Origin of the sequence: Rhizobium fabae (assembly GCF_003985135.1) — a bacterium.
Classification (GTDB): domain Bacteria; phylum Pseudomonadota; class Alphaproteobacteria; order Rhizobiales; family Rhizobiaceae; genus Rhizobium; species Rhizobium pisi.
Genome location: NZ_ML133661.1, coordinates 57,672 through 147,928 on the forward strand (window position 1 = coordinate 57,672; position 90,257 = coordinate 147,928).

Genomic DNA, 90,257 nt, shown 5'->3' on the forward strand with positions numbered 1-90,257 from the left:
TGATCCTGCTGCGTAAACAGGGCATCGGCATCCTCCGTCGCATGTCGAGCGAAGGCCGAAATGGTGTGATGCCGGGCCGCGAGCTGCTGCAGCCTGCAATGAACGTCATCGCCTCGCTGCTCCTGATCATTCCCGGCTTCCTCTCCGATCTCATCGCGATCCTCATCCTCATTCCGCCGGTGCGCGATTTCGTCTGGCGGGCGATCGCCAAGCGCTTCGTCGTCAACGCCAAGGGCGGCTTTTCTCCCGGCCCGCAAAACGACTTCCGCGACCGAAAGCCGAATTCGAAGGTGGTCGATCTCGACGAGGAGGACTATCATAGGGACCCGAAGCCCAACTCGCCCTGGTCCGGCAAACATCTCGGCGATTAAGGCGCCACGGCCGTTTGATCGCGGCCAGCGCCCAGGGTTGTAAGCCCTTCCCTGAAATGTTAGATGGCGGCACCATTCCCATGCCCCTCGAGGAAAAGCCAATGGCAGACGATAACAACAACGGTGCGACCAGCCCCACTCTTTCGATCCTTGCGCAATATACCAAGGACCTCTCCTTCGAAAATCCGGGCGCGCCGCGTTCGCTGCAGGCTCGCGACAAGGCGCCGACGATCAACATCAATGTGAACGTCAACGCCAACCCGCTTTCCGATACGGATTTCGACGTCGTGCTGTCGCTGAATGCCGAAGCCAAGGACGGCGACAAGACGGTCTTCCACACCGAGCTCGTCTATGGCGGTGTCTTCCGCGTTGCCGGTTTCCCGCAGGAACACATGCTGCCGGTTCTCTTCATCGAGTGCCCGCGCATGCTCTTCCCCTTCGCCCGTCAGATTATCGCCGACGTTACCCGCAACGGCGGTTTCCCGCCGCTGATGATCGACCCGATCGACTTCACGCAGATGTTCGCTCAGCGCGTCGCCGAAGAACAGGCCCGCGCCAAGGTTCAGGCCGTTCCGAACTGATCGAAGCTTTTCGGTTTGAAATGCTGATGCCCGGGCAAGTCCCGGGCATTTTCAATTGAGGCTGTCGTATTTCGCCCAGATGCCTTTTTCGCCGAGCTTGGCGACGAGCGCCTGATGCGCCTCGGCCTCGACTTCGCTGAAGCGCGGGGCGAGCGGGCGGGGTCGCTGAAGCACTGCGGCAATCACCCCTGCCTCTTCCGACATTTCACCGCGACCGGTCTGCCCGGATTGAGTAGACATGCCAAGGCCAAGGGCTGCCTGTCTGCCGCCGATCATCTCGATATAGACTTCGGCCAGCAGTTCGGAGTCGAGCAGCGCGCCGTGTTTGGTACGATGCGAATTGTCGATGCCATAACGCCGGCAGAGCGCGTCGAGCGAATTCGGCCCCATCGGATGTTTGCGCCGCGCCATCGACAGGGTATCGAGCACCCGTTCCGGCAAGATCGGCGGCAAACCGATCCGGGCGAATTCGGCGTTGATGAAGCCCATATCGAAGGTGGCGTTGTGGGCAATCCACTTCGCGTCGCCGAAGAAAGCGAGGATCTCTTCGGCCACCTCCGCGAACGGCTTCTTGTCCTTCAGGAATTCATCGGTGATGCCGTGCACGGCGAGCGCATCCGGATGAACCTTCTGATCTCCTGGATTGATGAAGATGTGGATCGTGTTGCCTGTCGGGAAATGATTGAAAAGCTCGATGCCGCCGATTTCGATGATACGGTCGGCGCGGTTGTCGAGGCCGGTGGTTTCCGTATCGAAGATGATCTCACGCATTCCGGAAATCTCCCTTGGCAATCCGCAATTTCAGATCGGCGACGATCTCAAGCACCCGTGCTCTCGTCTCCGCAATGCTGTGGCTGGTGTCGATCAGATAATCGGCGCGACGCCGTTTTTCCGCATCCGGCGTCTGGCGAGAAAGAATCATGTCGAATTTTTCCTCCGTCATGTCTTCGCGCGCAAGCACCCTCTGGCGCTGAATCTGTGGATCGGTGCTGACGACGACGATAACATCCACTCTTTCCCAGGCGCCTGTTTCAAAGAGTAAGGGAATATCGAGCAAGACCATCTGGGCGCCGGCGGCGCGCTGCCGAGCCAAAAATTCCTCTTCGCGTTTGCGAACCAGCGGATGGACGATCGCTTCCAGGCGTTTGAAACCTTCGGGATCAAGGGCGAGCTGGCGGCCGAGCTCATGCCGGTCCACTGCTCCATCCTTCATCGTGCCGGGGAAGGCGGCATCCACCAATGGGGCTGCCTCGCCGGCATAGAGGTCGTGGACCACCGCATCAGAGTCGTTCAACGGGATTCCGGCGTCGGCGAAGAGCTTTCCCGCCGTTGATTTTCCCATTCCGATGGAGCCGGTAAGGCCGATCCTCAACATCTCAATGTGCTTCCATATCCGCGACGATGAGCGCGCGCAGTGCCGCATCGACGACCGGATGCTTTCCGAACCATTTCTCAAAGCCGGGCACGGCCTGATGCAGCAGCATGCCGAGACCATCGACGATAGAAAATCCCTGCTCTTCCGCCTGCGTCAGGATCGGCGTCTTCAACGGGATATAGACGATATCGGTGACCACAGCATCGGCCGCAAGGGTCGTGAAATCGAGTTGCGGCGCCACCTCGCCGTCCATGCCGAGAGAGGTGGTGTTGATGAAGAGGCCGGCGCCGTTCATCACTTCGCCAAGCGCACCGACCGGGTGGGCGCGAACTCTGGGTCCGAAGCGATCGGCCAGTTCGCGCGCGCGTTCGACGGTACGGTTGACGACATGAATCTCCTTGAAACCACGATCGCGAACCGCCTGGATGATCGCCCGGCTGGCGCCGCCGGCGCCGAAGACGACCGCGGTATCATGTCGATCCCACCCGGGGTGGCGCTCATCGAGGTTGGCGGTGAAACCACGGCCGTCGGTATTGGTTGCGTGAAGGACACCGTCTTCCAGCCAAAGCGTGTTCGAAGCGCCGAGCTCATGCGACAGCTGATCCGGTCTATCGGCAAGCCGGAACGCCATTTCCTTGTGAGGGATGGTGACATTGCCTCCGACAAAACCGGAACGGCCCTCCTTGAGCGAGGCGATGAAATCCGCAAAAGCATCCGGCGCAACCTCATGCGCGCGGTAGCTGCCCGGCAGACCGAGCGTCTTCAGCCAGTAGCCATGGATCAGGGGCGAGCGCGAATGCTTGACGGGAAAGCCGGTGACAAACGCCTTCGGCCCAAATGTTTCACGTGAATCATCCATCGATCGCTCCGAATTCCCGCAGTTTTTTCAGAAGCGGCAGCATCGGCAGGCCGAGAATGGTGAAATAGTCACCTTCGATTTTCTCGAACAGCTGGATGCCCTCCCCTTCCAATTGATAGGCACCGACGCTGGAAAGCGTCCGCTCGCCGACCCGCGCCAGATGCCTGGCGATGAAATCCGAGCTCAATGGCCGCATCGTCAATTCCGCATGTGCCAGATGCTCCCACACGACCACGCCATCGCGGACGATCGCAACGGCGCTGTTCAATCGGTGGGTTACTCCGGACAGGGTTTTAAGGTGATTAGCGGCATCGACCATGTCCCTCGGCTTGTGGAAGACGTGCTCGCCGAGCGACATTGTCTGATCCGAACCAATGACGAGACTGCCGGGAAAACGGCTGCTGACGTCTTCCGCCTTGGCCTTGGCCAGAACCAGGGCGACCGCACCGGCTCCCGCGCCTGATTTTTCCAACGGGGCTTCCACTGCCCTTTCATCTATCTTTGCGGCATGCGCTTCGAAAGATAGCCCGGCATTTTCCATCAGCATCCGCCGAAAGGGACTCGACGATGCAAGAATGAGTTTCGCTGTCATGGGTTCCTCGACGTGCCGACTTCCGTCAGCGCTTAGCGCAGCTTCGGGCGCAGGGCAACGATTGCCGCGGCGGTTTCCTCGATCGAGCGACGGGTGACGTCGATCAGCGGCCAGCTGTGGCGGGCGCAAAGCGAACGGGCATATTTCAATTCCTCGGAGATCGCGGCGCGATCGGTATAATGTTCGCGGTCAAAGCCCTGCGTTGTCCCGAGTATACGGTTTTCCCGCACCTGGGAAATGCGGTCGGTCGTGGCGATGAGGCAGACGATCAGCGGCTTCGTTGCAGCAAACAGGCTCTCCGGCAAGGGTACGCCATAGACGATCGGAATGTTCGCCGTCTTGATGCCACGGTTGGCAAGATAGATGCTGGTTGGCGTTTTCGAGGTGCGGCTGATCCCGATGATAACAACATCGGCGTCATTATAATCATCCGGCATCTGGCCGTCATCGTGATCCATGGTGAAATTCAGCGCTTCGATGCGCGCGAAGTAGCCGGCGTTCATCACATGCTGGGCGCCGACGCGTCGGCGGGACGGAGCGCCGAGATAGATCTGAAACGCGTTCATGACAGGTTCCAGCACATTGACCGAGGCAACGCCCATTTCAGCGCAGCGCTCATCGATGAGGCTCGCAAGCTCGCGGTCGACGATCGTATAGAGCACGATGCCAGGTGCGTCATCGATCGCCTGTAAAACCGGCAGCAGCTGCTTTCGATTGCGGATCAGGGGATAGACGTGTTCGATCGGCTGAGCGGATCTGAACTGGGCCGATGCGGCGCGGCCGGCGGAGATGAGAGTCTCTCCCGTTGAGTCAGAAATCAGATGCAGATGAAAGAAGTTCGTTCTGTTCTCCACGCTATTTTCCGCTGCCTGTTGAAAAGACTGGATGAAAGGGAGCTAAGGCACCGAGGCGGTCTCCGGCAGGGGAAAACATGCCGCCTTATCCACATTTCGAATTTTGCAGATCGGTTTCATCGGACCCTGTGGATGATGGGGAACAGTTCGATCTCTTTAGAGCAGGTCCACAGCTTATCCACAAGCAGGAAGAAAATCACCTGCCCGGAAGGGACTGGAATCATTTTCGGATTCGAATTCTCCCCAAACTTTGCGGGCAATCGGCGAATTCGCTCGCGGAACTTTGCCGGCGCGCGACAAATAGCATCGGCGGTGGATGGATTTTAATCCTTGATAGACACCGACTCTAAGAAATAGAAACCTTTTAAAATATCTTTGATTTTTTATAGGGAAGAAGCGCTTGAGCGAGACGCGCCGAAAGATCATGAGGGTTCTCGATGGCGAAAGCCTCTCCCCTCCTCCTCTCTGGCTGATGAGACAGGCAGGACGCTATCTCCCGGAATACAGAGAGACGCGGGCAAAGGCAGGGAGTTTTCTCGATCTCTGCTACACACCGGATTATGCCGTCGAAGTGACATTGCAGCCGATCCGCCGCTATGGCTTCGATGCGGCGATCCTGTTTTCCGATATTCTCGTCATTCCCGATGCGATGAAGCGGAATGTCCGCTTCACCGAAGGCCATGGCCCTGAAATGGATCCGATCGATGAAACCGGTATAGGAAGATTGGATGGAGAAGGGATCGTTGACTACCTCCAGCCCGTTCTGGAAACGGTGCGACGGCTGCGTGACGCACTGCCCGACGAGACGACGCTGCTCGGCTTCTGTGGCGCGCCCTGGACGGTTGCGACCTATATGATCGCCGGTCACGGCACCCCGGATCAGGCTCCCGCCCGCCTCTTCGCCTACAAGCATCCCCGAGCCTTCGAACATCTGCTGATGCTGTTGGCGGACGTGTCGGCCGATTATCTCGTCGCCCAGATCGATGCCGGAGCCGACGCCGTGCAGATCTTCGATTCGTGGGCCGGCGTTCTCGGCGAAAAAGAGTTCGAGGCATTCGCGATCAGGCCGGTTGCACGGATGATTGCTTCGATCAAGTCGCGACGGCCGCATGCCCGTATCATCGCTTTCGCCAAGGGCGCAGGCTACCAGCTGAAAACCTATCGGCAAAAGACTGGCGCCGATGCGATCGGTCTCGATTGGTCGGTGCCTTTGGCTTTTGCCGCCGAGCTTCAGAAGGATGGGCCGGTTCAGGGCAACCTCGATCCGATGCGCGTCGTTGCCGGCGGCCGGGCGCTGGATGAGGGTATCGACGATATTCTCCAGCATCTCGGCAATGGACCGCTTATTTTCAATCTCGGTCATGGCATCACGCCGCAGGCCGACCCCGAACATGTGCGCGTGCTCGTCGATCGCGTCCGAGGCCTGATGTGACGATGGAAAAGCAGACAGACCGGAAACCCGGCACTTATGCCCGGCGGCGCGCTCATTTTGCGCTGGCCTTCTTCGCGCTGATCGCGGTCGGACTTTTCGCCTGGAATCCTGATAATCTCTATCTCTGGATCAAGGCGCTCCACATCATTGCGGTTATCTCCTGGATGGCCGGATTGTTCTATATGCCGCGGCTCTTCATCTACCACACCGATGCCGCGCCGGGGTCGGTGCAATCTGAAACCTTCAAGGTGATGGAGCGCCGGCTGCTTCGGATTATCATGACGCCAGCGATGATGCTGACCTGGATTTTCGGTCTCTATCTCGCCTGGTCGGTCTACGGATTCCACGGCGGATGGCTGCATGCGAAGATGGGCCTCGTCGTGCTGCTGACCGGTATTCATGTGTTTTTTAGCCGCGCGGTCAGGGCGTTCGAGCGAGATGAAAATCGCCGCTCCGCCCGCTATTGGCGGTTCATGAACGAGGCCCCGACTGTGCTGATGATCCTGATCGTGATCCTCGTCGTGGTGAAGCCGTTCTGAGGGTAAATCGCCCTCAGGTTAAATTTGCTTCATTTTAAGCAGCCCCCTTGCGGCAATGATTGCGACTCGCTATTTTCCGCGCATCTCATCTTCGTGGCATGTGTGTAGAGTTCAGTCGTCTGCGAGCCCCTTTCGCAGTACCGAAAACGACCCAACATCGCCTTTCCCCTTCGAAATTGAAAAGAGTATTGGTCACTTCATGGCTGAAATGAAGCTTCAGGAACTTAAGAGCAAATCCCCGACGGATCTTCTGGCTTTCGCCGAGTCGCTCGAGGTCGAGAATGCAAGCACGATGCGCAAGCAGGAGCTGATGTTTGCGATCCTCAAGATGCTCGCCAGCCAGGATGTCGAAATCATCGGCGAAGGCGTCGTCGAAGTGCTGCAGGACGGGTTCGGTTTCCTGCGTTCGGCCAATGCGAACTACCTGCCGGGTCCTGACGATATCTATATCTCCCCGTCGCAGATCCGCCGTTTCTCGCTCAAGACAGGTGATACGGTCGAGGGCCCCATCCGCGGGCCGAAGGAAGGCGAGCGCTATTTCGCGCTGCTCAAGGTCAACACCATCAATTTCGACGATCCGGAAAAGATCCGTCACAAGGTTCATTTCGACAATCTGACGCCGCTCTATCCGAACGAGCGCTTCAAGATGGAACTCGATATTCCGACCTCCAAGGATCTGTCACCGCGCGTGATCGATCTCGTGGCGCCGCTCGGCAAGGGCCAGCGCGGATTGATCGTCGCGCCACCGCGCACGGGTAAGACTGTTCTCCTGCAGAACATCGCGCATTCGATCACGGCGAACCATCCGGAATGCTACCTCATCGTTCTCCTGATCGATGAGCGTCCTGAGGAAGTGACCGATATGCAGCGCTCTGTCCGCGGCGAGGTTATCTCCTCGACGTTCGACGAGCCGGCCGTGCGTCACGTTCAGGTGGCCGAAATGGTCATCGAAAAGGCAAAGCGCTTGGTCGAGCATGGGCGCGACGTCGTCATCCTGCTCGATTCGATCACGCGCCTCGGCCGCGCCTACAACACGGTCGTTCCCTCCTCCGGCAAGGTTCTGACGGGCGGCGTCGACGCCAATGCGCTGCAGCGCCCGAAGCGCTTCTTCGGCGCTGCGCGCAATATCGAGGAAGGTGGCTCACTGACGATTATCGCCACCGCGCTGATCGATACCGGCAGCCGCATGGACGAAGTCATCTTCGAAGAGTTCAAGGGCACCGGCAACTCGGAAATCGTCCTCGACCGCAAGGTTGCCGACAAGCGCATCTTCCCGGCGATGGATATTCTCAAGTCCGGCACGCGCAAGGAAGACCTTCTCGTTCCACGCCAGGATCTGCAGAAGATCTTCGTGCTCCGCCGTATCCTCGCGCCGATGGGCACGACCGATGCGATCGAATTCCTTATCGACAAGCTCAAGCAGACGAAGAACAATTCCGACTTCTTCGACTCGATGAACACCTAATCCGTAGCCGGATTCATCTTTTAAAGGCTGGTGGCATCGTCGTGATGCCGCCAGCTTTTCTATTTAAGAGAGATCGATTCGGACTCGAACCAGTAAACCAGACGGCATCGCCATGGAGAATGACACCATATACGCCCTTTCGAGCGGCGCGCCGCCTTCGGGTGTTTCGGTCGTTCGCATCAGCGGACCATCGACCAGAGACGTGCTGGTGCGCCTCATCGGGTCTGTTCCCATCGATCGAACCGCTGCCTACCGAACGATTCGGACTCGTAACAACCAACCGATAGACAGCGGTTTGGTGCTGTTCTTTCCCGCGCCCAACTCGTTTACCGGTGAGGACGTTGCCGAGCTGCAGATTCATGGCAGCAAAGCCGTGCTGGCGGCGCTGTTTCACGCGCTCGGCGATATTGAGGGTGTTCGGATGGCCGTCGAGGGCGAATTCTCCCGGCGGGCCTTCGAAAACGGCAAGCTTGACATCGTTGAGGTTGAAGGATTGGCCGATCTCATCGGCGCCGAAACGGAAATGCAACGGCGCCTCGCCGTTGAACATAGTGCCGGCGGGCTCTCAGCTATTTACGATTCGTGGGCGGAACGATTGACCCGCGCGCGGGCTCTTGTCGAAGCGGAACTTGATTTTCCCGATGAAGACGATGTTCCAGGTTCGGTGTCGGATATGGTCTGGACCGATATGGAGAAACTTCGCCACGATATCGAGCAGCACCTGCAGGCCGCTTCGGCGGGCGAGATTATCAGGGACGGTTTCAAGGTCGTTATCGCCGGCGCCCCGAATGCCGGCAAATCAAGCTTGCTCAACGCCCTGGCGCGTCGCGACGTGGCGATCGTCACCGATATCGCCGGAACGACACGCGACGTCCTGCAGGCGGATCTCGACATAGACGGGTATCTGATCAAGCTCTATGATACCGCAGGCCTTCGCGAGGCGGAGGACAGGGTGGAGATGGAAGGCGTGCGGCGCGCACGGATCGCGCTTCGCGATGCCGATCTTGTTCTGCTGCTGGTCGACATGACGAATCCCGTGATACCCGACGACTTGGAGCGGAGTTCTCCCCATGTTACTGTCGGTACCAAGAGGGATCTCGTCGATGCCGCGTCGGATTACTATGATCTGCAGATTTCGACCGCGACAGGTGATGGTTTGCCGGAATTGCGGGAGCTGATTGGAAGCGTCGTCGCCGAGCGTTTTGGCGGCTTGTCCATGGCGATCCCCAGCCGGCAACGACATAAGGATTCGCTGACGAAATGTTTGGCGGCACTGGACACGGCAATTTCGCAAACAGATGTGAACCTCGAGCTGCGGACCGAGCAGCTTCGAATTGCTGCCGACTATTTGGGTAGGATTACAGGAAGAGTGGATGTCGAACAGCTGCTTGGTGTGATCTTCTCGGAGTTTTGTATCGGCAAATGATTCACGTGAAACCTTTCGGGCCAGGCGTCTCTCAGGTTTCACGTGAAACGCCTGCTGGAATTGGAGCTTTGGAATGACCGATAAAGTCTATGATGTGATCGTGATCGGCGGCGGCCATGCGGGGTCGGAGGCTGCAAGCGCCGCCGCGCGCCTGGGCGCAAAGACTGCGCTCGTGACGCATAGACGCGATACGATCGGTGTCATGTCATGCAATCCTGCCATTGGTGGTCTCGGCAAGGGGCATCTTGTTCGAGAGATTGACGCCATGGACGGTCTGATGGGCCGTATTGCCGATGTCGCCGGAATTCAGTTCAGGATGCTGAACAAGAAGAAGGGCGCAGCCGTCCGGGGGCCGCGGACACAGGCTGACCGAAAGCTCTATCGCCTGGCGATGCTGGCGGCGATCGAGGCAACACCCGGCCTGGATATCGTCGAAGGTGATGCGTTTGATCTGGATGTTGTCGAGGGCCGCGTGGCTGGGGTGATCATGAAGGATGGTCGCACCTTCAAGACGCCGGCTGTGGTTTTGACGACGGGAACTTTTCTTCGCGGTCTCATTCACATCGGTTCGAACAAGACCCCCGCCGGACGCGTCGGTGAAGCACCGTCGATCGGACTGTCCGCAACACTGGCGCGGCTGGGATTGCGGCTGGGACGTTTGAAGACTGGAACACCTGTCCGGCTGGATGGAAAGACGATCGATTGGCAATCGGTGGGCAGACAGGGCGCTGACGAGGAGCTCGTACCCTTCTCATTCATGACCGACGAGATTACCACGCCGCAAATCGAATGTGGTGTGACCCGCACGACCGAAGCGACGCATCGTATCATTGTCGATAACATCATGCGTTCGGCGATGTATTCGGGACAGATCGAAGGCGTCGGACCAAGATATTGCCCCTCGATCGAGGACAAGCTGGTTAAGTTCGGAGAGCGGGACGGACACCAGGTCTTCCTCGAGCCTGAAGGCCTGGACGACGATACCGTCTATCCGAACGGAATTTCGACCTCTCTGCCGGTGGAGGTTCAGGCCGATTTCATCAAGACCATTCCTGGCCTGGAGACGGCCAGAATATTGCAGCCGGGTTACGCCATCGAGTATGATCATGTCGATCCGAGAGAGCTGACGCCGTCGCTGGAGGTCAAGCGGTTGAAGGGGCTGTTTCTGGCCGGCCAGATCAACGGCACCACCGGTTACGAAGAGGCAGCGGCCCAAGGCCTGGCCGCGGGGTTGAATGCTGCATTGCAAAGCAGTGATTCGGATCCGTTCCATTTTAGCCGGACGAACTCCTATATCGGGGTGATGATCGACGACCTGACATCGCGCGGCGTTACGGAACCGTACCGAATGTTTACATCGAGGGCGGAATACAGACTGACGCTGCGGGCAGACAATGCCGACATGCGATTGACGCCGCTGGCGATGCAGCTTGGCTGTGTCAGCGGCGAGCGCACACGGCGATTCACATCCCATCAGGCAGAAATTGAGGCTGGCCGGGCGCTGTTGACATCACTGGCGGTGACGCCGAACGAGGCACGACGTGCGGGTTTGAATATCAATCTGGATGGGCAGCGCCGTACGGCCTATGATCTGTTGTCCTATCCGAACTATAATTTTGTCGAACTTCAACGCGTTTGGCCTGAGACGCTCGGGGCGATCGCGCCGAAGGTCGCAGAGGCATTGGAGATTGAAGCAGGTTATTCGGTTTATCTGGATAGGCAGGCTACGGCGATCGCTGATCAGCAACGTGACGAGCAGCGGCAGATCCCGTCGGATTTCAACTACATCGTTCTCTCCGGCCTTTCCAACGAGCTCAAGGCGAAGCTTGATGCAGCTCGACCTTTTAACATCGCCCAGGCAGCCGTTGTCGAGGGGATGACACCGGCGGCAATTGCGCTGCTGCTTGTGCACCTGCGTCGGCTGAATTCATCCGAGCGGCATAGCGCCTAATACAAGATCTGAGAGTCCCTCATAATGGAATTAAACGGTTTACGTGTTTCACGTGAAACACAGGAGCGGCTTAGCCACTTCGCGGTGCTCTTTCAGAAGTGGGCCAAAACCATCAATCTGGTGGCTCCATCAACACTCGATGATTTATGGCGCCGGCACATCGCTGACAGCAGCCAGATCTTCCAGATCCATCCTGAGCCGGTTACCTGGGTCGATCTGGGAAGTGGCGGCGGTTTCCCCGGCGTCATTACGGCGATTTTCTTGGCCGAACTGCAGAACGGATGGGTGCATCTGGTCGAAAGCAACCACAAGAAGGCGGCCTTCCTTCGAACGGCGCTGCGCGAGACGGATGCGCGTGGGAGTGTGCATGCCATTCGAATCGAGGAGGCGCATGCGGAAATCGGCGAATGCCGAGCGATCTCCGCGAGAGCCCTAGCTGATCTTGACGGGCTCATCGGGTATTCGGCGCCTTGGATGGTTGGGAATGAAAATTGTCGCGGCCTTTTCCATAAAGGCCGGGATTACCTGAGGGAAATCGACAAAGCACGTGGTCGGTGGGAATTCGATCTGCTAGAACATAAGAGCGCCGTCGAGCAGGAATCTGTTATTTTGGAAATATCAAATCTCCGGCGCTTGGTTTAACAGATCGGATATTGCGGCAATGGCTGGCGAACGACATCGGATTATCACCATCGCAAATCAGAAGGGTGGTGTTGGTAAAACGACCACCGCAATCAACCTGGCAACGGCACTTGCCGCTATTGGAGAGCGGGTCTTGATCATAGATCTCGATCCGCAAGGCAATGCCAGCACCGGCCTCGGTATCGACCGTCGCAATCGCAAACTCTCCTCCTACGACCTGATGGTTGGTGATCGCGGCATCAGCGAGGTAACGCTCGAAACTGCGGTGCCCAACCTCTTCATCGTTCCGTCGACGATGGATCTGCTGGGCATCGAGATGGAGATCGCGCAGCAGAGCGATCGCGTTTTCAAATTGCGGAAGGCGCTGTCGACGCCGGAAGCGATGGCGTTTTCCTATATCCTTTTGGACTGCCCGCCCTCATTCAATCTGCTGACGATGAATGCCATGGCGGCCGCCCACTCCGTGCTGGTGCCGCTGCAATGTGAATTCTTTGCCCTGGAAGGGTTGAGCCAGTTGCTCGAGACTGTCAGCCAGGTTCGCCGAACAGTCAATCCACGGCTGGATATTCAGGGCATCGTTTTGACGATGTTCGATGCGCGCAACAATCTTGCTCAGCAGGTGGTCAATGATGTGCGCACGCATCTTGGGGAAAAGGTTTACCACACGTTAATTCCGCGCAATGTCCGGGTTTCGGAGGCGCCGTCCTATGGCAAGCCTGCCATTCTCTATGATCTGAAATGCGCGGGCAGCCAGGCCTATCTTCAGCTGGCTTCCGAGGTTATCCAGCGGGAACGCCAGAGACTGGCTGCCTGATATCATTGCATGAGATGTAGGGTTTAGGTCATGAATGACGATGTATCGAAAAGACGCTTGGGCCGCGGTCTTGCGGCGCTGATTGGCGAAATGGATCAACCGGTCCCGGTAGAGGCCGAGCGGACTATCAGCGCCGACAGAATGATTCCGATCGAGTTCGTCAGCCGTAACCCTCGCAATCCTCGTCGTTTTTTCGATGACGCAGAGCTGCATGATCTCGCCAGTTCCATTCGCCAGCACGGTATCGTCCAGCCGATCGTGGTGCGGACAATGTCGCGGGATCAGTATGAAATCATTGCCGGCGAGCGGCGCTGGCGTGCGGCCCAGCTTGCTGGGCTGATCGAGATCCCGGTCATTATCCGTGATGTCGATGACAAGACGGCGCTCGAAATCGCCATTGTCGAAAACGTCCAGCGAGCGGACCTCAACGCTCTCGAAGAAGCTTTGGGGTATGAGCAGCTGATCGCGGAGTATGGCTATACCCAGAACGACCTCGGTGAAATCATCGGCAAAAGCCGTAGCCATGTCGCCAACTCATTGCGTCTGCTGAAACTGCCCGATCCGGTTCGCGATCTGCTCGCGGCCGGAAGTCTGTCGGCTGGACATGCCCGCGCGCTCGTTTCGACCTCTGATCCGGCGAGCCTTGCCCGCACGATCGTTGCGAAGGGCATGTCGGTGCGCGACGCGGAAAAGCTTGCCCAAAACAATATCAAGGCGCAATCGGAGCCGCAGCATCCGGCCGCGCGACGCGATCAGAAGGATTCCGATACGCTGGCTTTGGAGCGCACACTGTCCGATGCGCTCGGTCTTGAGGTTGCGATCAACCACAAGGCAGGCGGCGGCCAGATCAAAATTTCCTACAAGTCCCTGGAGCAGCTCGAAGAGATCTGCCGTTTGCTTGAAAGACGGTAATCAGGCCGATTTGCGAGCGGATTGAAGGGTGGTGGAAAGAAGCGTTTGCATCGCAACGCTGTCTTCCAGCACCTGGCGCCGTCGGCTTTGCAGAATTGCGGCCTGCAAACGATTGGATTCACGCGCGATGCTTTCCGCGGTCCACTGGCGCAGGGCCTGTTCGATGATTGGTTTTCGGCGGAAATGCAGATGCCGGCCCATTGTCTGCATGACTTGCGGCGCCTGCAGGCGTTTTTCTTCCATCTCGGCGCGCATCGTATCCAAGAGCTGGAACTGCTTCAGGCATGCCTGCAGCACGAGAAAGATGGCAGTCTTTGAGCTACTGATCTTCTGCATGGCGTGCAGAAAAGCATTCAGATCACCACTCAAAATCGCATCGACGGCATCATCGACAGAGATCGCGCTGGCATCGCCAATTATTTCGGTAACGTGATGTTCTTCGATCGTGTCCAAGCCGCGACAATAAAGCGCAAGCTTGCGTACTTCGTTTCGGGAGGCGATGCGATCGCCGCCGATCAACGCGACGAGCGCCTGGCGCGCGGCGGGCGTAATGCGCTTTTCCGCGCCGAGTTCGGCGTCGATCAAGCCATTCAGGGCGCGGCTGTCATCGGCATAAGAGGGGATCGTCATGACAGAGCGCGCCGCTTCCGCGGTCTTGCGAAGCAGAGAACCCTTCTTGAGATCGCCCGCTTCCACGATCAGATAGGCGGCTTCGAGCGGCTTTTCGGCCAGCAGCGCCAGCGAATCGACAAGATATTTCTCGTTGGCGGCGCCGCGGATCCAGATTAGCTTTTCGCCACCGAACAGACCGATTGACTGGGCTTCGTCGACCAGCCGTCCGGGATCCTTCTGCAGATCGCCGACATCGAGTTTCGTCAGCGAGAAGGGATCATCCAGGGCAACACCGGTCTTGCCGGCAAGCAATCCCGCACGTTCGGATACGAGGCCGCGATCCGGGCCGTAAATGACATAGATCCGATAGTTCCGCGCCGATTTCTGCAGAAAGTTTTCGAATTCGTGGGACTTTATCTCTGCCACATCCCGCCCTCAGCGGCTGAGGGCAGCGGCGATATCGGCCCCTACGAATTCCGCCGCCTGATCCGCGGCGCGGTTTTCGGCATCGCGGATCGCCCTTTGCTTGGCGAATTCCTGTTCGGAGAAATCCACCAGGGCTGTCGCCTGGCGGCTGCCGGCTTTGATGATGTGGCTGTCGGCCACGGCGCGCAGCGTGTAAATGACATTGACCGTCACGCGGCCGGCTTTCGACGTATCGCCCGATTTTGCCAGCAGCGTATCGGCCACAGCCGACGCGGCGCGTATCTCGACCTGATATTGCGGGTTTACCGCTTCGCCGGCACCGCGCGACGCAAGGAAGATCAGCCGGTTGCGAACCTGCTGCTCAACCCGGCTGGTCGCTTCGGAAAAGCCGACAGAGGAAAGCTTCTCAACGACGCCGGAGCTTTCGGAGTAAAGCGGCCGAACCTGGCAGGCAGAGAGAAAAGCCGCGGAGGCAAGGATCATGGCGATGCCGGCATTGCGAGCCAGCTTGCAAGCGATATCAGACGACAATGTTCACAATCCTTTGGGGAACCACGATGATCTTCTTCGGTGCCTGCCCGTTCAGCGCGTTCTTCACCGCCTCCAGATCCAGCACGGCGTCGGTGACGGCATTCTGATCTGCGTCGCGAGAAATTGTCAATTCAGCGCGCTTCTTGCCATTGATCTGCACCGGCAGGACGACGTCGTTTTCCATCACGAGCGTCTCGTCGTAGCGCGGCCAGCTTGTACGGGCAAGCAGCCCGTCATTGCCGAGCACTGACCAGCATTCTTCGGCAAGATGCGGGGTCATCGGCGCGACGAGCTGGATGAGGATTTCCGCAGCCTCTCGCACCGCTGCGCGATAGGTGGCATCACCCTCGCCGGCTGCGACCTTCGTCAGCGGCGCGGCCAGTGCGTTGACCAGTTCATAGATCCGGGCAACGGCTTTGTTGAACCAGAGCTTGTCGTAGTCGTTCTGGACAGCCTTCAGGGTCTTGTGCGCGACCTGCGAGATCGCGAGCGCTTCCCCGTCACCCGCAGGCGCCGGCGCCACGGCGGACAAGGCTTCCGCCGCTTCCGAAATCAGACGCCACAGGCGCTGGGTGAAACGATGTGCGCCTTCGACGCCTGCCTCGGACCAGATGACGTCGCGCTCCGGCGGGGAGTCGGACAGAACGAAGAAGCGGGCGGTATCGGCGCCGTAGGAGGCAATGATATCGTCGGGATCAACGACGTTCTTCTTCGATTTCGACATCTTCTCGATCGAGCCGATGGCGACTTCTTCGCTCGTCGTCAGCAGATAGGCGCGGCGTTTGCCGTCAAGTTCCTCGATGCGGATGTCGGCGGGTGCGACCCATTCGCGGCCGGCGCCGGCCCCGCGGCTATAGGTTTCGTGCACCACCATGCCTTGCGTGAAGAGACCCTTGAAAGGCTCGCTGGCAGCGACATGGCCGGTCTCGCGCATGGCGCGGGTGAAGAAGCGGGAATAGAGCAGATGCAGGATCGCATGCTCGATACCGCCGATATACTGGTCGACTGGCAGCCAACGGTTAGCCGCCTCAGGATCTGTCGGATTTCCTTCCCAGGGCGCGGTAAAGCGAGTGAAATACCAGCTCGAATCGACGAAAGTGTCCATCGTGTCCGTCTCGCGGCGTGCATCCCTAGCGCAGTTCGGGCAGGAGACGTGACGCCAGGTCGGATGACGGTCGAGCGGATTGCCCGGCTGGTCGAAGGTCACGTCCTCCGGCAGCTTCACCGGCAGATCCTTCTTCGGCACCGGCACGACGCCGCAAGCATCGCAGTGAATGACCGGGATCGGGCAGCCCCAATAGCGCTGGCGCGAAATACCCCAGTCGCGCAGGCGGAAATTGACTTTCCGTTCGCCCTGCGGCGCGTTGCCGAGCGAAGCGGCGGACAGCCGATCGGCAACGATATTGAAGGCTTCCTCCGTCGTCTTGCCATCGAGGAAGCGCGAATTGATCATCACGCCTTCGCCGTCGTAGGCGGTATCGCCGACGGCAAAGCTTGCGGCATCACCATCCGCCGGCATGATGACCGGCACGACCGGCAGGCCGTATTTCCGTGCAAAATCAAGGTCACGCTGGTCGCCGGAGGGGCAGCCGAAGATCGCGCCCGTGCCATAGTCCATCAGGACGAAATTGGCGATGTAGACGGGCAGCTCCCAGGAGGGGTCGAGCGGATGCCTGACGCGGATGCCGGTATCCAGGCCCTTCTTCTCAGCGGTCTCGAGCGCGGCGAGCGAGGTGCCGGCGCGGCGGCACTCCTCGCAGAAGGCTTCGATATCAGGGTTCTTCGCGGCGGCATCCTTTGCCAGCGGATGATCGGCAGCAATCGCCAGGAAGGAGGCGCCGAACAGCGTGTCCGGCCGGGTCGTATAGACCGTGACTTCGGTCTCGCCGGCGGGTGCCGTTTCCGGCACGATCTCCCAACGGATCGTCAGGCCTTCCGACCGGCCGATCCAGTTCTTCTGCATCAGGCGCACTTTTTCCGGCCACTGGTCGAGCGTATCCAGCGCGTCCAGCAGGTCTTGGCTGAAATCGGTGATCTTGAAGAACCATTGCGTCAGTTCGCGCTGTTCGACCAGCGCACCGGAGCGCCAGCCGCGGCCGTCGATCACCTGTTCATTGGCAAGCACGGTGTTATCGACAGGATCCCAGTTCACCTTCGACTGCTTGCGATAGACCAACCCCTTTTCCAGGAAATCCAGGAAGAGATGCTGCTGGTGCTGGTAATATTCGACGTCGCAGGTGGCGAACTCGCGGCTCCAGTCCAGCGAAAGCCCCATGGCCTTCAGCTGCGCCTTCATCGAGCCGATGTTCTGGTAGGTCCAGGAAGCGGGATGCACGCCGCGCTCCATGGCGGCGTTTTCCGCCGGCATGCCGAAAGCGTCCCAGCCCATCGGATGCAGCACGTTGTAGCCGCGAGCGCGCTTGTAGCGGGCGACGACATCACCCATGGCGTAGTTGCGGACGTGGCCCATGTGAATACGCCCCGACGGATAGGGGAACATTTCGAGGACGTAGTATTTTTCGCGCGGATCGGCGTTGTCGGTCTCGAAGACCTTGTCTTCGTTCCATTTCTGCTGCCAACGGGGCTCGGCATCGCGCGGATTATAACGTTCGGTGGCCATGGTATTCGTATTTCCGGAAAATCAGGGGAGTTGGCCGAGACCTTCACCATGAAACCACCGTAGCGTCAAGTTTTGCAGGCGCCGCAGGCGTTCGATCTGCATGCCGGCCAGGCGATTTCGTGGAAGGCAGGTCTTGGCAAGCACAGAATGGCTGGTTAGTTCATTGCCAATCTTTTCATGCTGGTATGTCGAGGCGGAACGATGGAACTTCAAGAGCGCTTGAACGAGGTACGGTCGCGGATTGCGGCAGGCGAACGCGAGGCGGGCCGTCCGGCAGGTTCCGTTGATCTCGTCGCGGTGTCGAAGACGTTCGAGGCGGATGCGATCCGTCCGGCCATCGAGGCCGGGCAGCGCGTCTTCGGCGAAAACAGGGTGCAGGAAAGCCAAGGCAAATGGCCGGAGCTGAAGGCCGAGCAGCCGGATATCGAGCTACACCTGATCGGACCGCTGCAATCGAACAAGGCGGCGGATGCGGTTGCGCTTTTCGATGTGATCGAGACGGTGGACCGGGAAAAGATCGCCCGCGCGCTTGCCGAGGAGATGAAGCGGCAGGGCAAAACGCCGCGGCTTTATGTCCAGGTCAATACCGGGCTCGAACCGCAGAAGGCAGGCATTGCTCCGGAGGAAGTGCCGGCCTTCGTTACCCGTTGCCGCGATGAACTCGGCCTTTCCATCGACGGGCTGATGTGCATTCCGCCGGCCGAGGAAAATCCCGGGCCGCATTTCGCCCTGCTGGGAAAGCTCGCCCGCAAATGCGGCGTCGAAAAGCTTTCCATGGGCATGTCGGGCGATTACGAGACGGCGATCGCCTTCGGCGCCACCAGCGTGCGTGTCGGATCGGCGATTTTCGGCGCGCGCTGATACCCTGCTTTGGTCGGGCTTCCCGTCCTCCTCCTCCCGCTCTAAGCCTCAACATGTCGTTGCCCCAAAACCGCTGCACACTTTTGGGCGACATGCACTAGATTGATATCGAGGTTTGCGTTGTCCTGGGGAGGAGCAGATGCAGAACGGTTATCATCAGGCCTATGCGGCCTGGAAACGCGATCCTGAAGCCTTCTGGCGCGAAGCCGCCACCGGCATCGACTGGTTCAAGCCGTCGGAGCGGGTATTTTCGCCCGATGATGGCGTCTATGGCCGCTGGTTCGCAGGGGCCGAGACCAATACCTGCCATAATTGCCTGGACCGGCATGTGACGTCAGGGCGGGGCAACGAGACGGCGATCATCTTCGACAGTGCCATGACTGGTGAGAAGCGCCGTTACACGTACGCCGAAGTGCTCGGTGAAGTGAAGGCCATTGCCGCGGCACTGATCGAGCTCGGCATCGCCACCGGCGACCGCGTGATCCTCTATATGCCGATGGTGCCGCAGGCGGTGTTTTCCATGCTCGCCTGCGCCCGTATCGGCGCGGTTCATTCCGTTGTTTTCGGCGGCTTTGCCGCCAGCGAGCTTGCAGCGCGCATCGACGACAGCCAGGCGAAGCTGGTAATTACGGCGAGCTGCGGGCTCGAGCCCGGGCGCATCGTCGCCTACAAGCCGCTGGTCGACCAGGCAATCGAGGTCGCGCGGGCGAAACCGAAACACTGTCTGGTGCTGCAGCGACCGGAGCTTGGGGCCGATCTCGTCGCCGGCCGCGATCAGGATTTCGAGGCGGCAGTGGCGCGCCATCGCGGCGCCGAAATCGCCTGTGTTTCCGTGAAGGCGACCGATCCCCTCTACATCCTCTATACCTCCGGTACGACAGGCCAGCCGAAGGGCGTCGTGCGCGACAATGGCGGCCATATGGTCGCGCTCAACTGGTCGATGCGGAATATCTACGGCTTGGAGCCGGGCGAGGTCTTCTGGACGGCTTCGGATATCGGCTGGGTCGTTGGGCATTCCTACATCGTCTATGCCCCACTGATTGCAGGCGTGACCACGCTGCTCTTCGAGGGCAAACCTGTGGGCACCCCGGATGCAGGCACGTTCTGGCGGGTCGTTTCGGAATATCACGTGCGCGTGCTCTTCACTGCGCCGACCGCCTTCCGTGCGATCCGGCGGGAGGACGGTGACGGCGAATTGATACGCCAATATCCGATGCCGGATTTCCGCGCACTGTTTCTCGCTGGTGAAAGGGCGGATCCGGAGACGCTGAAATGGGCGGAGCGCATGCTCGGCATACCTGTCATCGATCACTGGTGGCAGACGGAGACTGGCTGGCCGATCGCCGCAAATCCGCTCGGACTCGGCGCCCTTCCGGTCAGGCACGGTTCGCCGGCGCTGCCGATGCCCGGTTACGAGATTGCGGTGCTCGACGATGCCGGCCATCCGATCGAGGCGGGAACGCTCGGCAATATCGTCGTGAAACTACCGCTGCCGCCCGGCTGCCTGCCGACCCTCTGGAAGGCGGACGACCGTTTCCGGTCGGCCTATCTCGACGAGTTTCCCGGTTACTACAAGACGGCCGATGCCGGCTATGTCGACGAGGACGGCTACCTTTTCATCATGTCGCGCACCGACGACATCATCAATTGCGCCGGTCATCGGCTTTCCACGGGAGCGATGGAAGAGGTCTGCGCGCGCCATCCCGATGTCGCAGAATGCGCGGTCATCGGCGTGAATGATCCGCTGAAGGGGCAAGCGCCCTGCGGCTTCCTGGTGCTGAAACGACATGTTTCCCGTGAAACGGCGGCGATCGAATCAGAGGTCGTGGCGATGATTCGCGAATCGATCGGGCCTGTCGCCGCCTTCAAAACGGCCATCACCGTTAACCGATTGCCGAAAACGCGTTCCGGTAAAATCCTGCGCGGTACGATGCAGAAAATTGCCGACGGCATACCCTGGAAAATGCCTGCAACCATTGACGATCCGGCGATTCTCGAGGAGATCGCCGAGGCGCTGCGCAGGCGTGGTTTCGGCTCCCTGCCGATGTGAAATTAAGCTTTCGATAAGCCTAATTGAGAAATTGTTAACTATGTTGCGCAAGGATTCGTTAACGGCGGCAGCTTGCATAGCAGGCTTTGCATGACGCGGTCACCGTTACCGGCTTAGTCCGGAATGCCCCTTTTTCAGATTGTGGAACGGATCATGACAAGCATCCTCACGAACAACGCTGCCATGGCAGCGCTGCAGACTTTGCGCGGTGTAAACGATAGCCTCAAGGACACCCAGGGTCGCGTTTCCTCCGGTTACCGTGTCGAAAAAGCAGCCGACAATGCCGCCTACTGGTCGATTGCAACGACCATGCGCTCCGACAACAAGGCGCTTTCGGCGGTCTCAGATGCCCTCGGCCTCGGCGCGGCCAAGGTCGATACCGCCTATTCGGCCATGAGCAGCGCGATCGATGTCGTCAGCGAAATCAAGGCAAAGATCGTCGCCGCCACGGAAAAGGGCGTCGACAAGACGAAGATCCAGCAGGAAGTCAGCCAGTTACAGCAGCAGCTGCTCAGCATTGCTCAATCGGCTTCCTTCTCCGGCGAAAACTGGGTCGCTGGTGCCTCCGGCACCAAGAGCGTCGTCTCGTCCTTCGTGCGCGACGGCAGCAATGCCGTGTCGGTCAAGATGACCGATTACGTGCTGGATTCAGGAACGCTTGGAAACGTGCTCTTCGGCATGACGTCCACCGGCGCGATCGAGACCACGAGCGGTATCATCGGTACGGCCTTCAACGGAACCTATGGCGGCGTCGCTATTGTCATGCCGTCGATCTATGCTCTCGACATCAGCACTTTCACCCAAGGTCAGCTCGATGGAGCCTTGACCGGCGTCGAGCTGGTTTTCGGTGCCATGACTGCGGCCGGTTCGGCTCTCGGTTCGATCTCGACCCGCATCCAGCTGCAGGAAACCTTCGTCAGCGGCCTTCACGATTCGATCGATTCAGGCGTCGGTCGCCTGGTCGATGCCGATATGGAAGAGGAATCGAGCAAGCTTTCAGCGCTGCAGACACAGCAGCAGCTCGCCATCCAGTCGCTCTCGATCGCCAACAGTTCCGCACAGAACATCCTCACCCTGTTCCGTAGCTGACGCGAGCAGGCAACCCCAACAAAAAACCCCGCCGGTTCGGCGGGGTTTTGATGAGACAGCTGATAAATCTCAGATCTCAGTACTGATCGTCTTCTTCTTCGTCCTTCGGGGCCGAGCGAAGCGAGCTCAGCTTGCGGAAGACGGCGTCGGCGTCGATTTCCTTTTCTTTTTCCTCTTCGCGCTCGTAGCTCGGGGTCAGGCGTTCGGTCTCCTGCGCCGATTGCAGCGTCGCGCCGAGCTCGGCAGCGGTCGGCAGCGGACGACCCTTAGCAGCCTTTTCCACTTCCATATCGAGATCGATCTGGCTGCAGAGGCCGAGCGTGACCGGATCCATCGGCGCCAGGTTGGCGGAATTCCAATGGGTGCGCTCGCGGATCTGCTCGATCGTCGATTTCGTCGTGCCGACGAGGCGGGAAATCTGCGCGTCCTTCAGTTCCGGATGGTTGCGGACGAGCCAGAGAATGGCGTTCGGGCGGTCCTGGCGCTTGGAAACCGGCGTATAACGCGGGCCGCGGCGCTTGGATTCCGGCACGCGCACCTTCGGCTCGGAAAGCTTCAGCTTGTGGTTCGGGTTGGCTTCAGCGCGGGCAATCTCGTCGCGCGAGAGCTGTCCTGTCGAGATCGGGTCGAGGCCCTTAATGCCCTGCGCCGCTTCACCGTCTGCGATCGCCTTGACTTCGAGCGGATGCAGTTTGCAGAACTGCGCAATCTGATCGAAAGACAGTGCCGTGTTGTCGACGAGCCAGATGGCGGTCGCCTTCGGCATGAGCAGTGTTTGAGCCATGGATATAGTCCTTCTATCGTCCGCGCCGGTCGCGGTCCGTGGATTGTCACCACAATGTCCGGGAAATATGCCGCTATATAACCGTACTGTCGCAGAATTGCAATTCTTCCGAAATCAAATGACCTTCGTCTAATTGCCGTGACGATGCGACCTGCTATGAATTGCCCTGATTTGAATTCGGGCCTCATAGATCGCTTGGCCCGTCGCGTGTCCCATGAGGAGGAGTTCCATGTCGGAGAAGATTTATCCGGTGCAGAAGCCGGTGAAGGCGCGTGCCCTGATCGATAAGGAGAAGTACCTGAAATGGTACGAGGAAAGCGTCGAGAACCCGGACAAGTTCTGGGGCAAGCACGGCAAGCGGATCGACTGGTTCAAGCCCTATACCAAAGTCAAGAATACGTCCTTTACCGGCAAGGTCTCGATCAAGTGGTTCGAGGACGGCCAGACGAACGTCTCCTATAATTGCATCGACCGCCATCTGAAAACCAATGGCGACCAAGTGGCGATCATCTGGGAAGGCGACAACCCTTATGTCGACAAGAAGATCACCTACAACGAGCTCTACGAGCATGTCTGCCGGATGGCGAACGTCCTGAAGAAGCACGGCGTCAAGAAGGGCGATCGCGTTACCATCTACATGCCGATGATCCCGGAAGCGGCCTATGCGATGCTCGCCTGCGCCCGCATCGGCGCGGTGCATTCGGTCGTCTTCGGCGGCTTCTCGCCCGAGGCGCTGGCGGGGCGCATCGTCGACTGCGAATCCACTTTCGTCATCACCTGCGATGAAGGGGTGCGCGGCGGCAAGCCGGTGCCGTTGAAGGACAATACCGATACTGCAATTCATATTGCGGCACGGCAGCATGTGATCGTGGACAAGGTTCTGGTCGTGCGCCGCACCGGCGGCAAGACCGGCTGGGCGCCCGGCCGCGATCTCTGGCATCATCAGGAGGTCGCCAGCGTGAAGGCGGAATGCCCGCCGGTGAAGATGAAGGCGGAAGATCCGCTGTTCATTCTCTATACATCAGGCTCGACCGGCAAGCCGAAGGGCGTGCTGCACACGACGGGCGGTTACCTCGTCTACGCCTCGATGACGCATGAATATGTCTTCGACTACCATCATGGCGACGTCTACTGGTGCACGGCCGATGTCGGCTGGGTCACCGGCCACTCCTATATCGTCTATGGGCCGCTTGCGAATTGCGCAACGACGCTGATGTTCGAGGGCGTGCCGAATTTCCCGGATCAGGGCCGGTTCTGGGAAGTCATCGACAAGCACAATGTCAACATCTTCTATACGGCGCCGACGGCGATCCGCTCGCTGATGGGCGCCGGCGACGAATTCGTCACGCGGTCTTCGCGGTCTTCGCTGCGTCTGCTCGGCACGGTCGGCGAGCCGATCAATCCGGAGGCGTGGGAGTGGTATTACAATGTCGTTGGCGACAAGCGCTGCCCCGTCATCGATACCTGGTGGCAGACGGAAACCGGCGGTCACATGATCACGCCGCTGCCGGGTGCTACCGATCTGAAGCCGGGCTCGGCGACGACGCCGTTCTTCGGGGTCAAGCCGCAACTTGTCGACAATGAGGGCAAGGTGCTCGAAGGCCCTGCCGACGGCAATCTCTGCATCACGGACAGCTGGCCGGGGCAGATGCGCACGGTCTACGGCGATCACGAGCGCTTCATCCAGACCTATTTCTCCACCTACAAAGGGAAATATTTCACCGGCGACGGCTGCCGGCGCGATGCGGACGGCTATTACTGGATCACCGGCCGCGTCGACGACGTGCTCAACGTCTCGGGCCACCGGCTCGGCACGGCGGAAGTGGAGTCCGCGCTCGTCTCGCACAGCCTCGTTTCGGAAGCCGCAGTCGTTGGCTATCCGCATCCGATCAAGGGCCAGGGCATCTATTGCTACGTGACGCTGATGGCCGGCCACGACGGCTCCGACACACTGCGTCAGGACCTCGTGAAACATGTCCGCGCCGAAATCGGCCCGATCGCCGCGCCCGACAAGATCCAGTTCGCGCCCGGCCTGCCGAAGACCCGCTCCGGCAAGATCATGCGCCGCATCCTGCGTAAGATCGCCGAGGACGATTTCGGCGCGCTTGGCGATACGTCGACGCTTGCCGATCCGGCCGTGGTCGACGATCTGATCGCCAACCGGCAGAACAAGGCGACCGCCTGACGGATCGAGCCGCTCCTCTCCAGGGCGGCTCATTTCTCTCCCACGTATAGGATGGGGACGCTTGCGTCGGCCTTCGTTGTTAATCTTGACTTAGAAATCGATCGCCCGGCCATTGATTTCGTAATCGCCGAAGCGTGCGGGCTCGGCTCCGCCGCGACCGCCGATCTCCGGGGCCAGCTCCATGGGCTTCTGGTTTCTTCGCCGCTCTTCGGCTTCGGCAAGGGCACGTTTGGCAGCCGGGGACAGCATCTTGCGCGGTGGCTCCGATCCCTCGGCTGCCGGGATTTCGCTGTTGTCGTTGTCGGCTTCCTGCATTGGTTTCTCCTGCCGGAAAACATTGAAAATGGCCGGTGAATAACCAAATCATAATGCGCCGGCGCTGCGATTAAAAGCTTGCGACGCCGAAATCGGAGATGGAGATCCGCAATGAACCTCGTTCGCACTGCCATGTTGCTTGCCTTCATGACGGCGCTTTTCATGTTTGTCGGCTTCCTGATCGGCGGCCGGGCCGGCATGATGATTGCATTCCTCATTGCAGCCGGCATGAATTTCTTCTCCTACTGGAACTCCGATCGCATGGTGCTTTCGGCCTATCGCGCGCAGGAGGTCGATGAGCGCAACGCGCCGGAATTTTTCCGCATCGTGCGCGATCTCGCCCGCAATGCCGGCCTGCCGATGCCGAAGATCTATCTCTACGACAGCCCGCAGCCGAATGCTTTTGCCACCGGCCGCAACCCCGAAAACGCGGCCGTCGCCGCGTCGACAGGTCTGCTCAGGGCATTGTCTCCCGAGGAAGTCGCCGGCGTGATGGCGCATGAGCTTGCCCACATCCAGAACCGCGACACGCTGACCATGACGATCACGGCAACGCTTGCCGGTGCCATCTCGATGCTCGGCAACTTCGCCTTCTTCTTCGGCGGCAACCGCGAGAACAACAACAATCCGCTCGGCTTCGTCGGCGTCCTCGTGGCGATGATCGTGGCACCGCTCGCCGCCATGCTGGTTCAGATGGCGATCAGCCGCACGCGCGAATATTCGGCCGACCGCCGCGGCGCCGAGATCTGCGGCAATCCTCTCTGGCTCGCTTCGGCGCTCGGCAAGATCGCCCGTGGCGCGTCCCATGTGCCGAACGAGGATGCAGAGCGCAATCCGGCGACGGCGCATATGTTCATCATCAATCCGCTTTCCGGCGAGCGCATGGACAATCTGTTTTCCACGCATCCAAACACGGAAAACCGCATCGCCGCGCTGCAGGAGATGGCGCAGGGCGGCATGAATGTCTCGACGGGACCGGTCCGTGCTGCTAATCCCTCGCGCAAATCGCGCTCTGTTCCGAATACGGGTCGCGGTGGTTCGCAACCGCCAAAAGGTCCGTGGTCTTGAATTCAGACGGCACGAAAAAGCCATTCCGCAAGCAGAAAACCCCCGCTCCCCGATCGGCGCCCGATAAGCCCGGCCTGCAGGCGCGGGCCGCGGCGGCGAAAATCCTCGCTGCCGTCGTCGACCGCAAGCTGCCGCTGGACGGCGCTCTCGATCATGAACACGGCAATCCTGCCTACAAAGCGCTTGGCGAAGGCGATCGGGCGCTTGTCCGCGCCATCCTGAACACGACGCTGCGCCATCTGCCGCGCATCGACGCGGCAATCGCCTCGCTGCTCGATTCGCCGCTGCCGGAGGGCGCGCGGGCGCTGCAACATGTTCTCGCGATCGGCGCCGCGCAGATCCTTTATCTCGACGTGCCCGATCATTCGGCCGTCGATCTTGCCGTCGAGCAGGCCAATCAGGATCCGCGCAATCGCCGTTTTGCCAAGCTGGTCAATGCCATCCTCCGCCGTCTCGGCCGCGAGAAGGATAAGGTGCTGGAAGAGATCGGCGGGGTTGCGCCGATGCCGGCCTGGTTCATCGCAAGGCTGGAAAAGGCCTATGGTCGGGAGACGGCGCTGGCAATTTCGGAATCTCAGCTCGAACCGGCCGCGATCGACCTGACCGTCAAATCCGATCCCGAAGGCTGGGCGAAACGGCTGAACGGCGTAGCCCTGCCTACGGGCGGCGTGCGGCTCGCCGCCTTCGACGGCGGCATTCCCTCACTCGAAGGCTTCGACGAGGGAGCGTGGTGGGTGCAGGACGCTGCGGCCAGCATTCCGGCAAAGCTTTTCGGTGATCTCTCCGGCAAACGTGCCGCCGATCTCTGCGCCGCGCCTGGCGGCAAGACGGCGCAGCTGGTCCTTGCCGGCGCCGCGGTGACCGCGCTTGATCAATCGGAAAGCCGGCTGAAGCGGTTGCGGTCGAATCTCGACCGGCTCGGCCTCGAGGCGGAGACGATCGCGGCGGACCTGACGAAATTCGAGCCGGCGGAGCGCTTCGATGCGATCCTGCTCGATGCCCCCTGCTCTTCCACCGGCACCACACGACGCCATCCGGACGTGCTTTGGACCAAAGGACCCGAGGATATCGCCAGGCTGGCGGCGCTGCAGGAACGGTTGCTGCGTCATGCGCTGACATTGCTGAAGCCGGGCGGCACGCTGGTTTTCTCCAATTGTTCGCTCGATCCCGCCGAAGGCGAAGAGGTCGTCGCCCGTGTTCTCTCCGATACGCATGGGGTCGAGCGCCTTCCGATCTCTGCAGGAGATTGGCCAGGCCTTGAAGCGGCGATCACGCCGCTTGGCGAATTCCGCACGCTTCCGACCATGCTGAAGATGCACAACGGCATCGCCTCCGGTCTCGATGGCTTTTATGCAGCGGTGCTGCGGCGGACAGTTTAACGGCAGGTCAGAGCGCGTCGCGGCGAACCTGCACCAGCAGGTCGCTTCCAATTCTCATGTCGGTAAGCGGCCTCTCAAAATCCCTGCAGAATTTGGGATGACACAGTTTAATTTGCGTATATTCGAACGTTGTCACGAATTAATTCATTGTGGGCGATGAAATCGGCCGCTTTTCACCTATTCTTAACCACGAGGGTCAATAGACAATAGAATATGCAGTCCGGTCGGCGTTTTGCGAGCATGTATGTTCGGGAGGCTTGGCGGCGCGCCTTGCGCCGCGTCGCGTTGCTGCGCCTGAAGCTCTTCCGTCATTCGACCAAGGCACCGGAGCGCCTGATTGTCGCGCCGACCGATCTTCGCAGCATCGATCCGCATGTGGCAGACGAGATCCTCAACGGACGTTTTCTGTTGGCCGGGCGGATGCTCGAAACCAACGGGAAATCGCCTTTCACCTTCACCCTGCCCTCTCGCCCGTTCGCGACCCGCCTTCATAGTTTCGGCTGGTTGCGGCACATGCGGGCGAACAAGACGGAGCGCAGCTCGGCCGCCGCCCGGGCGATCGTCGACAGCTGGCTTTCCATCCACGCCGGCCGCATGGAGGGGATTGCCTGGGAAATCGATGTGACGGCCCAGCGCGTCATCGCCTGGCTGTCGCATTCGCCTGTCGTGCTGCAGAACGCCGATCGCGGATTTTATCGCCGCTTCATGAAATCGCTGGCGTTCCAGGTCCGGTTCCTGCATCGCATGGCGCCGTTCACCCTCGGCGGCCTGGAACTGTTTCGGCTGCGCATCGCGCTCGCCATGGCTTCCGTTGCCATGCCGACCCGCGCATCCACGCTCAAACGGGCGGCCCAAGCGCTTGACCGCGAATTCGATAGCCAGATTCTCCCGGACGGCGGGCATATCTCGCGCAATCCGCGCGTCGGCCTGGAATTGCTGCTCGATCTGCTGCCGCTGAGGCAGACCTATGTCAATCTCGGCCATGACCTGCCGCAGAAGCTGATCTCCGGCATCGATCGCATGTATCCGGCGTTACGGTTCTTTCGCCACCAGGACGGGGATCTGGCGCTCTTCAACGGGGCGACTTCCACGCTCGCAAACGAGCTGATGTCCGTGCTGCGATATGACGAGACCGCCGGCCAGCCGTTCAAGGCTCTGCCGCAATCGCGCTATCAGCGGCTTGCCGGGGGAAAGACGGTGATCATTGCCGATACCGGAACGCCGCCTTCGGGAGGCGCGCGGCGCACTGCGCATGCCGGCAGCCTCTCTTTCGAGATGTCGTCCGGCCGCCATCGCTTCATCGTCAATTCGGGCTCGCCGAAATTTGCCGGGTATCGTTATGTCCAGATGGCGCGCACCACGGCGGCGCATTCGACCGTCATTCTCAACGACACCTCATCCACCCGTTTTTCGCCCTCGCCCTTCCTCGGTCACGCGGTCACCGAGCCGGTCAAGACTGTCACCGTCGAGCGTGCCGAAACCGAGGACGGACGTGACGGCATCAAGCTCAGCCATGACGGATATCTCAGGGTGTTCGGGGTGCTGCATGAACGCGAGCTGACCCTCAATGCGGCAGGCTCGATCGTGACGGGCCGTGATCGGCTCGTCGTCCGGGAAGGATATGAAAGTGACGAGCCCCTGAAGGCTGTCGCCCGTTTTCATATCCATCCCTCGATCGCCCTGCATCAGAGTGACGGGGAATCGGTGATGCTGACGGCGCCGGACGGTGAAAGCTGGTTGTTTTCCGCGCCCGGCAATGAAGTGCTGATTACCGAGGACATCTTCTTTGCCGACAGCTCCGGCATTTGCGGTTCGGACCAGATCGAGATCGACTTCGATCTCGCGGAGAAGACGGAAATCCGTTGGTTCCTGTCCCGCAGGGGCTAGATACGGATGATTTTAGGTCGGCCGGCCACAATCTGAATCCACATTTTAAATCAATGAAATGGAGTATAATGACGCCCGAAAGCCACGCACGGTTTTCGGCATCGTCCCTTCACACCTGTTTGCGCGGCGGCAAAGCTGTGCTAACGCGGCGCCAGCATGCGGACGTCCTTTTGCGGATGTCTCCCGAAGCCCGAACGGAGAAGGTTTCATGGCCGTCATTTCCAAGAAGATCCCCGCCCCCGACAAGGTCGAAATCAAGACCGCGCTCCTCTCCGTCTTCGACAAGACCGGAATTGTCGAGCTCGCCCGCACATTGTCCGCAAGAGGCGTGCGGCTGCTGTCGACCGGCGGCACCTACAAGGCGATCGCGGCTGCCGGCCTTGCCGTCACCGATGTCTCTGAGATCACCGGCTTTCCCGAAATCATGGACGGGCGCGTCAAGACGCTGCATCCGACCGTGCATGGCGGTCTTCTGGCGATTCGCGACGATGGCGAGCACCAGGAGGCGATGAAGAAGCATGGCATCGAGGCGATCGACCTCGCCGTCATCAACCTTTATCCTTTCGAAGAAGTGCGCGCGGCCGGCGGCGATTATCCGACGACCGTCGAGAATATCGACATCGGCGGCCCGGCAATGATCCGCGCGTCGGCCAAGAATCATGCCTATGTGACGATCCTGACTGATCCGGCTGACTATGCCGAGTTCCTGGAGCAGCTTTCTGCGGATGCCGGCAAGACCGTCTATACCTTCCGCCAGCGTATGGCCGCCAAGGCCTATGCCCGCACCGCTGCCTATGACGCTGTGATTTCCAACTGGTTTGCCGAGGCGCTGTCGATCGACACGCCGCGCCATCGCGTCATCGGCGGCGTGCTGAAGGAAGAGATGCGCTACGGTGAAAACCCGCACCAGAAGGCGGCCTTCTACCTGACCGGCGAGAAGCGGCCGGGCGTTTCGACGGCCGCCCTTCTCCAGGGCAAGCAGCTCTCCTACAACAATATCAACGATACCGACGCTGCTTATGAGCTCGTCGCCGAGTTCCTGCCGGAGAAGGCTCCGGCCTGCGCCATCATCAAGCATGCCAACCCCTGCGGTGTCGCTACCGGATCGAGCCTGGTCGAAGCCTATCGGCGGGCCCTCGCCTGCGATTCCGTTTCGGCCTTCGGGGGCATCATCGCGCTGAACCGGACGCTCGATGCCGAAACGGCCGAGGAGATCGTCAAGCTCTTCACCGAGGTGATCATCGCACCTGATGTGACCGAGGAGGCAAAGGCAATCGTCGCCCGCAAGCCGAACCTGCGGCTGCTGTCTGCTGGCGGCCTGCCGGATCCGCGCATCGCAGGTTTGACAGCCAAGACCGTTTCCGGCGGCCTGCTTGTGCAGAGCCGTGACAACGGCATGGTCGAGGATCTGGAGCTCAAGGTCGTCACCAAGCGCGCGCCGACGGCGCAGGAGCTTGATGACATGAAGTTTGCCTTCAAGGTCGGCAAGCATGTGAAATCGAATGCCGTGGTCTATGCCAAGGACGGCCAGACCGCCGGCATCGGCGCCGGTCAGATGAGCCGGGTCGATTCCGCCCGCATCGCGGCTCTGAAGGCTGAAGAGGCCGCCAAGGCGCTCGGCCTTATGGTCCCAATGACGCGTGGTTCGGCGGTTGCCTCCGAAGCCTTTCTGCCTTTTGCCGACGGTCTTCTGTCGATGATTGCAGCAGGAGCCACGGCGGTCATCCAGCCGGGCGGCTCGATGCGCGACCAGGAGGTCATCGATGCCGCCAACGAACATGGGGTGGCGATGGTCTTCACCGGCATGCGCCATTTCCGGCACTGATCGGGCGCAGGCCACCCGCGTTATCCGGCCCGGGCAGGGCTTATCCCTATGCCCGATCGGCTGGATAGGGCGTGCGGATCAGGAGCACCAGTCCGCTGGCGAGGAACAGGATCAGCGTTGCCATTCCGAGGCGCGGCGATCCGCTCATATAGGTCACCAGCGAGAAGAACAGCGTCGCCATGAAACTCGTGGCGCGCCCAGAAAGCGCGTAGATGCCGAAATAGCGGCCGGCTTCCTCCACGCTGACGCTGCGGGCAAGATAGGAGCGCGACGACGCCTGCACCGGCCCGAAGGCGAGCCCGATCAGCAGGCCGTAAAGAATATAGGCCTTCTCCGCCGCGGTGCCGAATAAGCCGCCGGAATCCGCCGTCGGCAGCGGCATCAGGCCGAAGAGCGTGTAACCCGGTCCTGTCGAAATGATGCCGACGGTAGCGAGAAGCAGCATGGTCAGGCTGATGACGACGGTCGCCTTCGATCCGACACCCTTGTCGATGCGGCCGGCGACCAGGCAGCCGAGGATTGCGACGACGTTCAGGATGATGCCGTAAATGCCGATCTCGATCGTCGCCCAGCCAAACATGCCGGCGGCGAAAACGCCGCCAAGGATCAGCAGGCCGTTGACGCCGTCCTGGTAGATCATGCGGGCGATGAGGAATTTCAGGATGCTGCGGCGCTCCTTGAGTTCATCGAGCGTGTTTCTGAGTTCCCGCAGGCCGGAGCGGACGGCGGTTCCGAAAGGAAGGCCTCTGCCGACATCCGGCGTGAAGAAGAACATCGGCAGGATGAAGATCAGATACCAGACGGCCGAGATCGGCCCGGTGATGCGCGCATCCTCGCCCGCCTGCGGATCGAGGCCGAAAAGCGGATCGAGGCCGAGGATGGTCTTGCCGGTCTCGGGGCTTGCTGCCAAAAGCGTCACGACTGATATGAGTACGATCATGCCGCCGAGATAACCGAGCCCCCAGGCCGTGTTGGAGAGCTTGCCGATCTCTTCCTTGGGGACAAGGCGCGGCATCATCGAATCGTTGAAGACGATCGAAAACTCCGCCGAGATCGAGGCGAGGATCATGAAGATCGCGGGATAGAGAACCGGCGAGCCGGGCGCTGCGAACCACAGGCAGAAAAGGCTCGCGATCTTGATGATGGCGAAGAAACCGATCCAGGGCTTGCGGGAGCCGGACTGGTCGGCGATCGAGCCGAGAACGGGCGAGAGCAGGGCGATGATCACCGAGGAGATCGTCGCCATGTTGCTCCACGTCGTCTGGGCGGAAACCGGGTCGGCGGTCAGGCGCGAGACGAAATAAGGCCCGAAGATGAAGGTGGTGACCACAGTGAAAAAGGGCTGGGCCGCCCAGTCGAAGAACATCCACCCCCAGATGCCCTTCTCCGTGGCCTTTGGCGGCTGCGTTCCTGTCCAGTCAATGCGATTCAACATCCGCTCCTTTTTCGCGGACTGTCTCACCTCACCCGGTCGCGCGCAAGATCGGTCAGAATGCCTGCGGCAACGGTAATGCGCGCAAGATTGGGATCGCCGCCGTCGCTGAGGCTCGAAAGCTCCTCGAGGATGCGGTTGATGCGGATGCGATCCTGGGCATGCCAGGCCTGTACGGGCAGCTTCTCCTTGCCATGGTCGGACAGGGCCGAGATGACGATATCGCGTCTGGCGCTGGCGATCTGGTCGATGCTGCGGGCAAGCGCCAGGTTCTCGTAATGGTCGGAGGTGAGGATCCGTCCGCCTGCCGCCAGCAGCCTGCCGATGCGGAAGGTCTGCGACACCGCGAAATAGTTTTCGGCGGCGCGCACCAGGGGCTCGCCGGTGCGCTCGGCGATCTGCATGATCTCCGGCACCAGGGCGAAGCTCGGCAGGCTGGCGATCTCGGCAGCGAGCTTTTCGGGCACCCCCGCCTGGCTGTATTCCGCCTGGCGGGCAGCGGCATCGGCCGCCGCCTGCTCGGCAAAGGCAGGCTTCAGCTTCTTCAGAGCTGCCTGCAGCCGGCTAATCACCTCAGCCATATCGGCCTTGGTCATGCCGGTCTTCAGCAGCAGGCGCGTCAGTACGATAAAGCTGTGGCTGATCTCCTCGTAGATGCGGTTCTGCATCTCGCCGGAAACCTTGCCGTCGAGGGCGTCCGTTTCGGCCCAGAGCCGGGTCAGGTCGAAACCGTCGCGGGCGACGATCGCCGCGCGCACGACTTCCGGCGCCGAAGCCGCCGTTGCGTCCATCATGGCGACGGTGAAGCTCGGCCCGCCACGGTTGATCGCCTCGTTGGCGAGAACGGTTGCGACGATTTCGCGCTTCAGGCGGTGGCCGGCGATATCGCCGGCGTTCGACTTCTGCATCTTCACGGGGAAATAATTCGAAAGCGTCGTGGTGAAATAGGGATCGTCAGGCAGATCGCTTGCGGCCAGCGCATCGAAGAGCACGATCTTGGCATAGGACACCAGCACGCCGATTTCCGGCCGGGTCAGCGGCTTGCCGGCGGCATAGCGCTCGGCGAGCGTCGCGTCGTCCGGCAGCGTTTCGACCTTGCGGTTCAGCTGTTTGGCGCCTTCGAGAACGGTCATGAAGCGCGCAAGCTCCAGGCCGTTTGCTGTGCCTTTGCGCGCTGTCAGCGAGATGGCCAGCGACTGCAGGTAATTGTTGCGCAGCACGAGGATCGCCACTTCGTCGGTCATCGACGAAAGAAGCTGGTCGCGTTTTGCCCGCGTCAGGCGCCCGTCATGCATGGCGGCCGCCAGCGCGATCTTGATGTTGACCTCGACGTCCGAAGTGTTGACGCCGGCCGAGTTGTCGATGGCGTCGGAATTGCAGCGTCCGCCGTTGAGACCATAGGCGATGCGGCCCTTCTGGGTGACGCCGAGGTTTGCACCCTCGCCGATCACCTTGGCGCCGACCTCCGTCGCGGTAATGCGGATCGGGTCGTTGGCGCGGTCGCCGACTTCGGCGTCGGTTTCGGAGGGAGCCTTCACATAGGTGCCGATGCCGCCGAACCAAAGCAGGTCGACCGGGCTCTTCAGGATCGCCGTTATGATCTCGAAGGGTGTGGCGACTGATTTGTCGATGCCGATCGCGGCAACCGCTTCCGGCGTCAGCGTGACCGATTTCGCCGAGCGGGAAATGATCATCGCGCCTTTTGAAAGCACGCTCTTGTCAAAATCCTGCCAGCTCGAGCGAGGCAGGTTAAAGAGGCGCTGCCGTTCGGCAAGCGTCTTTTCCATATCAGGATCGGGATCGATGATGATGTCGCGGTGATCGAAGGCGGCAATGAGGCGGATCTTGGGAGAGAGCAGCATGCCGTTGCCGAAGACGTCGCCCGACATGTCGCCGACGCCGGCGACGGTGAAGGGTGTCGTCTGGATGTCGATGTCCATTTCGCGGAAATGGCGTTTCACCGTTTCCCAAGCGCCGCGGGCGGTGATGCCCATCTTCTTGTGGTCGTAACCGGCCGAGCCGCCGGAGGCAAAGGCGTCGTCCAGCCAGAAGCCGGCCTCCTGCGCCAGGGCGTTGGCGGTGTCGGAGAAGGTTGCCGTGCCCTTGTCGGCGGCAACGACAAAATAGGGGTCGTCGCCGTCGAGCCTGACCGTATCCTTCGGCGGCACGATACCGGCGCCGGATATGTTGTCGGTGATCGAAAGTAGGGTGCGGATATAAGTCTTGTAGGCTTCGCGGCCGGCATTGAAGATCTCGTCACGGCTGCCACCGACGGGAAGCTTCTTCGGGTAGAAGCCGCCCTTGGCACCGACCGGCACGATAACGGCATTCTTCACCTGCTGGGCCTTAACGAGGCCGAGCACCTCCGTGCGGTAATCTTCGGCCCGATCAGACCAGCGCAGGCCGCCGCGCGCCACCTTGCCGAAGCGCAGATGCACGCCTTCGACTTCGACGCCATAGACGAACATTTCGCGGAAGGGTTTCGGCTCCGGCAGTCCGTCGACCAGGTTCGGATCGAGCTTGAAGGCAAGCATCGGCTTCGGCGAACCGTCGGCGTTCTTCTGGAAATAATTGGTGCGCAGCGTCGCATCGACTACATTGACGTAGCGGCGCAGGATACGGTCGTCGTCGAGGCTCGGGACGTCGGCGAGCGCGGCTTCGATCGTCTGGTGCAGCTCGGAAAGCTTCTTCAAGCGGACCTTTTCCGAAAGCCTGGTGTCGAGCGTGTCATGGAAGAGACGGAATATGGCGGCGGCGATCGCAGGATATTTGTCGAGCGTCGTTGCGATATAATCCTGCGAATAGGCAATGCCGGCCTGGCGGAGATAACGCGCATAGGCGCGCAGCACGTTGGCTTCACGCGCCGAAAGCCCGGCCGACAGGATCAGCCGGTTGAAGCTGTCATTATCGATCGTACCGGCAAAGGCGGCGACGAAAGCTTCCTCAAGGGCGGCGCCGTAACGCTGCAGGTCGATTTCGCCGCCGTTGCGGGCCTCGAGTTCCATATCGTGCAGCACGACGAATTTAGTTTCTCCATCGGCCACCGGCACTCCGATGTCGAAGGTGCGTTCGCTGACGACGTTGAAACCGAGGTTTTCCAGAAGCGGCACGCGGCGCGATAGCGCCAGCTGGCCGCCGGCGTGGAAGATCTTCAGCGACAGGGTTCGGCCCTGCTCTTCCTCGCGATGATAGAACTGGATGCGAAGCGGCTCGTCGGCCGCGCAAGCGCCGATATCGGCGAGGTCGGCCACGGTCTCTTCCGGCGTGAAGGAATCCTGAAAGGCTTGATCGACCGATAGTTTCGGCGCCTTGGGTCCGGCCAGCGCCTCGAAACGATCGTCCCAACGTGCGGTGATTTCCCGGATCGTCTGCTCCAGCTTCGCCTGCGGAATGCGCGGCGTCTTGCCGCCGGAGCGGCCGATGATGAAATGCACGCGCGCCACGCCGCCTTCCGGGAAAGCCGGGTAATAGGCGGAGACACGGCCGTCATAGACGGTCTTCAGATAGGTGCCGATCCGCTCGCGCACGATCGAGTCATACTCCTCGCGCGGCACGTAGACGATCACCGAGACAAAGCGGTCGAAATGGTCGATGCGCGGCAGGGCGCGCACGCGTGGCCGGTCGGCCAGATCGTTGATCTGTTCGGCAAAGCTCGCAAGCAAGGTCGTGTCGATCTGAAAGAGATCGTCGCGCGGATAGGATTCCAGCGTGTTGTCGAGCATGCGACCGGAATGGCTCATCGGGTCGAAGCCGAAATGCTCCTTCACCTTCTCGATCTTGGAACGCAGCAGCGGGATCTCGGAGGCGAGCGACGTATAGGCCGTCGAGGTGAAAAGACCGACGATACGCAGCTCGCCGGTGACGTTGCCGTCGGCATCGAAGCGCTTGACGCCGACATAATCCATATAGGCGCGGCGATGGACGATCGATTTCACGTTCGCCTTGGTGACGATGAGGAAGTCCGGGCCGTCGAGGAAGGCGAGAATCTCGGGCGTCGTCGTCACGGCGTCCTTGCCGGTGCGCAGCACGAGGACGTCGGGGTTGGAGAGGATACCGAGGCCAGCGCCCTTGTCACGCTCGACCTTGGCGTCGGCGCCCTTGCCGGAATAGACATATTCGCGCATGCCGAGGAAGGTGAAATTCTCATCGCGCAGCCAGCTCAGGAAGGCGATCGCCTCGGCGTGTTCGGCCTTCCTGCGGCCGGCGCCATTGGCCGCAAGCTCGGCGATCACGCCATCGAGTTTGGCAAGCATCGGCTTCCAGTCGGAGACCGACAGGCGGACCTGTTCGAGCACGGTCTGTACGCGTTTGATGAGATCGGCGGCCTGGCTGGAATTGAGCGGCGCGATATGAAGCTGGATATGGCTGACGCGCGCGGCCGGATCGCTCGGATGATCGGCGGAATAAAGCGCGGGTGCCTTGCTCTTTTCGATTACCAGGATGGGATGCACGGCCATGAACAGGTCGCGGTAGGTGCTCGTCACCTCACCCATGACCGATTCATAGAGGAAAGGCATGTTTCTGTCGGTGACCGAAAGCACCGAGACGGCGGTGCCGTCAGGCGTGACATCGGCAATGGTGTCGATGCTGACGCGCGGCGCCTTGCCGTTCCAGGCGGCGAGTTCCTTGGCCGAATGCACGGCGGTGAGCGCCAGCATCTCAGGCGTATAGAGTTCGAGATCGTCATTGCTGGCCCGACCGAAGAGAATTTCCGGATCGAGATGGGCCTCGCTTGTCGCCTTGGCGATCTTACGCGCGCTCTCGATCTGCTTTTCTCGTTTCGGATTGTTTCTGGCAGCCATGAATCGCCTCCCGCGATGATCTGATTTTCTGCAAGCTATCAGAAGATTCCTCGAAAAAATCTCTAAAATAGAGGCTTGCAGGATCGTTTTGATACTTTTTGACGTTGAAAATGAGAAATTTTTGAAGATTTTCCGCTTTTATGGCCAAAACGAATGGAAGGTCCTCTTCCGGCATTTCGTTTCGCCACACATTTCCATGCTCGCGTGAAGAATGGTTGACAGCGTGGCGTCAAAAAGATCATCAAACGCCATCATCATTCGGACCTTGATATCATGTCGGAAAATGCAGCGGGCGCAGTCCTCGTCATCTCAAGCCATGTGGTGCGCGGCTCGGTCGGAAACCGGGCGGCCGTCTTTGCGCTGGAGACGCTCGGTCATCCGGTCTGGGCGCTCCCGACCGTCGTGCTGCCCTGGCATCCCGGCCATGGCCGCTCGACGCGGCTGACCTTTGCGGAATCCGATTTCGACGCGGCGATCGACGATCTGATCCGCGCGCCGTGGATCGGCGAAGTCAAGGCGGTGCTGTCCGGCTATTTCGGCAATGCCGCCCAGGCGCGCTCCGTCGCCCGGCTGATCGGTGCGCTCAGACAAGACAATCCTGAATTGCTTTATGTCTGCGATCCGGTCATGGGCGATCTCGGCGGCCTCTACGTGCCGCAAACGACCGCCGAGGCCATTCGCGACCATCTCATCCCACTCGCCTCGCTCGCGACGCCGAACCGCTACGAGCTCGCCTGGCTTTCGGGTGCGGCGCTCGAAGACAACAGCGCGATCATGGAGGCGGCGCTGGCGCTCGGGCCATCGCGCATGCTCGTTACTTCGGCCGTGCCGATGATGGCGGGTGGTACCGGCAATCTTTATCTTTCAGGCCGTCACGCGCTTCTCGCCGAGCACCGCGTCGTCGAAAACCCGCCGAACGGTCTTGGCGACCTGCTCGCCGCCGTCTTCCTGTCGCGCCTGCTGTCCGGTCTCGAGGACGAAAAGGCGCTGCAGCTTGCCACCGCCAGCGTCTTCGAGGTGCTTGCGCGCGCCGTCAAACGCGGCAGCAATGAGTTGATGTTGGCAAGCGATGCTTCCAGTCTCTCGACGCCAATGGCCATGGTGCAGATGCGCCGGCTTGTGCACCCGGCGCAGCGACGGAAAAAATGACGCATTTGCCGATGCATGCATTTTGCAGTGCAACAGTTGATCTTGTCGTTCGTGCGCGCTAATCCAGAAGCATGCAGCGTTTTCCAACACCTCTTCTGGACGGCTATCGCAACTTTATGCACGGGCGTTATGCCGACGCCCGCGACAGGTATCGGCAGCTTGCCGAAAACGGTCAGAGTCCCCACACGCTGGTTATTGCCTGCTCGGACTCGCGTGCAGCACCGGAGCTGATCTTCGATGCCGGCCCGGGTGAGCTCTTCGTCATCCGCAACGTCGCCAACATGGTGCCGCCTTACGAGCCGGACGGTCATTTCCATTCGACGTCGGCGGCGCTCGAATTTGCGGTGCAGGCGCTCAAGGTCTCCGATATCGTCGTGATGGGCCATGGTCGCTGCGGCGGCATTCGCGCAGCGCTCGACCCGAATGCCGAGCCGCTGTCGCCCGGCGATTTCATCGGCCGCTGGATGTCGCTGGTCAAACCTGCCGCCGAGCAGATCCAGAGCAACGACGTGATGACGGCCGCCGAACGGCAGACTGCGCTGGAGCGTGTCTCCATCCGCAATTCGATCAATAATCTCAGAACCTTCCCTGACATCAAGGCGCTCGAGGAAGCGGGAAAAATGCATCTTCACGGCGCCTGGTTCGACATCTCGACCGGTGAACTCTGGGTCATGGATGCCGAGACGCGCGACTTCATTCGTCCCGAAATCTAGGGACGCGCCGCTTTATCACTTTTTTAAGAATTGTTGATAAGCTCGTCGTCAATTGGTTGCGCACGACCGACGTTTTTGCTCACCGTGGCGATTGGCGATGAAGTTCGAAACCATCAAAAGGGTCATCCTGGCGGCTATCATGCTGCCCTTCGTCTTCATGATTATTGAAGGCATCGTCGTTATACGATCCTCGGTCAAGCAATACAGGGATCTCGAGAAGGACCGGCAGTTTGCCGATGTGCTCGCCCGTGGCGGGTCCATCGCCGCCACGGAGATCCTGAGCGAAATCGGCGCTACCCGCCGCTACCTCGCCCATCCCAGCGACCGGACTGCCATCGACATGCAGAGAAGCCGAGTGACGCTCGATGACGAGCGCCGGGCTTTCTATGCCAGCCTACCCTCGCGAGATACGCTCGACGCGGGGCTGGCCGACGAACTGGCGACTCTCAGCCTTGCCTACAGCCGCATCGTCGCCACACGCAGCGCCGTCGACCAGGGTCGCTATGCCCACAGCGATCCCGGTTCCATTTACTGGTTCGCGGCTCTCAAACAACTGGCTATCGTCGATGCGCTTTCACCTTTGATCAGCGATCCGGTGCTGCTGGACAAATCCAACCAGCTGATGGGCATCCTGCTGACCTATTACGGCGAAAGGCTGATCACCATTGTCGGCACCCGTTACCTCGACCAGGGCCTTTCCGCCAGGTTTCCGGTGGAGCTGTTCGTGCAGGGCAAGGTCATGATCGGCGAGGGCATGGAGCATATGGTTTTCCATTCCTCCGCGCCGACTGCGCGTGACATCGTCGCCTATCTCGCTCACGCCAGCCAGGTGAAGGCGAATGCGATCACCGATTCCATCCTTGCCGGATCACGGCCGACACACGCCGTGCGCGACATCTGGGCGGCCGCGCAGAACGAACGGATGGCCTTTCTGCAGCAGAAGATCGTCGAGGCGGCGAGAGACATTCACGAGACCGGTGAAAGCCTTTCGACGCGCTCGCATATTCACCTGACGCTGATTCTTTCGCTGTGCGCCGGTCTGCTCATTCTCGCCACGTTGGTGACGTTGCTGGCGGCAAGGGGCCTGCGCCTGATCGACCGGCTGACGCGGGATCGCGAGATGCTGGTGGGCGAGTTGCGTAATGCCGCCCAAACCGACCTTCTGACCGGCCTTTACAACAGGCGTGGCTTCGAGGTCGCCGCATCGGCGCTTCTCACGCAGGCCGAGCACGGGTCACGCTGGATCTCCGTCGTGCTCTTCGACCTCGATCATTTCAAGAAGATCAACGATATCAACGGCCATGATGCCGGCGACGCCGTGCTGCGGCATGTCGCAAGCGTCGCACGCGAGAATTTCCGGTCCTTCGATCTGCTGGTGCGCCATGGCGGCGAGGAGTTCCTGGCGCTTCTGCCGGATTCGACGCCTGACGACGCCGCTACCGTTGCAGAGTGCGTGCGGCTGGCGATCGAAGCGGCGGAAATCCCTTTGCCGGGCGGCGATCTTATCAAGGTCACGGCGAGCTTCGGATGCGCCGGCCGGGCAAACGAAGCCTTCAACCGGAACTTCGAGGACCTGGTCAAGCGCGCCGACCTGGCGCTTTATGCCGCCAAGGCCTCCGGCCGCAATTGCGTCGTCTCGGGACCGACCGTGCCCGTGATGACGCAGGAGGATCGACGCAAGACGGCATCGGGCGGCGGTTTCGATTCCCGCATATAAAAAACGCCGCATATCGCAGCGGCGTTTCCGGATATCCTTATCGATGATGGCTTATCTGCCGTCGATTTGCTGGCCGATATAGGCAATCGCCTGCTGATAGACGCTTGCGGCGTTCCAGCCCTGGATAGCGACGAAATTCGGTTCTCCCGGCTGATAGCCGGCGCCGGGGCGCCATCCATGCCCCTTGAGGAAATTCGCGGTCGACGCGAGCGCATCGGCGCGGGAACCGACCATATCGACACGGCCATCGCCATCGCCGTCGGCGCCGAAGCGTACGACATTGCGCGGCAGGAATTGCGTCTGACCGATTTCGCCATGGGCAGCGCCCCTGGCCTGCGGGCTCAGATAACCCTCAGAGACGAGCTGGAGTGCGGCATAGAGCTGGTCGGTGAAATAATCCGAACGACGGCAGTCATAGGCAAGGGTGGAAACAGCCGACATCGTGTGCTGGTTGCCCATGTAGCTGCCGAAACCGGTTTCCATGCCCCAGATCGCGATCAGCGGGCCGGCCGGAACGCCGAAACGGCGCTCGATCGAGGCAAAGAGCGCCTGGTTGGCGGCTTTCATCGAACGGCCGCGGGAAATGACGGCGGCACCGCCGCGCTTCTGCATGAACGCGTCGAAGGACAGCTTGAAGCTTTTCTGGCCGCGGTCGGCGGCGATCGTCGGCTTGTTGTAGCTGACATTGGCGAAGGCGCGGCTCAAGACCGATTGGCTGACGCCATTGGCCGCTGCGGTCTGCTTGAAATCGGCAACCCAGGCCTCGAAGCCGGCGCTGGTATTGCCGCATTGCGCGCCCTGCGCGAACGCCGGTACCGCATGGAGGACGCCCATCGCCGCGGCGGCCGCCAGAAACAACTTTGTCATGCGCATCGAGAAACCCCGCTTCCGATCTGCTAAAGCGCGTCGCCTCGCATGGGAATGTACGACGCGCCTCAAGTCTTCGTTTCATACTGCCTTCACCCATGCACGGGTTAGGCGGCATGCATTGCTTGACGCCGGGCAAGAATGCCAGCCGAAGGCGATTTTGTCACGATCACCTTTCAGCAGATGCTTATAGACGGGCGCATCCTCAACTCGGCAAAAAGCCCTGCCATCATCAGCAGGGCTTTAGCATGTTATGGTTTACAAATGGTATCAGGCCGCCTGCTTGCGCGGCTTGATGAGGCCGCGATTGACGAGCAGCTCGGCGATCTGGATGGCGTTCAGCGCCGCGCCCTTGCGCAGGTTGTCGGAGACCACCCACATGTTGAGGCCGTTTTCGACCGTCGCATCCTCACGGATGCGCGAGATGTAGGTCGCGTCCTCACCAGCGGATTCATATGGCGTGATGTAGCCGCCGTTCTCGCGCTTGTCGATGACGAGGCAGCCGGGCGCATCGCGCAGGATGTCGCGGGCCTGATCGGCGGTGATCTCGTTTTCGAATTCGATGTTGACCGATTCCGAATGGCCGATGAAGACAGGCACACGCACGGCCGTGCAGGTCACCTTGATCTTCGGGTCGAGCATCTTCTTCGTCTCGGCCAGCACCTTCCACTCTTCCTTGGTGTAGCCGTCCTCCATGAAAGAATCGATATGGGGGATGACGTTGAAGGCGATACGCTTGGTGAACTTCTTGTTCTCGATCGGATCGGCGACGAAGACGGCGCGCGTCTGGTTGAAGAGCTCATCCATGCCATCCTTGCCGGCGCCGGAGACCGACTGGTAGGTCGATACGACGACGCGCTTGATCTTGGCGAAGTCGTGCAGCGGCTTCAGCGCCACCACCAGCTGGGCGGTCGAGCAATTCGGGTTGGCGATGATGTTGCGCTTGGTGAATTGCGTGATGGCGTCGGGGTTCACTTCCGGCACGATCAGCGGCACGTCAGCGTCGTAGCGCCAGGCCGACGAATTGTCGATGACGACGCAGCCCTGCTGGCCGATCTTCGGCGAGAACTTCTTGGAAACCTCGCCGCCGGCCGACATCAGGCAGATATCGGTGTCGGAGAAATCGTAATTCTCCAGATTGGAGACCTTCAGCGTCCGGTCACCATAGGAAACCTCGGTTCCCTGCGAACGCGCGGAGGCAAGCGCCACGACCTCATCGGCGGGGAAGCCTCGTTCGGAGAGGATGTTGAGCATCTCCCGGCCGACATTTCCGGTGGCTCCCGCAACTGCTACTTTGAAACCCATTTCTCAAGCTCTCTTTCTCTTCTCTCCTCTTGTCCGGTGAGGGGAAAGGCGCGACGGATCGCGTCTTCCTGTCCCCAGCCGAGCCGGGGAGAGAGCGGCAGGCCAGAGACGTCAGACGGTTTTCGTCGTCGTTTTGGCCTTGGTTTTGGAAGAAACCGGAACGGCAATATCCACCCCGGCAACCTGTGCCCGGTCATTGCATTCGGCAATGGCGTGTTCGTCGCGAACCATGGATATTCCTTTTCCGCTGTTGCTCTTAGAAGGTTTTCCACAGGAGTCAAGGTTTTTGCGCGCCTGGCCTCAGGTCGGCACGGCGGCCGCGACCCTGCGACCTTTTGTCATGCCGTTGTCATCCCCGGCAGGTATCCCGGCCCGGTTGACAATTGTCTGCAACGAAAACGGGGGTTTTCCATGCGTACGCTTCTCGCCGCCTTTGCGGCCACCACCATCCTCGCGGGCGCCGCCCAGGCGACGACAGTGTATCCGCTTGATCGCGCGACGATTCTCGTCGGTTCGCCGTTCGATTTCAAGGTCGAGCTCAACAAGCAGGTCAAGCCTGAAGACGTGAAGATCACGGTCAACGGCCAGGACTACAAGACCGTTCTCGGGGGCGAGGCGCAGTTCGTCGAGCTGGAAAAGGGCAAGGAAGACAAGGCTCTCGGCTCCGCTCTGCTGCTGCGCGGTCTGAAGATTTCCGCGCCCGGCGCCTATAAGGTCGAGGTCGCCGCCGGCGACGAAACGAAGTCAGTCACCTGGAACGTTTACGAGACCGCCGGCCAGCCGAAGGCCAAGAACATCATTTTCCTGCTCGGCGACGGGCTTTCTGTTGCGCATCGCACCGCCGCCCGCATCATGTCCAAGGGCATGACCGAGGGCAAGGCGAACGGCCGCCTGAACATGGACGACCTCGACCGCATGGCCTTTATCGGCACGTCGTCGACGAACGCGGTTTCCACGGACTCGGCCAACACCATGTCGGCTTACATGACGGGTCATAAGACCGCCGTCAACGCGCTCGGCGTCTACGCGGACCGCACGCCGGCCTCGCTTGACGACCCGCGTGTCGAAACCTTCGCGGAAGCCCTTCGCCGCACGACCAAGAAGTCCATCGGCATCGTCGCGACGGCTGAAGTCGAGGACGCCACGCCGGCTGCAGTCGTTTCCCACACCCGCAACCGCAGCGACAAGGCCGATGTCGTCGGTATGCTGCTCGACGTCAAGCCGGAAGTTCTCCTTGGCGGCGGCTCGGCCTATTTCCTCGGCAAGGAAGTCGCCGGTTCAAAGCGCAAGGACAATCAGGATTACATCAAGCTGTTCCAGGAAGCCGGCTACAAGCTTGCGACCGACAAGAACGAGCTTGCAGCCAATGCATCGGCTGACGGCAATCTCCTCGGTCTCTTCCACACCGGCAACATGGACGTCACCCTTGATCGCGAGTTCCTGAAGAAGGGCACCGTCGACAAGTTCCCGAACCAGCCGGGCCTCGTCGAGATGACCAAGGTTGCGCTCGACCGTCTCTCCAAGAATCCCGACGGTTTCTTCCTGATGGTCGAAGGTTCCTCGATCGACAAGATGTCCCATCCGCTCGATTGGGATCGCGCCGTCTTCGAAACCATCGAATTCGACCAGGCGATCGGCGCGGCCCGCGAATTCCAGAAGGCCCATCCCGATACGCTGATCGTCGTCACCGGCGACCACACGCACGGCGTATCCATCATCGGCACCGTCGATGACGAAAAGCCCGGCACGGAGATGCGCGAAAAGGTCGGGACCTACGCCGAAGCCGGCTTCCCGAACTACAAGGATGAAAACGGCGACGGTTATCCCGACAAGGTCGACGTCAGCCGCCGCCTGTTCCTCAGCGCCAACAACGGCCCTGACCACTACGAGACCTTCCGTCCGAAGCTCGACGGCCCGTTCGTTCCGGCTGTCCAGAATGAAAAGAAGGAATATGTCGCCAACGAACAGTACAAGGATGTTCCCGGCGCGGTCTTGGTTCAGGGCAATCTTCCGAAGACCAGCGAAAGCGGCGTCCATGCGGTCGACGACGTCGTCCTACAGTCGGCTGGCCCGGGTTCGGAAGAATTCCATGGCTACATGGAACAGAGCGACGTCTATCGTGTACTCGCCGATACCTTTGCCCTCGGCTCCAAGCAGACGAACTGATCCTAAGTTGATTTGACGAGGCTGCTTGCCGGCCTTGTCTCTTTCATCGATCATGGTCCCGGCCGCTGCGCGGCCGGGCTTCGGTTTTTTGGAGGTCGCCATGGACATATTCTCTTCGCTGCATCTCAGCCGTCGCCGGCTGATCGGCGCGGCCGTCGCGCTTCCCTTCACCACTTCTCTTGCTCGTGCCGCCGATCCCTCGCTGAGCTTCGGCGAGCTCTACGGCAAGTTCGGCGTGCTCGGCCTCGAATTCTCCGACAAGGTGAAGCGCCTTGCCGGCCAGGAAATCAGCATGAAGGGCTTCATGGCGCCGCCGCTGAAGGCCGAGGCGCAGTTCTTCGTGCTCACCGAAGTGCCGATGTCGCTCTGCCCGTTCTGTTCCTCGGATGCGGACTGGCCGGATAATATCGTCGTCGTCTACCTCGGGGAGAAGCAGACCTTCGTGCAGCCGCGCCAGACGATCGAAGTGCGCGGCACACTGGAATATGGCTCCTGGACGGATCCGGAAACCGGCTTCGTCAGCCTGCTTCGCATCCGCCAAGCCGAATATTCCTCCGTCTGAACCGATATGCTCGCTCTCGATATCGAAAATCTTGCCGTCACCTTCCCAGGCCTGTCCTCGCCGGCGCTGGCGATCGGCCGCCTGTCGATCGATGCCGGCAGCAGGGTCGCCATCACCGGGGCGTCCGGCTCCGGCAAGAGCACCTTCGTCAATATCGTCACCGGGCTGGAGCGGACACGGCAGGGCCGCATCCGCTGGAATGGCGAGGATATTGCGGGGTTTGCCGAGAGCCGGCGCGACCGGTTCCGTGCTGCCAATATCGGCCTCGTTATGCAGGAGTTCCATCTCTTCCCCGGCCTGTCAGCGCTGGAAAACGTGCTTCTGCCCGCCCGTCTCGCCGGCGCTGCGACGGCCGATCTCATCGAGCGGGCGCATGGGCTCTTGAGCACGGTCGGCCTTTCCCGTTCCGGTCAGAAGATCGAAACCATGTCGCGCGGCGAGATGCAGCGCGTAGCGATTGCCCGCGCGCTGCTGCGCAAGCCCGGCGTCATCATTGCCGATGAACCGACGGCCAGCCTCGATGCCGAAAGCGGCGAGGCAGTCGGCGATCTCATCCTCGATCTTGCCATTGCCGAAGGCAGCACGCTGATCGTCGTTTCGCACGATCAGCGCCTCGCCAGCCGCCTCGACCGGCGCATCACCTTCGGTGGCGGCCGGATCAGCGAGGATTCCGCCACGACGGCCGGGGAGGTCGCATGATCCGCTTCATCCTCACCGATCTTCGCCGCCTCTGGGCGGGCTCGCTTGTTGTCGTGCTGCTGGTGGCGCTTGCAACCGCGCTCGGCGTTTCCGTCGTGCTGCAGGAGCGGGCGCTTCGCCTCGGCAGCGCGCGCGCCGCCGACAAGTTCGATCTCGTCATCGGCGCGGGCGGCAGTGAGACGCAACTTGTGCTCTCCTCCGTCTTCCTGCAGCCCTCGCCCTTGCCGCTGATGCCGGGTGAGGTTCTGGCGAGGCTTGCCGGGGATCCCCGCGTCGACTGGGCAGCCCCGATCGGCTTCGGCGATTCCTTCTCCGGCTATCCGATCGTCGGCACGACTGCGACGCTGGCCGATAAGCTGTCCGGCGGCTTTGCCGAGGGCAAGGTTTTCGCGCGCGAGGGAGAGGCTGTGATCGGTTCCGCCGTCAGGCTTTCGCTCGGCGGCGAGATCAAGCCGATGCACGGTTCGGCGGAAGATGGGGGCGAGACCCATACCGGGCTCGTCTATCATATCGCCGGCCGCCTGCGGCCGACCGGTACCGCCTGGGACCGGGCCATTCTCGTTCCGATCCAGGCCGTCTGGCATATTCATGGCCTGGGAGCGGAAGGCGCAGAGGAGGCCGAGCACGATCATGAGCAGGCCGGCGCCGAACACGATGCGCATGAACATCACGGCGAAATCGACCCGGATGCCGCGCTCGACGAGACCTGGAGCGCGGATGCTCCCGGCCTTCCCGCCATTCTCGTCAAGCCGAAGACGATCGCCGACGCCTACAAATTGCGGCAGGACTATCGCAGTGGCGATACCGTCGCTGTCTTTCCCGGCGAAGTTCTGACCAATCTCTACGCCACGCTCGGCGACGCCAAGCAGATTCTCGTCGCGGTCGCTTCCGGCGCGCAGGCTCTCGTTGCAGCCTCGCTGGTTCTGGTCACAGTCATCCATATCGGCCAGCGCCGCCGCCAGATCGGCGCGCTGAGGGCCTTCGGCGCCCCACGCGGTGCGATCTTCGGCATCGTCTGGCTGGAATTCTTCACGCTGGTGGCAATCGGAGTCGGGCTCGGATTCGCGCTTGGGTTTGCCGTAACCCTGACCTTGTCAGGCATGTTCTCGCAAACGAGCGGTATCGCCATGCCGGTGGGCTTCGCCCGCGAAGATGCCGGTCTTGCCGGGGTGCTGCTTGCCTTTGCCGCGATTCTCGCCGCATTGCCGGCGGTGCTCGCCTATCGGCAATCGCCGGCGCAGGCGCTGAGGGCGTAGCAGACCCGCCGTTGCAAACCGGCAAAGCCGTTTCGGCGGCGAAGAGCGCGACGTGGCGAAAGCGGGCCGTTCTTATACTAAAGTCATAATCCCAAAGCATCTCTCTTTGCGGCCTGTCTTTTCTGGCACACTCTCGTCAGGCGTGTTGCGGCCGGGGATATGCTTTGAGGAGAGCAGGTCGCGCGCGTTGCTCATCACTCTGTGGAGGACAGACAATGGCAAATGTCGCAAGCATCGACGGCGCGAAGGCCGGTCCGATGACCGGCGAGGAGAAGAAGGTCATCTTCGCATCTTCGCTCGGCACCGTTTTCGAATGGTACGATTTCTATCTTTACGGTTCGCTCGCCACCTATATCGGCGCGACCTACTTCACCCAATATCCCGAGGCAACGCGCAACATCTTCACGCTGCTCGCCTTTGCCGCAGGCTTCCTGGTGCGTCCCTTCGGCGCGCTGGTGTTCGGTCGTCTCGGCGATCTCGTCGGCCGTAAATATACCTTCCTGGTGACGATCCTGATCATGGGTCTGTCGACCTTCCTCGTCGGCATCCTGCCAGGCGCGGCCACCATCGGTATCGCAGCACCGATCATCCTGATTGGGCTTCGCCTGCTCCAGGGCCTAGCGCTCGGTGGTGAATATGGCGGTGCCGCGACCTATGTCGCCGAGCATGCGCCGAACGGGCGCCGCGGCTACTTCACCTCCTGGATCCAGACGACGGCGACGCTCGGACTGTTCCTGTCGCTGATCGTCATCGTCCTGGTTCAATATCTGATGGGTCCGGTTCAATTCGCCGCCTGGGGTTGGCGTATCCCGTTCCTGGTTTCGGTCGTCCTGCTCGGCGTCTCCGTCTGGATCCGTCTGAAGATGAACGAATCGCCGGCGTTCCAGCGTATGAAGGCGGAAGGCAAGGGCTCCAAGGCGCCTCTGACCGAAGCCTTCGGCCAGTGGAAGAACGCCAAGATCGCGCTCATCGCGCTTCTCGGCGCCACCATGGGCCAGGCGGTCGTCTGGTACGGCGGCCAGTTCTATGCGCTGTTCTTCCTGCAGAACGTGCTGAAGGTGGATCTGCAGTCGGCCAACATCATGGTCGCCATCGCGCTGTTCCTGGCAACGCCGTTCTTCGTCATCTTCGGCGGCCTCTCCGACAAGATCGGCCGCAAGCCGATCATCATGGCAGGTCTTCTCATCGCGGCGGTAACCTATAATCCGCTGTTCAAGGCGATGACCTGGACAGCGAACCCGGCGCTCGCCGAAGCACAGGCAACGATTCGCGCAACGGTCACGGCCGATCCGTCGGATTGCAGGTTCCAGTTCAACCCGACAGGCACGGTGAAGTTCACCAGCTCCTGCGACGTGGCGACGGCGTTCCTGACGAAGAACTCGGTGCCGTATGACGTCGTGCCCGGTCCCGCCGGACAGCCGGCAACGGTGAAGGTCGGCAACGAGACGATCACGAGCTTCGACGCCATCGCCGCCGGCGACAAGGCGAAGGGCATGACCGCCGCCTTCGAAAAGGGCGTCAACATCGCGCTCCACGATGCCGGCTACCCGCTGAAGCGTGGCGCCGTCAAGGTGGCAGACGCCAAGCTCGATGCCTTCATCGCCGCCAACCCGGAACTGGCGCTCAATGCCGATGCCGTGCGCGCCGGCGAGAAGGAAACCGTGCCGGCTGCCAAGCTGGTCGAAACCAAGCTGCTGACGGCGGATGAGGCCAATGGCGTCACCGACATGGCGGTCTACAACATCGCCAATGGCGGCAGCTTCGCCATGGCCGCCGATCCCGCCCGCGTCAACTGGATCGGCACGATCGCGATCCTGTTCGTCCTCGTCATCTACGTGACGATGGTCTATGGCCCGATCGCCGCACTTCTTGTGGAGCTCTTCCCGACTCGCATCCGCTATACCGGCATGTCGCTGCCCTATCACATCGGCAACGGCTGGTTCGGCGGCCTGCTGCCGGCGACGGCCTTCGCGATGAGCGCTGCCGCGGGCGATATCTATTACGGTCTCTGGTACCCGATCGTCTTTGCGTCGATCACGCTGGTGATTGGCCTGATCTTCCTGCCGGAAACGAAGAACAGAGATATCCACGCAATGGATTGATCTGCGGTCAAGCTTGACGAAAAAGGCCCGGCGCTCACAAAGCGCCGGGCTTTTTCATGTCCGGGAACAGTTGCTTCGAGATCGGCCAGCCATCCGGCGCCAGTTTGAAGAGCAGGCCGCAGCGAGCAAAGACAATCGCCGTCAGCAGCGAGAACCAGGCGCCTAAGGCAAGGCCGGCCATGACGTCGCTCGGATAATGAGCGCCGACCATGACGCGGGTCATGGCGAGCCAGATGGCGCAGGTGATGAAGGCAACGCGGTAGCGCGGAAACAGAAGAGCAAAGGCGGCGAAGAAAGCGCCGACCGTGGTGGAATGGCCGGACGGAAAGCTTTCGAAAGCGGCATGGCCTGAAAAAGGCGTGAAGGAAAAGATGCCGTAGTCGTGGAAATGCTCGGGGCGCGCCCTGCCGATCGCCCGCTTCAACAGATTGGCGAGAAGGCCTGACAAGACGATGGTGGTGAAGAGATAGGCGCCGATCCAGCTGACATAAAGCGCCTGCGCCCTGGAGCGGGCCGTCTTCAAGAGCTTGTAGCCCGCCCTGCCCTGAAAGAAGAGCAGGATGCTGGTGTAGATCAGCCAGGCGGAATCGCCGAAACCGGTCAACATCTCGCCGAGGTGCTTCACGGGTGCGGGAGCTTCGCTGGCGCCGACCGGCGCATCGAAGAGCAGCATGGAAAGGATCGCGGCATTGAGCGTGATGAAGAGACAGGCCTGCCAGCGCAAAGGCGGCATGCCGACGCCGCTCCGGCGCCAGCGCCTGTCCAGGGAAGCCCAAAATGCCCGCATTGCATCATCCGTTCGAATTTGCCCTGGAGCGCAGCGCGTCCGACAGAACACGTCAAGGGCGCTCTCTCACCTGGATTGCGCGCTCGTTGAAATCCGGCGCAAAAATACACGAGATTGTGGCCGAGAATAGTCCGTTTCGGATAATTCGGCCAAGCGTGATGCGGATCTTTGCTCCCGATGAAAAAGCCCCTCGCATGCGCGATGCGAAGGGCTGGATATTGTTTCACGTGAAATATATCAGGCCGAAAGCGCCTTGAACTCGGCGAGGATCGCATCGCCCATCTCGACGGTGCCGACCTGCCTGCAGCCATCGGCCATGATATCGCCGGTGCGGATACCCTTGTCGAGCACGTTGGCGATTGCCTTTTCCAGGTCGTCGGCTTCCTTCACCAGATTGAAGGAGTAGCGCAGGCACATGGCGAAGGAGGCAATCATGGCGATCGGATTGGCGACGCCCTTGCCGGCAATGTCGGGCGCCGAGCCGTGTACCGGTTCGTAGAGCGCCTTGCGCTTGCCGGTCTTGCCATCGGGCGCACCGAGCGAGGCCGAGGGCAGCATGCCGAGCGAGCCGGTCAGCATGGCGGCGACGTCGGAGAGCATGTCGCCGAAGAGATTGTCGGTGACGATGACGTCGAACTGCTTGGGCTGGCGCACCAGCTGCATGCCGCCGGCATCGGCGAGCATATGTTCGAGCTGGACATCGGAATATTTCGCCTTGTGCGTCTCGGTCACCACTTGGTTCCAAAGCACGCCCGACTTCATGACATTGCGCTTTTCCATGGAGCAGACGCGGTTCTGCCGCGTGCGGGCCATTTCGAAGGCGACGCCGGCGATGCGCTCGATCTCGTAGGTATCGTAGACCTGCGTGTCGATGCCACGCTTCTGGCCGTTGCCGAGGTCGATAATCTCCTTCGGCTCACCGAAATAGACGCCGCCCGTCAGTTCGCGGATGATCAGGATATCAAGACCTTCGACCAGTTCCGGCTTCAGCGAGGAGGCCGAGGCAAGGGCCGGGTAGCAGATCGCCGGGCGCAGGTTCGCGAAGAGCTGCAGATCCTTGCGCAGGCGCAGCAGGCCAGCTTCCGGACGCACTTCGTAAGGTACGCTATCCCATTTCGGACCGCCGACGGCGCCGAAGAGAACGGCATCGGCGGCGAGCGCCTTCTGCATGTCGCCTTCGGAGATCGCCGCGCCGTGGGCATCGTAAGCGCTGCCGCCGACAAGGCCTTCGTCGGTGACAAAACCGGCATTCATCGCCTCGTTCATATAGGCGATGATCTTGCGGACCTCGCCCATGGCCTCGGGACCGATGCCGTCACCCGGCAGCAGGAAAAGATTGCGCGCTGTCATGAAACCCTCCTGGAAAAACAAGTTGCGGCTTCTTAGACCCCGGAAATGGGCATTTCAAGCGAGAGAAGGGGTGAATCGGTACGCTTCGCTCCGGCGCATCGACCCGAAAAGCAGAATCGTTTTTCGGGTCGCTGCGGGAATTGAAAGTGTTACAGCGTCCGTTGCGCGTCGGTAAGACGCGGCGCTCCCGGTCGCGATGATTGCTCCGGCGCCTACAAACGGGTTAGAAACACCCTCTCATCTTTACTTTCCGGATGTTCATCATGGCTTTGGCACCCCTCCATCTCGACACGCCTTTGGTTCGCACGGGATCCGGCTATAGCGCCAGCGGCAAGCCGCTCTGGCTGAAGCTCGATGCGCTGCAGCCTTCCGGCAGCTTCAAGCTGCGTGGCGTCGGCCGGCTTTGCCAGCATGAGGTGGAAAATGGCGCGCGCGAGATCTTCTGCGCCTCCGGCGGCAATGCCGGCATTGCCGCGGCTTATGCCGGCCGGGCGCTCGGTGTTCCGGTCACAATCGTCGTGCCGGAGACGACGGCAGCCGATGTCCGGCAGGCGATTGCCGCAACGGGCGCCACCGTGCTGGTCCACGGATCGGTTTTCGATGAAGCCAACGCCCATGCGGTCGAGCTCGCAGAGAGCCGCAAGGCGACCTATGTGCATCCCTTCGACCATCCGCTTCTGTGGGATGGCCATGCGACGCTGATCGACGAGGTGGTGGCGAAGGGTGCAAAATTCGATTGTGTCGTCACCAGTGTCGGCGGCGGCGGACTATTGGCCGGCATCGTCGAGGGGCTGAAGCGAAACGGGCTTTCCGACGTGCCCGTCATTGCCGTCGAAACCGAAGGGGCGGCCTCGCTTCATGCCAGCCTCAGGGCGAATGAGCGGATTACCCTTCCCACTATTACCTCGATTGCCAATTCACTCGGCGCGCGGCAGGTGGCGCAGCATGTCTTCGAATTGCCGAAACAGCATCCGATCGAAAGCATCGTCGTCAGCGACGCCGATGCCGTCGCCGCCTGCCTGAAATTTGCCGATGCGCAGCGCATTCTGGTCGAGCCGGCCTGCGGGGCGGCTCTTGCCGTTGCCGATGTGCATGCCGGGCTGCTTCAGCGCTTCGATCATCCGCTCATCGAAGTCTGCGGCGGCATCGGCGTCTCGCTCGAAAAGCTGAAGCTCTGGAAAGAGAAGTTTCTCTGATTTGCGGTAATTCAAGGTATTACAGCGTCCTTTGCGCGTCTGAATGACGCGCGGCGCTATAAAGAAAAAGCCGGGCGAAGCCCGGCTTGATCAATAGGCAAATCGTCAGCGATCAGGCCGCCCAGGGGTGGGAAGCGGCGTTCTTTTTTTCGAATTCGTCGATCGCCTTGCCCTTTTCCATGGTCAGGCCGATATCGTCGAGGCCGTTCAGCAGGCAGTGGCGCTTGAACTCGTCGAGGTCGAACTTGATCGAGCCGCCATCGGGGCCGGTGATCTCGAGGTTCTCAAGATCGACGGTCAGGATGGCATTGGAACCGCGCGAGGCGTCGTCCATCAGTTTGTCGAGATTTTCCTGGCTGACCTTGATCGGCAGGATGCCGTTCTTGAAGCAGTTATTGTAGAAAATGTCGGCGAAGCTGGTGGAGATCACGCAGCGGATGCCGAAATCGAGCAGCGCCCACGGCGCGTGTTCGCGCGAGGAACCGCAGCCGAAATTGTCGCCGGCGACCAGGATCTTCGCATCGCGGTAGGCCGGTTTGTTCAGCACGAAATCGGGGTTTTCGGAGCCGTCTTCGTTATAGCGGGCTTCGGCGAAAAGGCCCTTGCCAAGGCCGGTGCGCTTGATGGTCTTCAGATAGTCCTTCGGAATGATCATGTCGGTGTCGACGTTGACGACCGGCAGGGGCGCTGCAACGCCCGTGAGCTTCACGAATTTATCCATGACCCATGCTCCATTTCAGTAAAACGTACTTTCTGAATTTGCATCTAGTCCAGTTTTTCGTCGAAATGAAGGAGAATCTTTCGAAAATGCGGCCACGCGACGTTTCGCGCGGCCGGCCGGTTGCGCATCCCCCGTTACTTGGTCGGTGCGTTGAGGCCCCAGAGGACACCGAAGGGATCGCGGAGCTGGCCGTAGCGGTCGCCCCAGAACATCAGTTCGACCGGCATGACGACTTCGGCGCCGGCAGCCACAGCCCGGTCCCACCAGAAATCGATATCGTCGATAACAAGCTGGATGGCGAAGCCTTCATGGCCTTTGAAGGGATGGCCATATTCGGGATAGGCATCCGACAGCATGAGGGAGCTGCCGTTGATATAGAGATGCACATGCATCGTCCGGCCACTCTCGTCGACCGGCACCTTGTAAGCTTCTTCGGCGCCGAAGGCCTTCTTGTAGAATTCCGCGGCCTTTACCGCGCCGCCGACCGTCAGATAGGGCAGCAGGCCATTCTTGACCGGCGGCATTTTGACCGGACTGTTTTCGGTCGTCGTATCCATGCTCATCCTCCATCGTTTTGAGCGCCGGCTGAATGCCTGGCTGCTGCAAGGACGTATCATGGAAGCATGATCCGACAGTGTCGGTCCGTTTTTTTGAGCGTAGGCTGCTCAGAGATCGATGATCGTGCCGCGACCGTCGTTCCAGATACGCATCTCGCGCTGGCCATTATTGGCCTTGGCGCGGACCGGAGCGGGCTTCATCTTCAGCGAAAGCGCGCGGCCGACCATGAGTACGGTCAGAATGCCGCCGACGGCGAGCGTCACCGAGAAGGTGAGAAGCAGCATGGCCACGAAAACGGTGGCGCCGGCAAGCATGATGAAGATGGAGCGAATGTTCTGCATTGGTTTTAGACCTTTCTTCGGAAAGGAATGTGGTCCTTCTTTTTTCTCTCTGCAAGGCAAGCATGGCTTTTTGTTGTCTTGCCGGGCTTTGCGAAGCTTGGCACTAATAGTCCATGAGCAGAACCGTACCTCTCCGTTCCCAGCGCCTGCGCCGCTCGGTGCTGAGCGTACCCGCCATCAATGCGCGGGCGCTGGAAAAGAGCCATTCCCTTGATTGCGATGCCGTTATTTTCGATCTGGAGGATTCGGTGGCGCCGGAGAAGAAGGCGCAAGCGCGGGAAAATCTGAGAAGCTTTTTTGCCGGGCCGGCGCTTGAGGGCAAGGAAAGGATCATCCGCATCAATTCTTTGTCATCCGAATTCGGGCCGGCGGACCTCGATCTGGTCAGGGCGCTTCTGCCCGATGCCGTTCTGTTGCCGAAGGTGGACGAGCCTCAGGATGTCGCTGATATCGGCGATCTGCTTGCCGATGCGGATGCGCCGGAGGAATTGCGGATCTGGGCGATGATCGAGACGCCGCGAGGCGTGCTGAATGTCGGGGCGATCGCCGAATCCGGCCGTACGCCGGGATCCCGGCTCGATTGCCTCGTCGTCGGCCTCAACGACCTGCGCAAGGAAACGGGTGTCCTGCCGCAGCCGGGGCGGACCTATCTCGTGCCGTGGCTGATGCAGGTCATTCTGGCGGTCAAGGCCTACGGGCTCGATGCGCTCGACAGCGTCTTCAATGATTTCCGCGATGGCGGAGGTTTCGATGCCGAATGCGGGCAGGGCCGCGCCATGGGTTTTGCGGGCAAGATGCTGATCCACCCCTCGCAGATCGAAACCGCCAACCGGCATTTCGGGCCGAGCGCCGAGGAGATAACGGAAGCCGAAGCGATCATATCGGCCTTCGCCGATCCGGCTGCCAAAGGTCGCAACGTCATCAATGCGAACGGGCGGATGATCGAGCGGCTGCATCTTGTCCAGGCCGAAGCTCTGGTTCATAAAGCTCGCCTGATTTCTGCAAGAAAGCCCGCCTGATGAAACTCTACCGCTTCCTGACCGGTCCCGACGATGCTTCCTTCTGCCATAAGGTCACCGCTGCCCTCAACAAGGGCTGGTCGCTGGAAGGCTCGCCGACCTATGCCTTCAATGCCGCAACCGGCGCGATGCAATGCGGCCAGGCCGTCATCAAGCATGTCGAGGGCAAGGATTACGATCCTGAGATGAAGCTCTCCGAGCAGTAGGGCGCGCTGCGCTTCTAGCGCTCGGCAGCTTCCTCGGCGCTGGCCTCGATCCGCTCCATGTCATCGTCGCTCAGCCCGAAATGGTGGCCGATCTCGTGGATCAGGACATGGGTGATGATATCGCCGAGCGTCTCGTCGTTTTCGGCCCAGTAATCAAGAATGGGACGCCGGTAGAGGCGGATGCGGTTCGGCATCTCGCCGGTTTCCACCGTGAAGCGTTCGGAAATGCCCCTGCCCTCGAAAAGGCCGAGCAGGTCGAAAGGGGTTTCCAGCGCCATGTCCTCGAAAACGTCGTCGTCGGGGAAATCTTCGATCTCGATCGTCAGATTGGTCGTCAGCTGGCGGAATTCATCCGGCAGATGGCTGTAGGCCTCCATGGCCAGCGACTCGAAAGTGCTGATCGTTGGCGCATGGCGGTCCCGCCAATCGTCGCTCTGGTCTATGCGGGCCATGAATATTCCTTCCTTTGCGGGCCCATATAGAACCTTTATCGCCGATTTTCGAGTGCGGAATCAGGGGCAGGAATAAATTCATAGAAAATGGCCGTTGACTCTTCATAAGCTCTCTGGAATCTATAAGAACATAACAGGAACAAGACGGATCGGAGAACGCCATGGCGCAGCACGCCCTGGCGCGCGAGCGGCTTTTTGCGCTCCGCGAAACCATCGCCAGACTGGAAGGAAAGCCGGCGCCGGCGCTTGCGGCAGCGGAGCGGGAAGCCCTGGCATCGGGGAAGGCTACGCGGCAGGCCACGGCGCAGAATGACCGTGGGTTTCGCCTGCCGTTCGGCGTGGTACCGCTCGACGAGGCGATGGAAGGCGGCCTGCCGCTCGATGCGATCATCGAATTCCGTTCGGCTTTGTCTCGCGATGCAGGCGCGGCAAGCGGGCTGGCAATGGCTGTTGCCGCGCGGCTGCAGAAACAAGAAGCGGATGCCGGCAGGCTTCTGCCGCTCCTCTGGATCGGCGATGCAGTCGGCGCGCTGGAGGCCGGCCGTCCCTATGCCCCCGGGCTTCGGGATTTTGGGCTGAGCCCGGAGCGGTTTCTTCATGCGGCGCCGCGCAAGCTGGATGAAGCGCTCTGGCTGGCGGAGGCGGCGGTGGAAAGCGCTGCCTTCTCAGCCGTTATCTTCGAAGTGCGGGGCAACCCTGCGCATTTCGGCCTGACCGAAAGCCGCAGGCTCAGTCTCAGGGCACATGCTTCCCGTCGTCCGCTCTTTCTTGTCCGTCAGGCCGGAGAGGAGGAGGCAAGCAGTGCGGCCTTCCGCCTGCATGTCGAACCGGCACCATCCGGTCTGCGGCCATTGCCGGATGGATCGAAGCTTTCCGGCAGCATCGGCAATCCGATTTTCCGTCTCACGTTGGAGAAGAGCCGCAATCCGGCCCCGCTCTCCTTTCTCCTGGAGTGGAATCCCCATGAACGCGAATTTCTCCCTGTCATCGAACCAAACCTCGTTCGCCCTCCAGGCGAACAGTCAGCGCATTCTGGCGCTCAGCTTCCCGCATCTGCCGACGGATCGTATCGCTCGCCGGCGATGGGGGCTCTCCTGGCGTTCGAAAGGGCGTCCTGAGGCGCCGCCCATCGTCTGTTCCGGCAAGCTCAACAATGCCATGCGACTGACGGCACTGGACGAGTTGGCCGAGAGGCTGGGGTTGAAGAAGGAGCAGGGCGTTGCCGAAGCGCGCGCCATGTACCCGACGCTCGAGGTCGTGGAAGAGGACCCGGCCGCCGACCGTCGGCTGCTGGAGGCAATTGCCGACTGGTGCGACCGTTATACGCCGCTCGTGGCGTTCGACGGCAAGGACGGCCTGTTTCTCGACATTACCGGCTGTGCTCATCTCTTCGGTGGTGAAAAGGCGCTTCTCAAGGATGTCCTGTCGCGGCTCTTTCACATGGGGATCGATGCGCGGGGTGCGGTCTCATCGTCACCCGGTCTTTCCTGGGCCGTGTCCCGCTTCGGGCAAAGCGGCGTGATCGAGGATGAGGCGGTGGAACATGTGCTGGTGTCCCTGCCGGTCGCAGCCTTGCGGCTGGAAGGTCAAACCGTCGATGCCCTGAAGAAACTCGGTCTCAAATATGTCGGCGACGTCATCGAGGCCCCGCGCGCGCCGCTGACCCGCCGGTTCGGTCCGGAACTGCTTCTGCGCCTCGACCAGGCGTTGGGACGTGAAGAGGAGCCGGTCTCGCCCCGGCGTCCCGTCGCCAGCCTCTCGGCCGAAAACCGCCTGATCGAGCCCATCGGTATGGAAGAGCAGATCCTTGCCGTCACCAGGCAGGTCGCCATGTCGCTGCAGCCGTCGCTGGAGGCGCGGGGAGCCGGCGGACGGGTATTCGAACTGGTCCTGTTCCGCGTCGACGGCAGGGTCTTTCGTATTTCCGTCGGCGCTTCTCAGCCGCTTCGCGAACCGAAGTTTATTGCCGGGCTTTTTTCCGAGCGATTACAAGCGGTCTATGACGATCTCGATGCCGGCTATGGTTTCGAGATCCTGCGGCTGAATGTGTTGCGGCATGATCCCTTCAACGAGGCACAGGGTGATTTCGAGGGCGGCCGTCAGGGAGAGATATCGCTTTCTGCCTTCGTCGATCGGGTCTCGGCCCGGCTTGGTGCGGATTGTCTGCAAAGTTTCCAGCTCCGCGAGAGCCATGTGCCGGAACGCGCCGTCATCACGATTCCCGTCATGGAGAGCCTTCCCAGGCGGAAAGCGGAGCAGGAGATCGACCTTCCTTTCCGCGAAGAGCGGCCGCTGCGGCTTTTTACAACGCCGGAGCCGGTGGAGATCATGTTGGCCGAAGTGCCCGATGGTCCGCCGCAGATCTTCCGCTGGCGGCGCCTGCAGCATCAGGTGGCCAGAAGCGAAGGGCCGGAACGGATTGCCATGGAGTGGTGGATCGATGGGGACGATGCCGAGGCGCGTGACTATTTCCGTATCGAGGACGAGACCGGGCATCGCTTCTGGATCTATCGCCGCGGTTTCTATGGTCAGGAATTCTATCCTCGCTGGTTCATGCATGGTGTGTTTGCATGAGAAGAGAGCCCGCATTTTGCGAGATCGGCGTGAGGACGAATTTCTCATTTCTCGAAGGCGCCTCCGGCCCGGAAGAGATGGTCGTGCAGGCCGCTCGTCTGAAGCTCGGCGGTCTCGGGATTGCGGATCGGAATTCGGTTGCCGGCGTGGTCAGGGCGCATGCGCAGGCGCTGCAGCTTGAGGAGAGATACAAGAACCGGGATGAGATTATGGTCCAGGCGAAGAAGGAAGGAAAAAAGGAGGAGATCCTCGATCCTATCCGGGTTCAGCCGGGCGCGCGTCTCGTCTTTTCCGATGGAACACCTGATATCCTCGCCTATCCCCGTAATCGACGAGGCTGGGCGAACCTTTGCCGTCTTCTCAGCGCCGGCAATCTGAAGGAGGAAGCGGTCAAGGGGACCTGCATTCTGACGGAAGCGGAACTGATGGAATGGGGGGACGAGATGATGCTTGCCCTCGTTCCCGACCGCACCGTTGTCGATCATCAGACGGGTCAGTCGGTGGTGGAAGATTATCTGGCGCGCTTTCGCAGGCGATTCCGCAAGGCATTTTTTATGGCGCTGGCGCCAGCCTATGACGGCCGCGACAGGCAGGTCTTTGCGGTGGTTGCCATGCTTGCTGCCCGAAATCGCGTGCCGCTGATTGTGACCAATCAGCCGCTTTACCATCATCCTGAACGCCGGCCGCTTTCGGATATCGTGATCGCGATCCGGGAGCATGTGCAGATACCGCAAGCCGGATTCCTTCTGGCGCCGAATGCCGAACGCTACCTCAAGGATTCACGTGAAATGGCCCGGATCTTCCGGGATTATCCCGATGCGTTCGAGAATACGCAGACCTTCTTCAACAGGCTGACTTTTTCGCTGAAGGAACTGGAGCACAATTATCCGCCGGAAAACGATCCCGGGGAAACGCCGCAGGAGACCCTCGAAAGGCTGACGAGAGCGGGAGCAGCAAAACGCTATCCCGAGGGTATCCCGGACAAGGTTGCGCCGCAGATCGAGTATGAACTCGATCTGGTTGGAAAGAAGAAATACGCCTCTTATTTCCTGACTGTTTACAGGATCATTCAGCACGCCCGTAATGAGAAGATCCTATGCCAGGGGCGCGGGTCGGCGGCAAATTCGGTCATCTGCTATTGCCTCGAGATAACGGAAGTCGATCCTCAAAAGAGCACGCTCTTGTTCGACCGCTTCATTTCGATGGATCGCGACGAGCCGCCTGACATTGACGTCGATTTCGAGCATGACCGGCGCGAAGAGGTCATTCAGTTCATCTATAAAAATTACAAGAGAGAACATGCAGGGTTGACGGCGGGTGTGACTACCTACCGTACCCGCTCGGCGGGGCGCGAGGTCGCCAAGGCCTTCGGGCTGTCGGAGGATGTCCAGTCGGCGATCAGCAGCCTCGTCTGGGGCTGGTCGGAGGACAATCTTTCGGAGCGGGATGCAAAAGCGGCCGGCCTCGACATCAAGGATCCGGTGACGCAGAACGTGCTGAAATATGCGTCCGAGCTTCTCGGTTTCCCCCGTCACCTCACCCAGCATGTCGGCGGCTTCGTCATCACGCGCGACAGGCTCGACGAGGTTGTGCCGATCATGAAGACGGCAATGCCGGATCGATACATGATCGAGTGGGACAAGGACGACCTCGACAACGTCAAGATCCTCAAGGTGGATGTGCTGGCGCTCGGCATGCTGACCTGCCTGCGGAAGGCCTTTTCGCTGCTTGAACTGCATTACGATGTGAAGAAGACGCTCGCAGACCTCGGCAACAAGGAGCACGGAGACGAAGGCAAGCCGGTTTACGAAATGATGGGCCGGGCCGATACGCTCGGCGTCTTCCAGATCGAAAGCCGGGCGCAGATGAGCATGCTGCCGCGTCTTCGGCCAAAAATATTCTACGACCTCGTCATCGAAGTGGCGATCGTCCGGCCAGGGCCGATCCAGGGCAACATGGTGCATCCCTACCTGAAGCGCCGGGATCAGAAGGCCAAGGACATCCCGATCGAATATCCGAGCGAGGAGCTGAAAACGGTCCTCGAAAGAACCCTCGGCGTGCCGCTGTTCCAGGAGCAGGCGATGCAGATCGCGATCACCGCCGCCGGTTTCAAGCCGGCAGAGGCTGACAAGCTTCGCAGAGCGATGGCGACATTCAAGAGAACCGGCACGATCGGCAATTTCGAGAAGCGGTTCATCGAGGGAATGGTCGCAAAGAGCTACGATCTTGAGTTCGCGAAACAATGCTTCAACCAGATCAAGGGCTTCGGCGAATATGGCTTCCCCGAAAGTCATGCCGCGTCCTTCGCGCTGCTCGTCTATGCCTCTTCATGGCTCAAGGCCTATTATCCCGATGTGTTCTGTGCGGCGATGCTGAACTCCCAACCGATGGGATTTTATGCGCCGGCGCAGCTGGTGCGGGATGCGCGTGAGCACGGGGTAAAGATCCTGCCGGTCGATATCAATGAATCGGACTGGGATTGCGCCCTGGAAGAGGCTGCCTTCGATCGGAAGGCCGTCGATTTCCGGCATGAGAAGATGCGCGAAATCATCAGGAGCCGACATGCCGTGCGGCTGGGTTTTCGGCAGATTAAGGGCCTGTCGGTAGACGATATGAAACGGCTCGTCAAGAATCGAGGCGAAGGCTACAGTTCGGTGCGCGATCTCTGGCTGCGGTCCGGCTTGCAGAAATCCGTCATCGAGCGACTGGCGGATGCGGATGCGTTCCGATCCATTAATCTATCGCGACGCGAGGCGCTCTGGGCGGTGCGGGCGCTTGACGTGAAGAGCGCGACCGAGGAGTTGCCGCTTTTCGAGCAGGTCCGTCATGTCGATCTCCAGGCTGAGCCTGCGACGAAACTGCCGGACATGCAGCCGGGTGAACAGGTGATCGAGGATTACCGTTATCTCTCCCTGTCGCTGAAAGCGCATCCGGTCTCTTTCCTGCGGGAGGATCTTCAGAAGATGGGCATCACGCGCAATGTCGATCTCCTGACAGTGCCGAACGGAAAGAGGGTGACGATCGCCGGCCTGGTGCTGGTGCGCCAGCGCCCGGGCTCGGCCAACGGCGTGATCTTCATGACGCTGGAGGACGAGACCGGGGTCGCCAATGCCATCGTCTGGAACAAGGTATTCGACAAATACCGGGCGGTCGTCATGGGCGCCCGGCTGGTGAAAATCCGCGGCAGGCTGCAAAGCCAGAGCGGGGTGATCCATACCGTCGTCGAGCATATCGAGGACATGACGCCGGCGCTCGGTATCCTGCAACGCGAGGCCCGGCGTTTCGGCGTCTGCGAGCGGGCAGACGAGGTGTTGAGGCCGGGTGTCGATCAGCGGCAGAGAAAGAGCGCACATGCGCAGGAAAGAGCGGAGCTGGAAAAACGCGTAGCCACGGCAGGCGGCCGCGTGGCCGTGGCAGAAACCGCTGAGGTCATGCCGCGGGGGCGGAATTTCCATTAGAGAGTGACGCTAAAAAGCGTCACGCGTTCTTTCGAACGACGCCGTACTCTACTCCTTTGATTTAGATAGGGATTCAGATTTCAGGCCGATTCGCTAGAAATGATCCGCCTCCGGAGTGCCATTCGGCCGCTGCGACTTGATGACATGGCCTCGAATTTTTTCTTGACAGCCACCATCTTCTTTAGCAGAAAACACGATAGTCAGTGTCATGTTTGGAATGAAGACGTGCTCGTCTGCAGCTGCAATTATATAACCGACCAGGAAATCCGGCAGGTCATTACCGACCTTCTTGATCAAGACTGTTGGCAGCTTATCGTGCCTGCGAAGGTCTATCACGCCATGGAAAAGCGCGGTCGCTGCTGCGGCTGCTTCCCCAATGTGGTCGACATCATTATCCAGACGACCGAGGAATATCACGCCCGTCGCGACTCGACGGAAGACGAGATATTTGATTTCATGTCCCGCTTGAAACAATTCCACGAGGAAAACAGGAGAGCGGACATTGAAAGGCGACAAAAAAGTCATCGAGCGGCTTAACGAGGCTCTGTTCCTCGAGCTCGGGGCAGTCAATCAATATTGGGTTCACTATCGCCTTCTTGAAGACTGGGGCTACACCAAGCTCGCCAAGAAGGAGCGTGCCGAATCCATCGAAGAGATGCATCATGCCGACCGGCTCGTTGCACGCATCATCTTCCTTGAAGGCCATCCTAATCTGCAGACCCTCGCCCCCTTGCGCATCGGCCAGAACGTCAAGGAAGTTCTGGAGGCCGATCTTGCCGGCGAGTATGACGCCCGCACGGCCTACAAGAAGTCGCGCGACATCTGTCACGAAGCCGGCGATTACGTTTCGATGAAACTCTTCGAAGAGCTGCTGGCGGATGAGGAGGGTCATATCGACTTCCTCGAAACACAGCTCGATCTGCTCGAGAAAATCGGCGAAAGCAAATACGGCCAGCTCAACGCCGATTCCGCCGACGAAGCCGAATAAGCTCTCACAAGATGCCGGCTGCCTCTTGGGCGGCCGGTATTCCCTTCTCAGACATCACCGGGCAAAACCAGCGCGGCCAGCACTTGCCGGATGATGGACGCCACGACCTTTCCCCTGCGCTCGCCGAGCAAAAACGGAAGTGCCCATCCTGCCTGCGATCAGTCTTCCGATTGAAGTGCCGCCAGATGCTGGAATTCGGCGACCACCTGGTCGTAGACGGAGCGCTTGAAGGGGACGATCAGCCCCGGCAGCTCCTGCATCGGCTTCCATTCCCAGGCATCGAATTCCGGCTCATGGCCGCCGGGAGGCGGGTTGATGGCGATCTCGCTTTCATCGCCCTCAAAGCGGAAGGCGAACCAGCGTTGCGTCTGGCCGCGGTATTTTCCCTTCAACCCGATGCCGATCAGCTGCGGCGGCAGATCGTAGTTGATCCAGTCCCTCGCCTCGGCAAGCAGCGTCACTGTCCTGATGCCGGTCTCCTCGTAGAGCTCGCGATAGGCGGCATCCAATGGATCCTCGCCCTTGTCGATGCCGCCCTGGGGCATCTGCCAGAGCTGCGGCGAGCCGTCATATTCAGAATTGCCGTCGGGGATGCGCCGCCCGGCCCAGACCAGGCCGTCGCGATTCAGGATCATCACACCGACACAAGGGCGGTAAGGCAGATCCTCTGCTTTCACTGTCGCCTGGCTCATTTCTTCTCCGTTCTCGGATTTGTGGTTCAAGGCTTCAGGGGGTCGCTAGTCAGGGTGGCGACACCGACGATCTCGATACCGCGCATCGCCGCCTCCTGGCTCCATTTGGCGATGGCGTCGACGCTTTCGTCGAAAGCCGAGGCGACGCCGATCGCCTGGCCGTTCTTACGGGCGATGCGTTCGAGTTCGTCGAGCTTCTGCAAAATGGCGTTGATATCGAGCTGGCCGTCAAGCTGCAGGTCGGCAAAGGCATAGGGCAGCGCGGTTCCCTTGGCGACTGCCGCCGTCTTCGACTGCGCCGAGGTGCCGTCGTCGAGGAAGAGCAGACCGCGTCTGCCGATATCGCGCATGACGGGTTCCATAGCAGCGGGATCGGACAGGAAACGGCCGCCGAGATAGTTCATGACGCCGGTATAGTTGGTGATCTCGCCCATCGCCTTGTGCAGGTTCTCAATATTGCGAGCGACCGGCTTGGAGGTCAGCAGGGTTTCCGGGCCTGGATCATTGGTCGGGTAATCAAAAGGTTCGAGCGGCACCTGCAGAAGAATCTCATGACCGCCGCGACGGGCCTCCTGCATCCAGCGCTGCAGGCTGTTGCCGCTTGCGGCAAAGGCGAGGGTGATTTCCTCCGGCAATTCGGCGATGGCGCGCTGCGTTCCCGTCTGGCTCAGTCCAAGGCCGCTGACGACGATGGCAATGCGGATGCCGCGCGCGCCGGACGAGGGGCGGGCATATTGATCCATCGGGCGTCGGCCGTCAGGGCCGACGATCGGAAGCCTGCCATAGGGCGTTTCTTCCAGTAGTGTTTCGTTGGGTGTTGCCGCCATGCGCGGATCCTGGCCGATCTGCATGGCGTCGACCAGGACAGGCCCGCTGCCGTCGCGCGGACGGGGGCTGTATTTGGTGACGACAGTGCCATCGCCGGTGACCATCTGCTCGACATTGGCGCCCGATTGGGGTTCGGCGCGGGGCATGCCGTTCGCGGCCTGCGGCGGCGGTTGAGGTGTGCTGGACGGCGGCGTCGCCGCTTGTTCTGCTGCGGGTGGCCGGTTGCGTTCGAGCCCCTCGCCGCGAAACGCCGTATAGAGGGAAAAACCGCCTATCGCGAAAAGGCAAAGGCTGGCGGCGATGCGGCCCAGGCGCAGGACGCCCGGGCGCCGATTGCCGGTTTTTCGGTTGCGGCCCAGAGGCGCATGCAGGTCCGTTCCCAATTTCTTGCCCGCTCCAAAACCGGGAAACAGCAAAAGGATCAAGGCCGGGCGATGTGCCCGGCCTTGGCATGATGATTACTTGGCGACGACGGCCTTATCAGGATTCGGCGGGAAGGCCGGATCAGTTTTCTTGCCGCGCAGGAGATCGAGCGCATAGTTCAGCTGAACGTCGTCCTTCGGATCCGGCGGGACATAGGCGACGGAGCCGGAACCTTCGTCGGTCTCGCTCTGGCCCTTGATGTGGCCGCGCAGGCTGGATTCGCCTTCGGTCACCATCTTGCCCTGCAGTTCCTGCGGCAGCGGTTCGTCGACCTTGATATCGGGCGTGATGCCCGTGCCCTGGATCGAGCGGCCCGACGGCGTGTAGTAGAGCGCCGTGGTCAGGCGCAGCGCGCCGTTTTCGCCGAGCGGGATGATCGTCTGGACCGAGCCCTTGCCGAAAGAGCGCGTGCCGAGAATGGTGGCGCGGCGCAGGTCCTGAAGGGCGCCGGCAACGATTTCCGATGCGGAAGCCGAACCGCCGTTGATCAGCACGATAACCGGCTTGCCATCCGTCAGGTCGCCCGGGCCGGCATTGAAGCGGCGGGTTTCGTCAGGATTGCGGCCACGGGTCGAAACTACTTCGCCGCGCTCCAGCAGGGCGTCGGAAACGTTGATCGCCTGATCAAGCAGGCCGCCCGGATTGAGGCGCAGGTCGAGGACATAACCCTTCAGCTTATCGGCCGGAACGGTGTCCTTGATCTTCTTGATCGCCTTTTCCATGTCGGGATAGGTCTTTTCGGTGAAGGAGATGATGCGGAGATAACCGACATCGTCCTCGACACGCGATTTGACGGCCTGGACAGCGACGACGTCGCGGACGATCGTCAGCTCGATCGGCTTGTCGGCGCCCTTGCGGATCAGCGTCAATTTGATCGGCGTGTTGACGGCGCCGCGCATTTTCTCGACAGCGTCTTCGAGCTTCAGCCCGCGCACGGACTGGCCGTCGATCTCGGAAATGTAGTCGCCGGCGAGAACGCCTGCCTTGGCGGCGGGCGTATCGTCGATCGGAGTGATGACCTTGACGAGGTCGTCTTCCATCGTGACTTCGATGCCGAGGCCGCCGAACTCACCCTTGGTCTGGGTGCGCATATCCTCGGCGTCCTTCGCATTCATATAGCTCGAATGCGGGTCGAGCGAGGAGAGCATGCCGTTGATGGCATTCTCGATCAGCTTGTCTTCGGCCGGCGGCGTCACGTATTGCGCGCGCACTCGCTCGAAGACATCGCCGAAAATCGAGAGTTCCTTGTATGTGGAGGATCCGGCCGCTTCCGCCGGCACACCCGCCGAGTAGATGACGCTCATGGCGGTCGCACCCATCAATGCGCCGACCAGAACAAGAGAAGCCCTACGAATCATTGCGTGCCTTTCCAGTGTCTTTGGCGGTCCACCACGGTCGGGAATCGACCGGTTTACCGTCCTTTCGAAATTCAATGTAAAGCGTTGGCCGGTCTGTTTCCAGCGCCAATGCAGTTGCGCTTGCCACTCTTTTCGCTCCCATCACGGCGAGCGGCTCGCCGGAGAAAACGAATTTTCCCTGACGGGTATTGATTGTATCCATTCCCGAGAGGACCAGGTGGTATCCGTCGCCTGCGTCGAGGATGATCATCTGGCCGTAACTGCGGAAAGCGCCGGCGAAAACCACCAGACCATCTGCGGGCGCCGTCACCACCGTCTCCGCATTGGTGGCAACGGTCATTCCCATAGCCTCGTGCCCGGTGCCGTCGGCATCGCCGAACTGGCGCAGGATATCGCCTGCCACGGGCAGCTCCAATTTCGCCTTCAATTCTCCGAAGGGATATGCGGGCGCAATGCGGTTTTTATCGGGCACACCGCTGTCGGCAAGCGCCTTGGCCTGGGCGCGCTGCTCGTCCGTCAGGAGCCTGCGGTTTTCCTCCGCCTGGCGGGCGGCAGCGGCCGCTTCGCGCACCGAGGCGATCTCGGATTCCATCGATGCGACAAGACCTTCGAGGCTGGTCGCCTTGCCTGCCAGCTCCTCCGAGCGCTTCCTTTCGGCCCCGAGTTCGGCGGCGCTGCTGCGGCTGAGCTTGTCGTTTTCGGCAAGCAGCAGGTCCATGCGCCGCTCCTCCTCGATACCGTCCGTCATCGTTGACGTCAGGCCGGCTTTTTCGGCAGCGCTTGCGCTCTGCAGTGCGGCAAGGCTTGCGAGGTCTGCGGCAAGCTTGTCGGTCTCCTTGCGGATGCCGGGAACAACGGCGCCGAGCAGGATGGCGCTGCGCACGGAAGCGAGCGCGTCGTCAGGGGTGACGAGCAAAGCGGGCGGCGGGTTGCGGCCCATACGCTGCAGTGCCGCCAGCACCTCGGCCAGAAGGCCGCGGCGCTCGTGCAGGGAACGGCGGATGCCATCCTCCTTGACGCCGAGATCGGCAAGCTTCTTCTCGCTTTCGAGGATCTGCTTTTCGAGCCCCTTGCGGCGGGCGGCGGAATCGATCAGCGCCTGGCGGACGCTTTGTGTGCTCTTTTCCAGATTGGCGATGCTCTGCTTAAGCTCGCTCACCTTGTCCGAGGAAAGGCTGATGGTCTTCGACAGGGTTTCGAGCTCGGCGCGGGTCTGGTCGCGTTTGGCGGCGAGTTCGGCCGCCGGATCGGGCGGCGGCGCTTCGGCCGCCGGCGGGCTCGATGCCGGCTCGGCTGCGGGTTGCGCCGCTTCGGGTGCGGTATCCTGTGCCCTGACGGAGAAAGGGTTTGCCGAGACGACGATAGCCGCCGCGCCAAGACCTGCCATAATAGCCGGCAGGATCATGCGGCGTCGCCTGGTTGCTATTCTCGTCATTGTATATCTGGGCACTCTCTCAAATCGCGCGGAGACTAAGCTGATTTGATGCGCTTTGCCAGAAAGTTTGAGGAAGAACCGCCTGCCAGGCAAAACACGGCTGCGTGACAATCCGACGCATGCGGCCGACGCACAGGGCCGACGCGATATCAGACGCGGTGATAGGGATGGCCAGAGAGGATGGTGACGGCGCGATAGAGCTGCTCGGCGATCAGCGTGCGGACGAGCTGGTGCGGCCAGGTCATCTTGCCCAGGCAGAGCGTGGCGTCGGCACGGTCGTAGAGTGAAGGGTCGAGGCCATCGGCGCCGCCGATCGCGATCGTCAGCTCGCGTTTGCCCTGGTCGCGATAATTGCCCAGCAGGTTTGCGAAGGCTTCGCTGTCGAGCGCCTTGCCGCGTTCGTCGAGAAGAATGAGGATGCTGCCTTCGGCAAGCGATTTCAAAAGCATCGCCGCCTCTTCGCGCTTGCGGGTTTCCGCGTTGGAGGCGCGGCTTTCGGCCACTTCGACAACACGGGTAAATTCGAGGCCGACGGCAGGGCCGGCCTTGGCGAAACGGTCGAGATAACGGGCCACGAGATCCTTTTCGGGGCCGGACTTCAGCCGTCCCACAGCAAAAAGACCAATTCGCATTCACCCGCTCCCGCTCATGCCGGCATTGTGAGGCGCACATCGCACCCCAGGCCGGTCTGCGATATTTCCCGGCCGGTCAATGCCACGTCTCAGGCGCCGGGCAGAATGCCGGCTCGCCCGTCAGTGCCGTGTTTCTTCATCCATATCCGGAGCCGCCCACATCTTTTCGATGTTGTAGAACTCGCGGGTTTCGGGACGGAACACATGCACGATAATGTCACCGGTGTCGATCAGGATCCAATCGCCGGCTTCCTGACCTTCGACGCGGGCCGTACCGAAACCGTCGTCCTTAAGGTCGGTGAGCAGGTGATCCGAGATCGCCATGACGTGCCTGCTCGAGCGGCCGGAGACGACGATCATGTAGTCTCCCAGCGCCGATTTTCCGGCAATGTCGATGGTAACGATATCTTCAGCTTTGGAGTCCTCGAGGCTGGCGAGGACGGCTTCTAAGGCGCGGGCAGCGGCATCGGCGCCACGTTCCGCACTCTTCGGGACAACGGCGAGCGTTTTTCCCTTGGCGTGTACTGTTGTCAGTGCTTTCCCTTTCCTGGAATGACAAACCATGCACAACACGAGATCCGATCGAGACCGGATCATGGTTAAGATAGGCATCAAACCATTAATGTTTCAAGACATGCTAAGGTACGGATCGGCTGAAAATCCGTTCTTGCGTCCGAATTGAAGAATATTGCCACGCCAGCCGCTTCTGGCGGCGGTGTACAGTTTCCATGCCGGAGCGTAAAGTGCCGCAAATTCCACAATCTTAGAATTCGATGACCGATCCAGCCGCTAAAACACTCGTTCCCGTCCTGCGAATCAGTTTCCCGGACGAGGATCGTCTCGGGCACGGAAAGATGGAGCTTCTGGAGCACATCCGCTCGACCGGTTCGATCTCGGCGGCGGGGCGGGCAATGGACATGTCCTATCGGCGGGCATGGCTGCTCGTCAGCGAGATGAACCGGATGTTTTGCGAACAGGTGGTGGAATCGCAGCGCGGCGGGCAAAAGGGCGGCGGCGCGGCGCTGACGCCGTTTGGCGAAGAGTTGCTCCAGCGCTTCCGGCGGATGGAAAGGACGGTTCGGGAAAGCCTTGCCGAGGATCTCGCCTGGCTTGAAGGCAAGCGCAATCCGAGCCACGGCGGCGGCTGATCAGGCCTCAAGGGCAACCGTCTTGATGACGGCGAAGATGGCTTTGCCGGGGTGAAGATCGAGGCGCTCGCAGGAGAGCGCGGTGATGCGCGAAAGAATGACATCGCCGCCGCAGTCGAGCCGGATTTCGACCGTTCCGTCCTCGTCCGGCGACATCTGTTCGATCCTGCCTTCGAGAATGTTCAATGCACTGAGGCCCTCCGGTCTTGCGGTCGCCAGCATGACATCGCGGGACGGGATGCGGATGCGGACCGGCCTCCCGGACGCAAGGGCGGCACTCGGAATATGCAGCCGGCGGGATTTCAGGGCAACAATCGACAGGCGGTGACGCGCGTCGAAGCTCTCGACGGTGCCTTCGAGTAGCGCTCCTGCTTCCCGCCGGTCGGAAGCCGCAGACGGACGGCTCAATATGTCGACGGCCGGACCTGTTGCTTCCACCTTGCCGTCGCTCATCACGACCACCTGGTTTGCCAGCCGCGCCACCTCGGCGATCGCATGACTGACATAGACGATCGGGATGTCGGTCTGATCGCGCAATCGCTCCAGATAGGGAAGGATCTCGGCCTTGCGCGCCTCATCAAGAGCGGCGAGCGGCTCATCCATCAGCAGCAGGCGGGGCGAGGAGAGAAGGGCGCGACCAATTGCGACGCGCTGCTTTTCGCCGCCGGAAAGCGTGGAGGGGCTGCGCGCGAGCAGCGTCTCGATGCCGAGCAGATCGACGACGTGATCGAAGTTCTCGCTGCCTGCCGCTCCCGGCGCGAACCAGCGGCCGTAGGAAAGATTGGCGCGGACGCTCAGATGCGGGAACAGCCGCGCTTCCTGGAAGACATAGCCGAAACGACGCCGGTGCTTGGGGACGAAGATGCCCCTGGCGGTCTCGGTCAGGGTTTCGCCGTCAAGCACGACGCGGCCTTGGTCGGGCCGGGCAAGGCCGGCGATGATGCGGATCATCGACGTCTTGCCGGAGCCGGAGCGGCCGAAAAGCGCGGTGACGCCGCGCTCGGAGGTGAAGGCGGCGTCGAGCGAAAAGCCGCCGAGCCTCTGTTTTGCCTCGACGATCAGCGTCATTCCGGATCGATCCTCCGGCCGGCGAGGCGGGCAAGGAATTCGGAGGCCAGCAGCGCGGCCATCGAAATGACGACGGCGACGAGTGTCAGGCGCAGCGCGCCGGCGTCGCCGCCAGGGACCTGGGTGAAGGTGTAGATCGCCGCCGACAGTGTTTGGGTTTCGCCGGGAATATTGGAGACGAAGGTGATCGTTGCGCCGAATTCGCCCATGGCTTTGGCGAAGGAAAGGATCATTCCGGCGATGATGCCGGGGAGCGTCAGCGGCAGGGTGATGGTCAGGAAGACCCACGCCGGACCGGCCCCAAGCGTTCCGGCCGCCTCTTCCAGCCTGCGGTCGACCGCTTCGATCGACAGACGGATGCTGCGCACCATCAGCGGAAACGCCATAACGCCGCAGGCCAGCGCCGCACCCGTCCAGCGGAAGGAGAAGACGATGCCGAAATACTGGTCGAGCAGGCTGCCAATTGGACCGCGGCGGCCGAAAAGGATGAGCAGAAGGAAACCGGTGACAACAGGGGGCAGGATCAGCGGCAGGTGAACGATGCCGTTCAGCACCGATTTGCCCCAGAAGCGGCCGCGAGCGAGCAGCAGGGCGACGAGAATGCCGAGGGGGAGGCTCGCCAGCATGGCGACGATCGAAACGCGCAGGCTGAGCAGGATCGCAGTCCATTCCTCATTGCTCAAGCCCAACATGTCCAAACGCGACCGTCTCCCTGATAAATCGAAGGCTCGCCGAGGCGAGCCTTCACGCTAAGCTGCGGAAGCCGATTCCGCAATCATTTCAGGCCCCGGCTATTTCAAGCCCCGACTACTTCAGGATGGTGAAACCCTGAGCCGTGAAGAAGGCGGCTGCCTTCTCGGATTTGAGGAAGTCGAGATAGGCTGCTGCATCCGGGTTCTTGCTCTCGGCAAGGATTGCGATCGGATAGATGATCGGCGGATGGGAATCGGCGGGGAAAGTGCCGACCACGGCGACGCCCTTATCGGCTGCCGCATCCGTCTGGTAGACGATGCCATAGGGCGCTTCGCCGCGAGAGACGAGGGCAAGAGCGGCGCGCACGCTTTCGGCGCCGGCGACCTTGCTTTCCACAGACTTCCAGACGCCGAGCTTTTCCAGCGCGGCCATACCGTATTTGCCTGCCGGAACCGATTTCGGCTCACCCATGGCGAGCTTGCCGTCACCCAGTAAAGCGGCAAGATCGAAGCCCTGCTTGATCTCGACCGGCTTTGCCTTGTCCTTTTCGGCAACGAGTACGATCCGGTTTCCAAGCAGGTTCGAACGGGTATCGGCCTTGATCAGGTTCTTCTTGGCGACGTAGTCCATCCAGTCGAGGTCGGCCGAGATGAAGATGTCGGCGGGAGCCGCGTTTTCGATCTGCTTGGCAAGCGCCCCGCTTGCCGCATAGGAGGCGACCGCTTCCTTGCCGCTTTCCTTGGCCCAGGCGGCATTGGCCGCATCAAGCGCATCCTTGAGGCTCGCCGCTGCAAAGACGGTCAGTTTTTCAGCGGCTGCGGCCGGCGTCGGAAGCGCTGCCGCGCCGAGCCAGAGAGCCGCAATCGCGGCGGTTGCGAGTTTCATCCATTGGCGGCGGTTCTGCATGGTTCTAATCCCCGGGTTCGAAATATTTCGACGAATATAACGATGTTCACGCCTTGGCTAGGGATATATCCGTGAAAATATAACCAGGTCGGCCGGCCGCATCAGTATTTCCATATTCCCAAGCGCATGGCTTTCCGAAAAACCGGCCGAAAGGGCAGGAACATCCGAGGGTTCATCTGCCAGCCGACGAGGTCCGATGTAATAGACAGGGATTATATTCGGTTTTGCCGATAAAAGCGGCAGTATCCGATGGTTCGGCATGTCGGCATTGCGCTGGCTGCATTGCTGCAATGCACAAATTGATGTTCACCTTCTAGCGGAATATGGTAAAACATAATCATCGAAACGGCTTCTCCTCCTCCCATAGCCGTTCGGTAGGATCGACAACACTCCTCCTCCCAGTTGTCGATCGAGTTCATAAGCCCGACGGATCCTCCCCCGTCGGGCTTTCTCGTTTTCAGCACTTTCTTGAAAATCAGGCTATTCGGCCGCGCCCGGAAGCGAACCGTTGCGAATTGCCGTCGAGCTGAGGCCGGAGCGCGGCCCGTGGATGAAGGTCCAGGCCGGCGCGCGCTTCTTCCAGAGAACACGGGCATCATCCTCGTCGACTCGGGCGAAATCGAAGGTCCTGGCCATTTTCGAGGAAAGGAAGGAGAGCGTCGCACCTGGCCGGTCGATCACCGCGATGGGGAAGGTGCGGGCAATCTCCTGCCATTTCTGCCATTTGTGAAAGGTCTGCAGGCTGTCGGCGCCCATGATCCAGATGAAATGCACATGCGGATTGCGGGCCTTGACGCGGGCAAGAGTGTTGGCGGTGTAGCTGACGCCGAGTGTCTGTTCGAAGGCGGTAACCTTGACGCGGGGGTTGGCGGCAACACGCTCGCTTTCGGCAATACGCTCAGCAAGCGGAGCGAGCTGGTTGCGGCTCTTCAGCGGGTTGCCGGGGGTGACCATCCACCAGAGCTGGTCGAGGCCGAGCCGCTTGATGGCGATCTCGGCGACGAGCGCGTGGCCCTCATGCGGCGGGTTGAAGGAGCCGCCGAACAGACCAACGATCATGCCGCGCTCGCTGTGCGGCATGCGGAGATATCGTCGGTCCAGAGTCTCCGTCGTCACGTCAAGGTCGTGTCTGTCCCGCACCGCGCACCCGGTATTTGAAGGAGGTGAGCTGCTCGACGCCGACGGGGCCGCGAGCATGCATCTTGCCGGTGGCGATACCGATTTCCGCGCCCATGCCGAACTCGCCGCCATCGGCAAACTGCGTCGAGGCATTGTGCAGCAGGATCGCCGAATCGACCTCGGTGAAGAAACGCTCGACGACGGCAGGGTCTTCGGCGATGACGGCCTCGGTGTGGTTTGAGGAATATGTCTGGATATGGGCGATCGCGCCGGATATGCCGTCGACAACGGCGACCGAGATGATCGCGTCGAGATATTCGGTCGACCAGTCTTCCTCAGTCGCGGGCTTCATGCCGGGGGCGACCTTCAGCACCGTTGCCGAAGCGCGGATCTCGCAGCCTGCCTCCGTGAGAACCTCAAGCAGAGGCGTCAGATGCGTGCCGATTGCCGCGCCGTCGACGAGCAGCGTTTCGGCCGCGCCGCAGATACCGGTGCGGCGCATCTTGGCATTGACGACGATCTTCTTCGCCATCTCGATATCGGCGGAAGCATCGACATAGATATGGCAAAGGCCTTCGAGATGGGCAAAGACCGGCACGCGGGCCTCATTCTGTACCCGAGCGACCAGGCTCTTGCCGCCGCGCGGCACGATGACGTCGATTGCGCCGTCAAGCCCGCGCAGCATGGCGCCGACGGCGGCGCGGTCGGCCACCGGAACGAGCTGAATGGCATGCTCTGGAAGTCCCGCCGACTTCAGGCCTTCGACCATGCAGCCATGGATAGCCTGCGATGAACGACGTGAATCCGAACCGCAGCGCAAGATGACCGCATTGCCGGCCTTGAGGCAGAGCGCGCCGGCATCGGCCGTGACGTTCGGCCGGCTTTCGAAGATGACGCCAATGACGCCGAGCGGCGTGCGGACGCGCTCGATCTTCAGGCCGTTCGGCCGGTCCCAGGCGGCGATCACTTCGCCCACTGGATCGGCCAGAGCCGCGATGGCACGGATTCCCTCGGCCATTTCGGCAATGCGCTTGTCGTTCAGCGTCAGCCGATCGACGAAGGAGGCAAGTGTTTCAGTGCCTTCGATGTCCTTCAGGTCCTTGGCATTCTCGGCAAGAACATGCGCGCTGTTTGCCAGGATCGCATCGGCCATGGCATTCAAAGCCTTGTTCTTCGCTTCGGTGGACGCAAAGCCCAGCGGTCGCGCGGCAGCCTTTGCCTTGCGGCCGATGTCGTTCATCAGCGCGTCAATGTCAGGGCTTGGCGCAACGGCATCAAGCATAGCTCGCGTCCTTTTTCTGCCTCTCCGATTTGATCTGCGCGGTCATCACCATGTCGTCGCGATGGACCATGGCGGCACGCCCGGCATAACCGAGGATCGCCTCGATTTCCGCCGATTTGCGGCCGGCGATCCGGCGTGCGTCCTCGGCATCGTAGCTTGCCAGGCCGCGGGCGATCTCGCGGCCGGCCGGGCCGATGATCGCCACCGTATCGCCGCGGCTGAAGAGGCCGGAAACGCTGCGTACGCCGGCCGGAAGCAGGCTCTTGCCGGCCCCGAGTGCCGTGACGGCGCCGTCATCGACATGCAGTTCGCCAGCCGGCTGCAACTGCCCGGCAATCCAGGTCTTGCGGGCGGTAACGGGTGTGCCCGAAGGCGCAAACCAGGAGGAGCGCGCGCCGTTTTCGATCGCCGAAAGGGGGCTCTCGGTCTTGCCCGAAGCGATGATCATGGCGCAGCCCGATGTCGTCGCGATCTTGCCGGCATCGATCTTGGTGCGCATGCCGCCGCGCGAAAGCTCGGAGGCGGCTCCTCCGGCCATCGCCTCGATCTCGGGGGTGATTTCGGCAATCGTCTCCAGGAAGGCCGCATTCGGATCGAGATGCGGCGGCGCGGTGTAGAGACCGTCGATATCGGAGAGAAGGATGAGCAGGTCGGCGCCGGTCATTGTTGCGACGCGGGCGGCGAGACGGTCGTTGTCGCCATAGCGGATTTCGCTGGTCGCGACCGTATCGTTCTCGTTGATGATAGGCACGGCGCCGATTTTCAGCAGTTGGTTGATAGTGGCGCGCGCATTGAGATAGCGGCGGCGCTCTTCCGTATCGCCGAGCGTCAGCAGGATCTGGCCGGCAACGATCTCGTCGCGCGACAGGCTTTCCGACCAGGCACGCGCCAGCGCGATCTGGCCGACGGCGGCAGCGGCCTGGCTTTCCTCCAGCTTCAGCGCACCCGAGGGCAGGTCGAGCACCGAGCGACCGAGCGCGATTGCGCCCGAGGAGACGACGAGCACGTCGATGCCTTTGGCCTTTAGGCCGGCAATATCGGCGCACATGGCGTCGAGCCAAGCCTTCTTCAACCCGGCCTTGCGATCGACCAGAAGGGCGGAACCGATCTTGATGACGACGCGGCGGTAGCGGCCAAGCGGCTTACGGCTGGTCATCGGCCTCATCCTCGCCCCTGTCCTCATCGGTGACGACCATGTCGCGATGGCGCAGCTTCGGCACCTTTGCCGGCTTTTCCTCGCTATTCTCCTCGACGATGACGTCGCGCAACGCGCGCAGGACCTCGGTCATGCCTCTGCCGGTGACGGCCGAGATCTGGAACGGCGTCTTGCCGCAGGCCTTGGCCAATTCCTTCGTCTTCTTCTTCAGTTCGGCCTCGTCGAGCACGTCGATCTGCGACAGCGCCACGATCTCAGGCTTGTCCGTCAGCTCGTTGCCATAGGCTTCGAGTTCGTGCTTGACCGTCTTATAGGCCTTGCCGACCTTTTCCTCCTGGGCGGAGACGAGGTGGAGCAGCACGCGGGTGCGCTCGACATGGCCGAGGAAACGGTCACCGATGCCGACCCCCTCATGGGCGCCTTCGATCAGGCCCGGAATGTCGGCGAGGATGAATTCCCGCTCATCGACGGTGGCAACGCCGAGATTGGGATGCAGCGTCGTGAAGGGATAGTTGGCGATCTTCGGCCGGGCGCGGGTGACGGATGCAAGGAAGGTCGACTTGCCGGCATTGGGCAGGCCGACGAGGCCGGCATCGGCAATCAGTTTCAGCCGCAGCCAGAGGGTCTTTTCCTCGCCGGGCAGGCCGGGATTGGCCCAATCCGGTGCCTGATTGGTCGAGGTCTTGAAATGGGCGTTGCCGAAGCCGCCATTGCCGCCATGCGCCAGGCAGTAACGCTGACCTTCCTCGGTCAGATCGCAGATCAGGGTCTCCCGATCCTCCTCGAAGATCTGGGTGCCCACGGGAACCTTCAGCGTCACGTCGCTGCCGTTGGCGCCGGTGCGATTCCGGCCCATGCCATGGGTGCCGATCGTCGCCTTGAAATGCTGCTGATAGCGGAAATCAATCAGCGTATTGAGGCCGTTGACGGCCTCGACCCAGACGTCGCCGCCGCGTCCGCCGTCCCCGCCGTCGGGGCCGCCGAACTCGATGAATTTCTCGCGCCGGAAGGAAACGCTGCCGCCGCCGCCGTCTCCGGACTTAATATAGACCTTTGCTTCGTCGAGAAATTTCATTTTACTTCCAGTATCCGGTGGCAGTTGGACGGCCCGTCTCGGCCCATTCGATATAGGCGGTTCCGACGGAGGTCAAAGATTATCGTGATTTTTGCGAGCTATAACATACAGTATGGCTTCGGTCTCGACGGCAGATACGATCTGGCGCGGATTGCCCGAAGCCTCGAGGGTGCGGATGTCATTGCCCTGCAGGAGGTAACCCGCGGCTTTTCCCGCAACGGTTTTGCCGACATGCCGGCCGATATTGCGTCCTTCTTTCCCGACTATTTCTGGGTGTATGGGCCGGCCTGCGACATGCATGTCGAGGCTGATGAAGGCGGGTTTCAGCCAGTGCGCGGCACGCGATTCCAGTTCGGCAACATGGTGTTGTCGCGCTGGCCTGTTATCTCGACCCGGACGCTGCTTCTGCCGCGCAGCCGCACGATCGGCAAGATCAACCTGCAGCGAGGCGCGACCGAGGCGGTGATCGCTATTCCCGGCGGCGCGATCCGCCTCTATTCGGTCCATCTCGACCATGTCTCGCCCGAAGAGCGCATCCGCCAGCTGCAATTTCTGAATGCGCATATCAACGCCTTCGCCCAGGAGGGCGGGTCGCTGACGGGGGCGGCCGAATTCGAGCAGCCGGAGCCGCCGCTGCCGGAGGACTATGTCATCATGGGCGATTTCAACATGGAGCCGGAATCGCCGGAATATTGCGCGCTTGCGGGTGCTGCCGGTGGATATTACGGTCGGGTGGCCCGGATCGGCACGCCGATCGACGCCTTTGCGGCGCTTTCGGCCTATCGGCCGGAAAGCTACAGCTGGATGGATCCCGAAGATCACGGCAAACGCATGCATCTCGATTATTGTTTCGTCAGTTGCGGCCTGGAGGGCCGGTTGAAATCTGCCCGGATCGATACGCAATCCGGCGGTTCCGATCACTTTCCGCTATGGGTCGAGATCGGCGATTGACGAAGACGCCGCCCGACGGGCGGCGTCTCCTTTTCGATTAGGCGACCTTGCGCGGCTGCAGCGCGCCTGGCTGCAGTACCGTTTCGATGTGCGACACCATGGTGTTGCGGGCGAAACAATAGATTTCGCCGCAACCCGTCATGCGGAAACCGAGCTTCTCCTGCAGTCGCAGCGAAGCCGGGTTATCGGCGAAGACACCGGAATGAACAGGCGTCTCCGGCATGCGGCGCGAGAAGCGCTCGATAATCGCCGCCACCGCCTCGCTCATATAGCCGCGCCGCCAGTAATAGCGGTTCAGCCAGTAGCCGAGGTGCCAGCGGCCGTGACGCAGCTCGATTGACACGTTGCCGATATGGACGTCGTCCGCACCGGTGATCGCGAGCGGCCAGTCCGGCAGCGTGCCTGATGTGACCGGGATCAGCCAGTCCAGCGCATCCTGCCGGTCATAGGGGGCAGGTACGCGGGACAGCATGCGCGTGATCGCGAAATCAGACAGCGATTCCGCGATAGCAGGCGCATCGCTCAACCTGTGGGGGCGGAGCGTCAGCCGGGCGGTCGAAATAACAGGCGCGGGGCCGGGCATCATCGGCTTGGTTTCCGGCCTTTGCAGTGCCGACGTGCTCATGCGATGTTCCCCCAGCTTCTCAGCGACATCCAGGTCTTGCGGTCGAGCCTGTACCACTCGACCGGCACGTTACTGCCGAGCGCCAGCGAGGCGGCGAGCCCCGATCCCTGGAACTGGAAGCCGCACTTCTGGATGACACGCCGCGAGGCGACGTTCATGACCCGGCAACGAGCGTCGATCTGATCGACGTCCTGGCGGGTTCTGAACACCATATCGACCAAGGCATGGCAGGCCTCAGTCATATAACCCTGGTTCCAATAGGGTTCACCCAGCCAGTAACCGATCTCGACGGTCTTGCCGTCGTCGTGCGGTTCCACGCCGCAGCAACCGATGAAGGCGCCGTTTTCGGCTTTGGTGATGGCATAGACGCACTTACCGATCTCGCCATTTCGCGTACGCCAAACAAAGTCGGCGGCATCATCGGCGGTATAGGGGTGCGGCATACGCGATACCATGGTGGCGACTTTGGCGTTGTTGGCGAGATGGGCAAGGGCGTCAATGTCTTCTTCGTGGGGCGCGCGCATGACGAGCCTTTCCGATAACAAGACAGGGCAATCGGTCCTTAACCGCTCCGGCCTCAGCCGTTCCTTGGGAGACCGCTGGTCTTCCCTGGGCGACCGTGATTGGTCGACCCTTATCATTTCGCCTTGCATGTTCAGTCCTCCTGTTTGGACAAAGAAAAAGGGGAGATGGCGCCCCATCTCCCCTGTTTTCTAGACTGAACCTGGTACGGCCAGCCGGGTCGATGAGACGCCGGCTGTTTTTGAGCGCTACCGGCTTATTCCGCTGCTTCGGCTTTCGGCATGACAGACACGTAGACGCGACCGTTGGCCTTCGTTCGGTAGTTCACATTGCCGGCGGTAAGCGCAAAAATCGTGTGATCCTTGCCGAGGCCGACGTTGGAACCCGGATGCCACTGCGTCCCGCGCTGACGCACGAGGATGTTACCTGCGATGACGGCTTCGCCGCCGAACTTCTTCACGCCAAGGCGCTTGGATTCGGAATCGCGACCGTTGCGCGAGGAACCGCCAGCTTTTTTGTGTGCCATTGGAGTTCTCCTTTAAACCTTGTCCCGTTGATCTTACTTGGCAGCCACGATGTCCGTGATACGGACCACCGTGTGATGCTGACGATGGCCGCGCGAACGCTTCGAATTCTGACGGCGGCGCTTCTTGAAGGCGATGACCTTCTTGCCGCGGTTCTGTTCGACGACTTCTGCCTTGACAGAGGCGCCGGTAACGAAGGGCGCACCGATCGCAGCGTCGGCGCCTTCGCCGATCACGAGCACTTCGGTGAATTCAATGGAGTCGCCTGCGGCAGCTTCCAGCTTTTCGATGGTCAGCACGTCGTTGGCTGCCACACGGTACTGCTTACCGCCGGTCTTGATGACTGCGAACATTTTTTATCCTTTCATGTTCGTTCCAGCTCTCCCCGCTCGCTGAGCAAGGTGGCCGTCTTTTTATCAGTCGAAGTTAAGCAGGGATTTCAGAGGGAAAACCTCGAACTCTTCCTGCCGGTGAAGCCCCGCGCGAGCGCAGGACCAGCTAGGCACGGATTTCTCCAAACCTATTGCGCAGCCGAGATACGCGAGTGACAAAAAGGTGTCAAGGCAAAAGGATGGAATGTTTCGACTTTTCGGCTTGCCAGCCTGTCATTTGCTCGTTATGAGAACGCCCGCGCCGAACAAGCGCCGACCAAGACCGCGGAGAGGTGGCAGAGTGGTCGAATGCACCGCACTCGAAATGCGGCATACCTGCAAGGGTATCGTGGGTTCAAATCCCACCCTCTCCGCCATTTTTTAGCACTCAAACCTTTGCATTTGTTGCGCTACGAGCGCCCGGGTCAGTCGCGCGCCGCCTCCTTCGCTTCCCGCACCAACATTCCGTCAATCAACCACCGCCGGTAAGTAATCAATCTGGGCGAATTGCTTTTCAAGGCATTGCTGATGAATTGCCAGCATGACAAAGCCGCCCCGCAAGCCTTCCAATCCGCTGCTCGGTGATATCGACGCGCGGCTCCGCGGCCGATCGCAACGGCGGCGAGATCCCGCTCAGCCTATTCTACCTCTCGATCCGATGCCGGCGCGTATCGCGCCGCGTCCAGCGTCAGGGAGGACACGGCTTCAGATGGCGGACGGCCCGGAATTGGATCAGGCCGAAGGTCGGCAATACCCGCAGCAGACGACCGACCGGGACATGGCTGCTCGCAACTACCTGAGCCCCGACACGGCGATCTTATTGGGGATCTTGTTTATTTCGATCGTCTTCAGGTTCCATAAGATCACCTTGCCGCTGGTCGACGGCTTTAGCTGGCGCGAGATCAGCACCGCAATGATGGCCGACAATTTTCAGCAGCGCAGCTGGAACATCTTCTTTCCGGAGGTCAGCTGGACCGGGCCTGGGCCAAGCTATCAAGGCCGCGAGTTCCAGATCGTCAGCTATCTCACCGCCCTGCTCTACCAACTCTTCGGCTGGCACGACTGGTTCGGCCGCATGGTTGCGGCCTTCTTCGGTCTGGTGACGGTGTTTTCGCTGCACAGGCTGACGGCGCGATGCTGGGGCGAGATGCACGCCCACGCGGCGGCACTGGCCTACGCGCTGATGCCCGCGGCGATCATGATCGACAGCTCGTTCCTTCCCGATCCCGCGATGCTGGCGCTGGTTACTCTTGGCGTCTGGTTGTTCGTCAAATACTGGGCCGGCGGCAGCGGCTGGCTCTTGCCGCTCGCCACGGTCAGCTTCACGCTCGGCGTGCTGTCAAAGCCACCAGGCCTCGCCGCCGGCGCCGTCGTCTTCTATCTGACGGTCTGCTGGATTCTCGAGAAGAAGTGGAAGCAGGCGAGCGGGGTCTTCCTGTCGGGGCTCTTGAGCCTGACCATCATCGGCGCTTATTTCAGCTGGGCGATTTATCTCGGCCGCAGCTATCCGCCGTTTCATGTCGCCGGCAGCGGCGGCTATATCTGGGACGACGGCTTCTGGACATACTTCAGGAATGGCTTCTACTTCCAATCCGCGTGGAACACCTCGGCCTTGTGGTTCTACGGCTATCCGTTCATGGGGCTGCTCGCGGCCGGCTTGTGGATACCGCCCAGACCTGCCGAAGACCCCAGGCAGCGCACCCTTTCACGCATTCCCTATGTGTGGGCGGCTGCGGCCATAATCGTCTACCTGGCGGCGGCAGGCGAGATCACCAGCAATGTGTGGAACTTCCACATCTTCCATGTACCGGTCGCGATGTTCTGCGGCCGCGGTGCGCTTCTTCTGGCAATGTTTGCATCGAGAACCGTTCTAACGCCGGCGGCCATACTTCGCTCGATCTGCATCGTGGCCGTCACGCTTGTCTGGTCGACCGTTCCCCTCGTCAGGACGATGAAGAAGCCAATCGCCATGAAGGGCAAGCTGCTTGGCGAGGAACTGGCGCGGTTGGCGCAACCGGGCGACCTCGTCGTTGCCATCGCGCCCGAGGTCGGCGATCCCGTCGCAATCTACTACAGCAGGGCGCGCGGCTGGGTGTTCCCGCCTGGCGGAGGCGATGAAGAATGGTCGAAATTCGTCGCGGATGACGCCACTGCCATCGCGCAGCTCGAGGTCCTGCGCGCGCAGGGCGCGGATCTGTTCGGTGCAGCCAAGAACGCAACCGACAAGCAGAACGTGCTGTTCGTCGAGCATCATGCCGGGGTCATCGACTATCTCAACAAGACCGCAACCAAGCTTGTCGATTCGGATGATTTGCTGGTCTATAGGATCACGCGCCCATAAGGGCTGCGGCAGTCGGGCGCTCGCAAATCCTTAGGTTACCAGGCTCCAGAAGCCATGCTTCTTGCCGTGCCGACGCTTAAGCTCCGCGACATAAATGTCGTGGGATTTTGCGTTGCCAAAGTCATCGATATGAGGCGCGAGGGACGCGCAGTCTGCAAGATGTCTCGCCGCGTGCTTATAGCGGCTGGAGCGGCTGTTATCGAGCGTGAAATCGATCATGGAGCGCAAGAGGATGGTTGCCGCGAGCGGATGTTTCTCCGCCAGAGCTTCGGCCGCCCTCGTCATCAGCTCATAGAGATCGCCGTCCAGTTCCGTCTTCCTCGTCACCACCAGTTTTGCCGCCTCAGCAGGCGCCGGCCAATTCAGGAAAAACCCAAGTGCGTGGTGGATCTCAGGGAAAGCCTGCGCATGGGCGAATGCCTTCTCCTCGGCCTCGAGATCGTCGAAATCCGGCAGTCGCTTGAGGAAAGCCCGGAGGTGTTCCTGATGCAATGACCGCTCGAAGCACTCCCATCGATAGGCCTGCGCCTCCTCTGCGTTCCCCAACGCCTCGAGCGTGTCGACGCGAGCAAGCTGCCATTCGAACGGCATGGCGGTCCAGCTTCTCATGTCGGCCTTATCTAACGTCTCAAGCGCTTCCTTCGCCCGCCCGGCCGAGAGCAGGCGATGGGCGATATCGGCCGCAATCGTCGGCGTCTTGCGTGTTTTCTCGGGTTGCTGCGCGATGTAGGCATCGACGTCGCCCTGGGCGTCGGCAATTTCCTGTAAAGCGATGCGCACCGTCAGATCCCGGTGATTGCCGTGGATCTCATCTTCGTAAATCGGGCTTCCGCCGCTCCAGCCGATGATCTCGCGTTTATCCTCCGCCGGCGTGTCTTTCGGCTCCTTGGACCATTGGATGAAAAGGGTTTTCAAGCGATTGAGGCCATCTTTGCCGAGAGCCGGCGCCATCGCCGCAATCAGGTTGTCGTACTGCCCATAGCCATCATCCTGCATGGCTTTGAACACCTTATCGGCCAGAACGCTGACATCGATTCTGGCGGCGAGGGCGATTGCGCCGGCATCCTCACAAGCCTGATGAAAACTTTGGAGGAGCGAGCCGCTGCCGTCGTTGGATCTCTCAAAGATTGAATCCGCCAGTGCGAGGAACTGCCATATCAGTTCGAAGGCCTCTTTGGGATCATCGACGACAACAGTCTCCGTGATCGTCTTGCGCTGCGTTTCCAGGTCGCTTTTCAGCGCCTTCACTTTGCGCCAGTCGATGAAAGTGCGAGCGCGGGCAATGCTGGCAAGCCGCTTTCGCACCTCACGCGCTACCTCGACGCCGCCGTGGTTGCCGGCAAGCTCCATGCGGAGCCGTCGCTTGCGGGCGGCGCTGCCCGTGCTGATCTCGATCAGCAGCTCGGCAAGGCGCGGGGCGCCAAGGGATTCGAGATTCTTCGCATTGAGTGTTGTCTTGGCTGCCATGGGTCATCGCCGTCGTTTCTGCCATGACCCTATCTTGGAGGCGGTACGAGGCCAAGGTGGGGAATGTGCGCAAGGGTTAATCCCTCGGCGCCTCTGTATTAGCTAAAAACTAACGCTGCCTCGTAACGACTCCTAAAGCCGGTTTTGGCACCTTGATGCCTGTCGAATATTGTTTCCAAATTTCTCGCTGGGGTTGATAATGAGTCATAATAAAGACGCCTGGGTCAGCCAGCGCGCTTATTCGCTGTGGGAATCGGAAGGCCGGCCGGAAGGGCGTGGGGAAAGCCACTGGATGCAGGCGATGAGGGAATTCGAGCAGCTGGAGCTGACGAAGGCCTCGCCCGATGGAAACGATCTCATCGAGAAGTTGAAGGCAGCCGGGCGGCTGATGCGGATCTATGACGAGCCGACCCTCGAAGTCGAGAACGAGCGGCAGCGGAAAGCGGCCCTTTAAGGCAATTTCAGCAAAGGTGCTTATCGGTTTCGTGTCCGGAATGGCACAGGAAAAACCACGGAGCGATTTTTGCAACCAGAATAGTCAGCGACATTCCAGGCGGACGATCGGTCTTGCCGGCAGGCGTCTCGTCACTTCGACGAAGCCTGCATCGAGGAACATCGAAAGCGTTCCCGGATAGAGTTCGGCGCCGTTCGAAGCACGGGCCGCCTGATCGACGGGATAGGCCTCGAGGCATTCAGCGCCATTTGCCCTTGCAAACTCAACGGCGTGTTTCAGCAGCAGGCGTGAGAAGCCCTGACGGCGGAACGGCTTGCGGACGATGAAGCAATTGATCGACCAGACCGGCCTGTCGTCAACGGGAGCAAAGGGTTTCGAGCGGCGCAGCCGGTCGAAGACGGTGCGCGGAGCCACACCGCACCATCCGGCCGGCTCGTCCTCATTGCAGGCGAGAATACCGGGCGGGCGCGACTGGGTAATGAGGCTTCGAAACCAGCTGCGATTTCCCTCACCCCATCCCGCTTTGTAGTCGGCATTCGGAAGATACCAGTAAGCGCAGCGGCAATTCCGGCCGCTGGAGCAATCGTCGAAGACCGCTTCTATATCGGTCAGGCGGTCGGCGGTTGCCGGGAAGAAAGAAAAGCGGTCCTGCATGCAGGGGAAGATATGGCGCGGCCGGATGATCGGCAAGCGCCTGCTCCCCACCGGTCCAACTCTATTGACGGGCGGCCCAGCCGAGACCGCGCCGCAGGATCAGCGGCATATAGGAATGGTCGAATTCGGCGGCGACGTGGCCGAGGGCGGAATAGAAGATGCGGCCGGCGCCGAAATGGCGCTTGAAGACCACGGGCATGACGACATTGCGCGCCGCCGGATCGTAAGCGCCGGTAAAGGTCGTCGTCGCGAGAATTTCGACGCTCGGATCGTAGTGGAGGTAATATTGCTCGGAGTGATAGTCGAAGTCGGGAATGCCCTCCATGACAGGGTCGTTCTGTCGGGTGATGCCGACGCGGAAATCGATGATGTTGCCAGGATGGGCGACCCAGGTGACGCCGGAGACATAGCGGAAGGCAGCGCTTTCCTTGAAGGAAGTGGCGAGCGCGCCGTGATGGCCGCCGAGCCCAAGCCCGCCGCGTACAGCCTCGACCAGGGCGCTGGCATGGGCCTTTTCAAGCGTTTCGCCGGTGATAACGGGCACGAGAAGATCAGCCTTTGCGAGCTGAAGCGAGGCGAAGATGCCGAGATCACCGGTCACTTCGACGGCAAATCCGTCTTCGCGCAGGAGATCGGCGACGATTCCGGCGCATTGTTCAGGCTCGTGACCCTGCCAGCCGCCCCAGACGATGATCGCCTTTTTCATATCGTGCCCTCCGCCGAAATCATTCTTCGCCCACTAGATCAGACGATTATGCAAATCACGCGAATAATGCGCCAACATTCGCGTCAATGCCCCGCGGTGAACCCTGTGCCGGCCGGAAGCGATATCGCCATTTGACGTATTGTCCGTTCAGGTTGATTGCAGTTCTTTCTTTTTATTGACGTGTATCTCGTCTAGGTTCCACCTATCTCTCATTGAATAACAAGGGTGATACATGGCAGGTGAAACGGTTCTTGTTGTCGGCGGGGCCGGCTATATCGGCTCGCATACATGCCTCGACTTGGCAAACAAGGGCTATAAGCCCGTCGTCTTCGACAATTTTTCGAACGGCCATCGCGAGTTCGTCAAATGGGGACCGGCCGAGGAAGGCGATATTCGCGACCGCGCCCGGCTGGATGAGGTACTGGCCAAGCACAAGCCGGCGGCGATCCTGCATTTCGCAGCGCTGATCGAGGTCGGCGAATCGGTCAAGGATCCGGTTTCCTTCTACGAGAATAATGTGATCGGCACCCTGACGCTGCTTTCGGCGGCGCAGGCGGCCGGTGTCAATGCCTTCGTTTTCTCCTCGACCTGCGCGACCTACGGCCTGCCGCAGAGCGTGCCGCTCGACGAGACGCACCGGCAGGTGCCGATCAATCCCTACGGACGAACGAAATATATCGTCGAGCAGGCGCTTGCCGACTACGACCAGTACAGGAGCCTGCGCTCGGTAGTGTTGCGCTATTTCAATGCGGCCGGCGCCGACTTCGAGGGCCGGATCGGCGAATGGCACCAGCCGGAAACGCATGCGATACCGTTGGCGATCGATGCCGCGCTCGGGCGCCGGCAAGGTTTCAAGGTGTTCGGCAGCGATTACGAGACCCGCGACGGTACCTGCGTGCGCGACTATATCCATGTGCTGGATCTTGCCGATGCGCATGTGCGCGCCGTCGAGTATCTCTTGAAAGGCGGAGAATCCGTCGCACTCAATCTCGGCACGGGCACCGGCACGACGGTGAAGGAATTGCTCGGCGCGATCGAGGACGTGTCGAACAGACCTTTCCCGGTCGAATATATCGGCCGGCGCGAAGGCGATTCGCACACTCTGGTCGCCAATAACGACAAGGCGCGCGACGTGCTCGGCTGGGTGCCGCAATATGATCTGTCTCAGATCATCCGCTCCGCCTGGAACTGGCATGCAAAATCCAACCAGCATTGAACGAAGCCGCCGGCCGAACGTCCTGCTGATCACGGCGGATCAGTGGCGCGGCGATTGCCTGTCGGGCGTCGGGCATCCTTGCGTGAAAACACCTGCTGTCGATGCGCTGGCGCGGGAAGGTACGCTCTTCCGGCGCCATTATGCCGGGGCCGCACCCTGCTCGCCGGCGCGGGCGACGCTTTATACCGGCCTCTATCAGATGAACCATCGCGTCTGCCGCAATGGTTCGCCGCTCGATGCCCGCTTCGACAATCTGGCGCTGGCGGCCCGGCGGTGCGGATACGATCCGACGCTGTTCGGCTATACCGACACGGCGCCCGATCCGCGCGGCATGAACGGGAACGATCCCCACCTGACGACCTATGAAGGCGTGTTGCCGGGCTTCACCGCCCGCCAGCTACTGCCGGAGCACGAGAGGCAGTGGCTCTCCTGGCTCAGGTCCCGCGGTCACGCGAATGCCGTTAGCCGCGACATCCATATTCCCGTCGGGGCTGCGCCGGGAGAAATTTCCGATGCGGCGCCGGCCTACTCGCGCGACGAGACGCAGACGGCTTTCCTGGCCGGCGAGTTCATCCGCTGGATGGGCGAGCAGGACAGGCCCTGGTTTGCGCATGTCTCCTTCCTGCGCCCGCATCCGCCGTTCTCCGTGCCGGAGCCGTTCAACCGGATGTTCAAATCTGGTGACGGTCCGGCTTTTGCGCGTGCGCCAAACCGTCAGGCGGAAGAGGACAGCCATCCCTATCTCGCCTATGCCATGCCGCGCTCCGACAAGGGCAGCTTCGTCTACGGTGCGACAGGACAGGTCAGCGACTGGAACGCGGAGGATTTCGCGGCGATCCGGGCAATCTACTACGGCATGATATCGGAGGTCGATACGCAGCTCGGCCGTATCTGGCAGGCCCTGAAAGATGCCGGCACATGGGAAGATACATTGATCGTCTTCACTTCCGACCATGCCGAGATGGCCGGCGATCACTGGACGCTCGGCAAGGGCGGCTTCTTTGACGGCAGCTATCATATTCCGCTGGTGATCCGCGATCCTGCAACTGCCGCAGGCGGAACCGTCGACGATTTCACCAGTGCCGCGGATATTTTTCCCACCCTTTGCGAAAGGCTCGGCATCGAAGCGGCAAACGGGCTCGACGGCCGCTCGCTGATGCCGTTCGTCACGGGCGGGCGGGCAGAGGGCTGGCGGGATGCGGCATTCTGGGAATTTGATTTCCGTGATATCGCCGGGGGCGAGGCGGAGCGGTATTTCGGGTTGAGATCCAACGAATGCAATCTCGCGGTGATCCGCGACGCGCGGTTCAAATACGTGCATTTCACCGGGCTGCCGCCGCTGCTCTTCAATCTCCGCGACGATCCGATGGAGCTCGACAATGTCGCTGCTGATCCGGCCTATGCGGCGATCCGGCTCGATTATGCCGAGAAGCTGCTTTCGCTGAGGGGGCGGCATCTGGACCAGACGCTCGCCTATATCGAACTCACGGAAAAAGGGCCGGTCAAGCGCCGGCCCTGATATCTTTCTAACCGAGATAATCGCGCTTGCCGATCGGCGTACCCTGGTTGCGCAGGATGGCGTGGGCTGTCGCAACGTGGAAATAGAAGTTCGGCAGGGCGAAGGTGGCGACATATTCGTCGCCCGGCAGCACGATACCGCTCTTGCCCGGCAGGGTGATCTGGCGGCTTTCCGTTCCTTCCAGCGCTTCGGCCGAGAAGCCGGCGAGATAGGCTGCGGTTTTTTCCAGGCGCTCACGTAGCTCGTCGAACGTCTTCTCGTTGTCCTCGAACTTCGGAGCCTCGGTCGCGGTCAGGCGGGCGAGGGTGAATTTGGCGCTGTCGCTGGCGCGCTGATACTGGCCGGAAAGCGGCAGCATGTCCGGCGCCAGCCGGGTGGAGATCAATATGACGGGATCGAAATTCTTTTCCTTCGCATAGGCTTCGGCCTTGTCGAGATAGGTTTTCAAGCTGGCAAGGCCGCGCTGGAACATGGGAACGGTAAGGCGATACATCGAAATGGACATCTGTCCTGTCTCCAAAATCTTCAAATGATCCGGCCGCGGCGATAGGGCGAAGGCGCCACGGCCATGAGCCTGCCTTCGGCCCTCCCATAGATGGAGGTTCTCTTCGCCTTTCACAATGTGGGGAATGCAAGGCGCCGGTGGCAAAGCCCCGGCATTTTTCCCCGCGTCTTCGTCTCGCCGCCGCCGCTAAAGAGGCTTGACGTCGTTCCCAGAAAATGGAATGAATATTCCGCATAGCAAATTTTACGGTTTGTTTGTTCCGTTTTGCGGAGCGTCGCGGGAGAGGTGGCGCATGCAGGGGATTGCGGCTTCAGGGCAAATTGCCTGGGGCTCCGGCGTGAGGAGGGTGCAGCCGGGCACCGCTTGTGGAGGAAGTGAAATGAAAAAGTTTATCCTGGGCACTGCGATGGCGCTCGTCATGTCGACGGCCGCTCACGCAGAAACCGTCGGCGTCTCGATGGCGAAGTTCGACGACAACTTCCTGACCGTTCTTCGCAACGGCATGACCGACTATGCCAAGACGCTGAGCGGCGTCACGCTGCAGGTCGAAGACGCGCAGAACGACGTTTCCAAGCAGCAGAGCCAGATTCAGAACTTCATCGCATCCAAGGTCGATGCGATCATCGTCAACCCTGTCGATACCGATGCGACCACCGCGATGTCGAAGCTCGCCGCTGACGCTGGCATCCCGTTGGTTTACGTCAACCGCCAGCCTGTTAACG

The 90,257-nt window shown here is 60.8% G+C and carries 83 protein-coding genes, 1 tRNA gene and 1 pseudogene (1 of these 85 only partly in view); 43 read left to right on the forward strand and 42 right to left on the reverse strand.

Annotation, left to right across the window (positions count from 1 at the left end; translation table 11 throughout):
- Positions 1-371 carry the 3' portion of an FxsA family protein gene (locus EFB14_RS28395; RefSeq protein ID WP_126829864.1) on the forward strand. Its footprint begins 133 nt before the window's first position, so 371 of the gene's 504 nt are visible here — the last part of the coding sequence; the start codon falls outside the window, past its left edge; the stop codon is at positions 369-371.
- Between the two features lie 101 nt (positions 372-472).
- Positions 473-952: a protein-export chaperone SecB gene (secB, locus tag EFB14_RS28400; protein ID WP_008528719.1), complete on the forward strand. Its 480-nt coding sequence runs from the start codon at positions 473-475 to the stop codon at positions 950-952.
- 51 nt (positions 953-1,003) lie between these two features.
- Here the strand turns inward: secB and dnaQ are convergent, their stop codons facing one another.
- From dnaQ to EFB14_RS28425, 5 genes are read right to left on the reverse strand one after another with little or no spacing between them, the layout of a single operon-like run.
- The gene (gene dnaQ / locus EFB14_RS28405; RefSeq protein ID WP_126829866.1) at positions 1,004-1,723 is read right to left on the reverse strand and encodes a DNA polymerase III subunit epsilon; all 720 of its coding nucleotides are present in this window, start codon (positions 1,721-1,723) and stop codon (positions 1,004-1,006) included.
- Entirely contained in the window at positions 1,716-2,327 is a 612-nt protein-coding gene (coaE, locus tag EFB14_RS28410; RefSeq protein ID WP_126829868.1) for a dephospho-CoA kinase, read from the reverse strand. Before coaE ends, dnaQ begins: the two co-directional genes overlap by 8 nt.
- A 1-nt stretch (position 2,328) precedes the next feature.
- Positions 2,329-3,186, reverse strand: coding sequence for a shikimate dehydrogenase (locus EFB14_RS28415; RefSeq protein ID WP_126829870.1), 858 nt, complete (start codon positions 3,184-3,186; stop codon positions 2,329-2,331).
- On the reverse strand, positions 3,179-3,778 hold the full coding sequence (locus tag EFB14_RS28420) for a Maf-like protein (RefSeq protein WP_126829872.1): 600 nt from the start codon (positions 3,776-3,778) through the stop codon (positions 3,179-3,181). Before EFB14_RS28420 ends, EFB14_RS28415 begins: the two co-directional genes overlap by 8 nt.
- A 32-nt stretch (positions 3,779-3,810) precedes the next feature.
- Positions 3,811-4,632: a pyruvate, water dikinase regulatory protein gene (locus EFB14_RS28425; protein ID WP_126829874.1), complete on the reverse strand. Its 822-nt coding sequence runs from the start codon at positions 4,630-4,632 to the stop codon at positions 3,811-3,813.
- A gap of 400 nt (positions 4,633-5,032) precedes the next feature.
- On the opposite strand from EFB14_RS28425, the gene hemE reads away from it, so the two are divergent.
- The 8 genes from hemE (at position 5,033) to EFB14_RS28470 (ending at position 13,813) form a co-directional block, all read left to right on the forward strand.
- A complete protein-coding gene (gene hemE, locus EFB14_RS28435) occupies positions 5,033-6,064 on the forward strand; it encodes a uroporphyrinogen decarboxylase (protein WP_126829876.1) in 1,032 nt (343 codons plus the stop codon).
- A 2-nt stretch (positions 6,065-6,066) separates the two neighbouring features.
- A complete protein-coding gene (gene hemJ / locus EFB14_RS28440; protein WP_126829878.1) occupies positions 6,067-6,603 on the forward strand; it encodes a protoporphyrinogen oxidase HemJ in 537 nt (178 codons plus the stop codon).
- A gap of 199 nt (positions 6,604-6,802) precedes the next feature.
- The gene (gene rho / locus EFB14_RS28445; RefSeq protein WP_003571435.1) at positions 6,803-8,068 is read left to right on the forward strand and encodes a transcription termination factor Rho; all 1,266 of its coding nucleotides are present in this window, start codon (positions 6,803-6,805) and stop codon (positions 8,066-8,068) included.
- Positions 8,069-8,174: 106 nt separating this feature from the next.
- The gene (gene mnmE, locus EFB14_RS28450) at positions 8,175-9,494 is read left to right on the forward strand and encodes a tRNA uridine-5-carboxymethylaminomethyl(34) synthesis GTPase MnmE (RefSeq protein WP_183605089.1); all 1,320 of its coding nucleotides are present in this window, start codon (positions 8,175-8,177) and stop codon (positions 9,492-9,494) included.
- 73 nt (positions 9,495-9,567) lie between these two features.
- Positions 9,568-11,445, forward strand: a complete 1,878-nt coding sequence (gene mnmG / locus EFB14_RS28455; protein ID WP_126829882.1) for a tRNA uridine-5-carboxymethylaminomethyl(34) synthesis enzyme MnmG — start codon at positions 9,568-9,570, stop codon at positions 11,443-11,445.
- A gap of 24 nt (positions 11,446-11,469) precedes the next feature.
- Positions 11,470-12,087: a 16S rRNA (guanine(527)-N(7))-methyltransferase RsmG gene (gene rsmG, locus EFB14_RS28460; RefSeq protein ID WP_126829884.1), complete on the forward strand. Its 618-nt coding sequence runs from the start codon at positions 11,470-11,472 to the stop codon at positions 12,085-12,087.
- Between the two features lie 19 nt (positions 12,088-12,106).
- Positions 12,107-12,901 (forward strand): ParA family protein, encoded by a 795-nt coding sequence (locus EFB14_RS28465; RefSeq protein ID WP_125849721.1) that lies wholly within the window; start codon positions 12,107-12,109, stop codon positions 12,899-12,901.
- A 30-nt stretch (positions 12,902-12,931) separates the two neighbouring features.
- Positions 12,932-13,813 (forward strand): ParB/RepB/Spo0J family partition protein, encoded by an 882-nt coding sequence (locus EFB14_RS28470; RefSeq protein ID WP_126829886.1) that lies wholly within the window; start codon positions 12,932-12,934, stop codon positions 13,811-13,813.
- Here EFB14_RS28470 and holA read toward each other — a convergent pair whose 3' ends face one another.
- The 3 genes from holA to leuS are packed head-to-tail and all read right to left on the reverse strand — an operon-like array spanning position 13,814 to position 18,002.
- Positions 13,814-14,851: a DNA polymerase III subunit delta gene (gene holA, locus EFB14_RS28475; RefSeq protein ID WP_126829888.1), complete on the reverse strand. Its 1,038-nt coding sequence runs from the start codon at positions 14,849-14,851 to the stop codon at positions 13,814-13,816.
- A gap of 9 nt (positions 14,852-14,860) precedes the next feature.
- Positions 14,861-15,382 carry an LPS assembly lipoprotein LptE gene (locus EFB14_RS28480; protein WP_126829890.1) on the reverse strand — a complete coding sequence of 174 codons (522 nt, stop codon included), beginning with the start codon at positions 15,380-15,382 and terminating at the stop codon, positions 14,861-14,863.
- Positions 15,372-18,002 (reverse strand): leucine--tRNA ligase, encoded by a 2,631-nt coding sequence (gene leuS, locus EFB14_RS28485; protein WP_126829892.1) that lies wholly within the window; start codon positions 18,000-18,002, stop codon positions 15,372-15,374. Before leuS ends, EFB14_RS28480 begins: the two co-directional genes overlap by 11 nt.
- Positions 18,003-18,203: 201 nt before the next feature.
- Here leuS and EFB14_RS28490 point away from each other — a divergent pair, with 201 nt between their 5' ends.
- From EFB14_RS28490 to EFB14_RS28500, 3 genes are all read left to right on the forward strand, one after another.
- The gene (locus EFB14_RS28490) at positions 18,204-18,863 is read left to right on the forward strand and encodes a YggS family pyridoxal phosphate-dependent enzyme (protein ID WP_126829894.1); all 660 of its coding nucleotides are present in this window, start codon (positions 18,204-18,206) and stop codon (positions 18,861-18,863) included.
- Between the two features lie 139 nt (positions 18,864-19,002).
- Complete coding sequence (locus tag EFB14_RS28495) at positions 19,003-20,913, forward strand: propionyl-CoA synthetase (RefSeq protein WP_126829896.1); 1,911 nt, start codon at positions 19,003-19,005, stop codon at positions 20,911-20,913.
- A 153-nt stretch (positions 20,914-21,066) separates the two neighbouring features.
- Complete coding sequence (locus EFB14_RS28500) at positions 21,067-22,002, forward strand: flagellin N-terminal helical domain-containing protein (protein ID WP_126829898.1); 936 nt, start codon at positions 21,067-21,069, stop codon at positions 22,000-22,002.
- Positions 22,003-22,078: 76 nt separating this feature from the next.
- On the opposite strand, the gene EFB14_RS28505 is transcribed toward EFB14_RS28500, so the two are convergent.
- Positions 22,079-22,786 (reverse strand): DUF1013 domain-containing protein, encoded by a 708-nt coding sequence (locus EFB14_RS28505; RefSeq protein WP_126829900.1) that lies wholly within the window; start codon positions 22,784-22,786, stop codon positions 22,079-22,081.
- Positions 22,787-23,015: 229 nt separating this feature from the next.
- Between EFB14_RS28505 and acs the strand changes: the two genes are divergently transcribed.
- Complete coding sequence (gene acs, locus EFB14_RS28510; protein ID WP_126829902.1) at positions 23,016-24,971, forward strand: acetate--CoA ligase; 1,956 nt, start codon at positions 23,016-23,018, stop codon at positions 24,969-24,971.
- Positions 24,972-25,061: 90 nt separating this feature from the next.
- On the opposite strand, the gene EFB14_RS28515 is transcribed toward acs, so the two are convergent.
- Positions 25,062-25,286, reverse strand: a complete 225-nt coding sequence (locus EFB14_RS28515) for a DUF1674 domain-containing protein (protein ID WP_126829904.1) — start codon at positions 25,284-25,286, stop codon at positions 25,062-25,064.
- Between the two features lie 111 nt (positions 25,287-25,397).
- On the opposite strand from EFB14_RS28515, the gene htpX reads away from it, so the two are divergent.
- From htpX to purH, 4 genes are all read left to right on the forward strand, one after another.
- The gene (gene htpX, locus EFB14_RS28520) at positions 25,398-26,354 is read left to right on the forward strand and encodes a zinc metalloprotease HtpX (RefSeq protein ID WP_126829906.1); all 957 of its coding nucleotides are present in this window, start codon (positions 25,398-25,400) and stop codon (positions 26,352-26,354) included.
- A complete protein-coding gene (locus tag EFB14_RS28525; RefSeq protein WP_126829908.1) occupies positions 26,345-27,733 on the forward strand; it encodes an RsmB/NOP family class I SAM-dependent RNA methyltransferase in 1,389 nt (462 codons plus the stop codon). The genes htpX and EFB14_RS28525 overlap by 10 nt, the downstream gene beginning before the upstream one ends.
- Positions 27,734-27,946: 213 nt before the next feature.
- The gene (locus EFB14_RS28530; protein WP_126829910.1) at positions 27,947-29,620 is read left to right on the forward strand and encodes a heparinase II/III family protein; all 1,674 of its coding nucleotides are present in this window, start codon (positions 27,947-27,949) and stop codon (positions 29,618-29,620) included.
- Between the two features lie 208 nt (positions 29,621-29,828).
- The gene (gene purH / locus EFB14_RS28535; protein WP_126829912.1) at positions 29,829-31,445 is read left to right on the forward strand and encodes a bifunctional phosphoribosylaminoimidazolecarboxamide formyltransferase/IMP cyclohydrolase; all 1,617 of its coding nucleotides are present in this window, start codon (positions 29,829-29,831) and stop codon (positions 31,443-31,445) included.
- A gap of 46 nt (positions 31,446-31,491) precedes the next feature.
- Here purH and EFB14_RS28540 read toward each other — a convergent pair whose 3' ends face one another.
- Positions 31,492-32,880 carry an MFS transporter gene (locus tag EFB14_RS28540; protein ID WP_126829914.1) on the reverse strand — a complete coding sequence of 463 codons (1,389 nt, stop codon included), beginning with the start codon at positions 32,878-32,880 and terminating at the stop codon, positions 31,492-31,494.
- A 23-nt stretch (positions 32,881-32,903) separates the two neighbouring features.
- Positions 32,904-37,679 (reverse strand): NAD-glutamate dehydrogenase, encoded by a 4,776-nt coding sequence (locus EFB14_RS28545; protein ID WP_126829916.1) that lies wholly within the window; start codon positions 37,677-37,679, stop codon positions 32,904-32,906.
- 273 nt (positions 37,680-37,952) lie between these two features.
- On the opposite strand from EFB14_RS28545, the gene pdxY reads away from it, so the two are divergent.
- The 3 genes from pdxY to EFB14_RS28565 all read left to right on the forward strand — a co-directional run bounded on the left by pdxY (position 37,953) and on the right by EFB14_RS28565 (position 41,258).
- The gene (gene pdxY / locus EFB14_RS28555; RefSeq protein ID WP_126829918.1) at positions 37,953-38,828 is read left to right on the forward strand and encodes a pyridoxal kinase PdxY; all 876 of its coding nucleotides are present in this window, start codon (positions 37,953-37,955) and stop codon (positions 38,826-38,828) included.
- A 71-nt stretch (positions 38,829-38,899) separates the two neighbouring features.
- Positions 38,900-39,541, forward strand: coding sequence for a carbonic anhydrase (locus EFB14_RS28560; protein ID WP_125845888.1), 642 nt, complete (start codon positions 38,900-38,902; stop codon positions 39,539-39,541).
- A gap of 97 nt (positions 39,542-39,638) precedes the next feature.
- Positions 39,639-41,258 carry a GGDEF domain-containing protein gene (locus EFB14_RS28565; RefSeq protein ID WP_126829920.1) on the forward strand — a complete coding sequence of 540 codons (1,620 nt, stop codon included), beginning with the start codon at positions 39,639-39,641 and terminating at the stop codon, positions 41,256-41,258.
- A gap of 51 nt (positions 41,259-41,309) precedes the next feature.
- Here the strand turns inward: EFB14_RS28565 and EFB14_RS28570 are convergent, their stop codons facing one another.
- From EFB14_RS28570 to EFB14_RS33280, 3 genes and pseudogenes are all read right to left on the reverse strand, one after another.
- Entirely contained in the window at positions 41,310-42,131 is an 822-nt protein-coding gene (locus EFB14_RS28570) for a lytic murein transglycosylase (protein WP_126829922.1), read from the reverse strand.
- Positions 42,132-42,395: 264 nt separating this feature from the next.
- Positions 42,396-43,430: an aspartate-semialdehyde dehydrogenase gene (locus EFB14_RS28575; RefSeq protein WP_126829924.1), complete on the reverse strand. Its 1,035-nt coding sequence runs from the start codon at positions 43,428-43,430 to the stop codon at positions 42,396-42,398.
- Between the two features lie 111 nt (positions 43,431-43,541).
- Positions 43,542-43,772, reverse strand: a pseudogene (locus EFB14_RS33280) (hypothetical protein).
- A 69-nt stretch (positions 43,773-43,841) separates the two neighbouring features.
- On the opposite strand from EFB14_RS33280, the gene EFB14_RS28580 reads away from it, so the two are divergent.
- The 5 genes from EFB14_RS28580 to EFB14_RS28600 all read left to right on the forward strand — a co-directional run bounded on the left by EFB14_RS28580 (position 43,842) and on the right by EFB14_RS28600 (position 50,215).
- Complete coding sequence (locus EFB14_RS28580) at positions 43,842-45,596, forward strand: alkaline phosphatase (RefSeq protein ID WP_126829926.1); 1,755 nt, start codon at positions 43,842-43,844, stop codon at positions 45,594-45,596.
- A gap of 100 nt (positions 45,597-45,696) precedes the next feature.
- Positions 45,697-46,158: a hypothetical protein gene (locus EFB14_RS28585; RefSeq protein WP_126829928.1), complete on the forward strand. Its 462-nt coding sequence runs from the start codon at positions 45,697-45,699 to the stop codon at positions 46,156-46,158.
- 6 nt (positions 46,159-46,164) lie between these two features.
- Positions 46,165-46,857 carry an ABC transporter ATP-binding protein gene (locus EFB14_RS28590; protein WP_126829930.1) on the forward strand — a complete coding sequence of 231 codons (693 nt, stop codon included), beginning with the start codon at positions 46,165-46,167 and terminating at the stop codon, positions 46,855-46,857.
- On the forward strand, positions 46,854-48,113 hold the full coding sequence (locus tag EFB14_RS28595) for an FtsX-like permease family protein (protein WP_126829932.1): 1,260 nt from the start codon (positions 46,854-46,856) through the stop codon (positions 48,111-48,113). The genes EFB14_RS28590 and EFB14_RS28595 overlap by 4 nt, the downstream gene beginning before the upstream one ends.
- 215 nt (positions 48,114-48,328) lie before the next feature.
- Positions 48,329-50,215 carry an MFS transporter gene (locus tag EFB14_RS28600; protein ID WP_126829934.1) on the forward strand — a complete coding sequence of 629 codons (1,887 nt, stop codon included), beginning with the start codon at positions 48,329-48,331 and terminating at the stop codon, positions 50,213-50,215.
- 34 nt (positions 50,216-50,249) lie between these two features.
- On the opposite strand, the gene lpxE is transcribed toward EFB14_RS28600, so the two are convergent.
- A complete protein-coding gene (gene lpxE / locus EFB14_RS28605; protein WP_183605087.1) occupies positions 50,250-51,002 on the reverse strand; it encodes a lipid A 1-phosphatase LpxE in 753 nt (250 codons plus the stop codon).
- Between lpxE and EFB14_RS28610 the strand changes: the two genes are divergently transcribed.
- The gene (locus EFB14_RS28610; protein ID WP_126829938.1) at positions 50,993-51,259 is read left to right on the forward strand and encodes a hypothetical protein; all 267 of its coding nucleotides are present in this window, start codon (positions 50,993-50,995) and stop codon (positions 51,257-51,259) included. The genes lpxE and EFB14_RS28610 overlap by 10 nt on opposite strands.
- Here EFB14_RS28610 and leuB read toward each other — a convergent pair.
- Positions 51,240-52,352 (reverse strand): 3-isopropylmalate dehydrogenase, encoded by a 1,113-nt coding sequence (gene leuB, locus EFB14_RS28615; RefSeq protein WP_125845896.1) that lies wholly within the window; start codon positions 52,350-52,352, stop codon positions 51,240-51,242. The two genes, EFB14_RS28610 and leuB, sit on opposite strands and share 20 nt — an antisense overlap.
- 263 nt (positions 52,353-52,615) lie before the next feature.
- On the opposite strand from leuB, the gene EFB14_RS28620 reads away from it, so the two are divergent.
- Positions 52,616-53,548, forward strand: a complete 933-nt coding sequence (locus EFB14_RS28620; protein WP_126829940.1) for a pyridoxal-phosphate dependent enzyme — start codon at positions 52,616-52,618, stop codon at positions 53,546-53,548.
- Between the two features lie 112 nt (positions 53,549-53,660).
- Here the strand turns inward: EFB14_RS28620 and leuD are convergent, their stop codons facing one another.
- The 3 genes from leuD to EFB14_RS28635 all read right to left on the reverse strand — a co-directional run bounded on the left by leuD (position 53,661) and on the right by EFB14_RS28635 (position 55,168).
- Positions 53,661-54,269, reverse strand: coding sequence for a 3-isopropylmalate dehydratase small subunit (leuD, locus tag EFB14_RS28625; RefSeq protein ID WP_126829942.1), 609 nt, complete (start codon positions 54,267-54,269; stop codon positions 53,661-53,663).
- Positions 54,270-54,403: 134 nt separating this feature from the next.
- Positions 54,404-54,826, reverse strand: coding sequence for a VOC family protein (locus EFB14_RS28630; protein WP_126829943.1), 423 nt, complete (start codon positions 54,824-54,826; stop codon positions 54,404-54,406).
- A 108-nt stretch (positions 54,827-54,934) separates the two neighbouring features.
- Entirely contained in the window at positions 54,935-55,168 is a 234-nt protein-coding gene (locus EFB14_RS28635; RefSeq protein ID WP_126829945.1) for a hypothetical protein, read from the reverse strand.
- 113 nt (positions 55,169-55,281) lie between these two features.
- Between EFB14_RS28635 and EFB14_RS28640 the strand changes: the two genes are divergently transcribed.
- Both EFB14_RS28640 and EFB14_RS28645 read left to right on the forward strand, forming a co-directional pair.
- A complete protein-coding gene (locus EFB14_RS28640) occupies positions 55,282-56,187 on the forward strand; it encodes an HpcH/HpaI aldolase/citrate lyase family protein (protein WP_126829947.1) in 906 nt (301 codons plus the stop codon).
- Complete coding sequence (locus tag EFB14_RS28645) at positions 56,187-56,393, forward strand: DUF1737 domain-containing protein (RefSeq protein WP_125845902.1); 207 nt, start codon at positions 56,187-56,189, stop codon at positions 56,391-56,393. Before EFB14_RS28640 ends, EFB14_RS28645 begins: the two co-directional genes overlap by 1 nt.
- 14 nt (positions 56,394-56,407) lie before the next feature.
- Here the strand turns inward: EFB14_RS28645 and EFB14_RS28650 are convergent, their stop codons facing one another.
- Positions 56,408-56,845, reverse strand: a complete 438-nt coding sequence (locus EFB14_RS28650) for a metallopeptidase family protein (protein ID WP_008528622.1) — start codon at positions 56,843-56,845, stop codon at positions 56,408-56,410.
- A 161-nt stretch (positions 56,846-57,006) separates the two neighbouring features.
- Between EFB14_RS28650 and EFB14_RS33600 the strand changes: the two genes are divergently transcribed.
- The 5 genes from EFB14_RS33600 (at position 57,007) to bfr (ending at position 63,865) form a co-directional block, all read left to right on the forward strand.
- Positions 57,007-57,963, forward strand: a complete 957-nt coding sequence (locus EFB14_RS33600; protein WP_245438323.1) for an ImuA family protein — start codon at positions 57,007-57,009, stop codon at positions 57,961-57,963.
- Positions 57,964-58,003: 40 nt separating this feature from the next.
- Complete coding sequence (locus EFB14_RS28655; protein WP_245438326.1) at positions 58,004-59,419, forward strand: Y-family DNA polymerase; 1,416 nt, start codon at positions 58,004-58,006, stop codon at positions 59,417-59,419.
- Positions 59,416-62,877: an error-prone DNA polymerase gene (locus EFB14_RS28660; RefSeq protein WP_126829952.1), complete on the forward strand. Its 3,462-nt coding sequence runs from the start codon at positions 59,416-59,418 to the stop codon at positions 62,875-62,877. The genes EFB14_RS28655 and EFB14_RS28660 overlap by 4 nt, the downstream gene beginning before the upstream one ends.
- A gap of 144 nt (positions 62,878-63,021) precedes the next feature.
- Positions 63,022-63,414, forward strand: coding sequence for a (2Fe-2S)-binding protein (locus EFB14_RS33605; protein WP_126829954.1), 393 nt, complete (start codon positions 63,022-63,024; stop codon positions 63,412-63,414).
- Positions 63,380-63,865, forward strand: coding sequence for a bacterioferritin (gene bfr / locus EFB14_RS28670; RefSeq protein ID WP_125845906.1), 486 nt, complete (start codon positions 63,380-63,382; stop codon positions 63,863-63,865). The genes EFB14_RS33605 and bfr overlap by 35 nt, the downstream gene beginning before the upstream one ends.
- Before the next feature lie 158 nt (positions 63,866-64,023).
- Here bfr and EFB14_RS28675 read toward each other — a convergent pair whose 3' ends face one another.
- From EFB14_RS28675 to rsfS, 6 genes are all read right to left on the reverse strand, one after another.
- Positions 64,024-64,557: an RNA pyrophosphohydrolase gene (locus EFB14_RS28675; RefSeq protein WP_126829957.1), complete on the reverse strand. Its 534-nt coding sequence runs from the start codon at positions 64,555-64,557 to the stop codon at positions 64,024-64,026.
- Positions 64,558-64,583: 26 nt separating this feature from the next.
- Positions 64,584-65,768, reverse strand: a complete 1,185-nt coding sequence (locus EFB14_RS28680) for a divergent polysaccharide deacetylase family protein (RefSeq protein ID WP_126829959.1) — start codon at positions 65,766-65,768, stop codon at positions 64,584-64,586.
- A 75-nt stretch (positions 65,769-65,843) separates the two neighbouring features.
- Positions 65,844-67,166, reverse strand: coding sequence for a S41 family peptidase (locus tag EFB14_RS28685; protein WP_125845909.1), 1,323 nt, complete (start codon positions 67,164-67,166; stop codon positions 65,844-65,846).
- Complete coding sequence (locus EFB14_RS28690) at positions 67,156-68,571, reverse strand: murein hydrolase activator EnvC family protein (RefSeq protein ID WP_125846132.1); 1,416 nt, start codon at positions 68,569-68,571, stop codon at positions 67,156-67,158. Before EFB14_RS28690 ends, EFB14_RS28685 begins: the two co-directional genes overlap by 11 nt.
- Before the next feature lie 179 nt (positions 68,572-68,750).
- On the reverse strand, positions 68,751-69,233 hold the full coding sequence (gene rlmH / locus EFB14_RS28695; protein WP_125845910.1) for a 23S rRNA (pseudouridine(1915)-N(3))-methyltransferase RlmH: 483 nt from the start codon (positions 69,231-69,233) through the stop codon (positions 68,751-68,753).
- A 120-nt stretch (positions 69,234-69,353) separates the two neighbouring features.
- Positions 69,354-69,797, reverse strand: coding sequence for a ribosome silencing factor (rsfS, locus tag EFB14_RS28700; protein WP_125845911.1), 444 nt, complete (start codon positions 69,795-69,797; stop codon positions 69,354-69,356).
- A 209-nt stretch (positions 69,798-70,006) separates the two neighbouring features.
- Here rsfS and EFB14_RS28705 point away from each other — a divergent pair, with 209 nt between their 5' ends.
- A complete protein-coding gene (locus EFB14_RS28705) occupies positions 70,007-70,381 on the forward strand; it encodes a winged helix-turn-helix domain-containing protein (RefSeq protein WP_126829961.1) in 375 nt (124 codons plus the stop codon).
- Here the strand turns inward: EFB14_RS28705 and modC are convergent, their stop codons facing one another.
- The 7 genes from modC to obgE form a co-directional block, all read right to left on the reverse strand.
- Positions 70,382-71,449, reverse strand: coding sequence for a molybdenum ABC transporter ATP-binding protein (modC, locus tag EFB14_RS28710; protein ID WP_126829963.1), 1,068 nt, complete (start codon positions 71,447-71,449; stop codon positions 70,382-70,384).
- Positions 71,446-72,147 carry a molybdate ABC transporter permease subunit gene (modB, locus tag EFB14_RS28715; protein WP_126829965.1) on the reverse strand — a complete coding sequence of 234 codons (702 nt, stop codon included), beginning with the start codon at positions 72,145-72,147 and terminating at the stop codon, positions 71,446-71,448. The genes modC and modB overlap by 4 nt, the downstream gene beginning before the upstream one ends.
- A gap of 109 nt (positions 72,148-72,256) precedes the next feature.
- On the reverse strand, positions 72,257-73,048 hold the full coding sequence (gene modA / locus EFB14_RS28720) for a molybdate ABC transporter substrate-binding protein (protein ID WP_126829967.1): 792 nt from the start codon (positions 73,046-73,048) through the stop codon (positions 72,257-72,259).
- Positions 73,049-73,528: 480 nt separating this feature from the next.
- Positions 73,529-74,128 (reverse strand): nicotinate-nucleotide adenylyltransferase, encoded by a 600-nt coding sequence (locus EFB14_RS28725; protein WP_245438324.1) that lies wholly within the window; start codon positions 74,126-74,128, stop codon positions 73,529-73,531.
- Positions 74,129-74,165: 37 nt separating this feature from the next.
- A complete protein-coding gene (locus tag EFB14_RS28730; RefSeq protein WP_126829971.1) occupies positions 74,166-75,449 on the reverse strand; it encodes a glutamate-5-semialdehyde dehydrogenase in 1,284 nt (427 codons plus the stop codon).
- Positions 75,442-76,605 carry a glutamate 5-kinase gene (gene proB / locus EFB14_RS28735; protein ID WP_126829973.1) on the reverse strand — a complete coding sequence of 388 codons (1,164 nt, stop codon included), beginning with the start codon at positions 76,603-76,605 and terminating at the stop codon, positions 75,442-75,444. Before proB ends, EFB14_RS28730 begins: the two co-directional genes overlap by 8 nt.
- Positions 76,592-77,680 carry a GTPase ObgE gene (gene obgE, locus EFB14_RS28740; protein ID WP_126829974.1) on the reverse strand — a complete coding sequence of 363 codons (1,089 nt, stop codon included), beginning with the start codon at positions 77,678-77,680 and terminating at the stop codon, positions 76,592-76,594. Before obgE ends, proB begins: the two co-directional genes overlap by 14 nt.
- A gap of 84 nt (positions 77,681-77,764) precedes the next feature.
- Here obgE and EFB14_RS28745 point away from each other — a divergent pair, with 84 nt between their 5' ends.
- A complete protein-coding gene (locus EFB14_RS28745; RefSeq protein WP_126829976.1) occupies positions 77,765-78,631 on the forward strand; it encodes an endonuclease/exonuclease/phosphatase family protein in 867 nt (288 codons plus the stop codon).
- Between the two features lie 37 nt (positions 78,632-78,668).
- Here EFB14_RS28745 and EFB14_RS28750 read toward each other — a convergent pair whose 3' ends face one another.
- The 4 genes from EFB14_RS28750 to rplU form a co-directional block, all read right to left on the reverse strand.
- Entirely contained in the window at positions 78,669-79,256 is a 588-nt protein-coding gene (locus EFB14_RS28750) for a GNAT family N-acetyltransferase (RefSeq protein ID WP_126829978.1), read from the reverse strand.
- On the reverse strand, positions 79,253-79,909 hold the full coding sequence (locus tag EFB14_RS28755) for a GNAT family N-acetyltransferase (protein WP_126829980.1): 657 nt from the start codon (positions 79,907-79,909) through the stop codon (positions 79,253-79,255). The genes EFB14_RS28750 and EFB14_RS28755 overlap by 4 nt, the downstream gene beginning before the upstream one ends.
- 125 nt (positions 79,910-80,034) lie before the next feature.
- Entirely contained in the window at positions 80,035-80,304 is a 270-nt protein-coding gene (gene rpmA, locus EFB14_RS28760; protein ID WP_003567620.1) for a 50S ribosomal protein L27, read from the reverse strand.
- A gap of 33 nt (positions 80,305-80,337) precedes the next feature.
- The gene (gene rplU, locus EFB14_RS28765) at positions 80,338-80,655 is read right to left on the reverse strand and encodes a 50S ribosomal protein L21 (protein WP_004676173.1); all 318 of its coding nucleotides are present in this window, start codon (positions 80,653-80,655) and stop codon (positions 80,338-80,340) included.
- Between the two features lie 305 nt (positions 80,656-80,960).
- Here rplU and EFB14_RS28770 point away from each other — a divergent pair.
- Both EFB14_RS28770 and EFB14_RS28780 read left to right on the forward strand, forming a co-directional pair.
- Positions 80,961-81,050: transfer RNA gene (locus EFB14_RS28770), tRNA-Ser, on the forward strand.
- A gap of 332 nt (positions 81,051-81,382) precedes the next feature.
- Positions 81,383-83,014: an ArnT family glycosyltransferase gene (locus EFB14_RS28780; protein ID WP_126829998.1), complete on the forward strand. Its 1,632-nt coding sequence runs from the start codon at positions 81,383-81,385 to the stop codon at positions 83,012-83,014.
- A gap of 30 nt (positions 83,015-83,044) precedes the next feature.
- Here EFB14_RS28780 and EFB14_RS28785 read toward each other — a convergent pair whose 3' ends face one another.
- Positions 83,045-84,481: a DUF6880 family protein gene (locus EFB14_RS28785; protein WP_126829982.1), complete on the reverse strand. Its 1,437-nt coding sequence runs from the start codon at positions 84,479-84,481 to the stop codon at positions 83,045-83,047.
- A 199-nt stretch (positions 84,482-84,680) separates the two neighbouring features.
- Between EFB14_RS28785 and EFB14_RS28790 the strand changes: the two genes are divergently transcribed.
- Positions 84,681-84,935 carry a DUF2934 domain-containing protein gene (locus EFB14_RS28790; RefSeq protein ID WP_126829984.1) on the forward strand — a complete coding sequence of 85 codons (255 nt, stop codon included), beginning with the start codon at positions 84,681-84,683 and terminating at the stop codon, positions 84,933-84,935.
- Between the two features lie 84 nt (positions 84,936-85,019).
- On the opposite strand, the gene EFB14_RS28795 is transcribed toward EFB14_RS28790, so the two are convergent.
- Both EFB14_RS28795 and EFB14_RS28800 read right to left on the reverse strand, forming a co-directional pair.
- Positions 85,020-85,589: a GNAT family N-acetyltransferase gene (locus EFB14_RS28795; protein ID WP_126830000.1), complete on the reverse strand. Its 570-nt coding sequence runs from the start codon at positions 85,587-85,589 to the stop codon at positions 85,020-85,022.
- A gap of 61 nt (positions 85,590-85,650) precedes the next feature.
- On the reverse strand, positions 85,651-86,295 hold the full coding sequence (locus EFB14_RS28800; RefSeq protein ID WP_126829986.1) for a ThuA domain-containing protein: 645 nt from the start codon (positions 86,293-86,295) through the stop codon (positions 85,651-85,653).
- A gap of 232 nt (positions 86,296-86,527) precedes the next feature.
- Here EFB14_RS28800 and galE point away from each other — a divergent pair, with 232 nt between their 5' ends.
- Positions 86,528-87,511, forward strand: a complete 984-nt coding sequence (galE, locus tag EFB14_RS28805; protein WP_126829988.1) for a UDP-glucose 4-epimerase GalE — start codon at positions 86,528-86,530, stop codon at positions 87,509-87,511.
- A complete protein-coding gene (locus EFB14_RS28810) occupies positions 87,489-89,030 on the forward strand; it encodes an alkaline phosphatase family protein (protein ID WP_126829990.1) in 1,542 nt (513 codons plus the stop codon). Before galE ends, EFB14_RS28810 begins: the two co-directional genes overlap by 23 nt.
- Positions 89,031-89,037: 7 nt before the next feature.
- On the opposite strand, the gene EFB14_RS28815 is transcribed toward EFB14_RS28810, so the two are convergent.
- A complete protein-coding gene (locus tag EFB14_RS28815; RefSeq protein WP_126829992.1) occupies positions 89,038-89,535 on the reverse strand; it encodes a DUF1993 domain-containing protein in 498 nt (165 codons plus the stop codon).
- 379 nt (positions 89,536-89,914) lie between these two features.
- Here EFB14_RS28815 and EFB14_RS28820 point away from each other — a divergent pair.
- Positions 89,915-90,257 (forward strand): substrate-binding domain-containing protein (locus EFB14_RS28820; RefSeq protein ID WP_164737604.1); only part of this gene is annotated, 343 nt, incomplete at its 3' end.

What these genes read in the sequence shown, in the direction of transcription:
- obgE (WP_126829974.1), bottom strand. Translation starts at nt 77,680, where the DNA reads ATGAAATTTCTCGACGAAGCAAAGGTCTATATTAAGTCCGGAGACGGC.
- rsmG (WP_126829884.1), top strand. Translation starts at nt 11,470, where the DNA reads ATGGAATTAAACGGTTTACGTGTTTCACGTGAAACACAGGAGCGGCTT.
- EFB14_RS28545 (WP_126829916.1), bottom strand. Translation starts at nt 37,679, where the DNA reads ATGGCTGCCAGAAACAATCCGAAACGAGAAAAGCAGATCGAGAGCGCG.
- rho (WP_003571435.1), top strand. Translation starts at nt 6,803, where the DNA reads ATGGCTGAAATGAAGCTTCAGGAACTTAAGAGCAAATCCCCGACGGAT.
- coaE (WP_126829868.1), bottom strand. Translation starts at nt 2,327, where the DNA reads ATGTTGAGGATCGGCCTTACCGGCTCCATCGGAATGGGAAAATCAACG.
- EFB14_RS28565 (WP_126829920.1), top strand. Translation starts at nt 39,639, where the DNA reads ATGAAGTTCGAAACCATCAAAAGGGTCATCCTGGCGGCTATCATGCTG.
- EFB14_RS28730 (WP_126829971.1), bottom strand. Translation starts at nt 75,449, where the DNA reads ATGCTTGATGCCGTTGCGCCAAGCCCTGACATTGACGCGCTGATGAAC.
- EFB14_RS28620 (WP_126829940.1), top strand. Translation starts at nt 52,616, where the DNA reads ATGGCTTTGGCACCCCTCCATCTCGACACGCCTTTGGTTCGCACGGGA.
- dnaQ (WP_126829866.1), bottom strand. Translation starts at nt 1,723, where the DNA reads ATGCGTGAGATCATCTTCGATACGGAAACCACCGGCCTCGACAACCGC.
- EFB14_RS28515 (WP_126829904.1), bottom strand. Translation starts at nt 25,286, where the DNA reads ATGCAGGAAGCCGACAACGACAACAGCGAAATCCCGGCAGCCGAGGGA.
- EFB14_RS28540 (WP_126829914.1), bottom strand. Translation starts at nt 32,880, where the DNA reads ATGTTGAATCGCATTGACTGGACAGGAACGCAGCCGCCAAAGGCCACG.
- purH (WP_126829912.1), top strand. Translation starts at nt 29,829, where the DNA reads ATGGCCGTCATTTCCAAGAAGATCCCCGCCCCCGACAAGGTCGAAATC.
- EFB14_RS28705 (WP_126829961.1), top strand. Translation starts at nt 70,007, where the DNA reads ATGACCGATCCAGCCGCTAAAACACTCGTTCCCGTCCTGCGAATCAGT.
- hemJ (WP_126829878.1), top strand. Translation starts at nt 6,067, where the DNA reads ATGGAAAAGCAGACAGACCGGAAACCCGGCACTTATGCCCGGCGGCGC.
- mnmG (WP_126829882.1), top strand. Translation starts at nt 9,568, where the DNA reads ATGACCGATAAAGTCTATGATGTGATCGTGATCGGCGGCGGCCATGCG.
- EFB14_RS28575 (WP_126829924.1), bottom strand. Translation starts at nt 43,430, where the DNA reads ATGGGTTTCAAAGTAGCAGTTGCGGGAGCCACCGGAAATGTCGGCCGG.
- lpxE (WP_183605087.1), bottom strand. Translation starts at nt 51,002, where the DNA reads ATGCGGGCATTTTGGGCTTCCCTGGACAGGCGCTGGCGCCGGAGCGGC.
- EFB14_RS28500 (WP_126829898.1), top strand. Translation starts at nt 21,067, where the DNA reads ATGACAAGCATCCTCACGAACAACGCTGCCATGGCAGCGCTGCAGACT.
- EFB14_RS28560 (WP_125845888.1), top strand. Translation starts at nt 38,900, where the DNA reads ATGCAGCGTTTTCCAACACCTCTTCTGGACGGCTATCGCAACTTTATG.
- EFB14_RS28755 (WP_126829980.1), bottom strand. Translation starts at nt 79,909, where the DNA reads ATGCAAGGCGAAATGATAAGGGTCGACCAATCACGGTCGCCCAGGGAA.
- EFB14_RS28645 (WP_125845902.1), top strand. Translation starts at nt 56,187, where the DNA reads ATGAAACTCTACCGCTTCCTGACCGGTCCCGACGATGCTTCCTTCTGC.
- EFB14_RS28655 (WP_245438326.1), top strand. Translation starts at nt 58,004, where the DNA reads ATGCGACTGACGGCACTGGACGAGTTGGCCGAGAGGCTGGGGTTGAAG.
- htpX (WP_126829906.1), top strand. Translation starts at nt 25,398, where the DNA reads ATGAACCTCGTTCGCACTGCCATGTTGCTTGCCTTCATGACGGCGCTT.
- modA (WP_126829967.1), bottom strand. Translation starts at nt 73,048, where the DNA reads ATGCAGAACCGCCGCCAATGGATGAAACTCGCAACCGCCGCGATTGCG.
- EFB14_RS28580 (WP_126829926.1), top strand. Translation starts at nt 43,842, where the DNA reads ATGCGTACGCTTCTCGCCGCCTTTGCGGCCACCACCATCCTCGCGGGC.
- EFB14_RS28690 (WP_125846132.1), bottom strand. Translation starts at nt 68,571, where the DNA reads ATGATCCTGCCGGCTATTATGGCAGGTCTTGGCGCGGCGGCTATCGTC.
- EFB14_RS28725 (WP_245438324.1), bottom strand. Translation starts at nt 74,128, where the DNA reads ATGCCGCACAGCGAGCGCGGCATGATCGTTGGTCTGTTCGGCGGCTCC.
- EFB14_RS28780 (WP_126829998.1), top strand. Translation starts at nt 81,383, where the DNA reads ATGGCGGACGGCCCGGAATTGGATCAGGCCGAAGGTCGGCAATACCCG.
- EFB14_RS28650 (WP_008528622.1), bottom strand. Translation starts at nt 56,845, where the DNA reads ATGGCCCGCATAGACCAGAGCGACGATTGGCGGGACCGCCATGCGCCA.
- EFB14_RS28660 (WP_126829952.1), top strand. Translation starts at nt 59,416, where the DNA reads ATGAGAAGAGAGCCCGCATTTTGCGAGATCGGCGTGAGGACGAATTTC.
- EFB14_RS28635 (WP_126829945.1), bottom strand. Translation starts at nt 55,168, where the DNA reads ATGCAGAACATTCGCTCCATCTTCATCATGCTTGCCGGCGCCACCGTT.
- EFB14_RS28785 (WP_126829982.1), bottom strand. Translation starts at nt 84,481, where the DNA reads ATGGCAGCCAAGACAACACTCAATGCGAAGAATCTCGAATCCCTTGGC.
- rsfS (WP_125845911.1), bottom strand. Translation starts at nt 69,797, where the DNA reads ATGGTTTGTCATTCCAGGAAAGGGAAAGCACTGACAACAGTACACGCC.
- EFB14_RS28675 (WP_126829957.1), bottom strand. Translation starts at nt 64,557, where the DNA reads ATGAGCCAGGCGACAGTGAAAGCAGAGGATCTGCCTTACCGCCCTTGT.
- EFB14_RS28810 (WP_126829990.1), top strand. Translation starts at nt 87,489, where the DNA reads ATGCAAAATCCAACCAGCATTGAACGAAGCCGCCGGCCGAACGTCCTG.
- EFB14_RS28570 (WP_126829922.1), bottom strand. Translation starts at nt 42,131, where the DNA reads ATGCGCATGACAAAGTTGTTTCTGGCGGCCGCCGCGGCGATGGGCGTC.
- EFB14_RS28420 (WP_126829872.1), bottom strand. Translation starts at nt 3,778, where the DNA reads ATGACAGCGAAACTCATTCTTGCATCGTCGAGTCCCTTTCGGCGGATG.
- EFB14_RS28610 (WP_126829938.1), top strand. Translation starts at nt 50,993, where the DNA reads ATGCCCGCATTGCATCATCCGTTCGAATTTGCCCTGGAGCGCAGCGCG.
- EFB14_RS28465 (WP_125849721.1), top strand. Translation starts at nt 12,107, where the DNA reads ATGGCTGGCGAACGACATCGGATTATCACCATCGCAAATCAGAAGGGT.
- EFB14_RS28505 (WP_126829900.1), bottom strand. Translation starts at nt 22,786, where the DNA reads ATGGCTCAAACACTGCTCATGCCGAAGGCGACCGCCATCTGGCTCGTC.
- secB (WP_008528719.1), top strand. Translation starts at nt 473, where the DNA reads ATGGCAGACGATAACAACAACGGTGCGACCAGCCCCACTCTTTCGATC.
- EFB14_RS33605 (WP_126829954.1), top strand. Translation starts at nt 63,022, where the DNA reads ATGGCCTCGAATTTTTTCTTGACAGCCACCATCTTCTTTAGCAGAAAA.
- EFB14_RS28630 (WP_126829943.1), bottom strand. Translation starts at nt 54,826, where the DNA reads ATGGATACGACGACCGAAAACAGTCCGGTCAAAATGCCGCCGGTCAAG.
- EFB14_RS28495 (WP_126829896.1), top strand. Translation starts at nt 19,003, where the DNA reads ATGCAGAACGGTTATCATCAGGCCTATGCGGCCTGGAAACGCGATCCT.
- EFB14_RS28585 (WP_126829928.1), top strand. Translation starts at nt 45,697, where the DNA reads ATGGACATATTCTCTTCGCTGCATCTCAGCCGTCGCCGGCTGATCGGC.
- EFB14_RS28590 (WP_126829930.1), top strand. Translation starts at nt 46,165, where the DNA reads ATGCTCGCTCTCGATATCGAAAATCTTGCCGTCACCTTCCCAGGCCTG.
- modC (WP_126829963.1), bottom strand. Translation starts at nt 71,449, where the DNA reads ATGACGCTGATCGTCGAGGCAAAACAGAGGCTCGGCGGCTTTTCGCTC.
- EFB14_RS28795 (WP_126830000.1), bottom strand. Translation starts at nt 85,589, where the DNA reads ATGCAGGACCGCTTTTCTTTCTTCCCGGCAACCGCCGACCGCCTGACC.
- EFB14_RS28490 (WP_126829894.1), top strand. Translation starts at nt 18,204, where the DNA reads ATGGAACTTCAAGAGCGCTTGAACGAGGTACGGTCGCGGATTGCGGCA.
- EFB14_RS28800 (WP_126829986.1), bottom strand. Translation starts at nt 86,295, where the DNA reads ATGAAAAAGGCGATCATCGTCTGGGGCGGCTGGCAGGGTCACGAGCCT.
- EFB14_RS28640 (WP_126829947.1), top strand. Translation starts at nt 55,282, where the DNA reads ATGAGCAGAACCGTACCTCTCCGTTCCCAGCGCCTGCGCCGCTCGGTG.
- EFB14_RS28530 (WP_126829910.1), top strand. Translation starts at nt 27,947, where the DNA reads ATGCAGTCCGGTCGGCGTTTTGCGAGCATGTATGTTCGGGAGGCTTGG.
- EFB14_RS28470 (WP_126829886.1), top strand. Translation starts at nt 12,932, where the DNA reads ATGAATGACGATGTATCGAAAAGACGCTTGGGCCGCGGTCTTGCGGCG.
- EFB14_RS28595 (WP_126829932.1), top strand. Translation starts at nt 46,854, where the DNA reads ATGATCCGCTTCATCCTCACCGATCTTCGCCGCCTCTGGGCGGGCTCG.
- leuS (WP_126829892.1), bottom strand. Translation starts at nt 18,002, where the DNA reads ATGGCCACCGAACGTTATAATCCGCGCGATGCCGAGCCCCGTTGGCAG.
- acs (WP_126829902.1), top strand. Translation starts at nt 23,016, where the DNA reads ATGTCGGAGAAGATTTATCCGGTGCAGAAGCCGGTGAAGGCGCGTGCC.
- rplU (WP_004676173.1), bottom strand. Translation starts at nt 80,655, where the DNA reads ATGTTCGCAGTCATCAAGACCGGCGGTAAGCAGTACCGTGTGGCAGCC.
- EFB14_RS28415 (WP_126829870.1), bottom strand. Translation starts at nt 3,186, where the DNA reads ATGGATGATTCACGTGAAACATTTGGGCCGAAGGCGTTTGTCACCGGC.
- rpmA (WP_003567620.1), bottom strand. Translation starts at nt 80,304, where the DNA reads ATGGCACACAAAAAAGCTGGCGGTTCCTCGCGCAACGGTCGCGATTCC.
- leuB (WP_125845896.1), bottom strand. Translation starts at nt 52,352, where the DNA reads ATGACAGCGCGCAATCTTTTCCTGCTGCCGGGTGACGGCATCGGTCCC.
- leuD (WP_126829942.1), bottom strand. Translation starts at nt 54,269, where the DNA reads ATGGATAAATTCGTGAAGCTCACGGGCGTTGCAGCGCCCCTGCCGGTC.
- rlmH (WP_125845910.1), bottom strand. Translation starts at nt 69,233, where the DNA reads ATGCGAATTGGTCTTTTTGCTGTGGGACGGCTGAAGTCCGGCCCCGAA.
- EFB14_RS33600 (WP_245438323.1), top strand. Translation starts at nt 57,007, where the DNA reads ATGGCGCAGCACGCCCTGGCGCGCGAGCGGCTTTTTGCGCTCCGCGAA.
- EFB14_RS28750 (WP_126829978.1), bottom strand. Translation starts at nt 79,256, where the DNA reads ATGAGCACGTCGGCACTGCAAAGGCCGGAAACCAAGCCGATGATGCCC.
- pdxY (WP_126829918.1), top strand. Translation starts at nt 37,953, where the DNA reads ATGTCGGAAAATGCAGCGGGCGCAGTCCTCGTCATCTCAAGCCATGTG.
- EFB14_RS28600 (WP_126829934.1), top strand. Translation starts at nt 48,329, where the DNA reads ATGGCAAATGTCGCAAGCATCGACGGCGCGAAGGCCGGTCCGATGACC.
- proB (WP_126829973.1), bottom strand. Translation starts at nt 76,605, where the DNA reads ATGACCAGCCGTAAGCCGCTTGGCCGCTACCGCCGCGTCGTCATCAAG.
- EFB14_RS28790 (WP_126829984.1), top strand. Translation starts at nt 84,681, where the DNA reads ATGAGTCATAATAAAGACGCCTGGGTCAGCCAGCGCGCTTATTCGCTG.
- EFB14_RS28815 (WP_126829992.1), bottom strand. Translation starts at nt 89,535, where the DNA reads ATGTCCATTTCGATGTATCGCCTTACCGTTCCCATGTTCCAGCGCGGC.
- galE (WP_126829988.1), top strand. Translation starts at nt 86,528, where the DNA reads ATGGCAGGTGAAACGGTTCTTGTTGTCGGCGGGGCCGGCTATATCGGC.
- EFB14_RS28685 (WP_125845909.1), bottom strand. Translation starts at nt 67,166, where the DNA reads ATGATTCGTAGGGCTTCTCTTGTTCTGGTCGGCGCATTGATGGGTGCG.